Annotated in this window: 106 protein-coding genes, 1 other RNA gene and 2 pseudogenes (2 of these 109 running past the window's edge); 76 read left to right on the top strand and 33 right to left on the bottom strand. The window is 60.1% G+C overall.

Annotation, left to right across the window (positions count from 1 at the left end):
• The 6 genes from hemC to rsd form a co-directional block, all read left to right on the top strand.
• Positions 1–860, top strand: the 3' portion of a protein-coding gene (hemC, locus tag OH720_RS30840) for a hydroxymethylbilane synthase (protein WP_272603996.1). The gene continues 82 nt to the left of window position 1, outside the view; 860 of the gene's 942 nt are visible here — the last part of the coding sequence; its start codon lies beyond the left edge, outside the window; its stop codon occupies positions 858–860.
• Positions 857–1,624 carry a uroporphyrinogen-III synthase gene (locus tag OH720_RS30835; RefSeq protein ID WP_272603995.1) on the top strand — a complete coding sequence of 256 codons (768 nt, stop codon included), beginning with the start codon at positions 857–859 and terminating at the stop codon, positions 1,622–1,624. The genes hemC and OH720_RS30835 overlap by 4 nt, the downstream gene beginning before the upstream one ends.
• 16 nt (positions 1,625–1,640) lie before the next feature.
• Complete coding sequence (locus tag OH720_RS30830) at positions 1,641–2,789, top strand: uroporphyrinogen-III C-methyltransferase (protein WP_272603994.1); 1,149 nt, start codon at positions 1,641–1,643, stop codon at positions 2,787–2,789.
• On the top strand, positions 2,786–4,024 hold the full coding sequence (locus OH720_RS30825; RefSeq protein ID WP_272603993.1) for a heme biosynthesis protein HemY: 1,239 nt from the start codon (positions 2,786–2,788) through the stop codon (positions 4,022–4,024). The genes OH720_RS30830 and OH720_RS30825 overlap by 4 nt, the downstream gene beginning before the upstream one ends.
• Positions 4,025–4,254: 230 nt before the next feature.
• Positions 4,255–4,806 carry a disulfide bond formation protein B gene (locus OH720_RS30820; protein WP_272603992.1) on the top strand — a complete coding sequence of 184 codons (552 nt, stop codon included), beginning with the start codon at positions 4,255–4,257 and terminating at the stop codon, positions 4,804–4,806.
• 177 nt (positions 4,807–4,983) lie between these two features.
• On the top strand, positions 4,984–5,442 hold the full coding sequence (rsd, locus tag OH720_RS30815; RefSeq protein ID WP_083349898.1) for a sigma D regulator: 459 nt from the start codon (positions 4,984–4,986) through the stop codon (positions 5,440–5,442).
• Positions 5,443–5,503: 61 nt separating this feature from the next.
• Here rsd and OH720_RS30810 read toward each other — a convergent pair whose 3' ends face one another.
• Positions 5,504–6,169: an FKBP-type peptidyl-prolyl cis-trans isomerase gene (locus OH720_RS30810; protein WP_272603991.1), complete on the bottom strand. Its 666-nt coding sequence runs from the start codon at positions 6,167–6,169 to the stop codon at positions 5,504–5,506.
• 192 nt (positions 6,170–6,361) lie between these two features.
• Here OH720_RS30810 and OH720_RS30805 point away from each other — a divergent pair, with 192 nt between their 5' ends.
• Complete coding sequence (locus OH720_RS30805; RefSeq protein ID WP_272603990.1) at positions 6,362–7,531, top strand: AlgP family protein; 1,170 nt, start codon at positions 6,362–6,364, stop codon at positions 7,529–7,531.
• On the opposite strand, the gene OH720_RS30800 is transcribed toward OH720_RS30805, so the two are convergent.
• Complete coding sequence (locus OH720_RS30800) at positions 7,528–7,992, bottom strand: TIGR02444 family protein (RefSeq protein ID WP_272603989.1); 465 nt, start codon at positions 7,990–7,992, stop codon at positions 7,528–7,530. The two genes, OH720_RS30805 and OH720_RS30800, sit on opposite strands and share 4 nt — an antisense overlap.
• 50 nt (positions 7,993–8,042) lie before the next feature.
• Between OH720_RS30800 and OH720_RS30795 the strand changes: the two genes are divergently transcribed.
• The 5 genes from OH720_RS30795 (at position 8,043) to OH720_RS30775 (ending at position 13,978) form a co-directional block, all read left to right on the top strand.
• Complete coding sequence (locus OH720_RS30795) at positions 8,043–9,953, top strand: ATP-binding cassette domain-containing protein (protein WP_272603988.1); 1,911 nt, start codon at positions 8,043–8,045, stop codon at positions 9,951–9,953.
• Positions 9,953–10,534 carry a mechanosensitive ion channel family protein gene (locus OH720_RS30790; protein WP_272603987.1) on the top strand — a complete coding sequence of 194 codons (582 nt, stop codon included), beginning with the start codon at positions 9,953–9,955 and terminating at the stop codon, positions 10,532–10,534. Before OH720_RS30795 ends, OH720_RS30790 begins: the two co-directional genes overlap by 1 nt.
• A gap of 185 nt (positions 10,535–10,719) precedes the next feature.
• Entirely contained in the window at positions 10,720–11,352 is a 633-nt protein-coding gene (locus OH720_RS30785) for a LysE family transporter (protein WP_272603986.1), read from the top strand.
• A gap of 139 nt (positions 11,353–11,491) precedes the next feature.
• Complete coding sequence (locus tag OH720_RS30780) at positions 11,492–13,390, top strand: FTR1 family protein (RefSeq protein ID WP_272603985.1); 1,899 nt, start codon at positions 11,492–11,494, stop codon at positions 13,388–13,390.
• A 132-nt stretch (positions 13,391–13,522) separates the two neighbouring features.
• The gene (locus tag OH720_RS30775) at positions 13,523–13,978 is read left to right on the top strand and encodes a YaiI/YqxD family protein (protein ID WP_272603984.1); all 456 of its coding nucleotides are present in this window, start codon (positions 13,523–13,525) and stop codon (positions 13,976–13,978) included.
• A gap of 119 nt (positions 13,979–14,097) precedes the next feature.
• Here OH720_RS30775 and elbB read toward each other — a convergent pair whose 3' ends face one another.
• Positions 14,098–14,766, bottom strand: coding sequence for an isoprenoid biosynthesis glyoxalase ElbB (elbB, locus tag OH720_RS30770; RefSeq protein WP_272603983.1), 669 nt, complete (start codon positions 14,764–14,766; stop codon positions 14,098–14,100).
• Positions 14,767–14,881: 115 nt separating this feature from the next.
• On the opposite strand from elbB, the gene OH720_RS30765 reads away from it, so the two are divergent.
• Positions 14,882–16,117 carry a sterol desaturase family protein gene (locus OH720_RS30765; protein ID WP_272603982.1) on the top strand — a complete coding sequence of 412 codons (1,236 nt, stop codon included), beginning with the start codon at positions 14,882–14,884 and terminating at the stop codon, positions 16,115–16,117.
• Here the strand turns inward: OH720_RS30765 and OH720_RS30760 are convergent.
• Positions 16,098–16,730, bottom strand: a complete 633-nt coding sequence (locus OH720_RS30760) for a DedA family protein (RefSeq protein ID WP_272603981.1) — start codon at positions 16,728–16,730, stop codon at positions 16,098–16,100. The genes OH720_RS30765 and OH720_RS30760 overlap by 20 nt on opposite strands.
• Before the next feature lie 207 nt (positions 16,731–16,937).
• Here OH720_RS30760 and hemB point away from each other — a divergent pair, with 207 nt between their 5' ends.
• Together hemB and ppk1 are read left to right on the top strand one after the other, a co-directional pair.
• Positions 16,938–17,951, top strand: coding sequence for a porphobilinogen synthase (gene hemB / locus OH720_RS30755; protein ID WP_272603980.1), 1,014 nt, complete (start codon positions 16,938–16,940; stop codon positions 17,949–17,951).
• Between the two features lie 18 nt (positions 17,952–17,969).
• The gene (ppk1, locus tag OH720_RS30750; RefSeq protein WP_272603979.1) at positions 17,970–20,192 is read left to right on the top strand and encodes a polyphosphate kinase 1; all 2,223 of its coding nucleotides are present in this window, start codon (positions 17,970–17,972) and stop codon (positions 20,190–20,192) included.
• Positions 20,193–20,372: 180 nt separating this feature from the next.
• On the opposite strand, the gene ppx is transcribed toward ppk1, so the two are convergent.
• From ppx to OH720_RS30725, 5 genes are all read right to left on the bottom strand, one after another.
• A complete protein-coding gene (ppx, locus tag OH720_RS30745) occupies positions 20,373–21,875 on the bottom strand; it encodes an exopolyphosphatase (protein WP_272603978.1) in 1,503 nt (500 codons plus the stop codon).
• Between the two features lie 235 nt (positions 21,876–22,110).
• Positions 22,111–22,848, bottom strand: coding sequence for an amino acid ABC transporter ATP-binding protein (locus tag OH720_RS30740; protein ID WP_272603977.1), 738 nt, complete (start codon positions 22,846–22,848; stop codon positions 22,111–22,113).
• Positions 22,835–23,485, bottom strand: a complete 651-nt coding sequence (locus OH720_RS30735; protein ID WP_272603976.1) for an amino acid ABC transporter permease — start codon at positions 23,483–23,485, stop codon at positions 22,835–22,837. The genes OH720_RS30740 and OH720_RS30735 overlap by 14 nt, the downstream gene beginning before the upstream one ends.
• Positions 23,482–24,150: an amino acid ABC transporter permease gene (locus tag OH720_RS30730; protein ID WP_180202205.1), complete on the bottom strand. Its 669-nt coding sequence runs from the start codon at positions 24,148–24,150 to the stop codon at positions 23,482–23,484. The genes OH720_RS30735 and OH720_RS30730 overlap by 4 nt, the downstream gene beginning before the upstream one ends.
• Positions 24,151–24,172: 22 nt before the next feature.
• Positions 24,173–24,958, bottom strand: coding sequence for a transporter substrate-binding domain-containing protein (locus tag OH720_RS30725; protein ID WP_180202206.1), 786 nt, complete (start codon positions 24,956–24,958; stop codon positions 24,173–24,175).
• 256 nt (positions 24,959–25,214) lie between these two features.
• Here OH720_RS30725 and OH720_RS30720 point away from each other — a divergent pair, with 256 nt between their 5' ends.
• The 6 genes from OH720_RS30720 (at position 25,215) to OH720_RS30695 (ending at position 31,451) form a co-directional block, all read left to right on the top strand.
• Complete coding sequence (locus tag OH720_RS30720; protein ID WP_272603975.1) at positions 25,215–25,922, top strand: FadR/GntR family transcriptional regulator; 708 nt, start codon at positions 25,215–25,217, stop codon at positions 25,920–25,922.
• A 121-nt stretch (positions 25,923–26,043) separates the two neighbouring features.
• Positions 26,044–26,373: a thioredoxin TrxA gene (trxA, locus tag OH720_RS30715; RefSeq protein ID WP_003206727.1), complete on the top strand. Its 330-nt coding sequence runs from the start codon at positions 26,044–26,046 to the stop codon at positions 26,371–26,373.
• Positions 26,374–26,621: 248 nt separating this feature from the next.
• Complete coding sequence (gene rho / locus OH720_RS30710) at positions 26,622–27,881, top strand: transcription termination factor Rho (protein WP_003206716.1); 1,260 nt, start codon at positions 26,622–26,624, stop codon at positions 27,879–27,881.
• 140 nt (positions 27,882–28,021) lie between these two features.
• Positions 28,022–29,488 (top strand): 4-hydroxy-3-polyprenylbenzoate decarboxylase, encoded by a 1,467-nt coding sequence (ubiD, locus tag OH720_RS30705; RefSeq protein ID WP_020797260.1) that lies wholly within the window; start codon positions 28,022–28,024, stop codon positions 29,486–29,488.
• On the top strand, positions 29,488–30,456 hold the full coding sequence (locus tag OH720_RS30700) for a CDP-6-deoxy-delta-3,4-glucoseen reductase (RefSeq protein WP_180202209.1): 969 nt from the start codon (positions 29,488–29,490) through the stop codon (positions 30,454–30,456). The genes ubiD and OH720_RS30700 overlap by 1 nt, the downstream gene beginning before the upstream one ends.
• Positions 30,457–30,782: 326 nt before the next feature.
• The gene (locus OH720_RS30695; RefSeq protein ID WP_008055242.1) at positions 30,783–31,451 is read left to right on the top strand and encodes a gamma-glutamylcyclotransferase; all 669 of its coding nucleotides are present in this window, start codon (positions 30,783–30,785) and stop codon (positions 31,449–31,451) included.
• On the opposite strand, the gene glpT is transcribed toward OH720_RS30695, so the two are convergent.
• A complete protein-coding gene (gene glpT, locus OH720_RS30690; protein ID WP_180202210.1) occupies positions 31,427–32,776 on the bottom strand; it encodes a glycerol-3-phosphate transporter in 1,350 nt (449 codons plus the stop codon). The two genes, OH720_RS30695 and glpT, sit on opposite strands and share 25 nt — an antisense overlap.
• 330 nt (positions 32,777–33,106) lie before the next feature.
• Here glpT and OH720_RS30685 point away from each other — a divergent pair, with 330 nt between their 5' ends.
• Entirely contained in the window at positions 33,107–33,724 is a 618-nt protein-coding gene (locus OH720_RS30685; RefSeq protein ID WP_272603974.1) for an energy transducer TonB, read from the top strand.
• Between the two features lie 46 nt (positions 33,725–33,770).
• Here OH720_RS30685 and OH720_RS30680 read toward each other — a convergent pair whose 3' ends face one another.
• Positions 33,771–34,748 (bottom strand): NADPH:quinone oxidoreductase family protein, encoded by a 978-nt coding sequence (locus tag OH720_RS30680; protein ID WP_086792362.1) that lies wholly within the window; start codon positions 34,746–34,748, stop codon positions 33,771–33,773.
• Between the two features lie 150 nt (positions 34,749–34,898).
• Here OH720_RS30680 and OH720_RS30675 point away from each other — a divergent pair, with 150 nt between their 5' ends.
• A complete protein-coding gene (locus tag OH720_RS30675) occupies positions 34,899–35,306 on the top strand; it encodes a flagellar basal body-associated protein FliL (RefSeq protein ID WP_272603973.1) in 408 nt (135 codons plus the stop codon).
• Positions 35,307–35,446: 140 nt separating this feature from the next.
• Here the strand turns inward: OH720_RS30675 and OH720_RS30670 are convergent, their stop codons facing one another.
• Positions 35,447–35,899 carry an EVE domain-containing protein gene (locus OH720_RS30670; RefSeq protein WP_272603972.1) on the bottom strand — a complete coding sequence of 151 codons (453 nt, stop codon included), beginning with the start codon at positions 35,897–35,899 and terminating at the stop codon, positions 35,447–35,449.
• Between the two features lie 196 nt (positions 35,900–36,095).
• Between OH720_RS30670 and OH720_RS30665 the strand changes: the two genes are divergently transcribed.
• Positions 36,096–36,251: a hypothetical protein gene (locus OH720_RS30665; RefSeq protein ID WP_272603971.1), complete on the top strand. Its 156-nt coding sequence runs from the start codon at positions 36,096–36,098 to the stop codon at positions 36,249–36,251.
• Positions 36,252–36,292: 41 nt separating this feature from the next.
• Here OH720_RS30665 and OH720_RS30660 read toward each other — a convergent pair whose 3' ends face one another.
• The 4 genes from OH720_RS30660 to OH720_RS30645 form a co-directional block, all read right to left on the bottom strand.
• Positions 36,293–36,898 (bottom strand): 5-formyltetrahydrofolate cyclo-ligase, encoded by a 606-nt coding sequence (locus OH720_RS30660; protein WP_272603970.1) that lies wholly within the window; start codon positions 36,896–36,898, stop codon positions 36,293–36,295.
• A 102-nt stretch (positions 36,899–37,000) separates the two neighbouring features.
• A non-coding RNA gene (gene ssrS / locus OH720_RS30655) (6S RNA) lies at positions 37,001–37,179 on the bottom strand.
• 30 nt (positions 37,180–37,209) lie between these two features.
• Positions 37,210–37,527 carry a cell division protein ZapA gene (locus tag OH720_RS30650; protein WP_008055229.1) on the bottom strand — a complete coding sequence of 106 codons (318 nt, stop codon included), beginning with the start codon at positions 37,525–37,527 and terminating at the stop codon, positions 37,210–37,212.
• Complete coding sequence (locus tag OH720_RS30645) at positions 37,524–37,733, bottom strand: TIGR02449 family protein (protein ID WP_007982902.1); 210 nt, start codon at positions 37,731–37,733, stop codon at positions 37,524–37,526. The genes OH720_RS30650 and OH720_RS30645 overlap by 4 nt, the downstream gene beginning before the upstream one ends.
• A gap of 194 nt (positions 37,734–37,927) precedes the next feature.
• Between OH720_RS30645 and OH720_RS30640 the strand changes: the two genes are divergently transcribed.
• The 10 genes from OH720_RS30640 (at position 37,928) to gcvP (ending at position 50,465) form a co-directional block, all read left to right on the top strand.
• Positions 37,928–38,485, top strand: coding sequence for a YecA/YgfB family protein (locus OH720_RS30640; protein ID WP_272603969.1), 558 nt, complete (start codon positions 37,928–37,930; stop codon positions 38,483–38,485).
• 28 nt (positions 38,486–38,513) lie between these two features.
• Positions 38,514–39,848, top strand: coding sequence for a Xaa-Pro aminopeptidase (pepP, locus tag OH720_RS30635; protein ID WP_272603968.1), 1,335 nt, complete (start codon positions 38,514–38,516; stop codon positions 39,846–39,848).
• A complete protein-coding gene (ubiH, locus tag OH720_RS30630; RefSeq protein ID WP_272603967.1) occupies positions 39,845–41,032 on the top strand; it encodes a 2-octaprenyl-6-methoxyphenyl hydroxylase in 1,188 nt (395 codons plus the stop codon). The genes pepP and ubiH overlap by 4 nt, the downstream gene beginning before the upstream one ends.
• On the top strand, positions 41,025–41,510 hold the full coding sequence (locus OH720_RS30625; protein WP_272603966.1) for a DUF4442 domain-containing protein: 486 nt from the start codon (positions 41,025–41,027) through the stop codon (positions 41,508–41,510). The genes ubiH and OH720_RS30625 overlap by 8 nt, the downstream gene beginning before the upstream one ends.
• Positions 41,511–41,519: 9 nt before the next feature.
• Positions 41,520–42,737: a 2-octaprenyl-3-methyl-6-methoxy-1,4-benzoquinol hydroxylase gene (locus OH720_RS30620; protein WP_272606541.1), complete on the top strand. Its 1,218-nt coding sequence runs from the start codon at positions 41,520–41,522 to the stop codon at positions 42,735–42,737.
• 219 nt (positions 42,738–42,956) lie between these two features.
• Positions 42,957–43,961, top strand: a complete 1,005-nt coding sequence (locus OH720_RS30615) for an extracellular solute-binding protein (RefSeq protein WP_008064928.1) — start codon at positions 42,957–42,959, stop codon at positions 43,959–43,961.
• Positions 43,962–44,164: 203 nt separating this feature from the next.
• Positions 44,165–45,781: an ABC transporter permease gene (locus OH720_RS30610; RefSeq protein WP_180202219.1), complete on the top strand. Its 1,617-nt coding sequence runs from the start codon at positions 44,165–44,167 to the stop codon at positions 45,779–45,781.
• Between the two features lie 155 nt (positions 45,782–45,936).
• Positions 45,937–47,019, top strand: a complete 1,083-nt coding sequence (gene gcvT / locus OH720_RS30605; protein WP_272603965.1) for a glycine cleavage system aminomethyltransferase GcvT — start codon at positions 45,937–45,939, stop codon at positions 47,017–47,019.
• 50 nt (positions 47,020–47,069) lie between these two features.
• Complete coding sequence (gene gcvH, locus OH720_RS30600) at positions 47,070–47,453, top strand: glycine cleavage system protein GcvH (RefSeq protein WP_180202220.1); 384 nt, start codon at positions 47,070–47,072, stop codon at positions 47,451–47,453.
• 138 nt (positions 47,454–47,591) lie between these two features.
• A complete protein-coding gene (gene gcvP / locus OH720_RS30595) occupies positions 47,592–50,465 on the top strand; it encodes an aminomethyl-transferring glycine dehydrogenase (protein ID WP_272603964.1) in 2,874 nt (957 codons plus the stop codon).
• An 84-nt stretch (positions 50,466–50,549) separates the two neighbouring features.
• Here the strand turns inward: gcvP and OH720_RS30590 are convergent, their stop codons facing one another.
• The 3 genes from OH720_RS30590 to OH720_RS30580 form a co-directional block, all read right to left on the bottom strand.
• Complete coding sequence (locus OH720_RS30590; RefSeq protein WP_008064936.1) at positions 50,550–50,867, bottom strand: DUF2388 domain-containing protein; 318 nt, start codon at positions 50,865–50,867, stop codon at positions 50,550–50,552.
• A 70-nt stretch (positions 50,868–50,937) separates the two neighbouring features.
• The gene (locus tag OH720_RS30585) at positions 50,938–52,722 is read right to left on the bottom strand and encodes a GspE/PulE family protein (RefSeq protein ID WP_008064937.1); all 1,785 of its coding nucleotides are present in this window, start codon (positions 52,720–52,722) and stop codon (positions 50,938–50,940) included.
• Positions 52,723–52,812: 90 nt separating this feature from the next.
• On the bottom strand, positions 52,813–53,151 hold the full coding sequence (locus OH720_RS30580) for a hypothetical protein (RefSeq protein ID WP_272603963.1): 339 nt from the start codon (positions 53,149–53,151) through the stop codon (positions 52,813–52,815).
• A 126-nt stretch (positions 53,152–53,277) separates the two neighbouring features.
• Between OH720_RS30580 and OH720_RS30575 the strand changes: the two genes are divergently transcribed.
• On the top strand, positions 53,278–53,742 hold the full coding sequence (locus OH720_RS30575; protein ID WP_272603962.1) for an Lrp/AsnC family transcriptional regulator: 465 nt from the start codon (positions 53,278–53,280) through the stop codon (positions 53,740–53,742).
• A gap of 79 nt (positions 53,743–53,821) precedes the next feature.
• Here OH720_RS30575 and OH720_RS30570 read toward each other — a convergent pair whose 3' ends face one another.
• Positions 53,822–55,189, bottom strand: coding sequence for a CYTH domain-containing protein (locus tag OH720_RS30570; protein ID WP_020797285.1), 1,368 nt, complete (start codon positions 55,187–55,189; stop codon positions 53,822–53,824).
• Between the two features lie 156 nt (positions 55,190–55,345).
• On the opposite strand from OH720_RS30570, the gene argE reads away from it, so the two are divergent.
• Together argE and argA are read left to right on the top strand one after the other, a co-directional pair.
• On the top strand, positions 55,346–56,515 hold the full coding sequence (argE, locus tag OH720_RS30565) for an acetylornithine deacetylase (protein WP_272603961.1): 1,170 nt from the start codon (positions 55,346–55,348) through the stop codon (positions 56,513–56,515).
• A 148-nt stretch (positions 56,516–56,663) separates the two neighbouring features.
• The gene (gene argA / locus OH720_RS30560) at positions 56,664–57,962 is read left to right on the top strand and encodes an amino-acid N-acetyltransferase (protein ID WP_008064942.1); all 1,299 of its coding nucleotides are present in this window, start codon (positions 56,664–56,666) and stop codon (positions 57,960–57,962) included.
• 56 nt (positions 57,963–58,018) lie between these two features.
• Here the strand turns inward: argA and tauA are convergent, their stop codons facing one another.
• The gene (gene tauA, locus OH720_RS30555) at positions 58,019–59,008 is read right to left on the bottom strand and encodes a taurine ABC transporter substrate-binding protein (protein WP_272603960.1); all 990 of its coding nucleotides are present in this window, start codon (positions 59,006–59,008) and stop codon (positions 58,019–58,021) included.
• Positions 59,009–59,370: 362 nt separating this feature from the next.
• Here tauA and OH720_RS30550 point away from each other — a divergent pair, with 362 nt between their 5' ends.
• From OH720_RS30550 to OH720_RS30510, 9 genes are all read left to right on the top strand, one after another.
• On the top strand, positions 59,371–60,699 hold the full coding sequence (locus OH720_RS30550; RefSeq protein ID WP_272603959.1) for an OprD family porin: 1,329 nt from the start codon (positions 59,371–59,373) through the stop codon (positions 60,697–60,699).
• A 384-nt stretch (positions 60,700–61,083) separates the two neighbouring features.
• The gene (locus tag OH720_RS30545; RefSeq protein WP_272603958.1) at positions 61,084–62,445 is read left to right on the top strand and encodes an OprD family porin; all 1,362 of its coding nucleotides are present in this window, start codon (positions 61,084–61,086) and stop codon (positions 62,443–62,445) included.
• Between the two features lie 294 nt (positions 62,446–62,739).
• Positions 62,740–63,378 (top strand): peroxiredoxin, encoded by a 639-nt coding sequence (locus OH720_RS30540; protein WP_272603957.1) that lies wholly within the window; start codon positions 62,740–62,742, stop codon positions 63,376–63,378.
• Positions 63,379–63,631: 253 nt separating this feature from the next.
• Positions 63,632–64,225, top strand: a complete 594-nt coding sequence (gene ssuE / locus OH720_RS30535; protein WP_008064947.1) for an NADPH-dependent FMN reductase — start codon at positions 63,632–63,634, stop codon at positions 64,223–64,225.
• A gap of 90 nt (positions 64,226–64,315) precedes the next feature.
• Positions 64,316–65,281: a sulfonate ABC transporter substrate-binding protein gene (locus OH720_RS30530; RefSeq protein ID WP_180202231.1), complete on the top strand. Its 966-nt coding sequence runs from the start codon at positions 64,316–64,318 to the stop codon at positions 65,279–65,281.
• 25 nt (positions 65,282–65,306) lie between these two features.
• On the top strand, positions 65,307–66,455 hold the full coding sequence (gene ssuD / locus OH720_RS30525; protein ID WP_272603956.1) for an FMNH2-dependent alkanesulfonate monooxygenase: 1,149 nt from the start codon (positions 65,307–65,309) through the stop codon (positions 66,453–66,455).
• A gap of 8 nt (positions 66,456–66,463) precedes the next feature.
• A complete protein-coding gene (gene ssuC / locus OH720_RS30520; protein ID WP_008064950.1) occupies positions 66,464–67,246 on the top strand; it encodes an aliphatic sulfonate ABC transporter permease SsuC in 783 nt (260 codons plus the stop codon).
• Positions 67,243–68,049, top strand: a complete 807-nt coding sequence (gene ssuB / locus OH720_RS30515) for an aliphatic sulfonates ABC transporter ATP-binding protein (protein WP_272603955.1) — start codon at positions 67,243–67,245, stop codon at positions 68,047–68,049. Before ssuC ends, ssuB begins: the two co-directional genes overlap by 4 nt.
• Positions 68,050–68,082: 33 nt before the next feature.
• Positions 68,083–68,298: a TOBE domain-containing protein gene (locus OH720_RS30510; RefSeq protein WP_007967989.1), complete on the top strand. Its 216-nt coding sequence runs from the start codon at positions 68,083–68,085 to the stop codon at positions 68,296–68,298.
• 175 nt (positions 68,299–68,473) lie between these two features.
• Here OH720_RS30510 and OH720_RS30505 read toward each other — a convergent pair whose 3' ends face one another.
• A complete protein-coding gene (locus OH720_RS30505; RefSeq protein ID WP_272603954.1) occupies positions 68,474–69,112 on the bottom strand; it encodes a TetR/AcrR family transcriptional regulator in 639 nt (212 codons plus the stop codon).
• Positions 69,113–69,277: 165 nt separating this feature from the next.
• Positions 69,278–70,654 carry a glutamine synthetase family protein gene (locus OH720_RS30500; RefSeq protein ID WP_007976355.1) on the bottom strand — a complete coding sequence of 459 codons (1,377 nt, stop codon included), beginning with the start codon at positions 70,652–70,654 and terminating at the stop codon, positions 69,278–69,280.
• A 278-nt stretch (positions 70,655–70,932) separates the two neighbouring features.
• Between OH720_RS30500 and OH720_RS30495 the strand changes: the two are divergent.
• The 8 genes and pseudogenes from OH720_RS30495 to OH720_RS30460 form a co-directional block, all read left to right on the top strand.
• Positions 70,933–71,205 (top strand): annotated as a pseudogene (locus tag OH720_RS30495) (gamma-glutamyl-gamma-aminobutyrate hydrolase family protein); the annotation flags it as partial.
• 124 nt (positions 71,206–71,329) lie between these two features.
• Positions 71,330–72,688, top strand: coding sequence for a glutamine synthetase family protein (locus tag OH720_RS30490; RefSeq protein ID WP_008064954.1), 1,359 nt, complete (start codon positions 71,330–71,332; stop codon positions 72,686–72,688).
• Between the two features lie 59 nt (positions 72,689–72,747).
• Complete coding sequence (locus OH720_RS30485) at positions 72,748–74,112, top strand: aspartate aminotransferase family protein (RefSeq protein ID WP_008064955.1); 1,365 nt, start codon at positions 72,748–72,750, stop codon at positions 74,110–74,112.
• Positions 74,113–74,281: 169 nt separating this feature from the next.
• A complete protein-coding gene (locus OH720_RS30480; protein WP_110747941.1) occupies positions 74,282–75,394 on the top strand; it encodes a polyamine ABC transporter substrate-binding protein in 1,113 nt (370 codons plus the stop codon).
• Between the two features lie 188 nt (positions 75,395–75,582).
• Entirely contained in the window at positions 75,583–76,680 is a 1,098-nt protein-coding gene (locus tag OH720_RS30475) for a polyamine ABC transporter substrate-binding protein (protein ID WP_272603953.1), read from the top strand.
• Positions 76,681–76,753: 73 nt separating this feature from the next.
• Entirely contained in the window at positions 76,754–77,896 is a 1,143-nt protein-coding gene (locus tag OH720_RS30470; RefSeq protein WP_008064958.1) for an ABC transporter ATP-binding protein, read from the top strand.
• Positions 77,897–77,931: 35 nt separating this feature from the next.
• Positions 77,932–78,813 carry an ABC transporter permease subunit gene (locus OH720_RS30465; RefSeq protein ID WP_272606540.1) on the top strand — a complete coding sequence of 294 codons (882 nt, stop codon included), beginning with the start codon at positions 77,932–77,934 and terminating at the stop codon, positions 78,811–78,813.
• On the top strand, positions 78,810–79,697 hold the full coding sequence (locus OH720_RS30460; RefSeq protein WP_180202238.1) for an ABC transporter permease subunit: 888 nt from the start codon (positions 78,810–78,812) through the stop codon (positions 79,695–79,697). The genes OH720_RS30465 and OH720_RS30460 overlap by 4 nt, the downstream gene beginning before the upstream one ends.
• A 134-nt stretch (positions 79,698–79,831) precedes the next feature.
• Here OH720_RS30460 and OH720_RS30455 read toward each other — a convergent pair whose 3' ends face one another.
• Entirely contained in the window at positions 79,832–80,473 is a 642-nt protein-coding gene (locus OH720_RS30455; protein ID WP_272603952.1) for an HD domain-containing protein, read from the bottom strand.
• 166 nt (positions 80,474–80,639) lie between these two features.
• Between OH720_RS30455 and OH720_RS30450 the strand changes: the two genes are divergently transcribed.
• Positions 80,640–81,605, top strand: a complete 966-nt coding sequence (locus OH720_RS30450; protein WP_272603951.1) for a GlxA family transcriptional regulator — start codon at positions 80,640–80,642, stop codon at positions 81,603–81,605.
• A 127-nt stretch (positions 81,606–81,732) separates the two neighbouring features.
• Here OH720_RS30450 and OH720_RS30445 read toward each other — a convergent pair whose 3' ends face one another.
• Together OH720_RS30445 and OH720_RS30440 are read right to left on the bottom strand one after the other, a co-directional pair.
• Positions 81,733–84,144 carry a penicillin acylase family protein gene (locus OH720_RS30445; RefSeq protein WP_272603950.1) on the bottom strand — a complete coding sequence of 804 codons (2,412 nt, stop codon included), beginning with the start codon at positions 84,142–84,144 and terminating at the stop codon, positions 81,733–81,735.
• Between the two features lie 109 nt (positions 84,145–84,253).
• A complete protein-coding gene (locus OH720_RS30440; protein ID WP_272603949.1) occupies positions 84,254–84,835 on the bottom strand; it encodes a DUF6436 domain-containing protein in 582 nt (193 codons plus the stop codon).
• A gap of 95 nt (positions 84,836–84,930) precedes the next feature.
• On the opposite strand from OH720_RS30440, the gene OH720_RS30435 reads away from it, so the two are divergent.
• Positions 84,931–85,878: an alpha/beta hydrolase gene (locus OH720_RS30435; protein WP_272603948.1), complete on the top strand. Its 948-nt coding sequence runs from the start codon at positions 84,931–84,933 to the stop codon at positions 85,876–85,878.
• Positions 85,879–85,989: 111 nt separating this feature from the next.
• Here OH720_RS30435 and OH720_RS30430 read toward each other — a convergent pair whose 3' ends face one another.
• Positions 85,990–86,742 carry a DUF2059 domain-containing protein gene (locus OH720_RS30430; protein ID WP_272603947.1) on the bottom strand — a complete coding sequence of 251 codons (753 nt, stop codon included), beginning with the start codon at positions 86,740–86,742 and terminating at the stop codon, positions 85,990–85,992.
• A 108-nt stretch (positions 86,743–86,850) separates the two neighbouring features.
• Between OH720_RS30430 and OH720_RS30425 the strand changes: the two genes are divergently transcribed.
• Together OH720_RS30425 and OH720_RS30420 are read left to right on the top strand one after the other, a co-directional pair.
• On the top strand, positions 86,851–87,483 hold the full coding sequence (locus tag OH720_RS30425) for a 2OG-Fe(II) oxygenase (protein ID WP_272603946.1): 633 nt from the start codon (positions 86,851–86,853) through the stop codon (positions 87,481–87,483).
• 2 nt (positions 87,484–87,485) lie between these two features.
• Positions 87,486–87,971, top strand: a complete 486-nt coding sequence (locus OH720_RS30420) for a DUF523 domain-containing protein (protein ID WP_272603945.1) — start codon at positions 87,486–87,488, stop codon at positions 87,969–87,971.
• Positions 87,972–88,095: 124 nt separating this feature from the next.
• Here OH720_RS30420 and OH720_RS30415 read toward each other — a convergent pair whose 3' ends face one another.
• The gene (locus tag OH720_RS30415; protein WP_272603944.1) at positions 88,096–88,668 is read right to left on the bottom strand and encodes a transporter substrate-binding domain-containing protein; all 573 of its coding nucleotides are present in this window, start codon (positions 88,666–88,668) and stop codon (positions 88,096–88,098) included.
• 135 nt (positions 88,669–88,803) lie between these two features.
• Here OH720_RS30415 and OH720_RS30410 point away from each other — a divergent pair, with 135 nt between their 5' ends.
• The gene (locus tag OH720_RS30410; RefSeq protein WP_272603943.1) at positions 88,804–89,229 is read left to right on the top strand and encodes a DUF4399 domain-containing protein; all 426 of its coding nucleotides are present in this window, start codon (positions 88,804–88,806) and stop codon (positions 89,227–89,229) included.
• A gap of 51 nt (positions 89,230–89,280) precedes the next feature.
• Here the strand turns inward: OH720_RS30410 and serA are convergent, their stop codons facing one another.
• Complete coding sequence (gene serA, locus OH720_RS30405) at positions 89,281–90,510, bottom strand: phosphoglycerate dehydrogenase (protein WP_008064973.1); 1,230 nt, start codon at positions 90,508–90,510, stop codon at positions 89,281–89,283.
• 204 nt (positions 90,511–90,714) lie between these two features.
• On the opposite strand from serA, the gene OH720_RS30400 reads away from it, so the two are divergent.
• From OH720_RS30400 to OH720_RS30385, 4 genes are all read left to right on the top strand, one after another.
• Entirely contained in the window at positions 90,715–92,109 is a 1,395-nt protein-coding gene (locus tag OH720_RS30400) for an FAD-binding oxidoreductase (RefSeq protein ID WP_272603942.1), read from the top strand.
• A gap of 30 nt (positions 92,110–92,139) precedes the next feature.
• The gene (locus OH720_RS30395; protein ID WP_272603941.1) at positions 92,140–92,805 is read left to right on the top strand and encodes a fumarylacetoacetate hydrolase family protein; all 666 of its coding nucleotides are present in this window, start codon (positions 92,140–92,142) and stop codon (positions 92,803–92,805) included.
• Positions 92,806–93,056: 251 nt separating this feature from the next.
• Positions 93,057–93,983, top strand: a complete 927-nt coding sequence (locus OH720_RS30390; RefSeq protein WP_272603940.1) for an SdiA-regulated domain-containing protein — start codon at positions 93,057–93,059, stop codon at positions 93,981–93,983.
• A gap of 118 nt (positions 93,984–94,101) precedes the next feature.
• Positions 94,102–95,019, top strand: a complete 918-nt coding sequence (locus OH720_RS30385; protein WP_272603939.1) for an SdiA-regulated domain-containing protein — start codon at positions 94,102–94,104, stop codon at positions 95,017–95,019.
• A gap of 135 nt (positions 95,020–95,154) precedes the next feature.
• On the opposite strand, the gene rpiA is transcribed toward OH720_RS30385, so the two are convergent.
• Positions 95,155–95,829 (bottom strand): ribose-5-phosphate isomerase RpiA, encoded by a 675-nt coding sequence (gene rpiA / locus OH720_RS30375; protein WP_180202254.1) that lies wholly within the window; start codon positions 95,827–95,829, stop codon positions 95,155–95,157.
• Between the two features lie 148 nt (positions 95,830–95,977).
• On the opposite strand from rpiA, the gene ilvA reads away from it, so the two are divergent.
• Together ilvA and OH720_RS30365 are read left to right on the top strand one after the other, a co-directional pair.
• Positions 95,978–97,492, top strand: a complete 1,515-nt coding sequence (ilvA, locus tag OH720_RS30370; RefSeq protein ID WP_008064979.1) for a threonine ammonia-lyase, biosynthetic — start codon at positions 95,978–95,980, stop codon at positions 97,490–97,492.
• A gap of 39 nt (positions 97,493–97,531) precedes the next feature.
• Positions 97,532–97,957, top strand: a complete 426-nt coding sequence (locus OH720_RS30365; protein WP_272603938.1) for a DUF2269 domain-containing protein — start codon at positions 97,532–97,534, stop codon at positions 97,955–97,957.
• Between the two features lie 136 nt (positions 97,958–98,093).
• On the opposite strand, the gene OH720_RS30360 is transcribed toward OH720_RS30365, so the two are convergent.
• Complete coding sequence (locus OH720_RS30360) at positions 98,094–98,750, bottom strand: HAD family hydrolase (RefSeq protein ID WP_272603937.1); 657 nt, start codon at positions 98,748–98,750, stop codon at positions 98,094–98,096.
• Positions 98,751–98,893: 143 nt separating this feature from the next.
• Here OH720_RS30360 and OH720_RS30355 point away from each other — a divergent pair, with 143 nt between their 5' ends.
• Together OH720_RS30355 and ptsP are read left to right on the top strand one after the other, a co-directional pair.
• Entirely contained in the window at positions 98,894–99,373 is a 480-nt protein-coding gene (locus OH720_RS30355) for an RNA pyrophosphohydrolase (protein WP_008064982.1), read from the top strand.
• 22 nt (positions 99,374–99,395) lie between these two features.
• Positions 99,396–101,675 (top strand): phosphoenolpyruvate--protein phosphotransferase, encoded by a 2,280-nt coding sequence (gene ptsP / locus OH720_RS30350; RefSeq protein WP_180202257.1) that lies wholly within the window; start codon positions 99,396–99,398, stop codon positions 101,673–101,675.
• 114 nt (positions 101,676–101,789) lie between these two features.
• Here ptsP and OH720_RS30345 read toward each other — a convergent pair whose 3' ends face one another.
• Entirely contained in the window at positions 101,790–102,536 is a 747-nt protein-coding gene (locus tag OH720_RS30345; protein WP_272603936.1) for an NRDE family protein, read from the bottom strand.
• Positions 102,537–102,668: 132 nt separating this feature from the next.
• Here OH720_RS30345 and OH720_RS30340 point away from each other — a divergent pair, with 132 nt between their 5' ends.
• The 9 genes and pseudogenes from OH720_RS30340 (at position 102,669) to OH720_RS30300 (ending at position 113,033) form a co-directional block, all read left to right on the top strand.
• Positions 102,669–103,451 carry a sulfite exporter TauE/SafE family protein gene (locus OH720_RS30340; RefSeq protein ID WP_180202259.1) on the top strand — a complete coding sequence of 261 codons (783 nt, stop codon included), beginning with the start codon at positions 102,669–102,671 and terminating at the stop codon, positions 103,449–103,451.
• A 90-nt stretch (positions 103,452–103,541) separates the two neighbouring features.
• A complete protein-coding gene (gene lgt, locus OH720_RS30335; protein ID WP_008064986.1) occupies positions 103,542–104,348 on the top strand; it encodes a prolipoprotein diacylglyceryl transferase in 807 nt (268 codons plus the stop codon).
• A gap of 49 nt (positions 104,349–104,397) precedes the next feature.
• Positions 104,398–105,057 (top strand): annotated as a pseudogene (gene thyA, locus OH720_RS30330) (thymidylate synthase); the annotation flags it as partial.
• Positions 105,058–105,189: 132 nt separating this feature from the next.
• On the top strand, positions 105,190–106,422 hold the full coding sequence (locus OH720_RS30325) for a tyrosine-type recombinase/integrase (RefSeq protein ID WP_272603935.1): 1,233 nt from the start codon (positions 105,190–105,192) through the stop codon (positions 106,420–106,422).
• Positions 106,419–108,794 carry a tyrosine-type recombinase/integrase gene (locus tag OH720_RS30320; protein WP_272603934.1) on the top strand — a complete coding sequence of 792 codons (2,376 nt, stop codon included), beginning with the start codon at positions 106,419–106,421 and terminating at the stop codon, positions 108,792–108,794. The genes OH720_RS30325 and OH720_RS30320 overlap by 4 nt, the downstream gene beginning before the upstream one ends.
• Entirely contained in the window at positions 108,794–110,887 is a 2,094-nt protein-coding gene (locus OH720_RS30315; protein WP_272603933.1) for a site-specific integrase, read from the top strand. Before OH720_RS30320 ends, OH720_RS30315 begins: the two co-directional genes overlap by 1 nt.
• A 1-nt stretch (position 110,888) precedes the next feature.
• A complete protein-coding gene (locus OH720_RS30310) occupies positions 110,889–111,401 on the top strand; it encodes a hypothetical protein (protein ID WP_131653492.1) in 513 nt (170 codons plus the stop codon).
• Positions 111,398–112,231: a thymidylate synthase gene (locus OH720_RS30305; RefSeq protein WP_131653491.1), complete on the top strand. Its 834-nt coding sequence runs from the start codon at positions 111,398–111,400 to the stop codon at positions 112,229–112,231. Before OH720_RS30310 ends, OH720_RS30305 begins: the two co-directional genes overlap by 4 nt.
• 205 nt (positions 112,232–112,436) lie before the next feature.
• On the top strand, positions 112,437–113,033 hold the full coding sequence (locus tag OH720_RS30300) for a hypothetical protein (RefSeq protein WP_272603932.1): 597 nt from the start codon (positions 112,437–112,439) through the stop codon (positions 113,031–113,033).
• Between the two features lie 204 nt (positions 113,034–113,237).
• On the opposite strand, the gene OH720_RS30295 is transcribed toward OH720_RS30300, so the two are convergent.
• A protein-coding gene (locus tag OH720_RS30295) for a hypothetical protein (protein WP_272603931.1) crosses the window boundary here: on the bottom strand, positions 113,238–113,450 show its 3' end. The gene runs 777 nt beyond the window's last position; only the last 213 of its 990 coding nucleotides appear in the window; the start codon falls outside the window, past its right edge — the gene reads right to left on this strand; it ends in the stop codon at positions 113,238–113,240.

Raw genomic sequence — 113,450 nt, 5'->3', positions numbered from 1 at the left:
AACAGGCCCATCCGGGCCTGCTCGTGACCTTGGTGCCCATGGTCAGTCGCGGCGACAAGCTGCTCGACTCACCCCTGTCGAAAATCGGCGGCAAGGGCCTGTTCGTCAAGGAGCTGGAAACCGCGCTGTTGGAAAACGAAGCCGACATCGCCGTGCACTCCATGAAAGACGTGCCGATGGACTTCCCTGAAGGTCTCGGCCTGTTCTGTATCTGCGAGCGCGAAGACCCACGCGACGCATTTGTCTCCAACACCTACGCCAGCCTTGAAGCGTTGCCGCCTGGCAGCATCGTCGGCACTTCGAGCCTGCGCCGCCAGGCCCAGTTGCTGAGCCGTCGTCCGGACCTGGAAATCCGCTTCCTGCGCGGCAACGTCAACACGCGCCTGGCCAAGCTGGACGCTGGCGAATACGACGCCATCATCCTCGCGTCCGCCGGCTTGATCCGGTTGGGCTTTGAAGATCGCATCACCTCGGCCATCAGCGTCGACGATAGCCTGCCGGCCGGTGGCCAAGGCGCAGTAGGGATCGAATGCCGCACCGCGGACAGCGAAATTCACGCACTGCTCGCGCCGCTGCATCACCAGGACACCGCGACCCGTGTGAGCGCCGAGCGTGCTCTCAATAAACACCTCAATGGCGGCTGCCAGGTGCCGATCGCCTGCTACGCCGTGCTTGAGGGCGAGCAGGTCTGGTTGCGTGGCCTGGTGGGTGATCCGAGTGGTGGCCTGCTGCTCAGCGCCCAGGGCCGGGCGCCCCGTGGCGATGCCGAGGCTTTGGGGGTGCAAGTGGCCGAAGACCTTTTGAGCCAGGGCGCCGCCGATATTCTCAAAGCGGTCTACGGCGAGGCAGGTCACGAGTGACGGGCTGGCGTCTGCTGCTGACGCGTCCGGCGGATGAGTCGGCGGCGTTGGGCAGTCTGTTGGCCGATCAGGGGATTTTCAGCAGTAGCTTGCCGCTTTTGGACATAGTGCCGATCCCGGTCTCTGACACAATCGGTGAAGTTATCCGGGAGCTGGATCGCTACAGCGCAGTGATCGTGGTCAGCAAGCCCGCCGCGCGAATCGGCATCGAACTGCTCCAGCGGTTTTGCGTTCAGGCACCGCGTGTGAAGTGGTTTAGCGTCGGCGCGGCAACGGCACAGATTCTTCAGGATCATGGCTTGGACGTGAGCTTTCCGGATGAAGGCGATGACAGCGAAGCCTTGCTTGAACTTGCGAGTTTGCGCGAGGCTCTCGCCCGACCCGATCCGCGTGTGCTGATCCTGCGCGGGGAGGGTGGGCGTGAACTGCTGGCTGAGCGTTTGCGTGAAGCGGGTGCTAGTGTCGAGTATCTGGAGTTGTACCGCCGCGAACTGCCGCAATACCCTTCGGCAGCCCTGGAACAGCGCATCGAAGCGGAACGCCTGAATGCGCTGGTGGTCAGCAGTGGACAAGGTTTTGAGCACCTGCATCAATTGGCTGGCGATGCCTGGCCGCAGTTGGCGCGGTTGCCGTTGTTTGTACCAAGCCCAAGGGTCGCCGAGCTGGCACGTGCTGCTGGCGCCCAAACAGTTGTGGATTGTCGTGGCGCCAGTGCCGCGGCTTTGCTGACGGCGTTACGGGAGCATCCCGAACCCGTTCTCTAATGCAAAGGATGGATACGTGAGCGAAACAGCCTTGCCTAAAGATGACGTCCGACCAGTACTTGATGCACCGGTTGATGAAATGCAGCCGCCGCCTGCTGCGGTGCAGCGCCGCGGCAATGGGCTGGCCATCGTCGCGCTGCTGCTGGGCGCTGCCGGTGTCGCGGTGGGTGGTTGGGGAGTCTGGCAGGTGCGTCACCTGCAAGCGACCAACCAGCAGCAGCTGGGTCAGGTGCAGGCATTGAGTGACGAGGCACAAAGCCTGAAGCTCAATGATCAGCGCCTGAGCGCGCGTCTGGAGCAACTGCCCGGCGCCGATGTGCTGGAGGAGCGCAGCCGCCTGGTGACTCAGCTTCAGGGTGATCAGCAGCGACTCAATCAGCGCCTGGAAACCGTCCTCGGTGCCAGCCGCAAGGACTGGCGCCTGGCCGAGGCCGAGCACTTGCTGCGCCTGGCCAGCCTGCGCCTGTCGGCCTTGCAGGACATCAGCAGCGCCCAGGCTTTGGTGCAGGGCGCCGATGAAATCCTCCGTGAGCAGAATGACCCCGGTTCCTTCGCCGCTCGCGAGCAAGTGGCCAAGACCCTGGTGGCCTTGCGCAGCACCGAGCAGCCGGATCGCACCGGTTTGTTCCTGCGGCTGGGGGCGTTACGCGACCAGGTGATCAGCCTCACCGAGCTGGCGCCCGAGTACAAGGACCGCGGCGAATCCCTGCTGGGGTTGACCGCCGATGGCGACGGTGCCAGTCGCTGGGCGCAATGGTGGGATCAGATCTCGCGCTACATCCGTATCGATTTCAACGCCGACAAAAATGTCCGTCCATTGCTGGCCGGGCAGAGCCTGAGCCAGGTTCGCCTCGCCCTCAGCCTGGCGCTGGAGCAGGCGCAATGGGCTGCGCTCAACGGTCAGGCGGCGGTGTATTCGCAGGCGCTGGCAGAGGCGCGGGATGTGCTCAAGGGCAACTTCAATCCGGACAATCCTCAGAGCAAAGTGATGCTCGAACAGGTGGCGGAACTGAGCAAGCAGCCGGTCTCTGTGGTTACCCCGGACCTGACCGGGACTCTGAGTGCGGTCCAGGGCTATCTGGAGCGGCGTAACGTCAACGCCGAGGACTCGATCAAGCCGCTGGCCAAGCCTGCCGCGAATACCGCGCAGGAGGCCACCCCATGAAACGCCTCTATGTGATCGTGTTCCTGGCCATTGCGGCGGCGGCTGCGATGGGCTTGGCCATCGCCGAGCATTCAGGTTACGTCCTGATCGCCTACAAGAGCTTTCGCTACGAATCGAGCCTGTGGGCAACACTGGCCTTGATCGCCGTTCTCTGGCTGGTCATCTGGGGCATCAAGGCGTTGGTCGAGCTGGTGACGACCTCTGGTGGCGTGGTCAATCCGTGGTCACGGCGCAATCGTAGTCGCCGGGTCCAGGTGGCGATCGAACACGGGCAACTGGACCTGGCCGAAGGTCGCTGGGCAAGCGCCCAGCGTCACTTGCATCGGGCTGCGGAAGCCGAGCGTCAGCCGCTGCTTTACTACCTCGGGGCTGCGCGCGCTGCGAACGAACAAGGTCGCTACGAAGAAAGTGACAATCTGCTGGAGCGTGCTCTGGAGCGTCAGCCCCAGGCGGAGTTGGCGATAGCCTTGAACCACGCGCAATTGCAGACCGATCGCGGTGATACCGAGGGCGCCCTGGCGACCCTGCAGGCGATGCGCGAGCGCCACCCTCATAACGCCCAGACCCTGCGTCAGTTGCAGCGCCTGCTTCAGCAGCGAGGCGACTGGTCGGCAGTGATCCGCCTGTTGCCCGAGCTGCGCAAGGACAAAGTCCTGCCGGCGGCTGAACTGGCCGAACTGGAGCGCCGGGCCTGGGGTGAGAACCTGTCCCTGGCGGCGCATCAGGAAGAGGAAGGGACGCTCGGTTTGCAAGCGCTCGATCGCGCATGGCAACAGCTGACGTCGGCTCAGCGCCAAGAGCCGCAATTGGTGCTCGCCTATGCCGAGCAACTGCGGCAACTGGGGGCCCAGGTCCAGGCCGAAGAGGTCTTGCGCACGGCTTTGAAACGCAACTACGACAGCCATCTGGCGCGCCTCTATGGATTGGTGCGCGGCAGTGACCCGGCTCGCCAACTGCAACTCGCCGAGGGCTGGCTGAAAGATCATCCGACTGATCCAGGCCTGTTGCTGACGCTGGGTCGCCTGTGTCTGCAAAGCAGCCTGTGGGGCAAGGCCCGGGATTATCTGGAAAGCAGTCTGCGAATACAGCGCAACCCGGAAGCCTGCGCCGAACTGGCACGCCTGCTGGCCCAGATGGGAGACACCGAGCGTAGCAACCAGCTGTTCCAGGAAGGCCTGGGTTTGCTCGATGAGCGCTTGCTGGCGGCACCGCTGCCGGCGTTGGCTCACGTTTGATCACTGAGTGACGGATCGCTCGAATGGGCGATCCGCTGCTACAAAGCTTGTCGGAATTCTCCCTTCGCAACGCTGCTTCAGCAAAGTCCTACAGGCCACTACGTCAGATCCTCTGATGTCTGTCGGGAATTCCCTACGTATTTACTGAAATGTCTGCATCTGCCCGCCTTGAAAGGGCTGCGCGCTTTCCACTACCGTAGCCGTCGGACTCTTATTGTTACGGAAACGCCATGTCGTTGGCCTGCCCACGCTCCCTGTTTTTTACTGTGTTCATCGCAGGCGCCCTGGCCCTGGGCGTTTCCTATTACCTGGAATATGCGGTCGGCCTCCAGCCATGTGGCCTGTGCCTGTTGCAACGCGCTTGCCTGGCGCTGCTGACCGGATTGAGCCTGATGGCCTCGGTGCACGGTCCCGGTCGCCTGGGGGCCTTTGTGTATTGGTTGCTCTCACTGCTCTGCGGCCTGTTGGGGACCTTCACGGCCTGGCGTCAGGTGTTGCTGCAAACCGATCCTGTGTATCAATTTTCCGCCTGCTCACCTGACCTGGCCGAGGTATTCACAGGCGCCCCGTGGCTACGCGTCATGCAGATGATGTTCCAGGGGGCCGTCGACTGCCCGCGGATCGCCTGGACGTTGTTCGATTTGAGTATCCCGGAATGGAGTCTGCTGTTCTTCGTTGCGGTGATGATTCCGGGTATTTATCAGCTGATACGCCTGGTCTTGAGCGCTCTTCGACGACCGCTCGGCGACAAGTCGTCGCACCGGGTGCTTGCCAAAGATTAAACACTTGTATGAACTTTATCGTCTGCGTACCTTGAAGCCACCGTCGCGCGGGCATAATCTGGCCCGCACGTGTCATTGGATTTATGTTGCTCGATGACGCTCTGCCTGGTCGAATCTTGATTCTCAAGCCTGCGACAGGTGTAGAGCAGCATGACCCACAAGGGAAGAGAGATCGCCATGCTCGAAAGTTGTCAGAATGCTCAGGAACGTTGGGGTGGAGTTCATCTGCTGATTGACCGCTGGTTGCAGGAGCGTAAAGAGCTGATCGATGCGTACGACAAGCTCGGAGCAAAACCTGAAGCACTGTCCGAGAACCGCAAGCCCTTGCAAGAGTTCTGCGGCGTGCTGGTCGATTACGTGTCCGCCGGCCACTTCGAGATCTACGAACAGTTGACAGGGGAGGCCAAGGCCTTCAACGACAAGCGTGGCCTGGAACTCGCCGAGACCATCTACCCGCGCATCGACGTCATCACCGAAAAACTCCTCGCGTTCAACGACCTGTGCGATGCCGGGAAGTGTGTTGCTGACGAGTTCAAGACGCTGGGTGGCTTGCTGCATGAGCGCTTCGAACTGGAAGACTGCCTGATCGAAGTGTTGCATACCGCTCACAAGGAAGAAGATTCGGTTCAGGCCTGATCGTTCTCCCCGCAAGACCTGAAAACGGTGCGCCATGGCGCGCCGTTTTTCGTTTGTGCTTTCAGCTGGTGGCGCCGCGCAATTCGACCTCGAACACCAGGGGCGTGAAGGGGGCGATCAGGTCGCCGGCACCATCGGAACCATAGGCCTGTGCCGATGGAATCACCAGGCGCCATCTGGCACCGACCGGCATGTCTTGCAGCGCGCTGCGCCAGCCGCTGATCACGCTGTCGAGACTGAACCATTGCGGTTGGTTGTTCTGGTCGAACACTGTGCCGTCCGGGAGTCGCCCGATGTAAAGCACCTGGACCTTTCCGTTGGGTCCGGCCTTGGCGCCAGTACCCGGTGCCAATTCGGTCAGGAGTATTCCATCCGCCAATTCACGAACGCCGGGTTTGGCTTTTTCCCTGGCGAGAAAGTCTTGCTCGTTTTTAACTGCCAGCTCGTTTTGCGGTGCAGGCGTTTGCAGGGTCCCCTGCGTTTCGTGCTCACGCAAAATCTGTTCGATCTGCTCGTCCTTCAACGCCAGTGGCTTGCCTTGATAGGCCTGCTGCAGTCCTTCGACCAGTGCCTGAATCTGCAAGTCGGGAACCTCCTGGCGCAAGCGTTCGCCGAGACTGGCGCCGAGGCTGTAAGCGAGATCGTGAGCGTCTTTTTCCTGGCTTTTTTCAGTGGCGTTGGCCACGGAAAAAATCACGCAGAACGATAAAAAAAGGTAGCGCGACATGGGCACTCTCCAGCCTGGGTTGCGGGCGATTATGCCAGCGCGAATGCGTTCAACGGTGAACTGCTTTTGCGCCAACGCAGAACATTTTCAATTCGTTGCAACGCAGCGCTTTGGATACTGTCAAGATGCCCTAGCGGCGGTAGCAGCAGAGGTCTAGTATGAGCCGCACTCACGTCAGCCAGGAGGTAAACCATGTCGGCCACCAAGAAGCCTGTAAGTACTCCGTTGCACTTGCTCCAACAACTCTCGGGCAGCTTGCTCGAGCATCTGGAAAACGCTTGTTCCGAAGCTTTGGCTGATGCTGAAAAACTGCTCGCCAAACTGGAAAAGCAGCGCGGAAAAGCGCAAGAGAAATTGCACAAGTCCCGTACCAAATTGCAGGACGCAGCGGCGGCCGGAAAGGCCAAGGCGCAAACCAAGGCCAAGGACGCGGTGAAACAGCTCGAGGACCTGCTTGATGCCCTCAAGGATCGTCAATCGGAAACTCGCGGCTACATCCTGCAACTCAAGCGCGATGCCCAGGAAAGCCTGAAACTGGCCCAGGGTGTCGGTCGCGTACAAGAGGCTGTCGGCAAGGCGTTGTCCCTGCGTTCGGCCAAGCCTGCTGCGGCTCCTGCGAAGAAAGCCGCTGCCAAACCGGTTGCCGCAAAAGCACCGGCCAAGCCTGCCGCCAAACCTGCCGCCAAGGCACCGGTGAAAGCCGCAGCCAAACCTGCTGCAACCTCTGCAGCTAAAAAACCTGTCGCGGCCAGTGCTGCAAAACCGGCTGCCAGAACCGCAGCTGCCAAACCTGCTGCCAAGACAACCGCTGCCAAAACAACGGCCGCGAAACCGGCTGCCAAACCGGCCGCCAAAACTGCTGCTGCGAAACCCGCCGTGGCCAAAACCGCAGCCGCCAAACCAGCCGCTAGAACTGCCGCTGCAAAACCTGCTGCCAAGCCAGCCGCAAAACCTGTCGCGGCGAAAACCGCTGCCAAGCCAGCTGCAAAACCAGCGGCCAAACCGGCGGCAAAAGCAGCAGCAAAACCTGCCGCAAAACCGGCAGCTAAAACGGCAGCAGCTAAACCAGCCACTGCCGCAAAACCTGCCGCGGCGAAACCGGCAGCCAAGCCTGCCGCAGCCAAGCCGGCGGCAAAACCAGCAGCTAAACCAGCAGCTAAACCAGCAGTTAAACCAGCCGTGAAAAAACCGGCCGCTGTTGCCAAGCCGACTCCGGCTCCCGCTGCCAAGCCAGCAACGCCAGCGCCGGCACCATCCGCTTCGGCTGCTCCTGCGCCGACAGCACCAACCTCGACAGCCTCCACTGCGCCAACGCCAGTGGCATCGTCGAACTCCAGCACCAACCCAACCAGCGCTTCTTAAGTGCCGGTTACCGCGACGCGCAGCTGATGCAGCGCGTCGCGGTGCAGGTGGGCAGCATCCGCCGTCACACCTTCCAGCCAGATCGCCAAATTGGTCGCGTCACCCTGCGGCCAATCCTGAGCCGATCGCTCCAGGCGCAGTAACAGATTTCGTTCGGCCTCCAATTCAAGTGCCTTGACCTGTTCGCGTAGCGAGTGCAGCTCGGGATCCTGTGCGGCGGCAACCTTCCATTGCACGCGCAGTGCCCGCAACGGTTGCACGACATCGGCGTCCCAGGCTCGCGCCACACCGCGAAGTTGCTGCAGGCGTTGTTCATCGCAGGCGATACCCCGCTGCCCCAGCCATGCCGCGCACAGCAGCAGGCACACGTTGACGCCGCCCGCCTGCAATTGCAGGCAGGCCTGTTCAACGCCCGGGCGGGCATAAAGGGTCAGGGAAAAGCTCCACAGGTCAGAGGACATAGTGCTACTCGCGCCAGTTGCGAGCGAAGCTGGTAGACTCCGCCGCCATTATGATTCGACTTCAGAACCTGACTTTACAGCGTGGCCCGCAACGTCTGCTAGAAGACGCCGAGCTGACCCTGCACGCCGGCCAGAAAGCCGGCCTCATCGGTGCCAACGGCGCCGGCAAATCGAGCCTGTTCGCCTTGCTTCGGGGCGAACTGCACCCTGACTCGGGTGATTGCTTCCTGCCGGCCGATTGGCGTATCGCCCACATGCGCCAGGAGGTCGACACGCTCGAACGCCTGGCGGTCGACTACGTGCTCGATGGCGACCTGCGCCTGCGCCAGGTGCAACGCGACCTGGCGGCAGCCGAAGCGGCCCATGACGGTGCCGCCCAGGCCCGCTACCACTCCGAGCTCGATAGCGCCGATGGCTACACCGCCGACGCACGGGCGCGCAAGTTGCTGGCGGGCCTGGGCTTCACCAACGAGCAGATGGATCGCCAGGTCGGCGATTTCTCCGGTGGCTGGCGGATGCGCCTGAACCTGGCGCAGGCCTTGATGTGTCCTTCGGACCTGCTGTTGCTCGACGAACCGACCAACCACCTGGACCTCGACGCCATCATCTGGCTCGAAGAGTGGCTCAAGAGCTATCCCGGCACCTTGATGCTGATTTCCCACGACCGGGATTTCCTCGATGCCGTGGTCGATCACGTGGCTCACGTCGATCAGCGCAAGATCACCCTCTATCGCGGTGGCTACAGCGCCTTCGAGCGTGCCCGTGCCGAACGGCTGGCCCAGCAACAGCAGGCCTTTGAGAAGCAGCAGGCGCAACGTGCGCACATGGAAAGCTACATCGCCCGCTTCAAGGCCCAGGCAACCAAGGCCCGCCAGGCCCAGAGCCGGATCAAGGCCCTGGAGCGGATGGAAGAGCTGACCGCGGCGCACGTCGACTCGCCGTTCGACTTCGTCTTCCGCGAATCGCAGAAGATTTCCAGCCCGCTGATCGACCTGTCCGATGCCCGCCTGGGTTACGGCGAGAAAACCGTGCTGGAGAAGGTCAAGCTGCAACTGACCCCCGGTGCGCGCATCGGCTTGCTCGGCCCGAACGGCGCCGGTAAATCAACCCTGATCAAGAACCTTGCCGGTGAGCTCTCGCCGCTGGCCGGCCGCTTGACCCGTGGCGAGAACACCGTCGTCGGCTACTTCGCCCAGCATCAGCTCGATTCCCTGGATGCCAAGGCCAGCCCGTTGCTGCACTTGCAGCGCCTGGCACCGACCGAACGTGAGCAGACCCTGCGCGACTTCCTCGGTGGTTTCGACTTCCGCGGCGCGCGGATCGATGAGCCGGTGCTGAATTTCTCCGGTGGCGAAAAAGCGCGCCTGGCGCTGGCGTTGATCGCCTGGGACCGGCCGAACCTGTTGCTGCTCGACGAACCGACCAACCACCTGGACCTGGAAATGCGCCTGGCGCTGACCATGGCCCTGCAGGAATTCAGTGGTGCGGTACTGGTGGTCTCCCACGATCGCCATTTGCTCAAAAGCACCACCGACAATTTCTACCTGGTGGCAGACGGCAAGGTCGAAGAGTTCGACGGCGACCTTGAGGACTACACCCGCTGGCTGGTGGAGTATCGCCAGCGCAACGCCCCGGTCAGCAACACCCCGGTCAACCCGGACAAGACCGACAAGAAAGCCCAGCGTCAGGCGGCCGCTGCGCTGCGTCAGCAACTGGCGCCGCACAAGCGCGAGGCTGACAAGCTCGAAGCCGAGTTGGGCAAGCTGCACGAGAAACTCGCGAAGATCGATGCCAGCCTGGGCGACAGCGATATCTACGAGCCAATGCGCAAGAACGAGTTGCGCGACCTGCTGGCCGAACAGGCCAAGCTGAAGGTGCGTGAAGGGGAGCTGGAAGAAGCCTGGATGGAAGCCCTGGAACTGCTGGAAAGCATGCAGGCGGAGCTGGAGGCTCTGTCCTGATGGAGGCCTTCAAGCTGCCGCTGCCGGCGATGTGGGTCGAGCCGATCTGGCTCGGCGTGCAAATCCTGCTGATCCTGCTGGCCGGTTACATCGCCCAACGCTTCGTTGCCAAGTGCCTGACCCGCCTCGGTGAGCGTTACCCGTTCCCGCCACAATTGCTGATGCCGCTGCGTGGCGGGCTGCGCTGGCTGATCATGGGCAGTGCGCTGATCTTCGTGCTGGAGCGTCTGGGGGTTTCGGCCACGGTGCTCTGGACCGCGCTGTCGGGGTTTGTCGCGGTGGCGGCGGTGGCGTTTTTCGCCATGTGGAGCGTGCTCTCCAATCTGTTGTGCGCGATCCTGATCTTCACCGTCGGGCCGTTTCGCCTGGGTGATGTGGTCGAGTTGGTGGACACCACCGACAAACCCGGCGTCAAAGGCCGGGTGATTGCGATCAATCTGCTGTACACCACGTTGATCGAGGCGGAAGAGCTGGGTACTGGTAGCGCGATGGTGCAGGTGCCGAACAGCTTGTTCTTCCAGCGTTCGGTGCGCCGCTGGCGCGGCAGCGATGTGTTTCCTTCGAGCGGGTTTGAGAAATAAGCCAGCTTGCGACTCAAGCCAAAAAGATCGCAGCCTTCGGCAGCTCCTACACTGGAATGCGTTTCCATGTAGGAGCTGCCGAAGGCTGCGATCTTTTGCTTTTGGAGTACGCAAAAAATCGGTAGTCACCAGCCCAAAGCCGCATTAGCTTAGACATCTGTCACGAGTTCGAGTCGAGGTGTGCAATGGAGCTTCAAACATGGCTGGCGTTTTTTGCCGCCTGCTGGGTGATCAGCCTGTCTCCCGGTGCCGGCGCCATTGCGTCGATGTCCAGTGGTCTGCAGTACGGTTTCTGGCGTGGTTACTGGAACGCCCTGGGCCTGCAATTGGGCCTTGCGGTGCAGATTGCGATTGTCGGCGCCGGTGTTGGCGCGATTCTTACGGCATCCGCCACCGCCTTCTATGCGATCAAATGGTTCGGCGTGGCCTACCTGGTTTTTCTCGCCATCAAACAATGGCGTGCGCTGCCCAGCGACATGAGCGATGACGCGGCTGTCCGGCAGATTGGCAAGCCGATGGCCCTGGTGTTCCGAGGCTTTCTGGTGAACATCAGCAACCCCAAGGCGTTGGTGTTCATGCTGGCGGTGTTGCCGCAGTTCATCGATCCGCACGCGCCACTGCTGATCCAGTACGTGATCATCGGTGTCACCATGGTCTGCGTGGATCTGGTCGTCATGGCCGGTTACACCGGGCTGGCTTCCAAGGTGCTGCGTATGTTGCGCACACCGAAACAGCAAAGGCGCATGAACCGTACCTTTGCCGGACTGTTCATCGGCGCGGCGGCGTTCATGGCCACCCTGCGCAAAGTCGCGGTTTGAACCATCAGGCACAAAAAAGGCGACCTCTTCAGGTCGCCTTTTTCGTTTAAGGCCTGTCGCGCAATCTACGACAAAGCTTGAGTGAAAGTGATTGGGAGGGAACAATATGTTACTTCGTGTTTCCAATTGAGATTCATTCATGATTGCCCCGTCCCGATTCCTGGCCTGGCTGATAGCGCCGGTGTTTGCCCTGTGCAGTTTCAATCTGCTGGCCGACACCGTGGAAGGCGCACCGCAGGCGCTGCACCTACTTGATTACATCGGCGCGGACTACCCGCAAGCGGTGCAGGCAGGCAAGGTCGTCAACGAATCCGAATACCGCGAACAACTGGAATTCACCCAGGCGTTGCAAGGCTTGATTGCCGGCATGCCGGCCAAACCGGAAAAGGCCGGGCTGGAGCAGGGCATCAGTCAGCTGCACGCGGCGATCACCGCGCGTGAGGACGGCGCAGACGTCGCCCGTCAGGCTCGGCAGCTTGGCGCAAAACTGGCTGTGGCCTATGAAATCAGCCAGGCCCCGATCATCACCCCGGACCCGACTCGCGGCGCGCCACTGTACGCCCAGCATTGTTCGGTGTGCCACGGCGATACAGGTGCTGGCGACGGTCCGGCGGGAGTGGGGTTGACCCCGCCGCCGGCCAATTTGCGTGATAACGCGCGCCTGGATCACCTGAGCCTCTACGCGATCTACAACACGGTAGGCCTGGGGGTCGAAGGCACAGACATGCCGGCTTTCGGCGATCAGCTCGATGATCGTCAGCGTTGGGACCTGGCAACCTATGTCGCCAGCTTCAGCGCCGATCCGCAGACTGCCAGCAGCGACAAGACCTACAACATTGCCGATCTGGCCCGCCAGACCCCGGCCGAAGTGCAGGCCACCGACGGCCCGCAGGCTGCCGCGACTTTCCGCGCGCAACGGGCTCAGCCGCCGCAGGCCAAGCGTGGCCCGGCGCAGTTGCTCGACTACACCGCCAGCACCCTGGACAAGAGCGTCGCGGCTTACCGCGCGGGTGACCACGATCAGGCCTATGACTTGTCCGTGGCGGCATACCTGGAAGGTTTCGAACTGGTCGAAAGCTCCCTGGACAACGTCGATGCCACCGTGCGCAAGGACACTGAGAAGTCGCTGATGGCTTACCGCCAGTCATTGCAGGATGGCTTGTCGGTAGACCAGGTCGAGCAGCGTCTGGAGGCGGCCAAGGGCAAATTGAAGGCGTCTGCCGATTTGTTGGGCAGCGATGGCTTGAGCTGGTCGCTGAGCTACATTTCCGGCCTGTTGATTCTGCTGCGCGAAGGCCTGGAAGCGATTTTGGTGCTGGCGGCGATCCTTGCCTTCCTGCGTAACACCGGCCAGCAATCGGCGGTGCGCAGCGTCAACGTCGGATGGGGCCTGGCGCTGCTGGCCGGCTTGGGTACCTGGGCGCTGGCGGCTTATGTGATCGATGTCAGCGGCTCGCAGCGTGAGTTGCTGGAAGGCGCGACGGCGCTGTTCGCCAGCGTCATGGTGTTGTGGCTCGGTGTGTGGATGCACGACCGTCGTCATGCCGCGGCCTGGCAGGATTACATCAAGAGCAGCCTGGTGGGCGGGGGTGGGCGTTTCGGTTTTGCGATCCTGGCGTTCTTCTCGGTGTATCGCGAGCTGTTCGAAGTGATCCTGTTCTACGAAACCCTGTGGTTGCAGGCCGGGCCTGCGGGCCATGACGCCGTGCTGGCCGGTGGTGCGACGGCGATGGTGTTGTTGGTCGGCCTGGCCTGGGTGATCCTGCGCGGCTCGGCGAAACTGCCGCTGGCGCTGTTCTTCAGCATCAACGCCGGTCTGCTCTGTGCCTTGTCGGTGGTGTTCGCCGGGCATGGTGTGAAGGCGTTGCAGGAAGCGGGGATTTTCGGCACGCGGCCGGTGGCGTTCTTTGAGTTCGATTGGTTGGGGATTCATGCGGATGCGTATTCGTTGAGTGCGCAGGCGGTGGCGATCCTGGCGATCGTTGTGCTGTATGGTCGTAGTCGTGTGGCCGAGAAGCAGCGGGTGCAGGTTTCGTAACAGCATTCGCTTCGCTCATATTCGCGGGCAAGCCTCGCTCCTACAGGTTTTATGTTGATACACCATTGTGTGTACGACAATGAACCGTAGGAGCGAGGCTTGCCCGCGAAGCTTTTAACGGAGGAAAAATCTATGCGCGTATGGATCGATGCCGACGCCTGCCCCCGGGCGGCCAAGGATCTGGTGGTGAAGTTCGCCCTCAAGCGCCAGTTCGAGGTGGTGCTGGTGGCCGGCCAGCCGCAGAGCAAACCTGGCCTGGCCCTGGTGAAGCTGATTGTGGTGCCAAGTGGCCCCGATGCGGCCGACGACTACCTCGTGGAACACGCGGTGCCGGGTGAGTTGGTGATCTGCAGCGATGTGCCGCTGGCCGACCGGTTGGTGAAAAAAGGCGTTGCCGCGCTGGACCCGAGGGGCAAGGAGTTTGACGCGCAGAACATGGGCGATCGCCTGGCCGTGCGCAACCTGTTCACCGACTTGCGTGAACAGGGGCAGATGAGTGGCGGGCCGGCACCCTTTGGCGAGCGGGAAAAGCAGGCGTTTGCCAATGCGCTGGACCGCATACTCACTCGTCTGTCCCGCAAGTCGTAGGCCTTGCAGTGCCCCCTGTGGGAGCGAGCCTGCTCGCGATGGGGCCGGCACATCCAAAATAGATGTTGACGGTTAGACCGCTATCGCGAGCAGGCTCGCTCCCACAGTTTTGACGCGTGTCAGGCGTCGTTTTCGTGGGTCAGTTCGAGCACGCGGTCGACCAGTTTGTTGATCCCCGACGCCGCCTCACTGATGCTCCCCGCCAGCATGTACGCCGGAGTGCTCACCAGTTTGCGCGCCTTGTCTTCGACGATATCGCTCACGGCGCATTCCTTGTGCGTGGCGCCCATTTTGTTCAGCGCCGCGGCCGTTTCTGCGTCGTTGCCGATGGTGCATGTCACGCCGGGCCCATAGATTTTCGCCGCCAGGGCAGGCGAGATGCAGATCAGGCCGACCGGTTTGCCAGCCTCGGCAAAGGCTTCGGTCAAGGCCAGGACGTCCGGCTGAACCGTGCAGGCGGTACCTTCGATGGCGAAGTTGGAAAGGTTCTTGGCCGAGCCGAAGCCGCCGGGAATGATCAGTGCATCGAATTCTTCGACGTCGGCTTCGCGGATATCCTTGACCTCACCACGGGCTATGCGGGCGGACTCCACCAGCACATTGCGCGACTCGGGCATTTCTTCGCCGGTCAGGTGATTGATCACGTGCAGCTGCGCGATATTCGGTGCAAAACACTGCACCTGCGCGCCACGCTGGTCCAGGCGCAGCAGGGTCACCACGCTTTCGTAAATTTCGGCGCCGTCGTATACGCCACAACCGGAAAGGATCACTGCAACTTTTTTGCTCATGGGCTTTTCTCCAGATTCATGGCGTTAAATGTCCACTAATTTGTCACTCGTTGCCATAGGGATAATTCGAGGCTACACATAGGATCTGTCCTCAAGATTCCCATCAGGGCGCGTCATGGACTTCATTCTGTATGCGGTGCCGTTTTTCTTTGTGCTGATCGCTGTCGAGCTGCTGGCCGACCGTTGGCGCGGGGTCAGCAACTATCGGTTGGCGGACGCGATCAACAGCATCAGCACCGGCGTGCTGTCGACCACCACGGGCCTGTTGACCAAAGGCGTGGGGTTGGTGACCTATGCGTTCGCCCTCAAGCACCTGGCGCTGTTCGAACTCTCGGCCGACAGCGTCTGGGTCTGGGTATTCGCCTTCGTCCTTTACGATTTCTGCTACTACTGGCTGCACCGCATGGGCCACGAGCGCAATATTCTCTGGGCCGCGCATTCGGTGCATCACCAAAGCGAGGACTACAACCTCTCCACCGCCCTGCGCCAGACCAGTACCGGGTTCCTGCTGAGCTGGATCTTCTACCTGCCCATGGCCGTCGTCGGTGTGCCGTTGCTGGTGTTCGTCAGCGTCGCGGCGCTGAACCTGCTGTATCAGTTCTGGGTGCATACCCGGCACATTCCCAAGCTCGGCTGGTTCGAGTGGTTTTTCGTCACGCCATCCAATCATCGGGCCCACCATGCACAGAACGCTCTCTACATGGATCGCAACTACGGCGGCGTGTTCATTATTTGGGACCGTCTATTCGGCTCGTTCCAGGAAGAGGACGACAACGAACCGGTGATTTTCGGCGTGACCACGCCGCTGGCGAGCTGGAACCCGGTGTGGGCCAACATGCAGTTCTACGCCCAGTTGTGGGCGGACGCGCGGCGTGCCGAAAGCACCTGGGACAAGCTGCGGATCTGGTTCATGCGCACTGGCTGGCGGCCGGCGGACGTGGCGGCCAGGTACCCGATGAACAAACCGGACCTGAGCCAGTTCCGCAAATTTGAAGTGCCGCTGGACGGGCGTCAGCAGCTCTACGTGCTGCTGCAGTTCTGCGTCTACGTCGCACTGGGCAGTTATTTGATGAACTTTGCGCCCAGCTTGTCGACGGCTGCGTTGGTGCTGGGCTGGGGGGCTGTGGCGTTGGGCCTGTTCGTCCTGGGCGTGGCCCTGGAGAATCGCCCGTGGGCGCTGAAGCTGGAGTTGCTGCGCCTGGCATCGAATGTGCCGCTGGTATGGCTGGCGCCGCTGGTGGGGCTGTGGCCGGCCAGCGCGGTGGGCTGGGTCGGCCTGCTCAGTTACAGTCTGATCAGCGGTATCGGGCTCTACTGCTGCAGAAACCGGTTTACTCGACTGGCGTCTTAGGGTTGCCGGTATTGTGCTTTTGGGCCTTCAGGGCTTGCTCGTCGGCATAGATCTGCTTGGCCAGGCGAGCATTCTTGAACCGGCGGCGCATCCACAGGCCAAGTCCGAGGACGAGCAGGGCACCAAGCACCCAAAGTTCGTACTTCTTGATGCTGCCGAGCATCCCTTCCAGTACTGCGCCGAAGTGATAGGCCGCCGCCGCCAGTGCGGTGGCCCAGATCGCGGCGCCAATCCCGTTGAGCAGCAGATAACGGCCCGGTGGATAGCCCGACAGGCCAATCGCCACCGGCATCACGGTGCGCAGGCCGTAGACGAAGCGAAAGCTCAGGACCCAGATGTCCGGATGCTTGCGGATGTGCTCCAGCGCACGATCCCCCATCAGCTGCCAGCGCGGTTTGCGTGCCAGCAACTTGCGCCCGTGCTTGCGTCCCAGGAAGTACCACAGCTGATCGCCGGCATAGCTGCCGAAGAACGCCACGACCACCACCAGGTTGATGTCCATGTATCCACGGAACGCGAGGAAGCCCGCGAGCACCAGGATGGTTTCGCCTTCGAAGAACGTGCCTAGGAAAAGGGCAAAGTAGCCGAAGTCATGCAGGAATTGTTGGAGCATTGTCTGGGTGCTGGCGAAATGAACGCGCAGCCTAACCCTTCGTACACATTCAGGAAAGTGTCCAAATGTGTCTCGACGTGAACATTTCCTACAAGGACAATGGAATGCGGCTACGTGTCACTGGGTGCACACAACTGTAATACCTTCGTCATAATGGCCGCTTATAACTGTCACGCTCGCCCATCCGCGCGGGCTCAGGAGTCTGCCGTGAGCTTTACCCCCGCCAACCGCTTGTTCCCTGCAACCCGCCTGCGCCGCAACCGTCGTGACGATTTCTCGCGTCGCCTGGTCCGTGAAAACGTGTTGACCGTCGATGACCTGATCCTGCCGGTGTTTGTGCTGGACGGTGAAAACCGTCGCGAAGCAGTGGCCTCGATGCCGGGCGTCGAGCGCTTGACCATTGATCTGTTGCTTGAAGAAGCGGCCAAGTGGGTCGAGCTGGGGATTCCGGCGCTGGCGCTGTTCCCGGTGACGCCTCCAGAGCTCAAGTCGCTGGATGCCGCCGAAGCCTGGAACCCCGAAGGCATTGCCCAGCGCGCCACCCGCGCGCTGCGTGCGCAGTTCCCTGAGCTGGGCGTGATCACCGACGTCGCGCTGGACCCGTTCACCACCCACGGCCAGGACGGCATTCTCGACGAAGAAGGCTATGTGCAGAACGACATCACCGTCGACGCACTGGTCCGGCAAGCCCTGTCCCATGCCGAAGCGGGCGCCCAGGTGGTTGCACCTTCGGACATGATGGACGGTCGCATCCAGGCGATCCGCGAAGCCCTCGAAGTGGCCGGTCACGTCAACGTGCGGATCATGGCCTACTCGGCGAAGTACGCCAGTGCCTACTACGGCCCGTTCCGGGATGCGGTCGGTTCGGCACTGAACCTGGGCAAGGCCAACAAGGCCTCCTATCAGATGGACCCGGCCAACAGCAACGAAGCCCTGCACGAAGTGGCGGCTGACTTGTCAGAAGGCGCAGACATGGTCATGGTCAAGCCAGGCATGCCCTATCTGGACATCCTCTGCCGGGTCAAAGAAGAATTCAAAGTGCCGACCTTTGTTTATCAAGTCAGTGGCGAATACGCCATGCACATGGCGGCGATCCAGAATGGCTGGTTGAGCGAAGGGGTTATCCTCGAATCCCTGACCGCTTTTAAACGTGCAGGCGCTGATGGCATCCTGACGTATTTCGCCGTTCGTGCTGCTCAATTGTTACGAGAGCAACAATAGCCCTCCCAGGAACATTCGATGAATACCGAAGTACTCACTGAAGTGGCCGTAAAAGACGCTCAACCTGTGGTGGAGCAAGTCGACGAGACCCCGCCGGAGCTGGAGCCAGCTCCGCCCGCGGCGGTCGTCGAGACCGCTGTGGCAGCGCCGGCGATTGCCATTCCCGGCCTGGATGACAGCAGCCTGTACATCCACCGTGAGCTGTCGCAACTGCAGTTCAATATCCGCGTGCTGGAACAGGCACTGGACGAGTCCTACCCGCTGCTGGAGCGCCTGAAGTTCCTGCTGATCTTCTCCAGCAACCTGGACGAGTTCTTCGAGATTCGCGTCGCCGGCCTCAAGAAGCAGATCACCTTTGCCCGGGAACAGGCCGGTGCCGACGGCTTGCAACCGCACCAGGCCCTGGCCCGCATCAGTGAACTGGTGCACGGTCACGTTGACCGTCAGTACGCGATCCTCAACGACATTCTGCTGCCGGAACTGGAAAAGCATCAGGTCCGCTTCATCCGTCGCCGCAACTGGACCACCAAGCTCAAGACCTGGGTCCGGCGCTATTTCCGCGACGAAATCGCCCCGATCATCACCCCGATCGGCCTCGACCCGACGCACCCGTTCCCATTGCTGGTCAACAAGAGCCTGAACTTCATCGTCGAGCTCGAAGGCATCGATGCCTTCGGTCGCGACTCCGGCCTGGCGATCATCCCGGCACCGCGCCTGCTGCCGCGCATCATCAAGGTGCCGGAAGAAGTCGGCGGCGCTGGCGACAACTATGTGTTCCTGTCGTCGATGATCCACGCCCACGCCGATGACTTGTTCCAGGGCATGAAGGTCAAGGGCTGCTACCAGTTCCGCCTGACCCGAAACGCCGACCTGGCGCTGGACTCCGAGGATGTCGAAGACCTGGCGCGTGCCCTGCGTGGCGAATTGTTCTCCCGTCGTTATGGCGACGCGGTGCGCCTGGAGGTAGCCGATACCTGCCCGAAACACCTGTCCGATTACCTGCTCAAGCAATTCAACCTGAGCGAAACCGAGCTGTATCAGGTCAACGGCCCGGTGAACCTGACGCGTCTGTTCAGCATCACCGGCCTGGACAGCCAGCGCGAGCTGCAGTACCTGCCGTTTACCCCGCAGATCCCGAAACTGCTGCAAAACAGCGAGAACATCTTCAGCGTGATCAGCAAGCAGGACATCCTGCTGCTGCACCCGTTCGAGTCGTTCACCCCGGTGGTCGACCTGCTGCGCCAGGCCGCCAAGGACCCGCACGTGCTGGCGGTGCGTCAGACCCTGTATCGCTCCGGCGCCAACTCGGAAATCGTCGATGCGTTGGTGGACGCGGCGCGTAACGGCAAGGAAGTCACCGCGGTGATCGAATTGCGCGCGCGGTTCGATGAAGAATCCAACCTGCAACTGGCCAGCCGTCTGCAAGCGGCCGGTGCGGTGGTGATCTACGGTGTGGTCGGCTTCAAGACCCACGCCAAGATGATGCTGATCCTGCGCCGCGAAGCGGGTGAGATCGTGCGTTACGCGCACCTTGGTACGGGTAACTACCACGCCGGCAACGCCCGCCTGTACACCGACTACAGCCTGCTGACCTCCGACGACGCCCTGTGCGAAGACGTCGGCAAACTGTTCAGCCAGTTGATCGGCATGGGCAAGACGCTGCGCATGAAGAAGCTGCTGCATGCGCCGTTTACCCTGAAAAAGGGCATGCTCGACATGATTGCCCGCGAAACCCAGTTCGCCCTCGACGGCAAACCGGCGCACATCATCGCCAAGTTCAACTCGCTGACCGATCCGAAGATCATCCGCGCGCTGTACAAGGCCAGCCAGTCGGGCGTGCGCATCGACCTGGTAGTGCGTGGCATGTGCTGCCTGCGGCCGGGCATCGCCGGGGTGTCGCACAACATCCACGTACGCTCGATCATCGGTCGCTTCCTGGAACACACCCGGGTCTTCTACTTCCTCAATGGCGGCGATGAGCAGATGTTCCTCTCCAGCGCCGACTGGATGGAGCGCAACCTCGACAAGCGCGTCGAGACTTGCTTCCCGGTGGAAGGCAAGAAGCTGATCATGCGGGTCAAGAAAGAGCTGGAGCTGTATCTGACCGATAACACCCACAGCTGGAGCCTGCAGTCGGACGGTCGTTACATCCGCAACACGCCGACCGGCAACCAGAACCCGCGCAGTGCCCAGGCGACATTGCTGGAGCGGTTGGGTAGCCCGATCCTGACGGTTCGGTAACACCGGCACGAGGTAAAAAATGGCGATCCCTGCGGATCGCCATTTTTGTTTCCACCGCGGCCCCTTGTAGGAGCGAGCCTGCTCGCGATGGACGTGAACGATGACGCGTGCTGCCTGAAAGCACGCGGCGCCAACAGGTTTTTCGCGAGCAGGCTCGCTCCTACAGGGGGGGGCGGGGGTTCAGCGAACGGTCAGTACGGTATCCACGCGCGTGAGCCACTGCGCTTCGATCTCGAAGTCGGCCTGAGTCAGTTGGTTGTCTTCCAGCCAGTGCTCCGGGAACACCACTTCCAGGCAGTTGCCATTGGCGTTCAGTTCCACCTGGGGCATTTGCTGGGTGCCGCGGATGTGATGGAACAGGATCGCGAAGCGCAGCAGCACGCACAGGCGAATCAGCTTGATGCCGTCATCGCCGAAATCGGCGAACTTGTCCTTGGGAATGTTGCGGCGGTGACCGCGAACCAGCAGTGCGAGCATCAGCTGGTCCTCGCGGGAGAAGCCGGCCAGGTCCGAGTGCTCGATCAGGTAGGCGCCGTGCTTGTGATACTGATAGTGGGCGATGTCCAGGCCCACTTCATGCACCTTGGCCGCCCAGCCGAGCAGTTCGCGCCAGACGCCGTCTTCCAGGTCCCAGTCCCTGGCCACCTGATCGAAGGCATGCAGGGCCTTGCGTTCGACTCGCACCGCCTGTTCCAGGTCGACGTGATAACGCTCCATCAGCGAGGTCAGGGTGCGTTCACGCACGTCTTCGTGATGATGGCGACCCAGCAGGTCATAGAGCACGCCTTCGCGCAACGCGCCTTCACAGTGGTCCATGCGTTGCAGTTCAAGGGAATCGAAGATGGCTTCGAGGATCGCCAGGCCGGCCGGGAAAATCGCCCGACGGTCCGGCTTGATGCCTTCGAAGTCGATTTTCTCGACATCGCCCAGTTTGATCAGCTTGCGCTTGAGCCAGGACAGGCCTTCGGCATTCACTTCGCCGCTGCCGTGGCCGCCGGCCTTCAGCGCCAGGCCGATGGCGCGGATGGTGCCCGAGGAGCCGATGGCTTCATCCCAGGTCAGGCGATGCAGGGCGTGTTCGATGCTCATGATCTCCAGCCGTGCTGCCGTATACGCCTGGGCGTAGCGGGCCGGGGTGATCTTGCCATCCTTGAAGTAACGCTGGGTGTAGCTGACGCAGCCCATCTGCAGGCTTTCGCGCAACAATGGCTCGAAACGCTGGCCGATGATGAATTCGGTACTGCCGCCGCCGATGTCGGCCACCAGGCGTTTGCCCGGGGTGTCGGCGAGGGTGTGGGACACGCCGAGATAGATCAGGCGCGCTTCTTCACGGCCGGAGATGACTTCCACCGGGTGGCCGAGGATTTCTTCGGCGCGGTGGATGAATTCGTTGCGGTTACGGGCTTCACGCAGGGCGTTGGTGCCGACGATCCGCACGGCGCCCGTGGGCATACCGTTGATCAGTTGGGCGAAACGCTTGAGGCAATCGAGCCCGCGCTGCATGGATTCTTCGCTGAGGTGCCGTTCGTCGTCGATACCGGCGGCCAGCTGAACCTTCTCCCCGAGACGTTCGAGAATGCGGATTTCGCCGTTCTGGGCCTTGGCCACGACCATGTGAAAGCTGTTGGAGCCCAGGTCGATTGCGGCGATCAGGGACAGATTCTTGGCTTGGGATTGCGGCATGGTCAGGGGGTCTCGGTCGTTAACCTCGACATCGTGCCACGATCACAGGCTGGCGCCAACGCGTTGTGTTCAAAGCCGATCGTTCCCATTAGGGATTTGCGATGTAGCCGCCGGCCCCTTCGCGGGCAAGCCCGCTCCCACAGTGATCGGTGTAAATTCACAATTCTGTGATCGACACAAAACCTGTGGGAGCGGGCTTGCCCGCGAAGACGGCCTGACAGGCACCGAAGAGCCTTCAGCCCACCGCCTCTACTGTCCCAATGAAATTCGCCAGCTCCACCGTCTGCGGATTGGCAAACAACTCCTTCGGATCACCCACCTCATGCACCAACCCCTGATGCATGAACACCAATTTGTCCCCAACCTCCCGGGCAAAACGCATCTCATGGGTGACCATGATCAGCGTCATGCCTTCCTTGGCCAGTTGCCGAACCACGCTCAGCACTTCGTTGACCAGCTCGGGGTCGAGCGCCGAGGTGATTTCGTCGCACAGCAATACCTTGGGCGACATCGCCAGCGCACGGGCAATCGCCACCCGCTGTTGCTGCCCGCCGGACAATCGATCGGGGAAGGCATCGAACTTCTCCCCAAGCCCGACCCGCTCCAGCATCTGCCGCGCCAGTTCGGCGGCCTTGGTTTTCGGCACTTTCTGCACCACCTGCGGCGCGAGCATCACGTTCTCGCCGACCGTCAGGTGCGGGAACAGGTTGAACTGCTGGAACACCATCCCGACTTTCTGCCGCAGGCTGCGCAGGTCGGCGCGGGCGGCGTCGAGGTATTCGCCGTCGACTTCGATGACGCCATCGTTGATCGATTCCAGGCCGTTGAGGGTGCGCAGCAAGGTCGACTTGCCCGAGCCGCTACGGCCGATGATCGCCACCACCTGGCCTTGCTCGACACTCAGGTCGATGCCTTTGAGCACATGGTGGTCGCCATAGTATTTATGCAGGGCGGAAATTCTAAGCAGAGGCATGCAGTCTCCTTTCCAGGTAGCGCGCACTGAGGGACAAGGGGTAGCAGAGCAGGAAGTAGCCGAGGGCGACCAGGCCGTAGACCATGAAGGGTTCGAAAGTGGCGTTGGCCAACATGCCGCCGGTCTTGGTCAGTTCGGTGAAGCCGATGATCGAGGTCACGGCAGTGCCCTTGACCACTTGCACCGAGAAACCCACGGTCGGCGCCACGGCGATGCGCAACGCTTGCGGCAAAATCACGTAGCGCAGTTGCTCCAGGGGGTTCAGCGCCAGGCTCGACGAGGCTTCCCACTGGCCGTGGGGGATCGACTCGACGCAACCGCGCCAGATCTCCGCCAGATAGGCGCTGGTGAACAACGTCAGGGCGATTGCCGCCGCGGCCCAGGGCGAAATCTCCACCCCTGCCAGCGCCACCCCGAAGAACACCAGGAACAGCTGCATCAACAGCGGCGTGCCCTGGAACAGTTCGATGTAGGTGCGGGCAAAGCTGCGCGGCAGGGGTTTGTTCGAGAGGCGCATCAGCATGATCAGCAAGCCGATCAGCCCGCCGCCCACGAACGCCACCAGCGACAACGCCAGTGTCCATTGCAGGCCCGTGAGCAGGTTGCGCACGATGTCCCAGAAGGTGAAATCGCTCATCGGCTGCTCCTTGCAATGAACCGGTGGCCGATCCAGTTCAGCAACTGGCGGATCAACAAGGCCATGCACAGATAGAGCAGCGTGGTCAGGGCATAGGTTTCAAAGGCGCGGAAGTTGCGCGACTGGATGAAGTTGGCGGCGAAGCTCAGCTCTTCGGTGGCGATCTGCGAACAGACCGCCGAGCCGAGCATGACGATGATGATCTGGCTGCTCAGGGCCGGCCAGACCTTGCCCAGCGCCGGTAGCAGCACCACGTGGCGGAAGGCTTCGAAGCGCGTCATCGCCAGTGCCGCCGCGGCCTCCAGCTGACCTCGCGGGATTGCCTGGACGCCGGCGCGGATGATCTCGGTCGAATAGGCTCCCAAATTGATCACCATCGCCAGCACCGCTGCCTGCCATTCGGAAATCTGCACGCCCAGTGACGGCAGGCCGAAGAAGATGAAAAACAACTGCACCAGGAACGGCGTATTGCGGATCAACTCGACGTAGACCGCGAAAATCCCGGCGAAGGGGCGGATGTTCCACGCCCGCACCAGCGCCCCGACGATGCCCAGGCCCACCCCCAGCACTGCGCCGATGGCCGTCAGCTCAAGGGTGAACAACGCACCGCGCAGCAACAGGTCGGTGTTGTGCACCACCGGCAAGAAATCGAACTGATAAGCCATAGCGTGTCTCCTGCGCGCCGGATCAGAGGTCGGCCGGCAGCGGTTCTTTCAACCAGGCCAGGGCATTTTTCTCCAGCGCTCCGTCGCTCTTGGCGGTCACGAGGATCTGGTTGACCTTGTCCAGCAGCGCCGGCTCGTTCTTGTTCACGCCCACGTAGACGGGCGAGTCCTTGAGCTTCACTTTCAGCGCCGGCACGCGTTTGGGGCTCTTCTCGCTGATCGCGACCATCACCACGTTGCCGCTGGCGATCAGGTCCACTTGCCCGGCCAGGTACGCGGCGATGGTCGAGTTGTTGTCTTCGAAACGCTTGATGGTCACGCCTTCGGGGGCGACCTTGGTCAGTTCGATGTCTTCGATGGCGCCACGGGTGACGCTGATGGTTTTGCCCTTGAGGTCGTCCAGGCTCTTGATGTCGGCGTCCGGCGGACCGAACACGGCGAGATAGAACGGCGCATAGGCGCGGGAGAAGTCGATGACTTTTTCCCGCTCGGGGTTCTTGCCCAGGCTGGAGATCACCAGGTCGACCTTGCCGGTGGTCAGGAACGGGATGCGGTTGGTGCTGTTGACCGGGGTCAGTTCGAGTTTGACCTTGAGCTGGTCGGCCAGCAGTTTGGCGGTGTCGATATCCAGGCCGCGGGGCTTCATGTCCGGGCCGACCGAGCCGAAGGGCGGGAAGTCCTGCGGTACGGCGACCTTGAGCACGCCGCGCTTGACCACATCTTCCAGAGCGTCGGCGTGGGCGGGGGCCTGACACAGCACGAGGCTGGTGAACAAGGCAGCGAGGAGGGCGCTGTAACGCTGGGTCATGGCAAGTCTCCGGATCTTCGAGGAGTGATTTCTGCGGATGGACAGAGCACGGGCCATGCCAACATGCCGGCTTCGGGGCGCCAGGCCGCGGTTTTGCTGGCGTCGCACGGTCTTACTGGTCTGAACAGTCAGGTAGCCTTTCGCACCCCGATGGCGCAACCGTGAAAGCAATCGAACCCCCATGGGGCACGACTTGCCGGGCGCGGCGAATAGCTTTACAACTGATCGCACATTGGCCTGGTTCGACTGGAAAACCATGAATTCGATCTCTCGTGCCGTACCTGAAGTGGCGCTGCAAGCCATCCGCAAACTGATCACCGAACAGGGTTTCGGTCCGGGGGATGCCTTGCCCTCGCAACGGGACCTGGCCGTGCAATTGGGCGTCAGTCGGGCATCGTTGCGCGAGGCGTTGTCATCGCTCAGCGCCCTGGGTGTCATCAATATCCAGCCGGGTAAAGGCGTGTTCGTGCAGGCGCCCGTGGAGCTGCCCCGAGGCGAGGCGGCACCCGGTTGGCCGTTTGCGGCACAGGCTTCGCCCCTGGATATCTTCCAGTTGCGTTATGCGCTGGAGGGCTTCGCTGCGGGGCTGGCGGCCGTGACCTTGAGCATCGATGAGCTCGATGCACTGGAAGATAACGTCGCCGCCATGCGCGACGAACTCAAGCGGGGCGACTTCGAAGCGGCGGCCCGCCTGGACTTTGAATTCCACCGACGCATTTTGCTGGCCAGCGGCAACCAGGCGATGCTGAGCATCCTGACCGCCAGCGCCGACATCTTCCTGGAAAGCCAGAAGCTACCGTTCATCCGGGCCGAGCGGGCCATGGAAACCTGGCAGGAACACCGCAAAATCCTTCGCGCGCTGGCGCGCCGGACCTCGGGGGCTGCGCAAAAGGCCATGCACGAACACGTGCGCAACGCGGCGCTACGCACTGGAATTGCCTTCGTCGCTCCCGCCACGGCGTGACCTGGGCTATACCCAAACTCATGGAACACCATAGCGAGACTCAATCATCTGCACCTTCCTGAACGAGGGAAGGGCCGTTATGATGGGCCACGTTTTTTTGCTTACAACCCTGGAGAATTCCATGAGCAGCGATCTTATCAAACACGTTAGCGACGCTAGCTTCGAGGCCGACGTACTCAAGGCTGAAGGCGCTGTACTGGTCGACTACTGGGCTGAGTGGTGCGGCCCTTGCAAAATGATCGCTCCTGTCCTGGACGAAATTGCAGAGACTTACAAAGGCAAGCTGACCGTTGCCAAGCTGAACATCGATGAAAACCAGGAAACCCCCGCCAAGCACGGCGTGCGTGGTATCCCGACGCTGATGCTGTTCAAGAACGGCAACGTTGAAGCGACCAAGGTCGGCGCACTGTCGAAGTCGCAACTGGCGGCTTTCCTCGACGCCAACATCTAAGCGTCGTTACAGCGTGTCAGAAAAAGGCCCCGCAATTAGCGGGGCTTTTTTCGTTGTAGAGGGCTAGACGCTCCGAAACTCAGGTGTTACATTCGGCCCCGCGCTGGTTTCTCCAGTGCCCCCTGCTAGCCGTCGCCGACGCTCTCCTTTTCGAATAAGTACGCGATCCTGTCGCCTTCTCCGCGGCGCGGCCTCATTAAGCCAAAAGCTTAATTTCCCCCCTCCATAAATGATTACGTCATTCCTATATGAATCTGACTGAACTCAAGCAAAAGCCGATTACCGAACTGCTCGAATTGGCCGAACAGATGGGCATAGAAAATATGGCCCGTTCGCGCAAGCAGGACGTGATTTTCTCCCTGCTGAAAAAGCACGCGAAAAGCGGCGAGGAAATCTCCGGTGATGGCGTGCTGGAGATTCTCCAGGACGGCTTCGGCTTCCTCCGCTCTGCAGACGCCTCCTATCTCGCCGGCCCAGACGATATCTACGTCTCGCCGAGCCAGATCCGTCGCTTCAACTTGCGTACCGGTGACACCATCGTTGGCAAGATCCGCCCTCCGAAGGAAGGCGAGCGTTATTTCGCGCTGCTCAAGGTCGACACGATCAACTTCGACCGTCCGGAAAACGCGAAAAACAAGATTCTCTTCGAGAACCTGACCCCGCTGTTCCCGACCGTGCGCATGAAGATGGAAGCCGGTAACGGTTCCACCGAAGACTTGACCGGTCGAGTCATCGACCTGTGCGCCCCGATCGGTAAAGGCCAGCGCGGTCTGATCGTTGCACCGCCGAAAGCCGGTAAGACGATCATGCTGCAGAACATCGCGGCGAACATCGCGCGTAACAATCCTGAAGTTCATCTGATCGTATTGCTGATCGACGAACGTCCGGAAGAAGTAACCGAGATGCAGCGCACAGTGCGCGGCGAAGTGGTTGCCTCGACGTTCGACGAGCCGCCAACCCGCCACGTGCAGGTTGCCGAAATGGTGATCGAGAAGGCCAAGCGCCTGGTCGAACACAAGAAGGACGTGGTGATCCTGCTCGACTCCATCACCCGTCTGGCCCGTGCCTACAACACCGTGATCCCGAGCTCCGGCAAGGTATTGACCGGTGGTGTCGATGCCCACGCCCTGGAGAAACCGAAGCGTTTCTTCGGCGCCGCGCGGAACATCGAAGAAGGCGGCTCGCTGACCATCATCGCCACCGCGCTGGTTGAAACCGGCTCGAAGATGGACGAAGTGATCTACGAGGAATTCAAAGGCACCGGCAACATGGAACTGCCTCTGGATCGCCGCATCGCTGAAAAGCGTGTGTTCCCGGCCATCAACATCAACCGTTCGGGTACCCGTCGCGAAGAGTTGCTGACCGCCGACGACGAGCTGCAGCGCATGTGGATCCTGCGCAAGCTGCTGCACCCGATGGACGAAGTGGCTGCCATCGAGTTCCTGGTCGACAAGCTGAAAACGACCAAGACCAACGATGAGTTCTTCCTGTCGATGAAGCGCAAGTAAGTCGATAGACCAGCAAAAGCCGGGGAAACCCGGCTTTTTGCTATCTGAATTTTGCTCAACCGGTAGTTCGTGGTTCTGAATAGAGGGGTTCGGCGCTAAACTGCCCACCCCGAACGCCACGGCCAACACGAGGCTCACGCATGCAGTATCGCGACTTGCGCGACTTTATCAGCGGCCTGGAACAGCGCGGCGAACTCAAGCGCATCCAGGTTCCGGTGTCCCCAGTGCTCGAAATGACCGAGGTCTGCGATCGCACCTTGCGCGCCAAGGGCCCGGCCCTGCTTTTCGAAAAGCCCACCGGTTTTGACATTCCCGTGCTGGGCAACCTGTTCGGCACCCCCGAGCGCGTGGCGCTGGGCATGGGCGCCGAGGCGGTCAGCGAGCTGCGCGAGATCGGCAAGTTGCTGGCGTTCCTCAAGGAGCCCGAGCCGCCGAAGGGGCTGAAAGACGCCTGGTCCAAGCTGCCGATCTTCCGCAAGATCATCTCGATGGCACCCAAGGTGGTCAAGGATGCGATCTGCCAGGAAGTGGTCATCGAAGGCGACGACGTCGATCTGTCGACGCTGCCCGTGCAAACCTGCTGGCCAGGCGACGTCGCGCCGCTGATCACCTGGGGCCTGACGGTCACCAAGGGTCCGAACAAGGACCGGCAGAACCTCGGCATCTACCGTCAGCAAGTGATTGGCCGCAACAAGGTCATCATGCGCTGGCTGAGTCACCGTGGCGGCGCGCTGGATTACCGCGAATGGTGCGAAAAACATCCTGGCCAGCCCTTCCCGGTGGCCGTGGCGCTGGGTGCCGACCCGGCGACCATTCTGGGTGCCGTGACCCCGGTGCCGGACAGCCTCTCCGAGTACGCTTTCGCCGGCCTGCTGCGCGGTAACCGTACCGAGCTGGTGAAATGCCGTGGCAATGACCTGCAAGTGCCGGCCACCGCCGAGATCATCCTTGAAGGCGTGATCCACCCGGGCGAGATGGCCGATGAAGGTCCGTACGGCGACCACACCGGTTACTACAACGAAGTCGACAGCTTCCCGGTGTTCACGGTCGAGCGCATTACCCATCGCATCAAGCCGATCTACCACAGCACCTACACCGGCCGTCCACCGGATGAGCCGGCGATTCTGGGCGTCGCGCTGAACGAAGTGTTCGTGCCGATCCTGCAGAAGCAGTTCCCTGAGATCACCGACTTCTACCTGCCACCCGAAGGCTGTTCGTACCGCATGGCCGTCGTGACCATGAAGAAGTCGTACCCGGGGCATGCCAAGCGGGTAATGCTGGGTGTCTGGTCGTTTTTGCGACAGTTCATGTACACCAAGTTCGTTATCGTCACTGACGACGATATCAACGCACGGGACTGGAACGACGTGATCTGGGCCATCACCACGCGCATGGACCCCAAGCGTGACACGGTGATGATCGAGAACACGCCGATCGACTACCTCGACTTCGCCTCGCCGGTGTCCGGCCTGGGTTCGAAGATGGGGCTCGATGCCACGCATAAATGGCCGGGTGAAACCACGCGCGAGTGGGGCCGTGTAATCGTCAAGGACGACGCCGTGACCCAGCGGATCGATGCCATCTGGAATCAGTTAGGAATAGATTGATGCGTGTAACCTTGCAGCCCTCCGGAGCCGTACTCGATATCTTGCCCGGCGAGCGGATTCTCGATGGCGCACGCCGCCTGGGCTATGAATGCCCGCAAAGCTGTCGCAACGGTAACTGCCATGTGTGCGCTGCGCTGCTGGTGGAAGGGCGCGTCGAGCAGTCAGGTCTCGTGCGCGACCATGGCGAGTTCTACACTTGCATAGCAGAGCCGCTGGAAGACTGCATCGTGCTGTGGGATGGCGTGCTCGCGCTGGGAGAATTGCCGGTGCGCAGTCTGTCGTGTCAGGTCACCAGTTGCACCGAAGTCGGCGGCGATACCTGGCGGGTGCGGCTGCGGGCGCCCGCCGGCAAGCCACCGCGCTATCACGCGGGCCAGTACCTGATGATCCATCGCGACAACGGCGAGAAGTCGTCCTTCTCCCTGGCCTCGGCCCCCTCCGGTGGGCGTGATCTGGAAATCCACGTGCTGGCGCGCGAAGCCAGTGCGCTCAACCTGATCGAGCAGTTGCAGCGCAATGCCATGGTACGTGTCGACATGCCGTTCGGTGATGCGCACCTGGCCGAGTTGCCGGACGGTCCGCTGGTGCTGATTGCCGCGGGCACTGGAATGGGCCAGGTCCATGGCCTGATCGAACATTGCCGTGCAGAAGGCTTCAAGCATCCCGTGCATCTGTATTGGGGCGTGCGTCGTCCTGAAGACTTTTATGAAGTCGAGCATTGGGATGAGTGGCTGAAACTGCCAAACCTGTTCCTGCATAAAGTCGTCAGCGATCAATGCGGCTGGCAGGGGCGTTGCGGCATGTTGCATGAAGCGGTGTGCGAAGATTTTCCTGACCTCAAGGCCCTGCACGTGTACGCCAGTGGCTCGCCGGCCATGGTCTACGGCACCCTGGATGCGCTGGTCGAGGCGGGGATGGACGCGCACCAGATGCGCGCCGATGTGTTTGCGTACGCCCCGCGATCTTGATCCCAGATCCTGACGCTGTCCCCCTGTAGGAGCGAGCCTGCTCGCGATGGTCTCAAGAGCGCCGCGGGCAACCTGACTTCCCGCGTAATCGTTAACGACCATCGCGAGCAGGCTCGCTCCTACAGTGTGGAGGTATATAACTCCGCATATAGCCTATCGGTATTTATAAAATCTTATAGATGTCGGTAGGTTATATCTCATTCAAGTGATTAATTAAGAGTGGCGCCAAGGCGCTTCATTTACTTGAATACATATGTGCCTTATTGCTACAGCGGTGCGTTCTATTTAGTAACTGTTTACTCGCGGGGAGCTGAACGCTATTCGCCATGAGCGCCATTGAATCTTCGTTTTTGAACCTGTCCTACCCTCCGCAGCTCGATCTGGGGCCGCAACTCACGCACGAACAATTACTCAGCTCGATGCAGTCGACCATGGCGCGCCACCAAGGCGGGCCGGTGTGGCTGTTCGCCTATGGGTCGCTGATATGGCGCCCGGAGTGCACGGCGGTCGAGCGCGTTCGCGGGCGAGTGCATGGCTACCACCGCGGCTTGTACCTGTGGTCCCACGAGCACCGTGGCACGCCGGAAATGCCCGGGCTGGTATTCGGTCTGGATCGCGGCGGCTCCTGCAGCGGTTTCGCCTATCGCTTGCCGGAAGAACAGCTGGACGCGTCACTGTATGCGCTTTGGAAACGCGAGATGCCGTTTCCATCCTATCGCCCGCACTGGCTCAACTGCCGGCTTGAAGACGGCAGCAAGGTTCAGGCATTGGGATTTGTCCTGGAGCGGCACTTGCCCAGCTATGCCGGCAACCTGCCGGACCATGTACTGAGCCACGTGTTTGAAAACGCTTGCGGGCGTTACGGCACTACTCGCGATTATGTCGAGCAGACCGCCCACGCCCTGCGTAGCCACGCCATGCCAGACCGGAATCTGGAGGCGCGGCTCAAGCGCTGTAAATCAAAGGATGATCAAGCGAGTGCTTCGCGGCTCTGACTGGCGACCTGCTTGTGCCACAGCGTTGGCGCAAGGAAGGCCATCGCCAGCAGGCAGGCACCGATCAGCAGGACGAAACCGCCATCCCAACCGAAATGGTCCACGGTGTAGCCCATTGCTGCACTGGCCGCAACCGAACCGCCCAGGTAGCCGAACAGGCCCGTGAAGCCCGCAGCCGTACCGGCGGCTTTCTTCGGTGCCAGTTCCAGTGCCTGCAGGCCGATCAGCATCACCGGGCCGTAGATCAGGAAGCCGATGGAGACCAGCGCGATCATATCGACCGTCGGGTTGCCGGCCGGGTTGAGCCAGTACACCAGCGTCGCCACAGTCACCAATGCCATGAACACCATGCCGGTCAGGCCACGGTTGCCACGGAAGATCTTGTCCGACATCCAGCCGCACAGCAGCGTGCCCGGAATACCGGCCCACTCGTAGAAGAAGTACGCCCATGACGTCTTGTCCACGGTGAAGCCTTTGGCTTCCTTGAGGTAGGTCGGTGCCCAGTCCAGCACGCCGTAGCGCAGCAGGTAGACAAAGACGTTGGCCAGGGCGATGTACCAGAGCATCTTGTTGCGCAGCACGTACTTGACGAAGATTTCCTTGGCGCTGAATTCCTCTTCGTGACTGGCGTCGTAGCCTTCCGGGTAGTCGTTCTTGTATTTCTCGATCGGCGGCAGGCCGACCGATTGCGGGGTGTCGCGCATGGTGATGAAGGCAAACACCGCGACGGCCATGGCCACTGCCGCCGGCACGTAGAACGCCGCATGCCAGTCGTTGAACAGGCCCATGCCGAGCAGGAACAGCGGGCCGATCAAGCCGCCACCCACGTTGTGCGCCACGTTCCACAGGGACACCACGCCACCGCGTTCCTTCTGCGACCACCAGTGCACCATGGTCCGCCCACTCGGCGGCCAGCCCATGCCCTGCGCCCAGCCATTGATGAACAGCAGGACGAACATGATGGTCACGCTGGACGTCGCCCAATGCGCAAAACCGAACGTGAACATCACCGCCGCCGAGACCATCAGGCCGAACGGCAGGAAGAAGCGCGGGTTGGAACGGTCGGAAACGATGCCCATCAGGAACTTGGACAAGCCATAGGCAATGGCGATCGCCGACAGCGCCACGCCCAGTTCCCCACGGGTGTAGCCCTCTTCGATCAGATAAGGCATGGCCAGGGAGAAGTTCTTGCGCAGCAGGTAGTAACCGGCGTAACCGATGAAGATACCGGCGAAGATCTGCCAGCGCAGGCGTCGGTAGGTGCTGTCTATTTTTTCTTCAGGCAGTGGAGCCTGATGTGCGGCAGGACGAAAGAAAGCAAACATTCAAGAGCTCCAAATTTCTTGTTTTGACTGCGGATGCGAATGTTACAGTTTCGTTACCGAAAATAGCACCGGTTCTCATCGACCAAATAGCGGAAATGTTGGAAAGCGAGCGTTCCTTTATGAACATGTCGCCTACGCGTAAATGAAGGGCGGTGTAGGAAGATTTCCCGCTACCGCTTTGATGCGCATGCACCGTCCGAAGTAGTGCGGATATTTGGGAAATGTCCTGCGCAGTTACCGGAAGCCATGACCTTCAGCCAAAAGCCTTCGATCTTTACCCTTTTGTGTAGCGGCCAGGTCTGGCGATGCAGGGTAAGAAGGGGAGGCGTTATGCGGTGGGTTATGTGTGTGGTGCTGCTGTGGGTGTTGTCTGCTGAAAGCGGAGCGGGTGAGGTGTTCCTGATACCGGAATACAACCCCAAGCCGATTTATCCGCCGGCGCTGCAACGGGCCGGGATCATCGGTGATGTCCGGGTCAGGTTTACGGTCCATGCCGATGGCTCAGTCAATAAGGTAAGCATTTTGCAAAGCGACCATCATGATCTGGCCGAGGCGACCAGGGTTGCGATAGAGCAGTGGCGATTCAAGCCATGGACGGTTGGGGGGGGAAAGCCCGCCGAGCAGGAAGTGATTGCGCCGATGATCTTTGGATTCGATTCAGCGCCACCACTTCATCTCAATGAATGGCTTAAAAAACTGAAATGTCGCGATCTCAACGAAGTCACGGTCAACACCCCGGAACACGCCTGGGCTGATACCACTGCGTTCTACTACACCCGTGCTTATCTATCGAATGCGTTTTCCACGACAACGTTGCCTAACGAGCGGCGCCTGGCGCTGATAGCCAAGATGAACAGGAAGGTGCCGATCATTGTCAGGGAATGCATGAACAACCCGGTTTCCAGGTACGTGAGGTTTTTGCCGGAGGATATTCGTAAGTTGCTTTAGTTTGGGGCTGGACTCCATTGATGGGAGTCCAGACCGTGTGGCGGGCTCAGCGAACCTGCACAACCACCTTGCCGACCGCCTTGCGCTGACCAAGATCATTGATCGCCTGCGCAGCATTGCTTAACGGATACACCTGCGACACCAACGGCTTCAACTTGCCCTCGGCAAACCAGCCAAACAATTGCTGGAAGTTGGCGGCGTTGTCCTGAGGCTGACGCTGGGCAAACGAGCCCCAGAACACGCCGAGTACCGCTGCACCTTTGAGCAGTGCGAGGTTTACCGGCAGCTCAGGGATACGTCCGCTGGCAAAACCGACCACCAGCAAGCGGCCGTTCCAGGCGATGGCGCGGATGGCCTGGTCGAACAGGTCACCACCCACCGGGTCGTAGATCACGTCGGCGCCCTGGCCATCGGTCAGGCGCTTGATCTCGTCCTTGAGGCTGGTTTCGCTGTAGTTGATCAGTTCATCAGCGCCTGCCGCCTTGGCCACCGCCAGCTTTTCCGCGCTGCTGGCCGCGGCGATCACCCGGGCGCCCATGGCCTTGCCAATTTCCACTGCCGCCAGGCCGACACCGCCAGAGGCGCCGAGTACCAACAGGGTCTCGCCGGGTTGCAGGTTGCCGCGCTGCTTGAGGGCGTGCATCGAGGTGCCGTAGGTCATGCTGAAGGCGGCGGCGGTGTTGAAGTCCATGGAGGGTGGGATCGGCAGCACGTTGTAGCCCGGCACCGCGACCTGTTCGGCGAAGCTGCCCCAGCCGGTCAGGGCCATGACCCGGTCACCGACTTTCAGGTGGCTGACTTTTTCGCCCACCGCGCTGACCACGCCGGCCGCTTCACCGCCCGGGGAAAACGGGAAGGGCGGCTTGAACTGGTACTTGCCCTCGATGATCAGCGTGTCGGGGAAGTTCACCCCGGCGGCGTGCACTTCCAGCAGGATTTCGTTCTTCTTCGCGACAGGACTGGCGACGTCTTCCAGCACCAGCGATTCGGCAGGGCCGAAGGCTTTGCACAGCACGGCTTTCATCAGGGCTATTCCTTTGGGAGTGATGGCCGATAAGTGTAGGTGTGAGAGTCGACGGGTCAACGAGCATGCCCGGCACTGATAGTCAGCCATAAGCTTGTACTGGCGTGGCGGGTGGTTATGCTAGGCCGCAAACCGGATAAGGAGCGAATTGTGAAAGCGTGGATCATGTTGTTGCTGGGTCTGTCCCTGTCTGTGACAGCGGTGGCCGAAGAGGCCAAGGAAGAGGCGGCGCCGAAGGTCAATTACGTCACCCTGAGCCCGCCGTTCGTGGGGAACTACGGGCTGGATGGCACGCCGAAGCTCAAGGTCTACAAGGCCGATGTGGCTTTGCGTGTGACCGGTGACGAGGCGACCAAGGCGGTAAAGGCCAACGAACCGCTGATCCGCAATCAGCTGGTGGCGTTGTTTGCCCAGCAGACCACCGAGACGATGAACAATGTCGAAGCCAAGGAAAAGCTGCGTCAGGAAGCCCTGAAGCAGACCCAGCAGATCATGAATGATGAAACCGGCAAGCCGGTGGTTGAGGATTTGTTGTTCAATAACCTCATTATCCAGTAAGGCTTTCGCTGTCCTGTCGGGCCTCATCGCTGGCAAGCCAGCTCCCACAAGGTTTGAGGTGAAACACAACGTTGTGTTCAGCGCAGAACGCTGTGGGAGCTGGCTTGCCAGCGAAGGCATTTGGAGGGTCGCAGCAATTCTTACGGCTTAAGTGCTATCACCGCCGCCCACTGCTCCGCTGTCACCGGCATCACCGACAGCCTCGATCCCTTCTGCACCAGCGGCATCTCCGCCAGCGCCGCCTGCTGCTTCAGGTAATCCAGCTTCAACACCCTGGAAAACGTCTCCACATGCGCGACATCGATCGCGCTCCAGGCGTTTTTCTCAGGGGTTGCCTTGGGGTCGTAGTAATGGCTCTCAGGCTCCAGCGCCGTCGGGTCCGGGTACGCCGCTTCGACGATCTTGCCGATCCCGGCGATCCCTGGTTCCGGGCAGCTCGAATGATAGAAAAAGAACTCGTCCCCCACTGCCATGGAGCGCAAGAAATTACGCGCCTGATAGTTGCGAACCCCGTCCCAGCGCGCTTTGCCAAGCTGCTCCAGGCCTTTGATCGAGAGTTCGTCGGGCTCGGATTTCATCAGCCAATAGGCCATGGTTCTGGCTCCTTGCGAGGTGGGTGGAGAGGTTGTCCGGCAATTTTATGACAAACCGACAGTCGGTTGACGCCATCATTTGCGTGACGGTTCACGTTGTCGCAAAATGCCGGCCTTTCAAGCTTGACGCTGCTGCACGGCCTACAAACGGAAACCGCTGCTGTCATCGTGTTGATATGCCTTTGGGGGGCAATCGATGAAACGCAAACCGGATTTACTATGGATTCTGGTCATTTTGTTCGGCCTCGGCGTCGTGACCACTGGCTATGCCCAAAGCCTGTGGGTCAACAAGGCCGATGCACCGGTCGAGATCTCGCCATTGCAGCAACAGTCGACCGCCTTCAAGCGCTGACCCCCCCCCCCGCTTTTCGACGCCACTGATGCCGGTGGCGTCTAGCCTGCGTAATACCAGGCCTTGTCCGTCACCGTTCCTTGCAACGGCACATCCCAGCTCGCCTGAGCCAGTCGCTCGACCTTCTGACATTCATGGGCCAGCCCCAGCAACGTCGGCTTGCGCCAGTCATTGCGGCGCGCCAGGTAGGCCAGGCTTCGATCATAGAAGCCGCCGCCCATGCCCAGGCGCCCGCCAACATCGTCAAACCCCACCAATGGCAGCAACACCAGATCCAGGGCCCAGACTTTGCGTTGCCGGGCGAGACTGTGCCGGGGTTCGAGAATACGGAAGCGATTGGGCTTGAGTTTTTCACCGGGGCGAATCCGCTGGAACACCATTTTGGTTCGCGGCCAGGCACTGAGCACCGGTAGATAGGTGGCCTTGCCCCGACGTTGCGCTGCACGCAGCAACAGGCGCGGATCGATTTCACCGTCGGTGGGCAAATAAAGAGAGATGTGTTTGGCGCGGCGGAACAGCGGTTGCTGGGCCAATTGTTTGTAGAGCCCGCGAGCCGCCTGGCGCTGCTGACTGGGTGTCAGTGCGCGGCGGGCCTTGCGCAGCATGCGTCGAAGTTGCGGTCGAGGGAGCAGCGCAGGTTCGGTCATGGATTCGGGCTTCGCCTGTACGGTTTCGTAAAGCGCCTCTTTAAAAAAACAGAGCAGTAAAAACGCCGATGCCGGTATTAAAACCGGCATCGGACTGGAATCAGGCTCCCCGGATGTACCGCTGTCGACTTAGCCCTTGAACCCGAAAGTTCAAGGTGGAAGACGCAGTAGGCTTTAAGGCTTTCCGTCTAGCGGACATGCACACCAGCCCAACGTGCGACCTCCAGGGTATAGCAAATCGGCTCAGGGACATCGCCAACTGGCAAGCACCCCAGGGAGTGATGAGAGTATACCGCAAGCGGTGACGCGAATCAGCCTTTGGTGACATCCGGATCAGTGGCAAGCACCAGATCGACACGATCAAGTAGGTCGCGCACCTGTTCGCGGGTCGAACCGCTGGCCTGGATGTCCGGTCGTTCTTCCTTGTGCAGCAAGTCGTGCGTGATGTTCAGCGCGGCCATCACGGCGATGCGATCGGCGCCGATGACTTTGCCGCTGCTGCGGATTTCGCGCATCTTGCCGTCCAGGTAGCGAGCGGCGCTCACCAGGTTGCTGCGTTCTTCCTGGGGGCAAATGATCGAATATTCTTTGTCGAGGATCTGCACGGTGACGCTATTGCTTGAACTCATGAGTCTTGCTCCAGGGCCTTGAGGCGCGAAATCATCGATTCGACCTTACGCCGGGCGATTTCGTTTTTTTCAATGAGATGCGCGCGTTCCTCGCGCCAGGTCTTTTCCTGAGCTAGTAAGAGTCCGTTTTGGCTCTTAAGTTGCTCGACTCGGGTAATCAGCAGTTCGAGTCTGGCCATCAGCGCTTGCAGGTCGGTGTCTTCCATAGTTTTCACTGTCTGATGGGAGTCGGACTGTAGGAGCGAGCCTGCTCGCGATGAACCTGAGAACGCCGCGGGGTGTCAGGACCCCAGCGTTATCGTTGACGACCATCGCGAGCATGCTCGCTCCTACAGGGGTAGTCGATGTAGGATACAAGGCCTTCATTCTAGACATAGCGCCGTCTGGCGCCTAGCTGCCCATGACCATTCAGAATTCCCCGTACCAAGGCTTCGCCACCCTGCTGACCTCCAGCGGCCATAACGTCTCGCCTGCCGAACTGCACGGCCTGTTGCTCGGCCGCAGCTGCGCCGGCGCCGGTTTCGATGCCGAAGGCTGGCTGATCGACGCCGCCGAACTGCTCGAAAGCGAGCCTCAGGACAACGTCCGCGCGGCCCTGATCGGCCTGCAGGAGATGGTCAAGGGCGAGCTCACCGGCGACGACGTAACCGTCGTGCTGTTGCTGCCGAGCGACGACGCTCCACTGGCCGAACGCGCCGCTGCACTGGGCCAATGGTGCCAGGGCTTCCTCAGTGGTTTTGGCCTGAACTGCCGCGACAGTAGCATGCTGAGCACCGAGGCCACTGAAGTGTTGCAGGATCTTGCAGCCATTTCCCAGGTGCAAGACGCCCTGGAAGAGTCTGAAGACGGTGAAACCGACTATATGGAAGTCATGGAATACCTGCGCGTCGCGCCGCTTCTGCTGTTCTCCGAAACCAAGAAAGACGTAGCGGCTGCCGCCAAGCCGTCGCTGCACTGATCAAAAAGCCAGGGAAAGCCATCTGCCCATGATTCATATCCCTAAGTCGGAATACAGCCGTCGCCGCAAGGCCTTGATGGCGCAGATGGAACCCAACAGCATCGCCATCCTGCCTGCCGCCGCGGTCGCCATCCGCAACCGCGACGTCGAGCACGTCTACCGTCAGGACAGCGACTTCCAGTACCTCAGCGGTTTTCCCGAGCCCCAGGCCGTGTTGGTCCTGATGCCGGGGCGTCTGCACGGTGAATACATCCTGTTCTGCCGTGAACGCAACGCCGAGCGCGAGTTGTGGGACGGCCTGCGCGCCGGGCAAGAGGGCGCGATTCGCGACTTCGGTGCCGACGACGCCTTCCCGATCACCGACATCGACGACATCCTGCCCGGCCTGATCGAAGGCCGTGACCGCGTCTACTCGGCCATGGGCAGTAACCCGGAATTCGACCGGCACCTGATGGAATGGATCAACGTGATCCGCTCCAAGGCCAACCTCGGGGCCCAGCCGCCGAACGAATACGTTGCCCTGGATCACCTGCTGCACGACATGCGCCTGTATAAATCGGCGGCAGAAGTGAAGGTGATGCGCGAAGCCGCACGGATTTCCGCCCAGGCCCATGTGCGTGCGATGCAGGCCAGCCGCGTCGGGTTGCATGAGTTCAGCCTGGAAGCCGAGCTCGATTACGAGTTTCGCAAGGGCGGGGCGAAGATGCCGGCCTACGGCTCGATCGTCGCGGCGGGGCGCAACAGCTGCATCCTGCATTACCAGCAGAATGACGCGCTGCTCAAGGACGGTGACCTGGTGCTGATCGACGCCGGTTGCGAGATCGACTGCTACGCCAGCGACATCACGCGCACCTGGCCGGTCAACGGCAAATTTTCCGCAGAGCAGAAGGCGATCTACGAATTGGTGCTGGCTGCCCAGGAAGCCGCGTTTGCCGAGATTGCCCCGAACAAACACTGGAACCAGGCCCACGAAGCCACGGTGCGGGTGATTACCTCGGGCCTGGTCGAACTGGGACTGTTGCAGGGCGACGTCGACGAACTGATCGCCAGCGAAGCCTACAAGGCGTTCTACATGCACCGCGCCGGTCATTGGCTGGGCATGGATGTGCATGACGTCGGCGAGTACAAGGTCGGCGGCGAATGGCGCGTGCTGGAGGTGGGCATGGCGCTGACCGTGGAGCCGGGGATCTACATTTCCCCGGACAACCAGAGCGTGGCGAAGAAATGGCGCGGCATTGGCGTGCGCATCGAGGACGATGTGGTGGTCACCAAGAGCGGCTGTGAAATCCTGACCAAAGGCGTACCGAAAACCGTCGCCGAAATCGAGGCCCTGATGGCGCAAGCACGGACACAAGCGGCATGAATCGAGTCAATCTGGCGATTATCGGTGGCGGCCTGGTCGGCGCCAGCCTGGCGTTGGCCTTGCAGGCCGGAGCGAAGGCCCTTGGCTGGAAGATCGTACTGATCGAACCGTTTGCCCCCGGTGACACCTGGCAGCCCAGTTACGACGCGCGTTCCACGGCGTTGTCCTTCGGCGCGCGGCAGATTTATCAGCGCTTGGGCGTCTGGCAGGAAATCTCCCGCCGCGCAGAGCCCATCAAGCAGATTCACGTCTCTGACCGTGGGCGTTTTTCCACGGCGCGCCTGTCAGCGATGGAAGAAGGTGTTCCGGCGCTGGGTTATGTGGTGGAAAACGCCTGGCTCGGCCATTGCCTGTGGCAAGGCCTGGACAAGGACGTGATCACCTGGCGTTGCCCGGCGGAAGTCACGCGCATGGAACCGCTCACCGACGGCTACCGCCTGACCCTGAATGACGAAACCACGCTCGATTGCGATCTCGCGGTGCTCGCCGATGGCGGCCGCTCGGGTTTGCGCGAGCAACTGGGCATCGGCATTAAAAAGCGTCCGTACAACCAGAGCGCACTGATCGCCAACATCACCCCGAGCGAAGCCCATGGCGGCATGGCGTTCGAACGCTTCACCGACGATGGCCCGATGGCGTTCCTGCCATTGCCGGACAACCGTTGTGCGCTGGTCTGGACACGTCTGGGCATGGATGCGCAACGACTGGCCGCGCTTGATGATCGCAGTTTCCTCAGCGAACTGCAGGGCGTGTTCGGTTATCGCCTCGGCACCTTGAAGCAAGTCGGTGTGCGGCATTTGTATCCGCTGGCCTTGGTGGAGGCCGAAGAGCAAGTGCGCTCGCACCTGGTGGTTCTCGGCAATGCTGCCCACAGCCTGCACCCGATTGCCGGCCAGGGGTTCAACCTGTCCTTGCGCGATGCCCAGGCGTTGGCCGATGCGCTGCTCGCCAGCGAACACCTGCCGGGGAATTTCGCCACCTTGCAGGATTATCGCGAGCGTCAGCGACTGGACCAGAATCTCACCGTGGGCTTCTCCGACCAGGTCACGCGCCTGTTCGGCAGTACTCAGCCGTTGGTGTCACTGGGGCGCAATCTGGGCCTGCTCGGCCTTGATCTTTTGCCGCCGGCCAAGCGCTGGTTCGCCCGGCAAGCCATGGGCCTGGGTACCCGCCCTGATGTTTAACTGGCTGACACGCAAGTTTGGCAAGGCCCGCTTGATGTGCCGGTTCATGAACCTTTATCCGCCGTACCTTGGCGCCGGGGTTCGGGTACGGCACATCAGCGATGACTTTCGTGACGTCCAGGTGTCCATGGGCTTGAGTTGGTATAACCGCAACTACGTCGGCACGCAGTTCGGCGGCAGCCTGTATTCGATGGTCGACCCGTTCTTCATGCTGATGCTGATGGAAAACCTCGGTCGCGACTACATCGTCTGGGACAAGGCTGCCGACATCGACTTCATCGCACCGGGCAAAGGTCCGGTGTTCGCCCGTTTCAACATCGATGACACCTTGCTCGACGAGATCCGCCGGCAGACGGCGGAGGGCAGGAAGTACCTGCCGCAATTGCAGGTCGATATTCATGACGGCGCCGGCAACCTGGTGGCGCGTGTCGGAAAAACCCTTTACGTGCGGCTCAAGCCGCAAGCGAGACAGGCTTAAAGCATGGAAATGCGCGCAGATCTGCTAATTGTCGGGGCCGGAATGGTCGGCAGCGCCCTGGCGCTGGCGTTGCAGGACAGCGGGCTGGAAGTGCTGCTGCTCGATGGCAGCCCGTTGAGCGTCAAACCCTTTGATCCGCAGGCACCGTTCGAGCCGCGCGTCAGTGCATTGTCGATTGCCAGCCAGCGAATTCTCGAACGCCTGGGTGTCTGGGACGGCATTGCCAGCCGGCGCAGCAGTCCCTACAGCGAGATGCAGGTCTGGGATGGCAGCGGCACCGGGCAAATCCATTTTTCGGCGGCCAGCGTGCATGCCGATACGTTGGGCCATATCGTTGAGAATCGCGTGGTTCAGGACGCCTTGCTCGACCGCTTGCACGACTGCGACCTGGGCATGCTGGCCAACGCACGCCTGGAACAGATGCGCCGCTCCGGCGACGACTGGCTGCTGACCCTGGCCGACGGCCGTACCTTGCGCGCGCCGCTGGTGATCGCGGCGGATGGCGCCAACTCGGCGGTGCGGCGCCTGACCGGTGTCGCCACGCGGGAGTGGGATTACCTGCACCACGCCATCGTCACCAGTGTGCGCAGCGCCAAGCCTCATCAGGCGACCGCCTGGCAGCGGTTTACCGACAATGGCCCGCTGGCGTTCCTGCCGCTTGAGCGCGACGGTCAGCAGGATTGGTGCTCGATCGTCTGGTCGACCACGCCGAGCGAAGCCGCACACTTGATGGCGCTGGACGACGAGGGTTTCTGTCGTGCGCTGGAGCGGGCCTTCGAAGGTCGACTCGGCACGGTGCTGAGTGTCGATCCGCGTCTGTGCGTGCCGCTGCGTCAGCGCCATGCCAAGCGGTACGTGGCAGAGGGCCTGGCCTTGATCGGTGACGCAGCGCACACCATTCACCCGTTGGCCGGGCAGGGTGTGAACCTCGGTTTCCTCGATGCCGCGGTGCTGGCCGAAGTGCTATTGAAAGCGGCAACCCGTGGCGAGCGCCTGGCGGATGTGAAGGTGCTGAGCCGTTACGAACGCCGGCGCATGCCGCATAACCTGGCGCTGATGGCGGCGATGGAAGGTTTCGAGCGGCTGTTCCAGGCTGACCCGTTGCCGGTGCGCCTGTTGCGTAACGCCGGGTTGAATCTGGTCGACCGGATGCCCGAGGCCAAGGCGCTGTTCGTGCGTGAAGCGCTGGGGTTGATTGGGGATTTGCCGGCACTCGCCAAGGCCTGATTTTTTCGCTGTGGCTGCTGGCCTCTTCGCGGGCAAGCCTCGCTCCTACAGATCACCGAGAACCTGTAGGAGCGAGGCTTGCCCGCGAAGGCGTCGGAACATTCACCACCCATCCCTGCTGTGCAACATCTGGTAACTCCTCCGGGAACTGTTCGATTGAGAAGGGAAATGTGAGTCCTTATCATTTGGCCTCACTTTTTCAATCGAGAGACCGCTCCCATGTTGGCACCGAAGCGTCTACTGACCGCACTGGCCCTGACCCTGATCGGCAGCACCGCCGCCCAGGCCGCTGACGAGGTGGTGGTCTACTCCTCGCGCATCGATGAACTGATCAAGCCAGTCTTCGATGCCTACACCGCGAAAACCGGCACCCAGGTGAAGTTCATCACCGACAAGGAAGCGCCGCTGATGCAGCGGATCAAGGCCGAGGGCGAGAACACGCCCGCCGACCTGCTGCTGACCGTCGATGCCGGTAACCTCTGGCAGGCCGAGCAGATGGGCATCCTCCAGCCTTTCACCTCGAAAACCATCGATGCCAACATTCCGCTGCAATACCGTGCGGCCTCCCATGCCTGGACCGGCCTGAGCCTGCGGGCGCGGACCATCGCCTATTCCACCGACCGGGTGAAACCGGGCGAACTGACCACTTACGAAGCACTGGCCGACAAGAACTGGGAAGGCCGCCTGTGCCTGCGCACGGCGAAGAAGGTGTACAACCAGTCCCTGACCGCCACCATGATCGAAGTGCACGGCGCCGAGAAGACCGAGAAGATCCTCAAGGGCTGGGTCAACAACCTGTCCACTGACGTGTTCTCCGACGACGTGGCAGTGCTCGAGGCCATCAATGCCGGCCAGTGCGACGTCGGCATCGTCAACACCTACTACTACGGCCGCCTGCACAAACAGAAGCCGGACCTGCCGGTGAAACTGTTCTGGCCGAACCAGGCGGATCGCGGCGTGCACGTCAACCTGTCGGGCATTGGCCTGATCAAGCACGCGCCGCACCCGGAAGCGGCCAAGGCCCTGGTGGAGTGGATGACTACGCCGGAGGCGCAGAAGATCTTCGCCGACGTGAACCAGGAATTCCCGGCCAACCCGACTGTGCAGCCATCGGCCGAAGTCGCTGCCTGGGGCAAGTTCATTGCCGATACCCTGCCGGTGGAAGTCGCCGGCAAACGCCAGGCGGAAGCGATTCGCATGATGGATCGCGCTGGCTGGAACTGAGTCACCCGATATACTGCGCCCCGCCTGTGCGGGGCGTTTTGTTTTTGCGCAGGCACTTCTGACCTTGTAGGAGCGAGCCTGCTCGCGATGAACTCAAGAACACCGCGGGTAGCCTGACTTCCCGCGTAATCGTTAACGTTCATCGCGAGCAGGCTCGCTCCTACAAAGGTTTGTTATCTCCTCATCTGCTTGAGAGCTATACCTTGGCCCACCCCGCCCAACGCCGCTGGTATCCCCTGGTCTTCGCCATCGCTGCGCTGGTCCTGTTGCCCCTGAGTGTCCTGCTGCTGTCCTGGCAAGCCATCGACCCGCAGATCTGGTCCCACCTCTGGGAGACCCAGATGCCACGCCTGCTGGGCAACACCCTGACCCTGATACTCGGTGTCGGCGTTGGCGTGACGGTCCTGGGGGTTAGCCTGGCCTGGCTCACCAGCCTCTGCGAATTCCCCGGTCGGCGTTGGCTGGACTGGGCACTGATGCTGCCCTTCGCGATTCCGGCCTACGTGCTGGCATTCGTCTTCGTCGGGCTGCTGGATTTTGCAGGCCCCGTGCAAACCCTGCTGCGGGAGTGGTTCGGCAGCGGCTTGCGCTTGCCGCGTGTGCGCTCCACGGGCGGGGTGATCCTGGTATTGGTGCTGGTCTTCTATCCTTACGTTTACCTGCTGGCTCGCACCGCGTTCCTGGCCCAGGGCAAGGGCCTGATGGAAGCGGCGCGGGTGCTCGGTCAATCCCCGTGGCAGGCGTTCTGGCGCGTGGCAATGCCTATGGCACGCCCGGCCATCGGTGCTGGCGTGGCCCTGGCGCTGATGGAAACCCTGGCGGATTTCGGTGCCGTGTCGGTGTTCAACTTCGACACCTTCACCACCGCCATCTACAAGACCTGGTACGGGTTCTTCAGCCTCTCCACCGCCGCGCAACTGGCCAGCCTGTTGCTGCTGGTGGTGATGCTCGTGCTGTACGGCGAGCGTCGGGCTCGCGGCGCCAACCGGGCGAGCAATGAACGGCCACGGGTCAAGGCGTTGTATCACCTTCACGGCCTCAAGGCGCTGCTGGCAACGGGGTGGTGCGCTTTGGTGTTCGCCTGTGCCTTTGTCATTCCAATGCTGCAGCTGGTGGTGTGGTTCTGGCAGCGCGGGCGCCTGGATCTGGACGAGCGTTACACGGGCTTGATCGTCCACACCTTGTACCTGGGAACGATGGCGGCGCTGATCACCGTGAGTGTCGCCCTGGTATTGGCGTTTGCCCGGCGGCTGGCACCGACCCAGGGGATCCGCGCCGGGGTCAGCCTGGCCAATCTTGGCTACGCTTTGCCCGGATCGGTGTTGGCGGTGTCGATCATGCTGGCGTTCAGTTACCTGGATCGCGTGCTGGTAATCCCGCTCTCCGGCTGGCTCGGCGGGGCTGGCAAGCCGTTGTTGCTGGGCAGCCTGTTGGCGTTGCTGCTGGCCTATCTGGTGCGCTTCATCGCCGTGGCTTACGGTCCGCTGGAAAGTAGTCTGGCGCGAATACGGCCATCTTTGCCCGAAGCGGCACGTAGCCTGGGCGTCAGTGGGCCACGACTGTTTTTCAAAGTGTATCTACCGTTGCTGCTCCCCGGTTCGTTGAGCGCGGCCTTGCTGGTGTTCGTCGACGTGCTCAAGGAAATGCCCGCGACCCTTCTGATGCGCCCCTTTGGCTGGGACACGCTGGCGGTGCGGATCTTCGAAATGACCAGCGAAGGCGAGTGGGCGAGGGCATCTTTGCCGGCCTTGACCCTGGTTTTGGTCGGGCTGCTACCGGTCATCGGATTGATACGACGTTCGGCGCATCGAAACAGCTAGGTGCCAGTCCTACACCTTGCGGCTACAATGCGCGGCATTCGGTGCGGTCGGTCTGACAGACAAGGTAGTGAAAACGGCTGGAAGCCTTTTATTTCAGGGCTCCCGCACAAACGATCACTCGTCCGCACCTTCGCCACGCCCGGAAGGAGAAACCCATGGGACAGCGTACGCCTCTGTATGACCTTCATCTTGCCCTCGGCGCGAAGATGGTCGATTTTGGCGGTTGGGATATGCCTCTGCATTATGGATCCCAGGTCGAGGAGCACCATCAGGTGCGTCGCGATTGCGGTGTTTTTGATGTATCCCACATGACCGTGATCGATGTCGACGGCCCCCAGGCCAAGGCATGGCTCCAGCATTTGCTGGCCAACGACGTCGAACGCCTGCACAAACCTGGTACCGCGTTGTACAGCACCATGCTCAATGAGCGCGGCGGTATCGTCGACGACATGATCGTCTATCGCCTCGAAAGCGCTTACCGCCTGGTGGTCAACGCCTCTACCCGCGATCAGGACCTGGCGTGGATGCAGGCGCATCTCGACGGTTTCGACGTGCAGCTCAACGAGCGTTCCGAGCTGGCAATGCTGGCCATCCAGGGCCCCCATGCCCGGCAAAAGATTGCCGAGCTGGTGAGCCAGGCGCGTGGCGCATTGATCCACAAGCTCAAGCCTTTCGAAGCCCGGCCCGACGGTGACTGGTTCATCGCACGCACCGGCTACACCGGTGAAGACGGCCTGGAAATCATTCTGCCGGCCGACCAGGCGCCGGGATTCTTCAACGATCTGGTGGGGGCGGGCATTTCTCCCATTGGCCTGGGCGCGCGTGACACCCTGCGGGTCGAGGCGGGCATGAACCTGTACGGTCAGGACATTCACCAGGGCGTTTCCCCGCTGGCCTCCAATATGGCCTGGAGCATCGCCTGGGAGCCGGCCGCTCGCCAGTTCATCGGTCGCCAGGCGCTGGAAGCCGAGCGCAGCGGCGGCGTACAACACAAACTGGTGGGGCTGGTCCTTGAGGAGCGCGGGGTTTTGCGCGCTCATCAAGTGGTCCGCATCGCCAATGTTGGCGAAGGGGAGATCACCAGTGGTAGTTTCTCTCCTACGCTAAGCAAGTCGATTGCACTGGCGCGCGTGCCGATGGCCACTGCCGACCGCGCAGAAGTGGAAATCCGTGGCAAGTGGTACCCGGTCCGAGTGGTCAAGCCGACCTTCGTTCGCCATGGCAAAACCTTGATCTAACCTTTTCCGGCGGGCGTTGACCGCCGATAATTTTCCTGAGGACACAGAACATGAGCGATATCCCTGCCGACCTGCGTTTTGCCGAGAGTCACGAATGGGCTCGCCTGGAAGCCGATGGCACCGTCACCGTGGGCATCAGCGATCACGCGCAGGAAGCGCTGGGTGATGTGGTGTTCGTTGAGCTGACCGAAGTCGGCAACGTCTTCGCCGCCGGTGATCAGTCCGGTGTGGTGGAGTCGGTTAAAGCGGCCTCCGACATCTATTCCCCGGTAGCCGGTGAAGTGATCGCGGTCAACGAAGCACTGAGCGGTGAGCCTGAGCTGCTCAACTCCGACCCGTACGGCGCGTGGATCTTCAAACTCAAGCCAAGCAACACGGCTGACCTGGACAAGCTGCTCGATGCAGCGGGTTACAAGGCCGCCATCGGCGAATAAGCCTTCAGCGTCACCCCAAAGCCCCGACCTGTCGGGGCTTTTTTGTATCTGGCAGATCCAAGGCTCTCTGGCATCGACTGCTATGCTGGTTTGACCGTGTTGCATCGACGTTGAGCGCCAGTCAAGAGAGAGCCCGTCATGTCCCAGTTGCCGTCCCTGAGCCAGTTACGCGACCCCAATGCCTTTCTTCGCCGCCACCTTGGGCCTGATGGTGCCGAGCAACAGGCGATGCTCGACAGCCTCGGCCTCGGTAGCCGGGTTGAGTTGATCGAGCAGACGGTACCGCCGGGAATCCGCCTGAACCGACCACTCGACCTGCCACCGGCCCTCGACGAAGAAGCCGCACTGGCCAAGCTGCGCGGTTACGCCGAGCAAAACCAGGTCTGGACCAACCTGATCGGCATGGGCTATTACGGCACGCTGACGCCGGCCGTCATACTGCGCAACGTCCTGGAAAATCCCGGTTGGTACACCGCGTACACACCCTATCAACCAGAAATCGCCCAGGGCCGGCTTGAAGCGCTGCTTAATTTCCAACAATTGACCATCGACCTCACGGGCCTTGAACTGGCCAACGCCTCGCTGCTGGATGAAGCCACAGCGGCGGCGGAAGCCATGGCCCTGGCCAAGCGGGTTGCCAAGTCGAAAAGCAACCTGTTCTTTGTCGACGAACACTGCCATCCGCAGACCATTTCCGTGGTGCAAACCCGCGCCGAAGGCTTCGGGTTCGAACTGATCGTCGACGCTGTGGATAACTTGAAACAGCACCAGGTGTTTGGTGCGCTGCTGCAATACCCCGACACCCACGGCGAGATCCGTGACCTGCGCCCGCTGATTGATCATCTGCATGCCCAGCAGGCGCTGGCGTGCGTCGCCACCGATCTGCTGAGCCTGCTGTTGCTCGCCCCGCCGGGGGAGCTGGGCGCCGACGTGGTGTTCGGCTCATCCCAGCGATTCGGCGTGCCCATGGGCTACGGCGGCCCTCACGCGGCGTTTTTCGCCAGCCGTGACGAGTACAAGCGGGCGATTCCCGGCCGCATCATCGGCGTGTCGAAAGACGCCCGCAGCAACGTTGCCCTGCGCATGGCGCTGCAAACCCGCGAGCAGCATATCCGCCGTGAAAAGGCCAACTCGAACATCTGCACCGCGCAAGTGCTGCTGGCTAATATCGCCAGTTTCTATGCGGTTTATCACGGCCCGGAAGGGCTGAAACGGATTGCCCAGCGCGTTCACCGGCTGACCTGCATCCTTGCCGCGGGCCTTGAGCGCAAGGGCATTACCCGTCTCAACCAGCACTTCTTCGACACCCTGACCCTGGAGGTCGGTGGCACCCAGACCGCGATCATCGAAAGCGCCCAGGCTGCGCAGATCAACTTGCGTATTCTGGGGCGTGGGCAATTGGGTCTGAGCCTCGACGAAACCTCGGACGAAACCACAGTAACGAAACTGTTCGACCTGTTCCTGGGGTCTGATCACGGGCTCAACGTCGACGAACTGGACGCTGAAACCCTGGCTGGCGGCATTCCCGACACGCTGGCGCGAACCTCGCCCTATCTGCGCCACCCGGTATTCAACGCCCACCACAGCGAAACCGAGATGCTGCGCTACCTCAAGCAGCTGGAAAACAAGGATCTGGCGCTCAATCAATCGATGATCCCGCTGGGCTCCTGCACCATGAAGCTCAACGCCACCAGCGAGATGATCCCGATTACCTGGCCGCAGTTCGCCAACCTGCATCCGTTTGCGCCCAGGGAGCAGGCCCTCGGTTACACCTTGATGATCGAAGAGCTGGAGCGCTGGCTCTGCGCAATTACCGGTTTCGATGCGATCTGCATGCAGCCCAACTCCGGGGCCCAGGGCGAATACGCCGGGCTGCTGGCGATCCGCAAATACCACGAGAGCCGCCAGCAGGGCGGGCGCGATATCTGCCTGATTCCTTCGTCGGCCCACGGCACCAACCCGGCCTCGGCGCAGATGGCCGGGATGCGCGTGGTGATTGTCGAGTGCGACGAGGCGGGCAACGTCGATCTGGAGGACCTGAAAGACAAGGCCGCCCAGGCCGGGGATAAACTGGCCTGCCTGATGGCGACGTATCCCTCGACCCATGGCGTGTACGAGGAAGGCATCAGCGAAATCTGTGAAGTTGTCCACAGCCATGGCGGCCAGGTGTACATGGACGGCGCCAACCTCAATGCCCAGGTTGGCCTCGCGCGTCCGGCGGACATCGGCGCCGATGTGTCACACATGAACCTGCACAAGACCTTCTGCATTCCCCATGGTGGCGGTGGGCCGGGCATGGGGCCGATTGGCGTGCGCGCCCACCTGGCGCCGTTCGTGGCCAACCATCCGGTCGTGCCTATCGATGGACCACAGCCACAGAATGGCGCGGTCAGCGCGGCGCCTTGGGGCAGTGCAAGCATTCTGCCGATCAGCTGGATGTACATCGCCATGATGGGGCCGCAATTGGCCGACGCCAGTGAAGTGGCGATCCTGGCGGCCAACTACCTGGCGCGGCACCTGTCCGGCGCGTTTCCAGTGCTCTATACCGGCCGCAACGAGCGGGTGGCCCACGAATGCATTCTGGACCTGCGCCCGCTAAAGGCGCTGACCGGCATCAGCGAAGAAGACGTTGCCAAGCGTCTGATGGACTATGGCTTCCATGCACCGACCATGTCGTTCCCGGTGCCAGGGACGTTGATGGTCGAGCCCACCGAAAGTGAATCGAAGGCAGAGCTGGACCGTTTTATCGGCGCGATGCTGAGCATCCGCGCGGAAATTACCGAGGTGCAGAACGGCAACTGGCCGGCCGAGGACAACCCGCTGAAGCGTGCGCCGCATACGCTGGCGGATATCACGGGCGTGTGGGAGCGGCCTTATAGCATCGTGCAAGCGGTCACGCCGGATGCGCATACCAAGGCGCACAAGTACTGGCCGGCGGTGAACCGGGTGGACAATGTCTACGGCGACCGCAATCTGTTTTGTGCGTGCGTGCCGCTGGATGAATACCGCTGAACAACACATGCTCCTACAGGGTTTTGTGTTGGCCATAAAAAATGCCGCTCATGTGAGCGGCATTTTTTGTTCGGCAACCTGGGCTTATTCCGAAGCCACGGCGTTCTTCGCCAGGATCGCATTCGCCAGTTCCATATCCGTGGCCTGCAGCCCCGGGTTGTCGGCGCGGACTTTCTGCATCGCCGCTTCCAGGTACGGGCCGCGGATGCCGCCGTCACTGGCGACGAAGCTGCTGGCATCGTCCTGGGCAGCGATGATCATTTTGTTGTCCTTGAACGTCAGGTAGGTCGAACCGGTGGTTGCACCGGAGGTAAGGACGTTACGCCAAAAGCTATCAGCCATCGCCGAGCCGACAGGCAAGGACAACAAGGCGATGGTAGCGACAGCAACTTTGAAACGCATGATGGGTGACTCCACTGATTAACTGCGATGTTGGATTGTCGGCCCCCCATCGAGTTCCATGACGGCCCACCTACTTCTGCTCGCTCTGCGGTGTTACCCGCAACACCTCCTCAATCGTGGTCAAACCCGCCGCCACTTTCTGTGCACCTGACAGTCGCAGGCTGCGCATGCCTTCCTTGAACGCCTGGCGCCGCACCGCCAGCAAGTCGGTGTCGGGATTGATCAGCGCCTTCAGGCCATCGCTTAATTGCATGATTTCGTACACCCCGGCACGACCGTGATAGCCGGTATCGCGGCATTCCAGGCAACCAATGGCGCGCTGGGCGTTGCCAGGCAACGGTGCTTGCCAGGGCCGGGTCAGGGTTTGCCAGTCTTCCTCGCCCAGGGCTTGCGGGGCCTTGCAGTGTGGGCACAGGGTGCGCACCAGGCGTTGGGCCATCACGCCAAGCACGGTGGCCTTGATCAGGTAATGCGGCACGCCGAGTTCCAGCAGGCGGCTGATGGCGCTGGGCGCATCGTTGGTGTGCAGCGTCGACAACACCAGGTGCCCGGTGAGGGCGGCCTGGATGGCCATCTCGGCGGTTTCCAGGTCGCGGATCTCACCGATCATGATGATGTCCGGGTCTTGCCGCATCAGCGCCCGGACACCGGCGGCGAAGGTCAGGTCGATGTTGTGCTGGACCTGCATCTGGTTGAACGCCGGCTCGACCATTTCTATCGGGTCTTCGATGGTGCAGAGGTTGACCTGCGGCGTCGCCAGTTTTTTCAGCGTGGTGTAGAGCGTGGTGGTCTTGCCCGACCCGGTCGGCCCGGTGACCAGGATGATGCCATTGGGCTGGCGCGTCATGTCCTGCCAGCGCCGCAGGTCATCGGCGGAAAAACCCAACTGATCGAAATCCTTGAGCAGCACCTCCGGGTCAAAGATTCGCATGACCATTTTTTCGCCGAAGGCGGTGGGCAAGGTCGAGAGCCGCAACTCGACTTCACCGCCCTCCGGGGTCTTGGTTTTCACCCGGCCGTCCTGGGGTTTGCGTTTCTCCGCGACGTTCATGCGCCCCAGGCTTTTGAGGCGACTGACGATGGCCATGGTCACCTGTGGCGGAAATTGGTAGACGTTGTGCAGCACGCCGTCGATGCGAAAGCGCACCGTGCCCTGTTCGCGCCGGGGCTCGATGTGGATATCGCTGGCGCGCTGCTGGAAGGCGTACTGGAACAGCCAGTCGACGATATTGACGATGTGCGCGTCGTTGGCGTCGGGCTCCTGATCGCTGGCGCCGAGGTTGAGCAACTGCTCGAAGTTGCCCAGGGTACTGACCTGTTGATCGGCATTGCTCGCGCCACTGACCGATTTGGCCAGGCGGAAGAACTCCACGCTGAAACGCTGGATGTCCACCGGGTTGGCCACCACGCGCTTGATCGGCAGCTTCAGCACGTGGGTCAGGTCGGCTTCCCAGCCAGTGACGTAAGGCTGGGCGCTGGCGATGGTCACTGCGTCGCGATCGACCGACACCGCGAGGATCTTGTGACGCTGGGCAAAGGCGTAGGACATCAGCGGGGTCACGGCCGCGACGTTGATTTTCAGCGGATCGATACGCAGGTAAGGCTGGCCGGCTTGCTGGGACAGCCACAGGGTCAGGCTTTCAAGGTCGAGGTGCTTGCCGGGACGGCTGAGGTCGTCCAGGTGTTGGCTGGCGATGAACTCCAGCGGGTGCATCTGGCCATTGGCGGCGTGACGGCGTCGGGCGTTGAGGGCCTGTTCGGCCGAGTCCTGGCTGACAAAGCCCTGGGCGACCAGTTCACGCAGCACATCATTGAGGTCCAGCCAGCGGTCCTGAAAGGCGATTTGAACGGACATGCGGGCTCCTTTTGAACAACAGTGCGCAAAGGATAGCCGTGACCCCGCAGGCTGTTGGGCCACTACCCGACGAAGCCGTATCGGGGTTTTTCAGCCCGCCGCCAGTGCCGTTTCGGCCCAGGCAGCATCAGCGGTTTGCAGGTCGACCGAGCACACGCTGATCAGGTTTCGAAGTTTTTCCGCAATCACCTGGGCGCGATGCCAGCTCAATCCGTCGATGACGACATCGATGGCCAGCAAGTCGTCCTGGCGTTGCACATTCACCTGTTGCGGAGTCAGGAACTGCAGGGCGAACAGGTTGAGCGCGCGGCACAGCAGGTCCGGTTCGGCTTCGGCGAGCAATTGGTAGTGAACGCGGCAATGGGCGTTACCGGCATGCCAGGCATCGGCGCGGGTGGGCGAGGTATTGACGGCTTCCAGGTAGGGCATGTTCGGTCTCCAGACTGATTGGAGAAATTTTTACATTCGGTGGCGGGTATTTCTTATCTATGATTAGCCGTATTACAGATCTGGCGAATCGTGTTATTCACGGAATTATCATTTTAAGGTTTATTTATGCACAGCGAGCTGGACAGCTACGACCGCAGGATTCTCGCCTTGCTGCAGGAGGATGCTTCGCTCTCCAGCGCGCAGATCGCCGAACAGGTAGGGCTTTCGCAGTCGCCTTGCTGGCGGAGGATTCAGCGGATGAAAGAGGAGGGGATCATTCGCGGCCAGGTCACCTTGCTCGACCGCAAGAAAATCGGCCTGAACACGCAGATTTTTGCCCAGGTAAAACTCAACGCCCATGGCCGTTCGAACTTCACCGAGTTCACCGAGGCCATTCGAGGCTTTCCAGAGGTGCTTGAGTGTTACGTGCTGATGGGGGCGGTGGATTTCCTGCTGCGGATCGTCGCGGCGGACATCGAGGCGTATGAGCGGTTTTTCTTCGAGAAGCTATCGCTGGTGCCGGGGATTCAGGAGGTCAATTCGATTGTGGCGTTGTCGGAGATCAAGTCGACCACCAGTTTGCCTGTCTAGGATTTTGTAGTGCCTGTACCGGCCTCTTCGCGGGCAAGCCTCGCTCCTACAGGAGCAAGGCTTGTCTGCGATGGCGATATTACAGACGCAGCAACATCTTCCAGGCACGATTCTGATAAACCGCGATCGCCTGTTGCTTGCGCGCATCCAGGGTTTCGTCGGTGATCGGTTCGTTGGCCAGTTGCGCCAGCTTGTTCAGCTCGCCGTAGAGGCGATCCATTTCCGGGATCTCCAGCACGTTGCGCGCGTGATGCAGCCAGACCTGGATGCGTTCGATGCGCGGCAGTTGCTCGGCCAGGTCTTCCGGCTGTTGCTGGTAACGCTGCAATTGCAACGAGGTGGCTTCTTCGCCCAGCAGGCGTGGCAGCCAGCTGCCCAATTGCGCGGCGCCTTGGCGATTGCCGCGGGTGTTGCGCTCGGCGGTCCAGGTGCGGGCCAGCAACCAGCGCGAGGTGTTCAGGGAGAACAGGCCCCAGCGCGGGTCTTCGAGTTCTTCGAGGAACTGCTCCGGCGCGGCTTTGCGAACGTCTTCATCGTCCAGGCCGGCCTGGACCAGCGGGCGCCAGTCTTCCAGCAGGGCGTCGAGGGCGACACGCAAATCGTGGGTCGACTGACGCGGTGCGGCTTGGCCAAGGCTGCTGATCAGTGCGCGCATTTCAGCCAGGTTCTCGACCCAGTCCTGCAACAGGCGCCAGTGGCCATTGAAACGATACTGCTCGGCCAGGCGCTGGCTGCTGCCCAGCAAGTGCCAGCTGAGCGCGGCGAATGCGTCGTCGAGTGGCGTTTCGGCGCTGATCTGCGGCGCAGGCAGGCTCAACGAGTAACTGTGGGCGTCGTACAGGCGATAGCCACGTTCGGCCTTGCTGATATCGCATGGCATCAGCGCCAGTTTTTCAGCCAGTTCGGCGGCCAGTTCCAGCAGCGCGGCAGGTTCGCCTTCGCGCAATTCCAGTTCCAGTTCGCAGATTTCTTCTTTCTGCTTGCCGACTACCACGTGGCCCAGGTCCAGTGCCGCTTCGATGACCACTTTGGTCTTGCCACGGCCCCAGGCGATTTCCGCGCGCTCGCGGACGAAATCGGTGGTGAAGATGGCTTTCAGGGTTTTCTTGTCCAGTTCAGCCAGTTCTTCGGGCCAGCATTCGCCGTCCAGTTTTTTCAGGTCGAGCTTGGCTTTGGGCAGGTTCCAGTCGTACTCGTTACGTACGGACAGGCCAGCGACGCTTTGGCCGCGGGTCTTGAGGGTCTGAATCACTTCTTCGCCATCCTTGCGCAGGCGCAGGGCGACTTTGGCCCGGGCCAGGTCACGCTCAGGGGTGTCGAAGTATTGATTCATCAACTCACGGCGTTCCCAGCCACTTTTGTTGCGTTTTTTCAGTAACGGGTGCTCGCGCAGGGCGGCGAGGGTTTCGCGGCTGACGCGGAGCTTGATTTCGGTTTCTTTCTGCATGGCCGGAAAATCCAGGATCGGGAGCGCAGCCGGGGGAATTGGTGGCTGCCAAGGTCGTGCAGTGTACAGGACTCAACCTGCCTTCGCCGTGCGACGGTTTATTCCTGTCACCGGATGGCTCTATGATGGACTTCAATTCGGGAGTTGGAGTCAGCGATGCCTTTGCCGTCCATGAAAGATCAGTTCGCTGCGCTGATCGCTGCGCCGTCCGTCAGTTGCACCCAGCCAAGCCTCGATCAATCCAATCGCCCGGTGATCGACCTGCTGGCCGCCTGGCTCGGCGACCTGGGCTTTGTCTGTGATATCCAGCAGGTCAGCCCCGGCAAATTCAACTTGCTAGCCAGTTTTGGCAGTGGCCCCGGCGGGCTCGTGCTGGCCGGTCACAGTGATACGGTGCCGTTCGATGGCGCGTTGTGGCAGACCGACCCCCTCAAGCTGACTGAGGTCGACGGGCGCTGGGTCGGCCTGGGCAGTTGCGACATGAAGGGCTTTTTCGCCCTGGCCATCGAAGCCGTCAGGCCGCTGCTCGACCAACCGTTCAAGCAGCCGCTGCTGATCCTGGCCACCTGCGATGAAGAAAGCTCGATGTCCGGCGCCCGGGCGCTGGCCCAGGCGGGGCGGCCGCTGGGGCGCGCGGCAGTGATCGGCGAGCCGACCGGGCTCAAGCCGATCCGCATGCACAAAGGCATCATGATGGAGCGCATCGATATCCTCGGGCAGAGCGGCCACTCCTCGGACCCGCGCCTGGGGCACAGCGCGCTCGAAGCCATGCACGACGCCATCGGTGAACTGCGCGGCCTGCGCTTGTTGTGGCAGCGCGAATTCCGTAATCCGCAGTTCAGCGTGCCGATGCCGACCATGAACTTCGGCTGCATCCATGGTGGCGACAATCCCAACCGCATCTGCGGGCAGTGCTCCCTGGAATTCGATCTGCGGCCGTTGCCGGGTATGGACCCCAAGGTCCTGCGCGCCGAGATTTTGCAGAAGCTCAGGCCGATTGCCGAGCGGCATCAGGTCAAGATCGATTACGCGCCCCTGTTCGCCGAAGTGCCGCCTTTCGAGCAGGCTGAGGATGCGGAACTGGTGCGCATTGCCGAAAAGCTCACCGGCCATGCCGCCGAAGCAGTGGCATTCGGCACCGAAGCGCCTTATCTTCAGCAACTTGGCTGCGAAACACTGGTGCTCGGCCCTGGCGATATCGCCTGCGCCCACCAACCGGGGGAATTCCTCGAAATGTCACGTTTGCAGCCTACGGTGCATCTATTACGACAGTTGATTGAACATTACTGCCTGACGCCGGCCCAAACATCGGTACCAGCCGGTTGAACGCCCCGTTTAAATTGCCAATGTCCCAACCCGTATTCATGAGGAGAGCGCGCGTGTCGCCAAGCCTGTTCCGACGATAACCATCAGCCCGCTGTGCGTTTTCTGTTCTGCCCTTTTTTCGGCTGCTATTTATTACAGGCCCAGGTTCATGCCCGAATACGTCAATTGGCTTCGTCACGCTTCGCCCTACATCAACGCCCACCGCGATTGCACCTTTGTCGTCATGCTGCCCGGCGATGGCGTTGAACACCCGAATTTCGGCAACATCGTCCACGACCTGGTGTTGTTGCACAGCCTGGGCGTGCGGTTGGTCCTGGTCCATGGTTCGCGCCCGCAAATTGAAGCGCGCCTCGAAGCTCGCGGCCTGACCCCGCACTACCATCACGGCATGCGCATCACCGATGCCGCGACCTTGGAGTGCGTGATCGACGCGGTTGGCCAGCTGCGCATCGCCATCGAGGCACGGCTGTCCATGGACATGGCGTCGTCGCCGATGCAGGGCTCGCGTCTGCGGGTGGCCAGCGGCAACCTGGTGACCGCGCGGCCGATCGGCGTGCTGGAGGGTGTCGACTATCACCACACCGGTGAAGTGCGTCGAGTGGACCGCAAGGGCATCAATCGCCTGCTGGACGAGCGCTCCATCGTGCTCTTGTCGCCACTGGGCTACTCGCCGACCGGTGAAATTTTCAACCTCGCCTGTGAAGATGTCGCCACGCGTGCGGCCATCGACCTGGGCGCAGACAAACTGTTGCTGTTTGGCGCCGACCTGGGCTTGATCGATGAACACGGGCGGCTGGTACGCGAACTGCGTCCGCAACAGGTGCCGGCACATCTGCAACGTCTGGGCAGCAACTACCAGGCCGAGCTGCTGGATGCCGCCGCTGAAGCCTGCCGTGGCGGCGTGGCCCGCAGCCATATCGTCAGCTACGCCGAAGACGGTGCGCTGCTGACGGAGCTCTTCACCCGTGACGGTGGCGGTACGCTGGTGGCCCAGGAGCAATTCGAGGTGGTGCGCGAAGCGGCTATCGAAGACGTCGGCGGCTTGCTGGACTTGATCAGCCCGCTGGAAGAGCAGGGCATTCTGGTGCGTCGCTCGCGCGAAGTGCTTGAGCGTGAGATCGAGCAGTTCAGCGTGGTCGAACGTGAGGGCATGATCATCGCCTGTGCGGCGCTGTATCAGATCGCCGATTCCGATGCCGGGGAGTTGGCGTGCCTGGCGGTGAATCCGGAGTACCGGCATGGCGGTCGTGGTGATGAGCTGCTCGAGCGCATTGAAACCCGCGCCCGGGCCCAGGGGTTGAAAACCTTGTTCGTCCTCACCACGCGCACGGCTCACTGGTTCCGCGAGCGCGGCTTCGTGCCAAGCAGCGTCGATCGCCTGCCGTCGGCACGGGCGTCGCTGTACAACTATCAGCGTAATTCGAAGATCTTCGAAAAAGCCCTGTAAAGCGAGGGCTCTTGGATCGTTCCCACGCGGAGCGTGGGAACGATCACCATGTTGCGTTATTCCTGCACAAACTTCGCGCTGACATACGGCGAGTAATCCGGCAGCACCGTTTCAACCTTCCCCTGTTCCTTCAAGAACTTCGCCGTCTCGCCAATCGCCTGCGCCGTGCCGCCGGCCAGCAGTGCGCTGGTCTGTTGTGCCTTGGCATCCGGGAACGCGGAACCGGCCAGCAGTTCCGGCACATCGACGGCGTTGGCACCGGTCAGTTTGGCGATTTTTTGCACCGGTACCGAATCCGCAGTCCAGCTGTCCTTATGCGCCGCATAGTCGGCAAATGAGTCGAGAGTCACCTTGGCGAACCGGGCGATGACCTCCGGGTGCTTCTCGGCGTAATCCTTGCGCGCTACCCAGACTTCGAAGGTAGGTGCACCCCATTGGCCGACCTGCGCGGCATCGGTCAAGGTCTTGCCGGTCTTGCGAATTTCTCCCAGGGCCGGCGACCAGACGAACGCGCCGTCGATGTCTCCACGTTTCCAGGCGGCGGCAATTTCCGCCGGTTGCAGGTTCACCACTTTGACTTTCGACGCGTCCAGCCCCCAGTGCTTCAGCGCGCCCAACAGGCTGTAGTGGGAAGTGGAAACGAACGGCGTGGCGATGGTCTTGCCGATCAGATCTTGCGGTTTATCGATGCCACTGCCGTTGCGCACCACCAAGGCTTCGGCGGCATTGATCTGCGCGGAAACGAGGAACGCGACGATCGGCAGATTGCGCGAGGCCGCGGCAGCCAGTGGGCTGGAACCGAGGTTGCCGATCTGCACATCACCGGAGGCAATGGCGGTGACCACTTCCGGACCACTGTTGAAGCGCCGCCAGTCGATTTTCTCGCCAATGGTTTTTTCGTAAAGGCCATCGGCCTGGGGAACTTTGCTCGGGTCGATACCAGTCTGGTAGCCCACCGTGAGGTTCGCCGCATGGGCGGAAAAAGAAACCATTAACGATACACAAACTGTAACAAATGGTCGGGATAGTGCGCGCTTGATCGTCATGGCATCGGCCTCTTCGATAGGTTTTGTGGCGGAATTGCTACTAAACCTAATCGATCTAAAAAACGGCCAATAAATACCATTTAGGAATTAGCTTATGAGTCAGCCGCTCTATCCCGAGGGCGGTGAGACGGTGAGCTAAATTCCTAAAGGGTATGAGGAAAGAATCCGATCATTCTTTTCAGGTTTATGACGAACTCATGACCCTGCAGGGACCAAAAAACCGGGGATTAGACTATGGTCGTAGACACACAAAGTTACGATTGACTTGTGGGTCACGCTCTGGCGCTAATCGCGCATCTTAGGATCCGGGACATCGATTCCGGGCCAGGAATACAAGAATTAGAGACGAGAGGAGCTAAACAATGAACAAGTCCACCTTGGCCCTGGCCGTGGCCGTAGGGGTTATGGCGCAGCAGGCAGGCGCCGCGGGTTTCATCGAAGACAGCAAGGCTTCCGTAAGTTCGCGCACCATGTATTACAACAACGATAACCGCGATGGCGGCGCGGATCAGCGAGAGACTGCTGAAGGCCTCAAGTTCGATTACCTGTCGGGCTTCACCCAAGGGACTGTCGGATTCGGTTTCGACGCTCAGGCACTCGTCGGCATCCATCTGGATGGTGGCAAGGGCCATCACCCGGATAGCAATACATTCTTCCCAAGCGACACTGATGGCTCGGCAGTGCACGAGTGGAGCCGTGTGGCGGGTAACGTGAAGGCGCGTTTCTCGAAAACCGAGGCCCACTACGGTGGTGCTTTGCAACCGAACATGCCAATTCTGGTAGCGAACGACAGCCGTCTGCTGCCACAGACCTTTGAAGGGGGGACCATCACCTCGAAGGAAATCGACAATGTGACCTTCAACGTAGGTCAGCTGGAGCACGCAGCGGGTCGCGCCTCGTCGAACACAGCCGGTTTGGCAGTCAATGGTGGTACTCAGGACAGCAACAAGTTCCGCTACGCCGGTGCTGACTGGAAGGTCACCAAAGACCTGATGCTGCAGTACTACTACGCGAACCTGGAAGACTACTACAAGCAGAATTTCCTGGGCCTGGTGCATGTTTACCCAATCAGTGCCAACCAGTCCTTCAAGACCGATCTGCGCTATTTCGACAGCAGCTCTGACGGCAAGAACGGCGATCCGGGCTACGTCTTCAATAACAACGGTGGTTTCGCCAAGAACCCAGGCGAGGTCGATAACAAGACCTGGAGCGCCATGTTCACCTACACCCTGGGTGGTAACGCCTTCCTGCTCGGTCATCAGCGCGTCAACGATGATGGTGGCTTTGTCTACCTGAATCAGGGCAGCGTAGTGGACAGCAGAGGTCGCAACCAAGGTGAGGGTGGCACCAGCTTCTACCTATTCACCGATGCCATGATCAACGGCTTTGTCCGTGCCGGCGAGAACACCACCTTCGGTCAATACACTTATGATTTTGCAGCGGCGGGTGTGCCAGGTTTGAAAGCTTCGGTCGCTTACCTGCGTGGCGACAATATCAAGGCCAAGAACGGCACTGGCAGCGATATGTCAGAGTGGGAACGAGACATGCGTGTGGATTACACCATTCAGCAGGGCACGCTCAAGGGCTTGGGTGTGACGCTACGTCATGGCGTCTACCGTGGCAGCGAAATCGACATCGCCGACCAGGACCAAACCCGTCTGATCTTCAACTACACCTACGCCTTCAAGTAAGCCGTAGCCCAAAGCCTCGTCAACGGACGAGGCTTTTTTTCGCGTTCATTTTTATATTCCATAAACAATGCACGTGATGATTTTTTATTCTTTTTAGCTTTTTTCTTAAGCGCTTAAAGTAAAGACCTTCCGACACGCACCGTAAGCCTCGGATCGAGTTCCAAACCCCCGAACACCCGAAAATTCCAGGAATCGGTTTGTCGCCGTTACCTCGGGTCTGCGCTGTCGGGGCATATTCCTAAATGCGATTAAAATTGTTTTTGCAATTCTTTTTAGGATTATGAAGGAGTATTCTGCGCGACCCAAAAAAACGACCGATCCAGACGGTCGCGGATCCAGGGCATTCGACCCAGGACCAAGAATTAAAACGATAGGAGCGAAACAATGAACAAGTCCACCTTGGCCCTGGCTGTGGCCGTAGGGGTTTTGGCGCAGCAGGCAAGCGCCGCCGGTTTCATCGAAGACAGCAAGGCAACGTTGGGGCTGCGCAACTTCTACATCAACACTGACTATCGTGACGGCGCTGCTCAGCCGAACAAGAACGAAGAATGGGGCCAAGGCTTCGACCTGCGTTTCATCTCCGGCTACACCCAAGGCACTGTCGGATTCGGTATCGATGCGATCGGCCTGTTGGGCGTGAAGCTGGATTCGGGTGGCGGCACTAATGGCAACGTTAACGCCAATGGCACCCCTGGTAACGCTTATGGCGGCACTGTGTTCCCGAGCAAGTCCAACGGCGAAGCGGTTGATAACTTCTCCAGCCTGGGCCTGACTGCCAAAGCCAAGATCTCCCAGACTGAACTGAAACTGGGTACCTTGCAGCCAAAACTGCCGGTAATCGTCACCAACGATGGTCGTCTGCTGCCGCAAACTTTTCAGGGTGGTCAGATCACCTCTGGCGATATCAAAGACCTGACACTGGTCGGTGGTCAGATCGAGCACGCCAAAGGTCGTAACTCCAGCAACAACGAAGAGTTGTCGATCGCTGGTGCCAACGGTCGCACTGCGGCTGGCCGCGACAGCAACAAATTCTATTACGGTGGCGGTGACTACAAAATCACCAAAGACCTGACTGCGCAGTACTACTACGGCAATTTGGAAGATTTCTACAAGCAGCACTTCCTGGGCCTGGTTCACAACTGGGCAATCGGCCCGGGCGTTCTGAAATCCGACCTGCGCTACTTCAATAGCCGGGATGACGGTGCCAACGGTCACGACGCGAACTTCTTCACTTCTGGCAACTACAATGCGCCGAGCGGTAAAGGCAAGGTCGACAACAACCTGTACAGCGGTCTGTTCCTGTACACCGTTGAAGGTCACACCTTCGGTGGCGGTTACCAGGTCAGCAACGGCAGCAGCGACTTCCCGTACCTGAACCAGGGCGACGGTGCATCGGCCTACATCATCACCGACTCGCAAATCCAGAAGTTCGCCCGTGCCGGCGAGAAAACCTGGCAAGCACGTTACTCGTTCGATTTCGCCAAGGTCGGCGTACCTGGCCTGACAGCGGGTGTGGTTTACCTGCATGGCGACGATATTGATACCGTCAACACTGCCGGTCGCGAGGCGGCTAACGGCGCTTCCGAGTGGGAACGCGACCTGACCGTGGGTTACGTCGTTCAGTCCGGTGCGTTGAAAAACCTCGGCGTGCAGTGGAAAAACGCCACCTGGCGCACCGATCTGCCGAACACTCGCTCCCAGGACGAGAACCGCCTGATCGTCAGCTACTCGATCCCGCTGTTGTAATAGCGCTCGGGTAACCCAGGCAAAAAAAGCCCCGCCCGGCATCACGCCGGGCGGGGCTTTTGTGTTTTCGAGGCGGGCTCACCCCCGTAAACCCGCCTGGAAAATCCCCTCTTTTGCAGCAACTCAAGGCCTTCTCGAACCTTGTGGGCGATGTTCGGCGCGATGGGTTCGCGCGTCCAGTGAAGAGATGTTTAATATTCCAGACAGATCTAAACAAATCGATATTTATTCTTTTTAATGAATAAGAAATGCAGGCACAGTTGATCTCAACCAGCACTCACCAGGAGCAGCACCATGAGCATCAGACTGGGCGATATCGCCCCGGATTTCGAACAGGATTCCAGCGCCGGTACCATCCGGTTTCACCAGTGGCTGGGCGATAGCTGGGGTGTGCTGTTTTCCCACCCGGCCGACTTCACGCCGGTGTGCACCACCGAACTTGGCTTCACCGCCAGATTGAAAGATGAATTCGCCAAGCGTGGGGTCAAGGCCATCGCGCTGTCCGTCGACCCGGTGGATTCGCACCACAAGTGGATCGAAGACATCAACGAAACCCAGAACACCGTGGTCAATTTCCCGATTCTCGACGACGCCGACCGCAAGGTCTCGGACCTGTACGACCTGATCCATCCCAACGCCAACGACACCCTGACGGTGCGTTCGCTGTTCGTGATCGACCCGAACAAAAAGGTCCGGTTGACCATCACCTACCCGGCGAGCACCGGCCGCAACTTCCATGAAATCCTGCGGGTGATCGACTCGCTGCAACTCACCGACAACTACAAGGTGGCCACACCGGCCAACTGGCAGGACGGTGATGAGGTGGTGATCGTGCCGTCGCTCAAGGATGAAGATGAAATCAAGCAGCGATTTCCCAAGGGCTATCGCGCGGTGAAACCGTACCTGCGCCTGACGCCGCAGCCCAATCGCTGAAGCCTGCTCGTTGATCGTTCCCACGCTCTGCGTGGGAACGATCTGGCAGGGAGGCTGTTTCTACAAAGCAGGGGATTTCAGGCCGTTTCGACGGCCTTTTTTTTCGTCTGGAAGAATTTGAATTCATATTTCCAGAACGAATAACCAAATGAATAAATATGATTTATGGATATATAAATCACCTGTTAAGGTCACTCCATCAAAGCGAGATCGCAAACCGCGAATCGCCAACACCGTTCAAGGAATCCTCTGAATGCTGGTCGTCTCACTCGGTGGCAGTCCCAGCCAGCGCTCCCGTTCCGGGGTGTTGCTGGAGCGCTCCCAGCGTTGGTTGCAAGGGCAGGGCGTGGAAGTGGTGAGCTACCAGGTACGGGACTTCCCGGCCGAAGACTTACTGCATGCACGCTTCGACAGCCCGAAGGTGATCAACCTGCTGCAACAGATTGAAAACGCCGATGGCTTGCTGATCGCCACGCCGGTCTACAAGGCTTCGTTCTCCGGTGCGTTGAAAACCGTGCTGGATCTGCTGCCCGAGCGTGCCCTGGCGCACAAAGTGGTGTTGCCAATGGCAACCGGGGGCAGCATTGCCCACATGTTGGCAGTGGACTACGCGCTCAAACCGGTGTTGTCGGCATTGAAAGCCCAGGAACTGCTCCAGGGGATCTTCGCCGTCGACAGCCAGATCGCCTACGGCGAAGGCAGCGCCCAGGCGCAGTTGGCGCCGGAGCTGGAGCAAAGATTGAACGAGTCGCTGGAGTTGTTTTTCAGCGCCATGGCGCGACGGCCCAAGCCGCTCGATCCGCAGCTGTTGAATGATCGTTTGTTGAGTGCTCGCTGGAGCATTTAAGCCTTACCCCAAATTGATGTACTGGCCTTACTCGCCCGCTAACGGGCAAGCAGGTGCAGCCAAAAACCCAACTGCAAAAAGGAGAGCGCCATGCGCCCTGTCATTTTGCGTCGCGGTCTGGTCGCTCTGTTTGCTGCGGCTGTCACCTTCGGCGCCATTACTCAAGCTCAAGCTGAAACTCTGCGAATCGGCTATCAGAAATACGGCACCCTGGTGCTGCTCAAAGCCAAAGGCACCCTGGAAAAACGCCTCGCCGCCCAAGGCGTCGACGTGCAATGGACTGAATTCCCTGGTGGCCCGCAACTGCTCGAAGGCCTGAACGTCGGCTCCATCGACTTCGGCGTCACCGGCGAAACCCCGCCAGTGTTCGCCCAGGCAGCCGGCGCTGATCTGCTCTACGTCGCCTACGAACCGCCAGCGCCGCACAGCGAAGCGATCCTGGTACCGAAGGACTCGCCGATCAAATCGGTGAAGGACCTCAAGGGCAAGAAGGTCGTCCTGAACAAAGGCTCCAATGTGCATTACCTGCTGGTCCGCGCCCTGGAAGACGCCGGCCTCAAGTACACCGATATCCAGACCGTATTCCTGCCGCCGGCCGATGCCCGCGCCGCGTTCGAGCGTGGCAGCGTCGATGCCTGGGTCATCTGGGACCCGTACCAGGCCGCCGCCGAACAGCAGTTGCAAGCGCACACCCTGCGCGATGGCCAGGGCATCGTCGACAACCACCAGTTCTACCTCGCCACCAAGCCTTATGCGCAGAAAAACCCTGAGGTGATCAAGACCCTCGTGGAAGAAGTGCGTGCGGTGGGTGAATGGTCCAAGGCCAATCCGGAAGACGTGACCAAACAGGTTTCGCCACTGCTCGGCCTGCCGGCGGACATCACCCTGACGTCGGTGAAACGCCAGGGCTACGGCGCGTTGTTCCTGACCCCGGAAGTGGTCGCCGCGCAACAGAAAATCGCCGACAGCTTCTATCAGCTCAAGCTGATTCCAAAACCGCTGAGCATCAAAGACGTGATCTGGACGCCACCGGCGGCCGTTGCCAAAGCACAGTAATTCGATTCCCTAAGGAGACCACTCCATGAGCCTCAACATCTTCTGGTTCCTGCCTACCCACGGCGACGGCCATTACCTTGGCACCGCCGAAGGCGCTCGCGCCGTCGACCACGGTTACCTGCAACAAGTCGCGCAAGCGGCGGATCGCCTGGGCTTCGGCGGCGTGCTGATCCCTACCGGTCGTTCCTGCGAAGACTCGTGGCTGGTGGCCGCGTCGCTGATCCCGGTGACCCAGCGTTTGAAATTCCTCGTCGCGCTGCGCCCCGGGATCATTTCCCCAACGGTGGCGGCGCGTCAGGCGGCGACCCTGGATCGCTTGTCCGGCGGGCGTGCGCTGTTCAACCTGGTGACAGGCGGTGATCCGGAAGAATTGGCCGGCGACGGTCTGTTCCTGACCCACGAAGAGCGCTATCAGGCCTCGGTGGAATTCACCCGCATCTGGCGTCGCGTGCTGGAAGGCGAAACCGTCGATTACGATGGCCAGCACATCAGCGTGAAGGGCGCCAAGCTGCTCTATCCACCGATCCAGCAACCGCGCCCGCCGCTGTACTTCGGCGGTTCGTCGGAAGCGGCCCAGGACCTCGCGGCAGAGCAGGTCGAAATGGTCCTGACCTGGGGCGAGCCACCGGCCGCCGTTGCCGAGAAAATCGCCCAGGTACGCGCCAAGGCCGCCAAGCTCGGGCGCACCGTGCGCTTCGGTATTCGTCTGCATGTGATCGTGCGCGAAACCAACGCCGAGGCATGGCAAGCGGCTGATCGACTGATCTCGCACCTGGACGACGACACCATCGCCCGTGCCCAGGCTTCGCTGGCACGCTTCGATTCCGTGGGCCAGCAACGCATGGCTGCGCTGCACGGCGGCAATCGCGACAACCTGGAAGTCAGCCCGAACCTGTGGGCCGGTGTCGGCCTGGTGCGCGGTGGTGCCGGCACGGCGCTGGTGGGCGACGGTCCAACCGTGGCTGCCCGCGTGAAGGAGTACGCGGACCTGGGTATCGACACCTTTATCTTCTCCGGTTATCCACACCTGGAAGAGTCGTATCGCGTTGCCGAGCTGCTATTCCCGCACCTGGATATCGAGCGTCCCGAGTTGCCGAAAAGCGCCGGTTACGTCAGCCCGTTTGGCGAGATGGTCGCTAACGACATTCTCCCTAAAGCCGCGTCCCAGAGCTGAGGCGCGCCATGAAGAAGATCATTCACAGCCTTGCACCCTGGGCATTGCCGGTCTTGCTGTTGGCGGTGTGGCAGTTGTCGGTGTCGGCGGGCTGGTTGTCGACGCGGATTCTGCCGGCGCCCATTGCCGTGATCGAAGCCGGGGTGAGCCTGGTCAGCAGTGGTGAAATCTGGACGCACCTGGCCATCAGCGGCTGGCGCGCGGCGCTGGGCTTCGCCATTGGTGGCGGCATCGGCCTGACTCTGGGCTTCATCACCGGCCTGTCGAAATGGGGCGAACGCCTGCTCGACAGCTCGGTGCAGATGATCCGCAACGTGCCGCACCTGGCGCTGATCCCCTTGGTGATCCTGTGGTTCGGCATCGATGAGTCGGCGAAGATTTTCCTGGTGGCCCTGGGTACCTTGTTCCCGATCTACCTCAACACGTATCACGGCATCCGCAACGTCGACCCGGCGTTGGTGGAAATGTCGCGCAGCTACGGTTTGTCCGGTTTCAGCCTGTTCCGCCAGGTGATTCTGCCGGGGGCGTTGCCTTCGATCCTGGTCGGTGTGCGCTTTGCCCTGGGCTTCATGTGGTTGACCCTGATCGTCGCCGAAACCATCTCCGCCAGCTCCGGCATCGGCTACCTGGCGATGAACGCCCGGGAGTTCCTGCAGACCGACGTGGTGGTCCTGGCGATTCTGCTGTACGCGGTGCTCGGCAAACTGGCCGACCTCGCGGCCCGTGGACTTGAACGTGTGTGGCTGCGCTGGCATCCGGCTTATCAGGTCGTTAAAGGAGGTGCCGCATGACTGCTCAACAACCTCCACGCCTGCTGCGCGGCATTCCGCTGGCGGTGCGCAAACTGCAAAAAACCTTCGGCTCGCGGCAGGTGCTGCGCGAGATCGACCTGCACATTCCGGCCGGTCAGTTCGTCGCGGTGGTCGGTCGCAGCGGCTGCGGCAAAAGTACCTTGCTGCGCCTGCTGGCCGGGCTCGACCAGCCTACGGGCGGTGACTTGCTGGCCGGCTCCGCGCCGCTGAGCGAGGCGCGGGAAGACACACGATTGATGTTCCAGGAAGCGCGCCTGCTGCCGTGGAAAAAGATCATCGACAACGTCGGCCTCGGACTCAAGGGCAACTGGCGGCCGCAAGCGCTGCAAGCGTTGGAAGCGGTCGGCCTGGCGGATCGCGCCAATGAGTGGCCGGCGGCACTGTCCGGAGGGCAGAAGCAACGTGTGGCGCTGGCGCGCGCTTTGATCCATCAACCGCGCCTGCTGTTGCTCGACGAGCCGTTGGGTGCGCTGGATGCCCTGACCCGTATTGAAATGCAGCAGCTGATCGAACGGCTCTGGCAACAGCACGGTTTCACCGTGTTGCTGGTCACCCACGACGTCAGCGAAGCGGTGGCGATCGCCGATCGGGTGATCCTGATCGAAGACGGCGAAGTCGGCCTCGACCTGCACGTGGAACTGCCGCGCCCTCGGGTACGCGGCTCCCATCGGCTGGCGGCGCTGGAAACCGAAGTCCTCAACCGCGTGCTGTCGCTACCGGGCCAACCGCCGGAACCGGAACCTGTTTCACCCTTGCCTACGCAGTTGCGTTGGGCTCAATAACTCAAGCCTCAATCAACGACAGGAATCAACATCATGACTATCAAGGCCATCAACGTTCGCAACCAGTTCAAAGGCTCGATCAAGGAAATCGTCCTCGGTGACGTGCTGTCGGAAATCGATGTGCAGACGGCTTCCGGCATCGTCACCTCGGTGATCACCACGCGTTCGGTGAAAGAGCTGGAACTGGCGGTGGGCAGCGAAGTGATCGCGTTCGTGAAATCCACCGAGGTGTCGATCGCCAAGTTGTAAGGGCGTGCATTACACACAACCCCGAAGGGTTTGAGCCCTTCGGGGTTTTTTATGCGCGTCAATCAGTGAGTCCGGCGGTGCGGCCATCGCGAGCAGGCTCACTCCCACAGGGAAACGCATTCCAAATGTAGGAGTGAGCCTGCTCGCGATGAGGCCAGTCAGGCCAGTGAAAAAATCAGCCTGGAATAGTGCGCTTTGGCAAATAGGGCGGCAGGTACAGCCCCAGATACGCATCGAACACCCGCATCCCTTCCTCAGCCATGCGCGGCGTGATCTGCCCGTGCTGCTGCACCGAGCGCGCATAAACCCGGTCACCGAGCTCCATGGCCAGGGCAAACACATCGACATCGTCCGGCAACCGTGGCAGCTCGAAATGGTGGTCGAACAGCTTGTGCATCAGGTCGCCCAGCTCAATGTCGTGCTGGCGGTCGGCCTGGGTGACTTCGGTCAGGCCGTGCTGGGCCAGGATGAGCTGGCGGGCGGCGGCGTCTTCGTCGTAGATGTCGAGCATGCGTTGTTCCACCAGCCGCGACAGGTCACGCCAACCATTCAATGCGTCATGGTCAATGGGCGCCTGCAGGCAGGCGCGGAAGGCCGCATGGACGTCGGCGGTCAACGCTTCGAGCAGGGACGGGACGCTGGCGAAGAAGTGGTACACGGAGGAAGGTGGGATCTGCGCGCGTTCGGCGACACTGTAGATCGACAGACTGGCCACGCCCTCGGCGGCCAGCAGCGTGCGGGCGGCATCGAGTATCGAATCGATCCGGGCCTGGCTGCGTGCACGGGGTTTGCGGGGGGTGGAGGTGCGCGTCATTGGAGTCTCCTGCGGGGCAGGGGGCATTGTACGAGGCGGGTTCGATGTTGTCTGCTCGGACGCCTTCGCCGGCAAGCCTGGCTCCTACACGCGATCCGCCGCAGGCGGCCATAAAAAAACGCCGTTGGCTGTGAGGCCGACGGCGTTCTTTTTCACTGCAGCCACTTACACGGTATGCAGGTACCAGTTGTACTCAAGGTCGGAGATGGAGTGTTCGAACTCTTCCAGCTCGCTCTCTTTACAGGCCACGAAGATATCGATGTATTTCGGATCGATGTACTTGGCCATGACTTCGCTGTCGTCCAGCTCGCGCAACGCGTCGCGCAGGTTGTTCGGCAGGCTCTGCTCGTTCTGCTCGTAGCTGTTGCCTTCCACCGGAGCGCCAGGTTCGACCTTGTTGACCAGACCGTGGTGCACGCCTGCCAAAACCGATGCCATCAGCAGGTACGGGTTGGCATCGGCGCCGGCCACACGGTGTTCGATACGTACGGCATCGGCGGAGCCGGTCGGTACGCGAATCGCCACGGTGCGGTTGTCCAGGCCCCAGCACGGCGAGTTCGGCACATAGAACTGCGCGCCGAAACGACGGTAGGAGTTGACGTTCGGGCAGAGGAAAGCCATCTGCGCCGGTAGGGTCTCGAGCACACCGCCGATCGCGTGTCGCAGCGCGGCGTTCTGCTCGGGATCCTCACTGGCAAAAATATTCTTGCCGTCTTTGTCGAGAATCGAAATGTGCACGTGCAGACCGTTGCCCGCCTGGCCTGGGTAAGGCTTGGCCATGAAGGTGGTGTCCATTTCATGGTCGTAGGCGATGTTCTTGATCAGGCGCTTGAGCAGCACTGCATAGTCGCAGGCCTTGATCGGGTCGGCCACGTGGTGCAGGTTCACTTCGAACTGCGCCGGGGCACTTTCCTTGACGATGGCGTCGGCCGGGATGCCTTGCTCTTTCGCACCTTCCAGGATGTCCTGGAGGCAGTCGACGTATTCGTCGAGGTCGTCGATCAGGTAGACCTGTGTCGAGTGCGGGCGCTTGCCGGAAACCGGCGAGCGAGGGGGTTGCGGACGACCGTTCACGTTCTCCTGGTCGATCAGGTAGAACTCCAGTTCGAACGCGGCGCAGATGGTCAGGCCCATTTCGTCGAACTTGCGCACCACATTGGCCAGCACTTCACGCGGGTCAGCGAAGAATGGCTCGCCTTCGAGTTCGTGCATGGTCATCAGCAGTTGCGCGGTCGGGCGCTTCTGCCAGGGCTCGTTGCACAGGGTATCGGGGATTGGATAGCAGATTCGGTCAGCATCACCGATGTCCAGGCCCAGGCCGGTGCTTTCCACCGTAGAGCCATTGATATCCAGGGCAAATAGAGAGGCCGGCAGGTTGATGCCTTTCTCGTAAACCTTGTGGAGGCTGGTGCGTTCGATGCGCTTGCCGCGCACCACACCATTCATATCCGCAATCAGAAGGTCAACGTACAGAACCTCAGGATGTTCCTTAAGGAACGCGTTCGCTTCGTTAAGCTGAACGGCACGCGGGGGTACCGACATGATGCAACACCTTTGTTGTTAAAAATATCAATCATTGATCTTTTCGGATTCCAGTCAACCCGAACGGCATGCCGAAGTCAAGCGAGGCCTTTTTTGCCCTAAAAAAGCGCTCGTGTGGCTTTTTTGAGGCGCTTTGGGGCGTTTTTATACCCCTTGGCCGTTTGACGCCCGCAGGCTTGAGCGGGCCGTGTTGTATTTTTTACGGGGGTGTTGTGTAAAAAAATGAACAAGGCTAAGCTCGAATCAAACCCATAACAGCAATAATACCGGGGTGCTTCATGTCTCGCCTGCCGATAATCGGCGTTACCGCCTGCTCTTTGCAGACCGGTCTGAATGCTTATCACATCAGTGGCGACATCCACGTCAGCGCCGTGGCCGCAGCGGCCCAGAGCCTGTCGGTGATCCTCCCGTTCCTGGCGGATCAACCGTCCCTGTCCGATATTCTGGACGGCCTCGACGGCACACCCATTACGGTTACTCCATTCAATATAGAACCGATTCACAATAGCGGCTCGGCCTTTGTGCAGGGCACCGCTCGCGATTCTGCACGCCTGATATGCGCAGAAGTACACACAAGCACGGTAGCCTGGCGCAAACTTGCATTTCACCGCGACGCCGATGCGTCAACTATCGCCTGACCTCAAGTGTCAGGAAACTCAAAGCCTAGAGGCATTTATGAGTAACAACCTCGACCAGCTCACCGATTGGTTGAAAGACCACAAGATCACAGAAGTCGAATGCATGATCGCCGACTTGACCGGGATTACCCGGGGCAAGATTTCGCCGACCAACAAATTCATCGCCGAAAAAGGCATGCGTCTGCCAGAAAGTGTGCTGCTCCAGACCGTGACCGGCGATTACGTCGAAGACGACATCTATTACGAGCTGCTCGACCCGGCTGACATCGACATGATCTGCCGTCCCGACCAGAACGCGGTGTTCCCGGTGCCATGGGCCATCGAACCGACCGCCATCGTCATCCACGATACTTACGACAAGCAAGGCAACCCGATCGAGCTGTCGCCGCGCAACGTGCTCAAGAAGGTCCTCAAACTCTATGCCGACAAAGGCTGGCAGCCGATCGTGGCGCCGGAAATGGAGTTCTACCTGACCAAGCGCAGCGACGACCCGGATTATCCGTTGCAGCCGCCCATCGGCCGCTCCGGACGCCCGGAAATCGGTCGCCAGTCGTTCTCCATCGAGGCGGCGAACGAGTTCGATCCGCTGTTCGAGGACGTCTATGACTGGTGCGAATTGCAGGAACTGGACCTCGATACGCTGATCCACGAAGACGGCACGGCGCAGATGGAGATCAACTTCCGTCACGGTGACGCCCTGTCCCTGGCCGACCAGATCCTGGTGTTCAAGCGCACCATGCGCGAAGCCGCGCTCAAGCACGACGTGGCGGCGACCTTCATGGCCAAGCCGATGACCGGCGAGCCGGGCAGTGCCATGCACCTGCACCAGAGCATCATCGACATCGAGACCGGCAAGAACATCTTCTCCAATGAAGACGGGACCATGAGCGAGTTGTTCCTGCAGCACATCGGTGGCCTGCAGAAACTGATTCCCGAGTTGCTGCCGCTGTTCGCCCCCAACGTCAACTCGTTCCGCCGCTTCCTGCCGGACACCTCGGCACCGGTGAACGTGGAATGGGGTGAAGAAAACCGCACCGTGGGCCTGCGGGTACCGGATGCCGGGCCACAAAACCGGCGCGTGGAAAACCGCCTGCCGGGTGCCGACGCCAACCCGTACCTGGCCATTGCCGCGAGCCTGCTGTGCGGCTACATCGGCATGGTCGAAGGCCTGAACCCGAGCGCACCGGTGGTGGGTCGTGGTTATGAGCGCCGCAACCTGCGCCTGCCACTGACCATCGAAGACGCGCTCGAGCGCATGGAAAACAGCGCAACCATCGAGCGTTACCTGGGCAAAACTTTCATCACTGGCTACGTCGCGGTCAAGCGGGCCGAGCATGAAAACTTCAAGCGCGTGATCAGTTCGTGGGAACGGGAATTCCTGCTTTTTGCCGTCTGACGCGCCGGGCGCCGCCGTTGTCGGGTGGCGCTCTCACCTGGACTTTTTAGGAGATTGGTATGACCAGCAACAACCCGCAAACCCGTGAATGGCAAACCCTGAGCAGCGATCACCACCTGGCCCCGTTCAGCGACTTCAAGCAGCTGAAGGAGAAGGGCCCGCGGATCATCACCAACGCCAAGGGCGTCTACCTGTGGGACAGCGAAGGCAACAAGATCCTCGACGGCATGGCCGGCCTGTGGTGCGTAGCCATCGGTTACGGTCGCGATGAACTGGCCGACGCCGCCAGCAAGCAGATGCGCGAGCTGCCGTACTACAACCTGTTCTTCCAGACCGCCCACCCGCCGGTGCTGGAGCTGGCCAAGGCCATCGCCGATGTCGCGCCAGAAGGCATGAATCACGTGTTCTTCACCGGTTCCGGCTCTGAAGGCAACGACACCATGCTGCGTATGGTTCGTCACTATTGGGCGATCAAGGGCCAGCCGAAGAAGAAAGTCATCATCAGCCGCAAGAACGGCTATCACGGTTCCACCGTGGCCGGCGCGAGCCTGGGCGGCATGACCTACATGCACGAACAAGGCGACTTGCCGATTCCGGGCATCGTCCACATCGCCCAGCCGTACTGGTTCGCCGAAGGCGGCAACATGACCCCGGAAGAGTTCGGGATCTGGGCTGCCAATCAGCTGGAAGAGAAAATCCTGGAAGTGGGCGTGGACAACGTCGGCGCCTTTATTGCCGAGCCGATCCAGGGCGCCGGCGGCGTGATCATTCCGCCAGACAGCTACTGGCCGCGAATCAAGGAGATCCTCGCCAAGTACGACATTTTGTTCGTGGCTGACGAAGTGATCTGCGGTTTCGGCCGTACCGGCGAGTGGTTCGGCAGCGATTTCTACGACCTCAAGCCCGACATGATGACTATCGCCAAAGGCCTGACCTCCGGCTACATCCCGATGGGTGGCCTGATCGTGCGCGATGAAGTGGTCGACGTGCTCAACGAAGGCGGCGATTTCAACCACGGTTTCACCTACTCCGGGCACCCGGTGGCGGCGGCTGTAGGCCTGGAAAACATCCGTATCCTGCGCGACGAAAAAATTGTCGAGCGCGTGAAGACAGAAACGGCACCGTATTTGCAGAAACGTTTGCGCGAACTGAATGATCACCCGTTGGTGGGCGAAGTTCGTGGGGTAGGCCTGCTGGGGGCGATCGAACTGGTTCAGGACAAGGCCACTCGCAAGCGCTACGAAGGCAAGGGCGTCGGCATGATCTGCCGGCAGTTCTGCTTCGATAACGGGCTGATCATGCGTGCCGTGGGGGACACCATGATCATCGCGCCGCCGCTGGTGATCTCGCCTGCGGAAATCGATGAGTTGGTGACCAAGGCACGCAAGTGCCTTGACCTGACCCTGAGTGCGTTGCAGGCCTAAGTGCTAGGCTCTGAGCGGGAGTCATGAAACTTTCGCTCAGAGCTGTCAGAAACGTTGGCCTTTCCTTGAAAGACCGCCTCGGATCTTGCCAGACTAGCCGCGGTTCCAGTTGTCCGGGTTCGGCCGCTGAACAAAGTGGTTCAAAAAAGAAAAATTTGGAGCATTACGCATGAAGGCATTAGGAAAAAAGCTTGCTGGCAAGACCCTCCTCGCCATGTCCCTGATGGGTATTATGGCGGGTGCGGTTCAGGCGGACGACAAGGTGTTGCACGTCTATAACTGGTCTGATTACATCGCTCCGGACACTATCAAGAAGTTTGAAGACGAGTCGGGCATCAAAGTTGTCTACGACGTCTTCGACAGTAACGAAACCCTCGAAGCCAAGTTGCTGGCAGGCAAGTCCGGTTACGACATCGTCGTACCGTCGAACAACTTCCTGGCCAAGCAGATCAAGGCTGGCGTCTACCAGAAGCTGGACAAGTCCAAGCTGCCTAACTGGAAGAACCTGAACACCGACCTGCTCAAGGCGGTATCGGTGAGCGACCCGGGTAACGAACACGCCTTCCCGTACATGTGGGGTTCGATCGGTATTGGCTTCAACGCCGAGAAGGTCAAGGCAGCACTGGGCGCCGACGCTCCAGTCGATTCCTGGGACCTGATCTTCAAGCCTGAAAATGCCGCCAAGCTGAAGTCGTGCGGTATCAGCCTGCTGGATTCGCCAACCGAAATGATTCCGGTGGCGTTGCACTACCTGGGCCTGCCAACCGACAGCCAGAAGAAAGAAGACATCGACAAGGCTGAAGCGTTGATCATGAAGGTCCGTCCTTCGATCGCCTATTTCCACTCGTCCAAGTACATCTCCGACCTGGCCAACGGCAACATCTGCGTGGCCGTGGGTTACTCGGGCGACATCTACCAGGCCAAGTCCCGCGCGGCTGAAGCCGGTGACAAGGTGAAAGTCAGCTACAACATTCCGAAAGAAGGTGCTGGCAGCTTCTACGACATGGTCGCCATCCCTAAAGATGCCGAAAACGTCGAGGGCGCCTACAAGTTCATGACCTTCCTGCAGAAGCCGGAAATCATGGCTGAAATCACCAACGCCGTACGTTTCCCGAACGGTAACGCAGCGGCCACGCCGTTGGTTGATAAAGACATCACCAGCGATCCAGGCGTCTACCCACCCGCTGACGTGCTGGCCAAGCTGTACGCGATTGCCGACTTGCCGGCAGCGACCCAGCGGATCATGACTCGCAGCTGGACCAAGATCAAATCCGGTAAATAAGCCGGTTTGATGCAACAACCTGTTGTTGCCGCCTGCGCGGCGGCGACAACAGGATAAATTAAATGACAGAAAGTTTTGCTGGAACGGTTTTTCGAGGGTAAGTTGCGCGCCGGTTTTGTTGTCAGGCAGCCATGGCTGTCATGTAACGCGGGGCAACTTGAGCCAAACTCATTTTAGAGGACCTCCACTTGCCTATTTTTTCTTTGTTGCGCAATGCCATGCTGGTCGCTGCCGGGTTGACGCTTGCCGTCAATGTTCAGGCGGCTGGCACAGTGCATATTTATAACTGGTCGGATTACATCGGCGAGACCACCCTGGCCGACTTCCAGAAAGAGACCGGTATCAAACCGGTTTATGACGTATTCGATTCCAACGAAACCCTGGAAGGCAAGTTGCTGGCCGGGCGTACCGGTTATGACGTGGTCGTGCCGTCCAACCACTTCCTTGGCAAGCAGATCAAGGCCGGAGCTTTCCAGAAACTCGACAAGTCGAAGTTGCCGAACTATTCGAACCTCGATCCGGTGCTGCTCAAGCGCCTGGAGCAGAACGATCCGGGTAACCTGTACGCCGTGCCGTACCTGTGGGGCACCAACGGCATCGGTTACAACGTCGACAAGGTCAAGGCTGTGCTGGGCGTCGACAAGATCGACTCCTGGGCCGCGGTATTCGAACCGGAAAACATCAAGAAACTGCAAAGCTGCGGCGTGGCGTTCCTCGACTCCGCCGATGAGATGATGCCTACGGTCCTCAACTACATGGGCCTGGATGCCAACAGCACCAACCCCGAAGACTACAAAAAGGCCGAAGCCAAGTTGCTGGCGGTGCGCCCTTACGTAACTTACTTCCACTCCTCCAAATACATCGCAGACCTGGCCAACGGCGATATCTGCGTGGCCATCGGTTTCTCCGGCGACATGTTCCAGGCCCGCAACCGCGCGGCCGAAGCCAAGAAAGGCGTGAACATCGCCTACTCGATTCCCAAGGAAGGCGGTGCGTTGTGGTTCGACATGCTGGCGATTCCGAAGGACTCGGCCAACGTGAAAGAAGCGCACGCGTTCATCAACTATTTGCTGAAACCTGAGGTGATCGCCCAGGTCAGTGATTACGTCGGCTACGCCAACCCTAACCCCGGGTCGGACAAACTGATGGAACAGTCCATTCGCACCGACGAAGCGGTTTATCCACCGCAAGCCGTACTCGACAAGACCTACGTGTCCATCGAGTTACCACCAAACATTCAACGTTTGATGACCCGCAGCTGGACCAAGGTCAAGTCGGGTAAATAGCTTCAAGGCTCAAACTATCCAAGGTTGGCTCAGCTTGAGCGAACTGTACTCTTTTTTTTCGGGAGTTTCGTAAATGGCAGTTGCCTCCGGCGCCTATAAGAAAGCCCTCGAGGGCGACCAGTCACCTAAGCAGGTGCTGGTCAAAATCGACCGGGTCACGAAGAAGTTCGACGAGACGATTGCCGTGGACGACGTGTCCCTGGAAATCAAGAAAGGCGAGATTTTCGCCTTGCTCGGCGGTTCGGGATCGGGCAAATCCACACTGCTGCGCATGCTCGCCGGCTTCGAACGACCGACCGAAGGGCGGATCTTCCTCGACGGCGTGGACATCACCGACATGCCGCCGTACGAGCGGCCGATCAACATGATGTTCCAGTCCTACGCCCTGTTCCCGCACATGACCGTGGCGCAGAACATCGCCTTCGGCCTCAAGCAGGACAAGCTGCCTGCCGCCGAGATCGATGCTCGGGTGGCGGACATGCTCAAGCTGGTGCAGATGACCCAGTACGCCAAGCGCAAGCCGCATCAGTTGTCCGGCGGCCAGCGTCAGCGTGTGGCCCTGGCCCGTTCCCTGGCCAAGCGTCCGAAGCTGCTGCTGCTCGACGAGCCGATGGGCGCGCTGGATAAAAAACTGCGTTCGCAAATGCAGCTGGAGCTGGTGGAGATCATCGAGCGCGTCGGCGTAACCTGCGTCATGGTGACCCACGACCAGGAAGAGGCCATGACCATGGCCGAGCGCATCGCGATCATGCACCTGGGCTGGATCGCCCAAATCGGCAGCCCGATCGACATCTACGAAACCCCGACCAGCCGCCTGGTCTGCGAATTCATCGGCAACGTCAACATCTTCGACGGTGAAGTGATCGACGACGCCGAGGGCCACGCGATCATCACCTGCAAGGACCTCGACCGGAAGATCTATGTGGGCCACGGCATCAGCACCTCGGTGCAGGACAAGTCCGTGACCTATGCGATCCGTCCGGAAAAACTGCTGGTGACCCCGACCATGCCGACCTGTGAATACAACTGGTCCAGCGGCAAGGTGCACGACATCGCCTACCTGGGTGGTCACTCGGTGTTCTACGTCGAATTGCCGAGCGGCAAGATCGTCCAGTCGTTCGTGGCCAACGCCGAGCGCCGTGGCCAGCGGCCGACCTGGGGTGACCAGGTGTACGTGTATTGGGAAGACGATAGCGGCGTGGTACTTCGCTCATGAACATGCGCAAATTCAAACGCCGGCTCAATCGAATAATTCCCGGTGGCCGTCAGCTGGTCATCGGGGTTCCCTTCATCTGGCTGTTCCTGTTCTTCATGTTGCCGTTCTTCATCGTCCTGAAGATCAGCTTCGCCGAAGCCGACGTGGCCATTCCGCCGTACACCGAGATCTACAGCTACGCCGAGCAGAAGCTGCAGGTGCTGCTCAACCTGGGCAACTACGCGATGCTCGGCGACGATGAGTTGTACATCGCCGCCTACCTCGGCTCCTTGAAGATGGCGCTGATCAGCACCATCCTCTGCCTGCTGATCGGCTACCCGATGGCCTACGCCATCGCCAGCGCCCGCAAAGAGCTGCAAACGGTGCTGGTGCTGCTGATCATGATGCCGACCTGGACCGCGATCCTGATCCGCGTGTATGCGTGGATGGGCATCCTCAGCAACAACGGCCTGCTCAACGGTTTCCTGATGAGCATGGGCTGGATCAGTGAGCCACTGCAGATCCTCAATACCAACCTCGCCGTGTACATCGGCGTGGTGTATTCGTACCTGCCGTTCATGATCCTGCCGCTGTACGCCAACCTGGTGAAGCACGACAACAGTTTGCTGGAAGCCGCGTCGGACCTGGGTTCGAGCACCTTCAACAGCTTCTGGAAGATCACCATCCCGCTGTCCAAGAACGGCATCATCGCCGGCTGCATGCTGGTGTTCATCCCGGTAGTGGGTGAGTTCGTGATCCCGGAACTGCTCGGCGGTCCGGAGACCCTGATGATCGGTAAAGTGCTCTGGCAAGAGTTCTTCAACAACCGTGACTGGCCGGTGGCATCCGCCCTGGCGGTGGTGATGCTGGCGATCCTGATTGTGCCGATCATTCTGTTCAACCGCAGTCAGGCCAAGGAAATGGAGGGTAAAGAATGAAACGCTTCCGTTTCTCCAGCCTGATGCTGGTACTGGGTCTGATGTTCATCTACCTGCCGATGCTGATCCTGGTGATCTACTCCTTCAACGCCTCGAAACTGGTGACGGTGTGGGGCGGCTGGTCGATCAAGTGGTACGTCGGCCTGATGGACAACACCCAGCTGATGGGCTCGGTGGTGCGCTCGCTGGAGATCGCCTGCTACACCGCGATTGCAGCCGTCGCACTGGGAACGCTGGCCGCGTTCGTCCTGACCCGCATCACCCACTTCAAGGGCCGTACGCTGTTCGGCGGCCTGGTCACGGCACCGTTGGTGATGCCGGAAGTGATCACCGGTCTGTCGCTGTTGCTGCTGTTCGTGGCCATGGCGCAGATGATCGGCTGGCCACAGGAACGTGGCATCGTGACGATCTGGATCGCCCACACCACGTTCTGTGCGGCGTATGTGGCGGTGGTGGTGTCGGCGCGCTTGCGTGAGCTGGACCTGTCCATCGAAGAAGCGGCCATGGACCTGGGCGCGAAACCGTGGAAGGTGTTCTTCCTGATCACCATCCCGATGATCGCCCCATCGCTGGCGGCCGGCGGCATGATGTCGTTTGCCCTGTCGCTGGATGACCTGGTGCTGGCGAGCTTCGTGTCGGGCCCGGGTTCCACCACCTTGCCGATGGAAGTGTTCTCGGCGGTGCGCCTGGGCGTGAAACCGGAGATCAACGCCGTGGCCAGCCTGATTCTGCTGGCGGTTTCGCTGATGACGTTCCTGGTCTGGTTCTTCAGCCGTCGTGCCGAAGAAGCGCGCAAGCGTGCGATCCAGCAAGCCATCGAAGAAAGCGCTGCCGATTCGTGGAAGCAACCGGACGTGCGTCGCGCGCAGCCGGAAGCGGCTTGAACTGGAAGTCGGGTTGACCACAGCTTTGTGGTCAACCCAAAACAACTGTAGGAGCGAGCCTGCTCGCGATGGTGTGTCAGTAAAGGTAATTTCGACTGACACACCATCGCGAGCAGGCTCGCTCCTACAGGTTTTTAGGCGACCCAAGGGGATTGGCGGATGACCTCGACAAAATTCATCGGCTTGAACCCCGGCTCCTGATCCATCAACACGTCGGTCTTCACATTGCCGAACGTGGTCTGCGGACGATGGCGCAAGCCGTCGGCAAAGGCGCAGATGATGCACTCCTTGAACCCTTCGCCCCGTGGATGCGCATGCACCACCGCTTCACGCTGCACGCTGGAAAACGCCGCGTAGTCCATGCCCAGCACGTCCATTTCGACGCCGGCGGTCACCAGCGCCACGGTTGGCCGCAGGTGTTGCGGCACGCCCGGCGTGGTGTGCAGGGCGATCGACAACCAGACCTGCTCGATGTCGTCATCGCTAAACCCGTAAGGCTTGAGAAATGCGGCCGCCGCGTTGGCGCCATCGACTTCGAAGCGCTCGTTGGCGCTGCGATAACCGTCCACCAGGCCCAGGTCATGGAACATCGCGCCGACATACAAAAGCTCCGGGTTGTAGGCCAGTTGCTTGCGTTCGCCGCTCAGTGCACCGAACAGGAACACCCGGCGCGAGTGGTGGTAAAGCAGGTCGGATTCGATGTCGCGGATGTATTCGGTGGTGGCTTTGGCCAAGGCGCTGTCGGGGATCTTGATGCCGGCGATGGTGGTGCTCATGGGCTTTTCCTCAAAGTTGACGCCGGGGCGGCGCTGAGGGTTAAAGTCTGTTCGCGGCCCTCAAACGGGACAATCGATCCGTGGCTGCGATCCTTGCCAATGAGCATGCATATCGCGCCAACCTGGCCACAAGGCGCCGACTTAAGTCCTGGAGATGATTCAGACCATGCACAAAACCGTCGCCATCGTGGTCTTCGCCGGCGTCCAGTCGCTGGACGTCACCGGCCCCATGGATGTGTTTTGCGAAGCCAATCGCTTCCTCGCCCCCGAGGATCACTATCGCCTGGAAGTGATTGGCGTTGAGCGCGGCGTGATGGCCTGTTCCAACGGTTTGGCGCTGAACGCCCATCGGCATTTCAGCGAAGCGCTGGAGTCTTATGACCTGCTACTGGTGGCCGGGGGGCCGCAATTGCCGTTCATGACGTTTGGCGCTGCATTCGATGCCTGGCTGCGCGATGCCTGCGCGCGGGCGCAACGCTATGGCTCGATCTGCAACGGCGCGTTCATGCTCGCCAAGGCAGGATTGCTGGAAGGGCGCACGGTGACCACCCATTGGGGCGATGCCGCGGCGTTGGCTGATTTGTGTCCGACGACTCGAGTCGAAGCCGATCGGCTTTACGTTCAGGACGGCGAGCTTTTCACCTCGGCGGGGGTGACGGCCGGGATCGATCTGTCGCTGTATCTGCTGGGGCGCGATCACGGGCCAGACGTGGCCCTGAGCGTGGCAAAACGCCTGGTGGTGTTCACCCAGCGTTCGGGCGGGCAGTCACAGTTCAGCCCGTTTCTCACGCCCCACGCGCAGCCGACCTCCGCCGTGGCGATGGTCCAGCATTACGTGCTGGCGAACCTGACGGGTGACCTGAGCATCGCCGACCTGGCCAACGCGGCCAACATGAGTGCACGCAACTTTTCCCGGGTATTTGCCAAGGAAGCGAAAGTCACCCCGGCCGAGTTTGTCGAGCGCGCGCGAGTGGATGCGGCGCGGGTGATGCTGGAAAGCACCGCCGCCCCGCTCAAGACCGTGGCCTACCAGTGCGGGTTCCGCGATGCCCAGCACATGCGCAGCGTGTTCAACCGCAGGCTGGGGGTGACGCCACAGCAGTTTCGGCAGAACTTTGCTGCGATGGTTTGAGTCATGAATTTGTGTTGTTCTTGAGGATCTCATCGCCAGCAGGCTGGCTCCCACAATGGATCTGCGTGCACAGGGCCACTGTGGGAGCCAGCCTGCTGGCGATGAGGCCAGTCCAGCCAAAACAAATTTACTGAGCTGTCCGCGCCGGCAACAGCTTCAACGTACTCTTCGTATTCGCCGTCACCTCTTCATCATTGAGATGCGCCTGGAAATAAACCCCCTCGATATACGCCTCAGCCTGATCATCAAAGTGCCTGTCGAACGGCACACCACTCTGGCCAACCGGGTTGACCGTCAAACTGTGGGCCGGGTCGGCGAAGTCGATCAGGCGTCGGGTCGATGGCCCGTACGTCACCGGCCAGGGTGCCGGGCCGATCTTGGCCGACAGGTTGTTCGGCACTTCATGGGTACCGGGGGCCGCGAACGGGCCGACATTGAAGATCCGGTCCAGCGGCTTTTGCTGCCCCAGTGGGTGGCCATGGGTCAGCGTGTGCGCCTTGCCCCATTGCCATTGCGAGAAATCGGCACCCAGCGTGGCCTTGAGGTGGGCGATGCTGGCCAGCCACGCGACCTTGACGGTGTCGGCGCGGGTTTCCTTGCCGAGGGTATTGCGGTTGTCCCACCACGGTGAATCCGGCGTCGCCGCCAGGCGCGGCAGTGCGGCATCGACCACCCGGGTCGAGAGCAGCGTTTCAAAGAAGTCATTGCCCAGGTCGTCGTGCATCGCCGCGTCAGCCAGGTTGAACAGGAACTGGTTGAACAGCGTGGCGCTGGTGGAATCCAGCGGGTAGTCGCCTTTCCACTGGGCCAATTGCTCCACCAGCTTGAACTGCGCAGGGTCGCTGACCACTTCGCGCAGGGTCGGCAGCAGGGGTGCCAACAGTCGCGGGCCGTAGGCGGTGGTGGTGCCCAGTTGCAGTTGCTGGCTGTTTTCCAGATCCCATTTGACGTTCTTGTCGCTGAGCTGCCGATTGAGCTGCTGGCCGCGATCGGCGAGGTTGTAATAACCGGGGATCTCCATCCCCGTCGGCGACAGCGGCTGGAAGTTGGCCGAAACGATGTAGCCCCGTGCCGGGTTTTCTTCCTGCGGGTTGGCGCTGAACGGGTAGAAGCCGTCCTTGTCGGCATCGCTGGTGCTGCCGTCGAGGATAAACCACGGGCGCACCCCGGCAGGGCGCTTGGGCAATTGCGCCGCAGCCCACCAGCCGATGTCGCCCTTGGCATTGGCCCAGACGATGTTCAGGCCGGGAGCCTGGACCTTGGCGGCAGCGCTACGGGCCTTGGCCAGGGTATCGGCGCGGTTGAGCTGGTAGAAGCCATCGATGATCGGGTTCTGGCTTTCGAGAAAACCCCACCACATGGCGATCGGCGTCTTGCCGACGCTGTTGCCCAGCGCATCGTTGACGATCGGACCATGGGGTGACTGGCGCAATGTCAAAGTGACCGGGGCCTGGCCCTTGACCGCGATCTGTTGTTCGCTGCTGACCATGTCCACCCATTTGCCGCGATACCAGACCTGATTCGGATTGTCCGGGTTGACCTTTTCGGCAATCAGGTCGAGGTCGTCGTTCTGGAACATGGTGATGCTCCAGCCGAAGTCCCGGTTCATGCCCAGCGAAGCGAACGGCATCAGGGCCTGGTAATGGCCATAGAGCTCGAAGCCTGGCGCCGACAGCTGCGCTTCGTACCACACCGACGGCGCGGAAAAGCGGATGTGCGGGTCACCAGCCAGCAGCGGCTTGCCGCTTTTGGTGCGATTGCCGGCAACCGCCCAGGCGTTGCTGCCCTCGAACTGCGGCAAACCGTTGTCGGCCAGGGCCTGTTCGCTCAGGCGGGCGAGGGCGTTGAGGTCTTTCCAGTCGGCGCTGGCGAGGGGCGACGGGGCCGTGCTGTGTCGGGACGCCATCACGCCCTTGGCCTGCCAGTCGAGATCGAAGACGCTCAGATAGTCGGCGCCCAATTGATCACGCACGTAGGTCAGCAGCGGTTCGGTGCGAAACGCCGCGGCAAAACTGTAGGCCATGTAGCCGGCGATGCTGATGGTGTCCTGCGCAGTGAACGGGCGCTTGGCAATGCCCAGCACATCGAACTCTACGGGTTTGGCGTGACTGTCCTGGTACTGGTTGATGCCGTCCAGGTACGCCTGCAGGGCCAGGAAGGCAGGCGATTGCTTGTCCATGTTCGCCAGGTAGGTTTCGGCACGTTCGCGAATGCGCAGGCTGCGCATCAACTTGTCGGTGTCGAGCAGCTTCGGCCCAAGCACCTCGGCCAGTTCGCCACGGGCGAGGCGGCGCAAGACCTCCATCTGGAACAACCGATCCTGGGCATGGACATAGCCGAGGGCGCGATAAAGGTCGATTTCGTTGTCGGCACGGATGTGCGGGATGCCGCGCTCGTCATAGCGCACGGTGACCGAACCTTGCAGCTGCTGCAGTTCCACCATGCCCTGGCGTGACGGTTGCTTGCTGTAGACGTACCAACCGGCACCGGCGGCGAGCGCGACGATCAGCAAACCGAGTGCGGTCAGGCTACGTTTCATGGTGACTCCTTATTGTTATTGGTGACAGCAATTCCCTGGCGAGACTGTTTAACACGACAAGCCGCCTTGGCCCATCGCCCGTAGGAGGGATTCTCGTTTGCTGTCGGGGTTACCTCGTCGGGACGACAGGCCACGGGCAGTAACACCCCACGGCCAGTGTGTGCGTGGCACTCACGTCGCGACCTTCGTTCAGCGCTTGCAGGATCGGTTCGATAAAGCTGTTGCTGGAATTGCAGGTCAGGCCTTCGCTGTAGGGCCCGAAATAGGCCAGCCTGCCGTTGCGGTCCCAGATCGCCACGGCGGGGCTGGCGGGAATCTGCTCGGAGCCGGGCAGGACGTCGATGGCTTTCAGGCTGCCGAGGGTGGCGGGCAGTTGGCCGTGGCTACCGGGCTTTTGCACCGCATAAAATTCCACGCCGTGCGGGACATAGCGCTCGACCAGTTCGGTCAGGTGTTGTTGATTGCCGACATTGCACGGGCAGGCCGGGTCCCAGAAATGCACGAGGCGGATGGCACCGGGGCCGGCAAGGTTGTCGGGCAGGCGCAGTGGATCACCGGAGAACATCGCCGTGTGCTCGCTGAAGGCCCGCAGGTAGCGTCCCTGAAACCAGTCGTAGGCGGCCCACAGCACCCCGGCGCACACGAGGGCAAGCAGGCTGGCGATCAGGGTGGCGCGATAGGGCGAGCGCATGGGGTCACTCCTTGTGGGGCGGCTAGCTTGCCATGCTTGCCGCGACAGATGAATATCGCAGGTCTATAAAGTCCGTTTCGCGCTCTGGAATGCCCATGTCAGTGACCTTCGATCCCGATCATCTGCGTGCCAGCCTGCGGCCGCTGGCGCAAGGGCAGCCGTTGTCAGCGGAGGCCTTGGCTTATCAACGGTTTTATGGGCTGGACTTCTCGACGCGCAATGTACGCAGCGCCTTGGGTTGTTTCCAGGTCGATGGTTACGAGGTGGTCAGCCAGGTGTGGTGGCCGGAGCAGGTGAAGGCGACGCTGTTCGTCTTTCACGGTTTCTACGACCATACCGGTCTCTACCGGCATGTGATCGAGTGGGCGCTGGAGCAGGGCTTCGCCGTGATTGCCTGCGACTTGCCGGGCCATGGGCTTTCCAGTGGCGAACGGGCGAGCATCAAGGACTTCGCCGAGTATCAGGACACCCTGCAGGGCTTGTTTGCCGAGGCGTTGTCCCTCGATTTGCCGCATCCGTGGCATCTGTGCGGGCAAAGCACGGGCGGCGCAATCGTGATCGATCATGTGCTCAATGCGGGGGCGGGCAGTCCGGCCCAGGGGCAGGTGATCCTGTTGGCGCCGCTGGTGCGGCCACGGGCGTGGGGCTGGTCGCAACTGAGCTATTACCTGCTCAGGCCTTTCGTCAAAGCCATTGCCCGACGCTTCAGCGAGAACTCCAACGACCCGGAGTTCTTGCCGTTCCTGCAAGCCGATCCGCTGCAGCCGCTGCGACTCCCGACGGCATGGGTCGGGGCGTTGGCGCGCTGGATCAAGCGTGTCGAAGCCGCGCCGGCAAGTACCAGGCGACCATTGATTGTGCAGGGGCAAGCGGATATGACGGTGGATTGGGAGCATAACCTTGAGGTGCTGCGTGCCAAGTTCGACCGGCCTCAGGTGCTGATGTTGCCCGAGGCACGGCATCATCTGGCCAATGAAACGCTGGTGTTGCGCGGGGAGTATTTCGGGTTTTTGACCAAGCGGTTCAAGGGCCGGAATCTGTAGTGACAGAAAGGCCCTCATCGCCAGCAGGCTGGCTCCCACAATGTATCTGTGTACGCCGGCCCCCTGTGGGAGCTAGCCTGCTAGCGATAGCGATCTAACTATCGCCAAGAATCACTGGGTCAGATTCGAAGTGCTTTGCCCCACCGCCAACCCCGCCCGAATCGCCGCCAGCGCCGCCTGGTAATAGGCCTTGCCTTCAGCCGACTCGGCAAACGTGGCGAACTCTTCCAGTTCCTCATCCGACAGGTCGCGATAGACGTACAGCAACGTGTTGCTCAGGTCGCTGCCGATCTGGTCCATCAAGCGCTGGCGCTGCCCGTTCAGCATGCTTTGGGTCTGGCCGGCGCCGAGCAGGCCGGGGATCATCGAGCTGAGGCTGTCGGCCGCGACACCGGCAATCGCCAGGCTGACTTCCGCACCGGCCTCGCGAGCAGGCAGGGCCTGGGCCAGGTGGCCGATGATCAGCAGGCGGCTGTCGCTGGCCTGCATCTTGGGCAAGCCCTTGGCGTTTTTCGCCAGTTGATCGCGGCGGGTCGCGAGTAATTCGGCGGCGACGATTTTCTTGCCCAGTGGCGATTGAAAGAACGCCAGCGCCGGTTTCGGATCGGCGAGGTTCTTGCGCAGCTGCGCTTCGGCACGCTGGTCCACGGCCTTGGGGGCGAAACGCTGGTTGCTGTTGTCGACCAGCGCCTGGAAAACCGCCGGTGGCAGGCTGCTTTGGTAGCGCTGTTGAGCGGCCGAGAGGGCGTCGTTGAAATGCGCGCGTTGTTCTGGCCAGCCGGCGACCTTGTACAGTTGGTCGTGGCCGTCTGCCCAGGCGGGCATAACACAGAGCATCAGCAGGGAGAAAAGCAAACGGCGCATAGGGACTCCTGTCAGCAGGCGACTATTCTCCGTGTGGCATACAGTCTTGTCGAGAATTCGTATCAACCCGCTGCATGGCTCTGTCGGATTTTCAGGCGCAGGAATACTATGCGCGCCATGCAAATACCTTCTGATCACCCGCAGCTGTTACAAATCGTCGACGACCTGGCCACCAGCGGTTGGTCGCAGCAGAATATTTTCCTTTCTCAGGATCTGACCCGAGCGCTGGCGGCCGAGTGCCGTAAACGTGCGGCCGAAGGTGAGCTGGCCCCGGCTGCCGTGGGTCGAGGGCCGTCGTCGGAGATACGCGAGGGGATTCGCGGCGATCATATCCAGTGGATCGAGCCCGGCCAGGCCGAGGTCTGCGACAGCTATCTGGCGTTGATGGACAGCCTGCGCGAGGCGCTGAACCGTGGCCTGTTCCTGGGGCTGGAGGATTTCGAGAGCCATTTCGCGATGTACCCGCCCGGCGCTTTCTACCTCAAGCATGTCGACCGCTTTCGTGACGACGACCGGCGCATGGTATCGGCGGTGGTCTACCTCAATGACGACTGGCAGCCGGAGCAGGGCGGTCAGTTGCGTATGTACCTGGATGAAGGCGCGCAATACGATGTGGTACCCGTCGGCGGATGCCTGGTGGTGTTCCTGTCGGGGGAGGTCCCCCATGAAGTCCTGCCTGCGAGCCGTGAGCGCCTGTCGTTGACCGGCTGGTTCCGGCGTCGAGGCAACGAGCCGTTCTGATCATGCAAAAGATACTGGTAAGCCGCTGCCTGCTGGGCCACCGCGTACGTTATGACGGCGGGGCCAGCGGGCCTTTCGATCAGTTGCAGCGGTGGATCGACGAAGGTCGGGTCGTGCCGTTGTGTCCGGAAGTTGCCGGTGGCCTGCCGACGCCACGGGCGGCGGCGGAAATTCCCGGCGGGCAGGGCGGTGCAGTGCTCGATGGCCAGGCCGCGGTGATCACCACCGAAGGCGAGGATGTCAGTGCGCAGTTTCTGTCGGGGGCTTATCAAGCTCTTGAACTGGTGCAGCAGCACGGCATCCGCGTTGCTGTGCTCAAGGCCAACAGCCCGTCGTGCGGCAACCTGCTGACCTATGACGGGACGTTTAGCGGGGTGAAGGTCAGTGGCGAGGGCGTGACAGCGGCGCTGCTCAGGCGCCATGGGGTGCAAGTCTTCAGTGAGCTTGAGTTGGCTGAAGCGGCGCAGGCATTGACGGCACAAGACTGACCTTCAACACAAATCAACTGTAGGAGTGAGCCTGCTCGCGATGAGGCCAGTCCATTCAATATTGATCTTGAATGTCAGACCGCCATCGCGAGCAGGCTCACTCCTACAGGGGTATCACATGGCTTCAGGGCTTGGCATCCGGCCCCAGCCACTTCTGCTCCAGCGCCTCCAGGCGCCCATCCGCCTTGATCCGTTGCAACGCGCTTTCCAGGCTGGCGTGAAATGCCGGGTTGCCCTTCTGGAACGGAATCGACAAGTTCACCGCCTGGGGGGCTTTCGGCTTTTGTTCTGTCAACGACTGCACCAGCAACATCGAGCGCGGTTCTTCTTTCTGTGCGATCAATTTCGCTTGGGTTTGCACATAAGGTTCGCTGAAGTCGAAACGATCCGCGAGCGCCGGGGTCTGTGCAATGTGGTTGATGGCAATGTCGTATTTGCCACTTTCCACGCCGGTCAGCAGATCACTGGAATCGGTAACCACAAAGTCGGCACGCACCTCCAGTTCGTTGGCCAGCAGTTGACCCAACTCGACTTCGAAGCCCGTGAGCCTGCCATCCTCCTTGAAACTGAAGGGGGGGTTATTAGCCTCAAGGGCAATGCGCAACTCGCCGCGATCGTTCACGTCGTCAATCAGTTCGGCATGAGCCAGCGGGCTCAAAAGGGGTAGCAGGCAGATCAGGCCAGGCAGAAAACGCATGGTCACTCCTTTGAAATCATTATCGCGATGCTCTGATTCAGGCTCGCTTTGCTATGGTTGTCGAGTGCCTTCGACAACGATTGACCATGAAGTTGTGATGGTCACGCGGATTTTACGGAAAAACTGGAGAAGAGAATGAAAACCTTTATGTCACGTGCTGCTTTGGCTGGCCTGCTGATGGGCGTTTCGGTGCTGGCCAGTGCGGCTACACCGGCACCCCAGGGCGCTGAAGTGTCCATCGTTTCTCCCAAGGACGGTGGCACGGTTCCGCAGACCTTTGTTGTCAAATTCGCTGTCGAGAATATTGCGTTGGCGCCGGCGGGGGATGCCACCAAGAATACTGGGCATCATCATTTGCTGATCGACGTTGACGAGTTGCCCGCCGCCGGGCAGACGATCCCGGTCGATGCCAATCACGTGCACTTCGGCAAGGCACAAACCCAGGCTGAAGTCACACTGACACCGGGTAAGCACACGCTACAACTGATTCTGGGCGACAAAAATCACACGGTGTTCGATCCACCGATTGTTTCCGAGAAAATCACGGTCAACGTTAAATAAAAAAAGGGAGCCCCTGCGAGGGGCTCCCTTTTTTACAACCACTCGATGCTGTTAGAACAACACACGGCTACGAATGGTGCCCTTGACGTGTTGCAGCTTCTGCTGCGCCAGGTCCGAGTATTCGGCATCTACGTCGATCACCACGTAGCCGACTTTCTCGTTGGTCTGCAGGAACTGACCGGAAATGTTGATGCCGTTTTCGGCGAAGACCTTGTTGATCTCGCTCATCACACCCGGGATGTTCTCGTGGATGTGCAGCAGGCGGTGCTTGCCAGGGTGAGCCGGCAGTGCCACTTCCGGGAAGTTGACGGACGATACCGAAGTACCGTTGTCGCTGTACTTGACCAGCTTTTCCGCTACTTCCAGGCCGATGTTGGCCTGCGCCTCAGCGGTGGAACCACCGATGTGCGGGGTCAGGATCACGTTGTCCAGGCCACGCAGCGGGCTTTCGAACTCTTCGTCGTTGGAGCGTGGCTCCACCGGGAACACGTCGATGGCCGCGCCGATCAGGTGCTTGTCCTTGATCGCATCCGCCAGGGCGTCCAGCTCGACCACGGTGCCGCGTGCGGCGTTGATCAGGATGCCGCCCTTCTTGATGGCGCGGATTTCCTTCTCGCCGATCATCCACTGGGTGGCAGCGGTTTCCGGTACGTGCAGGGTGACGATGTCGGACATGCCCAGCAGCTCGTGCAGGTTGCCGACCTGGGTGGCGTTACCCAGTGGCAGCTTGGTCACGGTGTCGTAGAAGTACACCTGCATCCCCAGGCCTTCGGCCAGGACCGACAGTTGAGTGCCGATCGAGCCGTAGCCGACGATGCCCAGCTTCTTGCCGCGGATCTCGAAGGAGTTCGCCGCGCTCTTGATCCAGCCGCCACGGTGGCAGGAAGCGTTCTTCTCAGGGATACCGCGCAGCAACAGGATCGCTTCGGCCAGCACCAGCTCGGCAACGGAGCGGGTGTTGGAGTACGGCGCGTTGAACACGGCGATACCGCGTTCACGGGCGGCACTCAGGTCGACCTGGTTGGTGCCGATGCAGAAACACCCTACAGCCACGAGCTTCTTCGCGTGATCGAAGATCTCTTCGGTCAGTTGAGTGCGCGAGCGAATGCCGATGAAGTGAGCATCAGCGATCTTTTCCTTTAGCTGGGCTTCCGGCAGAGAACCTGTGAGGTACTCGATGCTGGTGTAGCCCGCCGCCTTGAGGACGTCGACAGCCGATTGGTGGACGCCTTCGAGAAGAAGGAACTTGATCTTGCTCTTATCGAGAGAAGTCTTGCTCATCTGCGTAAACCTGTATCCCGGAGAAAATTGGCAGGAAATGGTCAACAGATGCTGACCCGGACGGCAAGAATGCCGTCACCGCAGAACAGCCTTTGGGCACTACCCTGCGGGGTCGGTATGCTAGCATATGCACCCCGCTAAACACTCATTCCTGCGACGTGAAGCGTTCTCAGGATGACCATGAATTGTTCGAGAGTTCTGTCGATGACCAATCCTGCCCTGATTGATGAGCTGAAGACCCTGGTTGAGCCTGGCAAGGTGCTGACCGATGCCGACTCCCTGAATGCTTACGGTAAGGATTGGACCAAGCATTTCGCCCCGGCCCCGACCGCCATCGTGTTCCCCAAGACCACCGAGCAGGTCCAGGCCATTGTCCTGTGGGCCAATAAACACAAGGTGGCGCTGGTGCCTTCCGGCGGCCGCACCGGCCTTTCCGCCGCGGCTGTGGCGGCCAATGGCGAAGTAGTCGTGTCCTTCGACTACATGAACCAGATCCTCGACGTGAACCTGACCGACCGCACCGCCGTTTGCCAGCCGGGCGTGGTCACCGAGCATCTGCAGAACGTGGCCGAAGAAAAGGGCCTGTACTACCCAGTGGATTTCGCTTCGGCAGGTTCGAGCCAGATTGGCGGCAATATCGGCACCAATGCCGGCGGGATCAAGGTGATTCGCTACGGCATGACCCGTAACTGGGTGGCCGGCATGAAAGTCGTCACCGGCAAGGGCGACGTGCTGGAACTGAACCGCGACTTGATCAAGAACGCCACCGGCTACGACATGCGTCAGCTGTTCATCGGCGCCGAAGGCACCCTCGGTTTCGTGGTCGAAGCGACCATGCGCCTGGATCGCGCACCGAAAAACCTCACCGCCATGGTCCTCGGCACCACCGATTTCGACTCGATCATGCCGGTGCTGCATGCCTTCCAGAGCAAGCTCGACCTGACCGCTTTCGAGTTCTTCTCCGACAAAGCCCTGGCCAAGGTCATGGGCCGTGGTGACGTGCCGGCGCCATTCGAAACCGATTGCCCGTTCTACGCGCTGCTGGAATTCGAAGCGACCACTGAAGAAGTGGCCAACCACGCCCTGGAAACCTTTGAGCACTGTGTCGAGCAGGGCTGGGTCCTGGACGGCGTGATGAGCCAGAGCGAAACCCAGCTGCAGAACCTGTGGAAACTGCGCGAATACATCTCCGAAACCATTTCCCACTGGACGCCGTACAAAAACGACATTTCGGTAACCGTGTCGAAAGTCCCGGCGTTCCTCAAGGAAATCGACGCGATCGTCGGCGAACACTACCCGGACTTCGAAATCGTCTGGTTTGGCCACATCGGCGACGGCAACCTGCACCTGAACATCCTCAAGCCGGAAAACCTGAGCAAGGACGAGTTCTTCGCCAAGTGCGCCACCGTGAACAAGTGGGTGTTCGAAACCGTCGAGAAGTACAACGGCTCGATTTCCGCCGAACACGGCGTGGGCATGACCAAACGTGATTACCTGACCTACAGCCGTTCCCCGGTCGAGATCGAGTACATGAAAGCGGTCAAGGCGGTGTTCGATCCGAACGGGATCATGAACCCGGGCAAGATTTTCGCTGTTTGACTTTAAGAGCTACGAACCAGGAGTCGGTCCATGAGCTATCAGCACCAGTATGTCGACGGTACGCGTATTCACTTCCCGCTGGGGAAAGTGGTGTGCATCGGCCGTAACTACGCCGAACACGCCAAGGAACTGGACAACCCGGTACCGACCGAGCCGCTGCTGTTCATCAAGCCGGGCAGTTGTGTGGTGCCGCTGGAAGGCGGTTTCAGCATTCCGACCGAGCGTGGCTCGGTGCATTACGAAGCGGAAATCGCGGTACTGATCGGCAAGCCTTTGTCGACCAAGCCAAGCGTTGAAGAAGTGCTGGACGCCATCTCCGGCTTCGCCCCGGCCCTGGACCTGACCCTGCGCGACAAGCAGGCCGAGCTGAAATCCAAGGGCCTGCCCTGGGAAATCGCCAAGTCCTTCGACGGTGCGGCGGTGATTGCACCGTTCGTCTCCGGCAGCACCTTCGCCGACCTGACCGACATCGGTATTCGCCTGACCATCAATGGCGAAGTGCGCCAGGATGGCAACAGCAGTGCGATGCTCAACCCGATCGTGCCGATGATCCAGCACATGGCCGGTTGCTTTTCGCTGCAGGCCGGTGACGTGATCCTCACCGGCACGCCGGTGGGTGTAGGCCCGCTGAACGTTGGCGACGAGATCGTCCTGGAGCTGCCAGGCGCCAGCAGCTTCAGCAGCAACGTTCGCTAGATCGAACACTGCTGAACCCTGTGGGAGCTGGCTTGCCAGCGATGAGGCCATCACCTTCAACACTTCTGTTGGCTGATGCACCGCTATCGCTGGCAAGCCAGCTCCCACAGGGGGAGGGTGTCTATGCAGAGCTATCCCGCCATTTCCCGTTTTTTTCACAAAGTGTCTGGATAATTCCACGGCATTCGGCGTCTGTGCCGGGCCCAATTGTGCTATTACCCCAAGCCTGAATTTCTGGAACGCATGCCCTGATGGCCACTCAACCGCTTTCGTCGCTTAAACCTGCCCGTCGCTCGCGCTTTGCCCTGCGCTGGTATTCCTGGCTGTTGCTGTTGGTCGCCGCCGCCTACGGCCTGGCGTTTGCCATGCATTGGGATGACCGCGGCGTGCTCTGGGTGCTGGAGCGTTTTGAAAGCCCCGCCGAGCGTCAGGACAGCGTCTGGCTGCCGGACTACCGTGCGGTGATCGACGCCAAGCCACTGCCCGGCATGGAAAAGGACGAAGCGTCGGACGTCACCTACGACGCCCAGACCAAAACCCTGTTTTCGGTGATGGGTAAAAACCCGTTCCTGGCCGAGTTGTCGCTGCAAGGCGACGTGCTGCGCAAAATGCCTTTGGTAGGCTGGAGCAATCCAGAAGGGGTGACGGCGCTGGGCAACGGTATGCTGGCCATTGTCGATGAGCGTGACCACCAGATCACCCTCGTCAAGGTCGATGCCGACACCCGCGAGCTGAACATCGCTGACTTTCCGAAATACGACCTCGGCCCTTCAAAAGACCAGAACAAGGCTTTCGAGGCTGTCGTCTGGGATGCGCGCAATCAGCAATTGCTGCTGGGCGAAGAGCGTCCACCCGCGCTGTTCACCTGGAAAGGAGACGGCAAGACGCTCACTGGCGACAAGCAAAAGCTTGCCAGTGATGAGCTGGACATCCGCAACCTGTCTGCCCTGGCCATCGATCCGCGCACCGGCCACACCCTGGTGTTGTCCGCCGACTCCCACCTGTTGCTGGAGCTGGACGAAAAAGGCGAGCAGGTCAGCTTCATGACCTTGCTGGGCGGCTTCAACGGCTTGAAAAAGACCATCCCGCGGGCCGAAGGCGTGACCATGGACGAGGCAGGCACGATGTACATCGTGAGTGAGCCAAACCTGTTTTACCGTTTCGAAAAGCAGAAATAATCGCCTTCCCGTGTAGGCTTTTTTGCCTCTGGTTGTAGGATCAGGCCAATGGCCATTAAGCTTCAATTCAGGCAGGCGTGATATTTCATCCGCCTGCCCTGAATCCGAGCCCGCCTGAATGCGTCGATTAGCCCGCCCCAAACCGCTGCTTTTGCTCCTGTCGGTGATTGCCCTGAGCGTATTGATCGCGTTCGGGCAGCACCTGCGCCTGTTCGAGCGCGCCTGGTTCAACCTGCATGCGCTCTGGCAGCCGATGAACACCCAGTCCATCGGCCTGGACCAGTATCGGGTGGTGCTGGAGGGGCAAGTCATCGAAGGGCTGGACGACGATGTTTCAGCCTTGACCTACGACCCGGTGCGCAAAAGCCTGTTCACGGTTACCAATAAAAACTCCGAATTGATCGAGCTGTCCCTCGACGGCCGGATCCTGCGCCGCATCGCGTTGGTCGGTTTTGGCGATCCTGAAGCCGTTGAGTTCATCAGCGCCGACACCTACGTGATCACGGACGAGCGCCAGCAGCGCCTGATCAAGATTCATCTGGAGCATGACACCACCTTCCTCGACGCCGCGGACGCGGAACAGATGACCCTCGGTGTGCACATGAGCGGCAACAAGGGTTTCGAAGGCCTGGCTTACGATTCGGTGGGCAAGCGCTTGTTTGTCGCCAAGGAACGCGACCCGATGCTGATCTACGAAGTGCACGGGTTTCCGCATTTCAATCCGGAAAAGTCCTACGCGGTACATGTGGTCAACAATCCCAAGCGCGATGCAGGGATGTTTGTGCGGGACCTGTCGAGCCTGCAGTACGACGAGCGCAGCGGGCACTTGCTGGCGCTGTCCGACGAGTCGCGGCTGATTCTGGAATTGGATGTGGACGGTCGACCGCTGAGCACCATGTCACTGAACAAGGGCCGGCAGGGTCTGCAAAAGACCGTACCGCAAGCGGAAGGGATCGCCATGGACGACGACGGTACGATGTACCTTGTGAGTGAGCCGAACCTGTTTTACGTCTTCAAAAAAACTGTACAACCCTGACAAACACCACAAAAACAACTGTAGGAGTGAGCCTGCTCGCGATGGTCGTTAACGAAAACGCGGGGTACCTGACTCCCCGCAGCGACCTCAAGTTTTTCGCGAGCAGGCTCGCTCCTACAGGTTTTTGCGTATGTTTTACTGGGCGCGCAGGGTCTTCACACCTTCGCTGGTCCCCAGCAACAGCAGGTCCGCCGGGCGCGCCGCGAACAAGCCGTTGGTGACCACGCCGACGATCGCATTGATCTGCGACTCCAGTTCAACCGGGTTGGTGATCTGCAGGTTGAACACGTCGAGGATGATGTTGCCGTTGTCGGTCAGCACGCCTTCGCGGTAGACCGGGTCGCCGCCGAGTTTCACCAGCTGGCGGGCCACGTGGCTGCGGGCCATCGGGATCACTTCCACGGGCAACGGGAATGCGCCAAGGACGGGCACAAGCTTGCTGGCGTCGGCGATACAGATGAAGGTCTTGGCCACGGCCGCGACGATTTTCTCGCGGGTCAGGGCCGCGCCGCCGCCCTTGATCAGGTTCAGGTGCTCGTCACTCTCGTCGGCGCCGTCGACGTAGAACTCCAGGTCGCTGACCGTATTGAGCTCATAGACCGGAATCCCGTGGCCCTTGAGGCGTGCGGCGGTGGCTTCGGAGCTGGCAACCGCGCCATCGAACGCGCCCTTGTGCTTGGCCAGGGCATCGATGAAACAGTTGGCGGTGGAACCGGTGCCGACCCCAACGATGCTCTTGTCGTCGAGTTTCGGGAGGATGAAGTCGACGGCGGCCTGGGCCACTGCCTGTTTGAGTTGATCCTGGGTCATGCGGGCTCCGGAAGCGGGCAAGGTAAGAATGCAAAGGCAGGCATTATAGCTCCATGCCGGGCCAAAACCTCTTGATTCGTGTGGTCGTGCGGCCAAAAGCCGGGTTAGACTCCTTGATCCTGCCCAACCCGCTCAGTGATGCTTTCCGATGCTTGAACAGTACGTCAAAAAGATCCTCACCTCGCGCGTTTATGACGTTGCCGTAGAAACCCCATTGCAGACTGCCCGCCAGCTCTCCGAGCGGCTGGGCAACGAGATTTTGCTCAAGCGTGAAGACTTGCAGCCGGTGTACTCGTTCAAGATTCGTGGCGCCTACAACAAGCTGACGCAACTGAGCGCCGAAGAACGCGCTCGCGGCGTCGTCACCGCTTCCGCGGGCAATCATGCGCAAGGCCTGGCCCTGGCGGCCAAGGTCCTGGGCGTGAAAGCCACCATCGTCATGCCCAAGACCACTCCCGAGATCAAGGTCGAAGGCGTGCGCTCGCGCGGTGGCAAAGTGGTGCTGCACGGCGATTCGTTTCCGGAGGCCCTGGCCTACTCGCTGAAACTGGTCGACGAAAAAGGCTACGTCTACATTCACCCCTATGACGATCCCCACACCATTGCCGGGCAGGGCACGGTGGCCATGGAGATTTTGCGCCAGCACCCGGCGCCCCTGGATGCGATCTTCGTTCCAGTCGGCGGCGGCGGCCTGATCGCCGGTATCGCGGCGTACGTGAAGTACCTGCGGCCAGACATCAAGGTCATCGGTGTCGAGCCGGACGACTCCAATTGCCTGCAAGCCGCCATGGCGGCGGGTGAGCGGGTGGTGTTGCCCACCGTGGGCATCTTTGCCGATGGCGTCGCGGTGGCCCAGATCGGCCAGCACACCTTTGATATCTGCAAAGACTACGTCGACGAAGTCATCACCGTCAGCACCGACGAAATCTGTGCGGCAATCAAGGACATCTACGACGATACCCGTTCGATCACCGAACCTGCCGGAGCCCTGGGCGTGGCCGGGATCAAGAAGTACGTCGAGTCCCGCGGTGTCACCGGTCAGACCTTCGTGGCCATCGACTCCGGGGCCAACGTCAATTTCGACCGCCTGCGCCATGTCGCCGAGCGCGCCGAACTGGGCGAGGGCCGTGAAGCCATCATCGCCGTGACCATCCCCGAACAGCCGGGGAGCTTCAAGGCGTTCTGCGAAGCCATCGGCAAGCGCCAGATCACCGAATTCAACTACCGCTACAACACGGGCAGCGAAGCGCACATCTTTGTCGGGGTGCAAACTCATCCAGAGACCGATCCACGTCGCGCGCTGATCGCCAGCCTGAGCGAGCAGGGCTTTCCGGTCGTCGACCTGACTGACAACGAACTGGCGAAGTTGCACATCCGTCACATGGTCGGCGGGCGCGCGGCGCATGTGGTCGATGAAGTGATCCTGCGCTTCGAGTTCCCGGAGCGTCCGGGGGCGCTGTTCAACTTCCTTAATAAGCTCGGCGGGCGCTGGAACATCTCGATGTTCCACTATCGCAACCACGGTGCGGCCGATGGTCGTGTGGTCGCGGGCCTGCAAGTACCCCACGAGGAGCGTCACCTGGTGCCGGCAGCGCTGGAAGAAATCGGCTACCCGTACTGGGATGAAAGCGACAACCCGGCCTATCAGCTGTTTCTTGGCTGAGCGGCTACGCTGAGGGGCAACGCATAAGGAGATCGAACCATGGAAACCTTAACTGCCCTCAAGACGGCGCACATGGTGGCGACGGTGGTCGTGCTGCTTTGCGCGCTGGGCCTGGGGATCTGGGTCTGGCGCGCCAAGCGAAATGGCGACGCGACGGCGGCGAGCCGCACCTTGCAAAGTCCGCGTGTATTCATTTGGTTGTTGATGGGACTGGCGCTGCTGAGCATGCCGTTCACCGGTTGGTGGATGGTGCATCTGGTGGGCTGGCCGCTGGGGCAAACCTGGTTGCTGGCCTCGAGCGTGCTCTATACCGTGGCGGCGTTGGCGTGGTTCTGGTTGCTGGTGCGGCTGAACAAGGTGCGCAAGACGCCGGGTGGGGTGGGCAAATTTACCTTTGCCTTGGCGTTGTTCAGTTTTGTCTGTTTTGTGGCTATCGCGGGGTTGATGGGCGCCAAACCGGTTTGATGTTTGAGACCGCGTTGCCCGAATCGCTGGCAAGCCAGCTCCCACAGGTTTCTGTTGCGCGGCATAGATCGCAGTCACGCCAGAGATCCCTGTGGGAGCGGCGGTGCGACGATTCGACTTGCCCGCGATAGCTATATTAGTCCCGCAACGAAATCACCGGCCAGCCACGCTTTTCGGCCTCGGCCCGCAGATTCGGATCCGGATCGACCGCAATCGGATTCACCACCTGCTCCAGCAACGGCAGATCATTCATCGAATCACTATAGAAGTAGCTGTCCTCCAGGTTGTGCCCGGTCTCTTCCAGCCAACGATTGAGCCTTGTCACCTTGCCTTCACGGAAGCACGGCACGTCGGTGCTGCGCCCGGTATAACGACCATCGAGCATTTCGCATTCGGTGGCGATCAGGGTCTCGACACCCAGGCGCTCGGCAATGGGCCCGGTGACGAAGCGGTTGGTGGCGGTGATGATCACCAGCTTGTCGCCAGCATCGCGGTGTTTGGCCAGCAGTTCGATAGCCTTGGGCAGCATGATCGGTTCGATGCAGTCGCGCATGTAGTCGTTGTGCCACTGATCCAGCGTGAGCATTTCGGTACGGCCCAGCACTTCCAGGCAGAAGTTCAGGTAGGCGGCATTATCCAGCTTGCCCGCCAGGTAATCCTGGTAGAACTCGTCGTTGCGCGTCTTGTAGGCGACGGCATCGAGGAAGCCGCGCTCACAAAGGTAGTCACCCCAGGCATGGTCACTGTCGCCGCCCAGAAGCGTGTTGTCCAAGTCGAATAAAGCCAGCCGCATTGCAGTTACTCGCTGAAAAGTCTGTAGAAAGGCGTCCACAATACGGACTTTTCACAAGAGTGCACATAAGGTAGGCCGGCGCGTTGCTGCCTTCACAACCTTTGTGGAACAATGCGACGACATGCGTTTGCGAGGTTGTTGCCGTGATCGACCCCGATGGTTTCCGTCCTAATGTCGGGATCATTCTCACGAATGATGCCGGCCAGGTGCTATGGGCTCGCCGAATCAATCAAGATGCCTGGCAGTTTCCTCAAGGCGGGATCAACCCCCAGGAGACGCCGGAAGACGCCTTGTACCGCGAGCTGAACGAAGAAGTGGGCCTGGAGCGCGAAGATGTTGAAATACTCGCCTGCACTCGGGGCTGGTTGCGCTATCGTTTGCCGCAACGTCTGGTCAGGACGCACAGCCAGCCGCTGTGCATCGGCCAGAAACAGAAATGGTTTCTCCTGCGCCTGGTCTCCAATGAGCAGCGGGTGCGGATGGATTTGACCGGTAAACCGGAATTCGATGGCTGGCGCTGGGTCAGTTATTGGTATCCGTTGGGCCAGGTGGTGACATTCAAGCGCGAGGTGTATCGACGCGCCCTCAAAGAGCTTGCCCCGCGCCTTTTAGCGCGCGACTGACGACGGAGTTCGACCCCGAGCCATGCTCAATACGCTGCGCAAGATCGTCCAGGAAGTTAACTCCGCCAAGGATCTCAAGGCGGCGTTGGGGATTATTGTGTTGCGCGTCAAAGAGGCCATGGGCAGCCAGGTCTGCTCGGTCTACCTGCTTGATCCCGAGACCAACCGTTTCGTGCTGATGGCCACCGAGGGCTTGAACAAGCGCTCGATCGGCAAGGTCAGCATGGCGCCCAATGAAGGTCTGGTCGGCCTGGTCGGCACGCGTGAAGAACCCCTGAACCTCGAAAACGCCGCGGATCACCCGCGCTACCGCTACTTCGCCGAAACCGGTGAAGAGCGCTACGCCTCTTTCCTCGGGGCGCCGATCATTCACCACCGTCGCGTCGTCGGCGTGTTGGTCATCCAGCAAAAAGAACGCCGCCAGTTCGATGAGGGTGAAGAAGCCTTCCTCGTGACCATGAGCGCGCAACTCGCCGGGGTTATCGCCCACGCCGAGGCCACCGGTTCGATCCGTGGCCTGGGCCGCCAGGGCAAGGGTATCCAGGAAGCCAAGTTCATCGGCGTGCCGGGCTCGCCGGGTGCGGCGGTCGGCACCGCGGTGGTCATGCTGCCGCCGGCCGACCTGGACGTGGTGCCCGACAAGACCATCGTCGACATCGAAGCGGAGCTGGGGCTGTTCAAGACCGCCATTGAAGGCGTGCGTGCCGACATGCGCGCGTTGTCCGCCAAGCTCGCCACGCAGTTGCGCCCGGAAGAGCGCGCCTTGTTCGACGTCTACCTGATGATGCTCGACGATGCGGCGCTGGGCAGCGAAGTGACCACCGTGATCAAGACCGGGCAGTGGGCCCAGGGCGCGCTGCGCCAGGTGGTCACCGATCACGTCAACCGTTTCGAATTGATGGACGACGCTTACCTGCGTGAGCGGGCGTCGGACGTCAAGGACCTCGGTCGTCGCCTGCTCGCCTACTTGCAGGAAGAGCGCCAGCAGACCCTGGTCTACCCCGACAACACCATCCTGGTCAGCGAAGAACTGACGCCGGCGATGCTCGGCGAGGTTCCGGAAAACAAGCTGGTGGGCCTGGTGTCGGTACTCGGCTCCGGTAACTCCCACGTCGCGATCCTTGCCCGGGCCATGGGCATTCCGACGGTGATGGGCCTGGTCGACCTGCCGTATTCCAAGGTCGACGGCATTGGCATGATTGTCGACGGTCATCGTGGCGAGGTCTACACCAACCCCAGCGACGTGCTGCGCAAGCAGTTCGCCGAAGTGGTCGAGGAAGAGAAACAACTGGCCCTCGGGCTGGATGCACTGCGCGATCTGCCCTGCATCACGGTCGATGGTCATCGCATGCCGCTTTGGGTCAACACCGGCCTGCTGGCGGACGTGGCGCGCGCGCAGAAGCGCGGAGCCGAAGGTGTCGGCCTGTACCGCACCGAAGTGCCGTTCATGATCAACCAGCGCTTCCCGAGCGAAAAGGAACAGCTGGCAATTTACCGCGAGCAACTCGCCGCGTTCCACCCGCAACCGGTGACCATGCGGACCCTGGACATCGGTGGCGACAAGTCGCTGTCGTACTTCCCGATCAAGGAAGACAACCCGTTCCTAGGCTGGCGCGGCATTCGCGTCACCCTCGATCACCCGGAAATCTTCCTGGTGCAAACCCGCGCCATGCTCAAGGCCAGTGAAGGCCTGAACAACCTGCGGATCCTGCTGCCGATGATCTCCGGCACCCATGAACTGGAAGAAGCCCTGCACCTGATCCACCGGGCCTGGGGTGAAGTGCGCGACGAAGGCTGCGACGTACCGATGCCGCCGATTGGCGTGATGATCGAGATTCCAGCGGCGGTGTACCAGACCAAGGAGCTGGCGCGGCAGGTGGACTTCCTCTCGGTCGGTTCCAACGACCTGACCCAGTACCTGCTGGCCGTGGACCGTAACAACCCGCGCGTGGCCGACCTTTACGATTACCTGCATCCGGCGGTGCTGCAAGCCCTGCAAACCGTGGTGCGGGACGCCCATGCCGAAGGCAAGCCGGTGAGTATCTGCGGCGAAATGGCCGGTGATCCGGCGGCGGCAGTGCTATTGATGGCGATGGGCTTCGACAGCCTGTCGATGAACGCCACCAACCTGCCGAAGGTGAAGTGGATGCTGCGCCAGATCAACCTGAGCAAGGCCAGGGAACTGCTGGCCGAGCTGATGACCATCGATAACCCGCAGGTTATCCACAGCTCGCTGCAATTGGCGCTGAAGAACCTTGGGTTGGCGCGGATGATCAATCCGGCGGCGATCAAGCCCCTCTAAACCGCTGATGGCCCCATCGCGAGCAGGCTCGCTCCCACATTGGATTTGTGATCAACGCAGATCCCTTGTGGGAGCGAGCCTGCTCGCGATGAGGCCAGGTCAGGCAATACAAAACTAAAGCCGAATTTCCACTTCCCCCAAATGCCCGCCATACGGTCCGAAACTCCTTTCGACCAAATGCCGCGCACCATCCGCCTGCACAATCAACGCCGTACTCGCCCGCGTCCCATAACTCTGACTGGCAATAAACACACTCGATAGCAATGTCTCGGTAGCCAACCCCACCCCGGTGTCCGGCAGGTCCGCAAATGGCGCTTGCTGTGAATCGCTGAGCAAGGCCAGCAACGCCTGAGGTTGCGGATCATCCAGCACCTCGCTCAGCGCCGCCTTGGCCTTGAGCAGTTTCGGCCACGGCGTATCCAGCCCGGCGTTCGACAGGCCGTAGACCCCCGGCGGCAGCATCACCGCTTCCGATTCCCGGGCATTGAAATGCCACAACTCGTTGGCGTTGCCGATCAGCAGGTTAAACCCGCCATACTCCGGCGAACGTGCGACAACGTCGTCTAAATAGTCATCAATTGGCACTTCGCCAGTGAGAAAGCGCGCCACCAGTTCACCCCGAGACTTTCGCCCTGGCGGTCGATGCGGATCGCGGATGTTGGTCAGCGCGGCAAAGCGCCCGTTGGCGCCGACACCGAGCCAGGTGCCACCGGCCTCCAGGTCGCGCCCGGCATGCACCTGCGGTGCTTCGGGCCATTGCGCCAGCGGCAGGCTGGGGCGGGCATAGAATTCGTCGCGGTTGGCCGCCACGATCAGCGGTTGGGCGTGGCCCGGTCGCCAGGCGAAAACAATCAGGCACATAAGGTGATCCTTGTGTGTTTTTTGCCCACTCTACGCAGACATCGTGCGGGTATCCATCGCCATCCAGTGGAGCCCGAGGCCATGCATCCGTTACCATGCCGCTCCGGTTTTGGGGTTGGGTGGGGAAACAGCATGGAATTTCTGCTCTATCTGGCGCTCGGCGCTTGTGCCGGGGTGCTGGCGGGGCTGTTTGGCGTGGGGGGCGGGATCATCATCGTCCCGGTGCTGGTGTTCAGTTTCACCCTGCAAGGTTTCGATGCATCGATCCTGACCCACCTCGCCGTCGGTACATCCCTGGCGACGATCATCTTCACCTCGGTCAATGCGGTACGCGAGCATCACCGTCGCGGCGCGGTGCGCTGGCCCATTTTCCTGTGGATGACCGTCGGCATCTTGATCGGTGCCGGTTTCGGGGCGCTGACCGCCGAGGCGATTTCCGGGCCGAACCTGCAGAAAATCATCGGTGTGTTCGCCCTGGTGATCGCCGCGCAGCTGGCGCTGGACGTCAAGCCCAAGGCCAGTCGAACCGTGCCGGGCAAAGTCGGTCTGACCGTGGCCGGCAGCGTCATTGGCTGGGCCTCGGCGATTTTCGGCATTGGCGGAGGTTCGCTGACCGTGCCGTTTTTGACCTGGCGCAGCGTGCCGATGCAACAAGCGGTTGCGACATCGTCGGCCTGCGGCCTGCCGATCGCCTTGGCAAGTGCATTAAGTTTCATGATTCTGGGCTGGCACGATCCGCTGCTCCCGGCCCATAGTCTGGGTTTTGTTTATTTGCCGGCGCTGCTGGGCATTGCCCTGACCAGCATGGTCTTCGCCCGCTTCGGCGCGCGACTGGCGCACAATCTGTCGCCAAGGTTGCTGAAAAGACTGTTTGCCGCTTTGCTGTTTTGCGTTGGCCTGAACTTTCTAGTCTGAAGCATCTGTTCTGACGCTCGGCACAATCCTGGCTTAATCCTGAGGTGACAGCGTCGCCCGGGAATTGATTTGAACTCATGAGGAGTCGCAATGCTGCCTTACCCGCAGATCGACCCGGTGGCCCTGGCCATCGGTCCGCTGAAAATCCACTGGTACGGGTTGATGTACCTGATCGGCATTGGCGGCGCGTGGCTGCTGGCGTCGCGCCGATTGAACCGCTTCGATCCGACCTGGACCAAGGAGAAGCTCTCCGACATGGTGTTCTGGATGTCGATGGGGGTGATTGTCGGTGGCCGCCTGGGCTACGTGCTGTTCTACGACCTGAGTGCTTATATCGCCAACCCGCTGTTGATCTTTGAAGTGTGGAAGGGCGGCATGTCGTTCCACGGCGGTTTCATCGGCGTCATGTTGGCCGCCTTGTGGTTCGGTAAAAAGAACAACAAGTCGTTTTTCCAGCTGATGGACTTTGTCGCGCCGATGGTGCCGATCGGCCTGGGCGCCGGGCGTATCGGCAACTTCATCAACGCCGAGTTGTGGGGCAAGGCGACCGATGTGCCGTGGGCGATGGTCTTCCCGACCGATCCGGCGCAACTGGCGCGTCACCCGTCGCAGCTGTATCAGTTCGCGCTCGAAGGCGTGGCGCTGTTCCTGATCCTGTGGCTGTTCTCGCGCAAACCGCGGCCGACCATGGCGGTGTCGGGGATGTTCGCGCTGTTCTATGGCATCTTCCGTTTCATCGTCGAATTCGTCCGTGTACCGGATGCGCAACTGGGCTATCTGGCCTGGAACTGGCTGACCATGGGCCAGGTGCTCTGCGTGCCGATGATCGTCGGCGGGCTGTTCCTGATCTGGCTGGCATATCACCGCGCCCCGGCGACTCCAGCGGCAGCCGTATAAAATTCGAACCCCGCGGCGACGGCCGCGGGTTCAAGGACACAGGTAACTCATGAAGCAATATCTCGAACTGGTCGCCCACGTCATCAAGAACGGCACCAAGCAAGCCAATCGCACTGGCGTGAACACCATCAGCTTTCCGGGCGCGATGTTGCGCTACGACCTGAAGGAAGGTTTCCCGGCGATCACCACGCGCAAGATGGCCTTCAAATCGGCCATCGGCGAAATGTGCGGGTTTTTGCGTGGCGTGAACAATGCCGCCGAATTCCGCGCGTTGGGCTGCAAGGTCTGGGACCAGAACGCCAATGAAAACGCCCAGTGGCTGGCCAACCCGTTCCGCCATGGCGAAGACGACCTCGGTGAGATCTACGGCGTGCAATGGCGCAAATGGCCCGCGTACAAACAGATCCCGGTGAGCAACCCGGCCGCCATCGAGCAGACCCTGAAGCAGGGTTATCGCCAGATTGCCGAAGGTGAAGAAGACGGCCAGGCCTACGTGGTGCTGTACAAAGCCATCGATCAGGTTCGCCAGTGCGTCGACACCATCATCAAGGACCCGGGCAGCCGCCGCATCCTGTTTCACGGCTGGAACGTCGCGCAGCTCGATGAAATGGCCCTGCCGCCGTGCCATCTGCTGTATCAGTTCCACCCGAATGTCGAGACCAAAGAGATCTCCCTGACTCTTTACATCCGTTCGAATGACCTGGGCCTTTTATCGGACGTAGGAAAAAGCGCACAGTACGCATTCCTAGCCTAAAAAATTTGCCTTTCATGCGACTTCATCTTGACCTTGACAAGCTGCACATTCTGCATAGGATGGGCGGCCTTCAAAAAGGGGTAGTCGGTGAAGGTAGTAGTCAAAGAGAAGCAGTTACTCGACCTGGGTGGGTCGATGCTCAACGAGGATGGGCCTACAGTGGCAGACCAGGTGTCTGTGACGGCAGTGGGGCTGTTCGATTCAGAAGAGAGGTTAGTCCCGCTTGTAAGCGAGTACCTGACCTTCGCAGTACGCAGTGCCAACCTTGCGGCCCCGTCAGCCGAAACGTACGGGCGAAACATTGGTTACCTTCTCGAACACTTGAAAGGTACGCCAACTTTCAAAAGCTCGTCCTATGACGAAATCCTCCTTGCCGTAAGTAAGCACGGTATTCAACGCTACTATTCCCACTTGCGCGAAGTGGATGGTTTGACCTCAACAACCATCCGTAACAGGGACGCTTGCTACATGGCCCTGTTCAACGACTTCTTGTGCGTCGGGGGCAAACATAAGGGCGCAGTACGGGAGGATAATCCTTATGCCGGTGGATTTCTTTCGCCGCCTCCAAAGAAAGATCTGGTATATCCATGTTCCATGCAGGAACTCAAAGCGCTTATTGAGTCTGCCAGTAGCGAGAGGGAGCGTTGCTTAATCCAAGCTATATTTGATGTGGGCTTGCGTCGAAGTGAAGTTGGAAGGGTCACCCTGGGGGCCGTGAATAAGGCTTTGGGGTTCGCTCAAGCTAACTTTGTTCCGGATGACACACTTGATTGGGTGCATCCTGATTATTGCCCTCTGTATATTGATGGAAGCAAGGCGCGTGGTAGCGAGTTCAAGCCGCGATACTCAATCGTGAGTCGAGCTGTGCTTGAGCGCATCAAGCGTTATCACGCCTCTCCTTTGTTCAAGAAGTACGCTCGTCGTTATGAAAGCGCGGATGTAACTCCCTGCTTCTTCAATTCAGAAGGACAGCCTTTTAATCCTGACGCTATTAGCAAGCTGCTTGAGCGACTTTCTAAGCGTGCTGTCATTAGCAAGCGCGTTGAACGTATGGTTTCGCCCCATAAGCTTCGCCATGGGCACGCATATGCCATTTTGACTAGCCCGGATTTTGGCGATAACTACCTCGACAAACTCCTTATGGCCCAGAAGTCCCTCGGCCACGAAGACGCATCCACGACAGGGATTTATACCAAGTTGCCACAGGAAATCTTTCATCTGGTTTGCCCGAACACGGGAGAAGTTTCGACCAAGGCAAAAAGCATGGCGGATCTTGCTGCTCAGACGACGCTGAAAATCAGGTTGGGAGATAAGAAGTGAATATTTCAGAACGCGCAGTTGAAAGTGGCAAGATCCTCAGGTGGCTTAGAGAGCTGGAAGAAAATCCACTTCGATACTACGAAGTAGAACTCAACGATAACGCCAGTGGGAAGTACGCGCCACTCATGCTGAGTGAGGATTATATCGCCGGCAAGGATCTCGATCCGTCAATCGAAATGTTCGAGCTTGCAGAGCAAAAGCTCATTCTCAACATGCTCATTGATGGCGTTATTCACCAGGGAGAAAATGCCGCTGGGTGTAACTGGCGTCTGAAACTGTTGGGCTGGTACAAAACTCTCTCCCAGGAAGAGAAACTTGCGTTGCCTGTTTATGGCAACAAGCTTAGCCTCACAAAAGCCGTGGAACCCGTTCCTGGTCTTGAGTCAATTAAATATGGTTATAACCAATACGAAAGCGTTCGGCTTGCCTATGACGAGATCAATGGGGATCTTTTGTCACTGGGGGTGACCTCGACGGACTACCTGACAGTGAAGGAGCGAATCGAATCCAAGGAAGAGTTTGTGCCGCAGGAGAATGCTCTTGTAGATTTCAAACGCCTGAAGATGCTTGATTTCGCAACCTTGGACGATCTCGAAAAATCATCTGAAGGTAGGCCATTCAACGATCTGAAACACGCTTTTGCGACCGCTTCGCTGGGTACTGCAAGCGACTCTGGGGCGAGCAATTACCTCGAAGGATTCAAATGGTTCACTAGGTTCTTAGCTGAGCGCGGCTTCACCGGTATGGAACCGCTTGTTGAGGTTCTCGATCCGTTCAGCCTCCCGTTGTTCCGCTCGTATCTTGAACGGCACATTGTCGCAGGCGACCTTTCTCCAACTGCCGCCAATACCTTGATTAGCGCCGTCCGGAAAACCTTGACGACAGTCAAAAGCATCAAGGGTTACACAGGATCAGATTTCATCAACTGCCAGGGTTTTGATGCTGATCGCGTCACTGATCAGTATCGTCCCTACTCGAGCGCCGAGCGTGTTCGCATCTCCGCGAGCGTGGACGAGGACATCCTTCACTACAACACCCTTGCTCAGCCTTATCAGAGGAGTGGTATCGGTGAAGATCCTCTTGATGCGAAGGGCAGCTTAAAACCAGGCTGCAATACGCTCGAAAATGCTCGCTGGGTTTTTGAGAACAAGCTCGGTTGCTCACATGCTGGCTATGACCAGAAGGAAAGCCAGGATCCTCATGTCAAAGCATTTATACGCATCGTCAACCGTTCGGGCACCGGGTTGCGAGAGGTTGTAGAGGGTTGGGGCGTTCACTATTTGATCGATTCAAGCGTCATTACTCCGTATGCCATCAAGCTGGCTCAAGTTACCGGGCTAAACGCTGACTCCATCAAGCTTCTTGATGTGGATGATTATGAACCTAAGCATCCGCTTACCGGTCGTCCCTGCCTGAGGTATTGGAAAGAGCGTTCTGAGGGTGGAAAGTTGATGCATCTTGATATTTTCAAGGCTGACATCACCTGGCTTACCACGTCCCAATCGTATGCTGTTGCCCAAATTTTTGAGGACATCAAGACATTGACGGCCCCAATGCGCGGGTCTGCTCCCGAGGCTGTGCGCGATAAGCTATTCATTTGGCAGTCCAGTGCACGCGTAAGCTTTATGGCGATCAAGTCCTTCGCTACTGCGAAAGACGGGGCCTTAGGGGTAGCTTTTGCCGCGTATGCCAAGCGTAAAGGCCTCCTGGACAGCGCTGGTCAACCGTTGAGCCTTTCGCCCTCTAGGCTGCGCCCTAGTTTCATCAGCGAACTCGTAGAGCGGGATGTACCCGTCCGTGAGATCCAACTGATCTTGGGCCACAAGCATATAGAAACGACACTGGCCTACCTGGATCGTATGGACTTCAACCACATCGCACGCTCCAAACTGGATGTGGCGCTTAGGGAGCTCCATGAGTCGGCAGCCGAGGCGTTTGATCAGGGCCCGAACAATGATGATGAGGCCAACCTGATCGACGTCGTGAATCTCGAAGGGCCTCAGGTTGTTTTCAAAACCCCGCTGGCGAGCTGTCGTAATATTTTCAACCCGCCAGAGTTCATCAAAAAACTGAGTACCTATGTACCTGGTAGCCCATGTGCGCTGTACAACATGTGCCTGGGATGTGAGAACGTTTTGCTCACTGCATCTAATCTGCCGGAGCTGTTCGCGATGGAGCGGGACTACCTCATGCTCAAGGAGGTTTCTCGCATCATGGATACGCCGTATGGGCGCGTAGTACGCGAAAACTTGGCGCTGCTGGAGGGCATCCTGCACTCAAAATCTGATTTCACGCCTGAAGAGTTGGCCGAGGGCCGTCGTCTTTCAGAGTTCGTGGATACGACTGTGCTGGTGGATGGGGTGGCGATGTGATGATGGAGCAGATTGATTTTTCTACCCTTTTGACTTTCTCAAGGTTTCGCTCGAGCCTGTCACTGCTGCAAGGCCAGCTTTCTGCTACTGAAGCAGAAAGCGACCAGCAGGAAGCCTCGGCTTTCCTGGCCTACCTTAGTACCTTGCAGGTATCTCAGAGCTCTGCATTCGTGGACGGGGTTTGGGACTTCAATGCGGATTACCCAAACGCCTCGCGCTATATTCGTGGAGCTAAACTTCGCATCGATTTCACGAAGTACCCCAACATTCCAGAGCTGGCGATTCTCGAGCTCAAAGCCGCATTCATGATCATCCTCAAGGCCCTGAGTGGCATCCCGGCGGATGGGAAATCCACCAGCGTCAGCAAGAAACCGCTCAAGCCCAATTCGCTGATCGCTGACTATGAGAGCGGGCTTAGGTTTTTGGATAAGGTTTATTCCGTCGCGGCTATTGAGCTTGGAAAGGAGCACGTGGATCGTGAGCTGATCTCAATCCAATGCTTGCCTGCGCACTTCTATGCCACAGCTGCCGAGGATTTTGATTACGTATACGATGGCAGCACTGAAAAGCTTTTCAAACTACTGAAATCTGGCTATCTGCAAACGAACGTATTTGGTGCCAGCCTGCCATTCGTGGACTTCACCAAGCTGAAGTGGAAAGTCCTTGGCGGCAAACATCGGCCTGTAAAAAATGCCGAAAAAAAGTCGCAGGTATTACCAAACAGCGTCTTCGAAATTTCATCCCAAATGGCCTCACTTTCCATTGTCGACTTTTTGGATGCGATGGGTGAGGTCGTAATTGATGCTGCTAGCCTCAAACGCCGCAACGCTAAAGAATATTTTCCTGCGCAAGAGTGTGGGTTGAATTCGCTAAAATTTAACTTGTATGTCTACAAACGGCTTTCCAACAAGGGTTTTACAACGGATGAAGTGGCTAAAGTTTTAGGCAATGATGTCATGAATTCTAGCAAGCTTTTCTCGGTGATAGCCCCTTATGCTGTGAAGCAATATGCGGAGGATACGGGATCGGCTATTGACGACCAATTCAGGCTTTACCTGAATTTTGTTAACTATTCGTGCCTCTATATTATTGGCCAGTACACAGGAATGCGTCCGTCTGAATATGCAGAGCTGCTCGCTAGCTCTAGCCTTCGGCTTGATGGCCGCTACTGGGTGTTGGCAAGCAATGTGAGCAAGCACCAGGACAATCTTGTTGAGTTGTTTGATGATTTCTGGCTCGCCATCCCCATTGTTCGTGATGCTGTTCGGGTGTGTCAGTTGATCAGTAAATACAAGAACAACGACTATATCTTTTCGAATGTGGATACGGTCGCGTTTGGGGAGCAAGGGAAGCCATTTTCTGCCGGCGCAACCAAGCTCACACTGGAAAAATTTTTCGAGCGTATCTTGCCGCCGGAGACTTTTGAGGAGCTTGACTTCAACGCCTACATGATGCGCCATACCTTGGCTTATCAGCTTTATCGTGCGGACTTGGGTCTGCCATTTATCTCTCACCAGCTTAAGCACTTCGGTGAGATTGTAGGTGTGGGGCATTCTGATCGCGGGTTTAGTAAGACCACCCTGCTTTATGGCGAGATTGCCGACCGGATATCCAAGGGTGGTGGTGCCCGAAAGACGAAAGGGAGGTCGCTTCGTCAGGATGCGGAGCTTGAAAGCATTCAACAGCGCTTCGACCCTGACGGTAGCTATGCAGGTGTGAATGCCGAGGCCCACAAGGAGAGTCTCAGGAAGGTTTTCCGGGGTTACATGGCCTCTGGGCACACCAAGGACGACATTTTTGAGGCTATGCTCGACCAGCACATTGCGGTTATCAACGTGGGCTCTGGCTTCTGTTATGGTGGTGGCGCGGATGAGTTCGACAGCTCTCTGCCTTGCATAGGCGGGCTTCGTTGTAACCCTAACCGTTGCCAGAATGCCATCGTCAGCAAGGCCAACGCGCCGGCTTGGCGAGACGTGTATTACCAGAACAAGGCGATGCTCGGCAATCCGGCGTACGCACACGCACATGCGCAGAACAAAGCTGCGATGGAGGAAGCTTACGGCGTCCTTCAGCTGCTGGAAGAGGAGCTCTGAGATGGCTGATCCAAGGGCATTCGATCAGAAAAACAAAGAAGACTTTGATCAGTACACAGAGTTATTGGCTCAGGCACTTCTTGATATCGCTGCGGATGACTCTTTGAAGGCAACTGTTGCGGAACTTAGCCGTATTACTGGTATGCATCGCAATACTATCCGACAGCGTGTTTGGCCTTTGGGGCGCCTTGATATTATCAAGGAAAATCGCCGTATCGAAGTTCTGCGTAAGAAGGTCTCGAACAGGAAGCCAATTGATCCTCTTGTATTGCTAACTGAGAAGTTGGAAGCTGCTCGGATCGAGGTTCTCCACTGGTTTACTGAGGCTAAAATAGCTGACGACCTAGCTCAGACCAATGAGAAAAAATATCAAAGTATGATTAGTTCAAGAGATACCTATAAGAACCTTTTGGCAGACGCCAATAATCGGCTCTTGGAGTCTCATAAAGAAATTGATAAGCTTAAGCAAGTTATCAGTATCCTGGAAGCTGCCCAGGCGGAGGAAAATGCGTGAAAGGTTATCTAGAATTACTGACAGACGTTCTTGAGAATGGTGCGGTCAAAGGTGATCGAACCGGTACTGGTACTATCAGTGTATTCGGTAGGCAGTTCCGCCATGACCTATCGAAAGGCTTCCCTTTGCTCACAACAAAGAAGTTGCACTTCAAAAGTATTGTTAACGAGCTTATTTGGTTTCTCGGCGGCGATACCAATGTTAAGTGGCTCAATGAAAATGGCGTTAAAATTTGGAACGAGTGGGCCACCGAAGAGGGCGACCTCGGGCCTGTGTACGGTAAGCAGTGGACTGCCTGGCCAACCAAAGATGGTGGCACAATCAACCAGATCGACTACGTCGTTAACGCCCTGAAGACCAACCCCAATAGCCGGCGAATCCTGTTCCATGGTTGGAACGTGGAGTACCTGCCTGACGAGAAGGTAAGTCCTCAGGAAAATGCTCGGCAGGGCAAGATGGCGCTGCCTCCGTGCCACCTGCTTTATCAGTTCTATGTCGTGGATAATAAGCTGTCAGCGCACCTGTTCATTCGGTCGTCAGATAGCTTCTTGGGGCTCCCGTACAACACGGCATCCCTGGCGTGCCTGACGCACATGCTCGCCCAACAGTGCGACCTCGACGTTGGTGAGATCGTAATTTCGCTCAGCGATGTCCACATCTATTCCAACCACATGGAGCAAGTGAAGACTCAGATCGCACGTGAGCCACGTCAGTTGCCTGAGCTGAAGTTGCTTCGTAAGCCAGCATCCATCTACGACTACAAGTTCGAAGACTTCGAGGTGGTGGGCTACGATCCGCACCCGCATATCTCTGCACCTGTATCAATCTGATCTTCAGCGACACCCAGTAAAATGACCGGCCTCATGGCCGGTTTTTTTACGCCCGCTCGACGAGATATCCCCGGTGCTCGATGCCTGGAGGCTGATCCCGGATCAACTCTGCTGGAGAGCCTCGTCGACCTACGATTCCTCAATATGGCTGGCTGTAAAGCCAGATGTTTGCGATGGCGAGTGAAGTCGATTTGGAGGTTGCCGTATGATCGCAGTAACTACAGCCGCAACCTCTCCCGAGGATAATGCCTTGAAGCTCCTCACAGGACTCTGGAACCTTATCAATCCCGACCGCCGCTCGGAGTCGGAGAAAACGCGAGAGCGTGACTTCATCGCGGCTGCGAACGGCCTCAAAACCCTCAAGGTGACGCCCGAAGGCGGCATGTCCATCGATCCTGAAGAAATTCGCGAACAAATAATCACAGCACGTGAGGAGCTGAAGCATCTGGTGCACAAGCCAGGAGCTCCCAACGCGCCGTTGAAGGTAATCACCGACTCCGAGGTGGCACAGGAATCGGATTCGCTTGTAGAGGCTCGACAGGGCGTCCTGGACTGTATTGAGGTGGTTGCCTGGCGTCGGTTACCCAGCGGTGCAGCTCTGCGCTACACGTGCCTGAAGTGCGTGAGTACAGGTCGATTCGTTGTCGCGGCAGCTAGCCTATTCTCTGGGGGTACTGAAAGTCTTCCACCTTGGGTTGACGGCAATACAAACAGGCAAGTCGCTAGCGCCTTCCAGAACAGAGAGTTCCACTGGTACGCGACTGTGGGTGAGGCGATGGATGCCTGGGACGCAGCGCTTTGAGGGGAGCCTACAGAATTCGGAAAAAATCGTACGCTAGGGTTTTCCAACCTGTCGTAGCGGCCTAAATTTCCCGTCTTCCCGTCTTCCCGTCTTCCCGTCTTCCCGTCTTCCAGCCTTCGGCTTTGCCGCTAGTCCGTCAAATTGATGTGCTCCAGCCCAGCGGCGAGGTCTGAATCCATCATGCACCTGATCGCCATTTGCTTGTTATCCGCCGCATTTTTTGACAAGAGCTTCAAATTGGCCTGGATGATCAATGGACAAATCGGAGGCCGCTACGCCATCACTTAGAATTGCGCACTCCGGTGATGATGGGGCAGATGCTTTCGGAATAACCGGTTTTCTTGCCGTGCCTGCCTGAATAGCAGTTCTCGCGGGTTTGGATGATTGAGGGTAATGAGTTCCCACGTCCTTGATGGA

Origin of the sequence: Pseudomonas sp. WJP1 (assembly GCF_028471945.1) — a bacterium.
GTDB lineage: Bacteria > Pseudomonadota > Gammaproteobacteria > Pseudomonadales > Pseudomonadaceae > Aquipseudomonas.
This window is presented reverse-complemented; position numbering and strand designations above follow the sequence as displayed.

Coding starts and splice junctions, on each gene's coding strand:
- OH720_RS30825 (WP_272603993.1), top strand. CDS start 2,786: ATGAAACGCCTCTATGTGATCGTGTTCCTGGCCATTGCGGCGGCGGCT.
- OH720_RS30820 (WP_272603992.1), top strand. CDS start 4,255: ATGTCGTTGGCCTGCCCACGCTCCCTGTTTTTTACTGTGTTCATCGCA.
- rsd (WP_083349898.1), top strand. CDS start 4,984: ATGCTCGAAAGTTGTCAGAATGCTCAGGAACGTTGGGGTGGAGTTCAT.
- OH720_RS30810 (WP_272603991.1), bottom strand. CDS start 6,169: ATGTCGCGCTACCTTTTTTTATCGTTCTGCGTGATTTTTTCCGTGGCC.
- OH720_RS30805 (WP_272603990.1), top strand. CDS start 6,362: ATGTCGGCCACCAAGAAGCCTGTAAGTACTCCGTTGCACTTGCTCCAA.
- OH720_RS30800 (WP_272603989.1), bottom strand. CDS start 7,992: ATGTCCTCTGACCTGTGGAGCTTTTCCCTGACCCTTTATGCCCGCCCG.
- OH720_RS30795 (WP_272603988.1), top strand. CDS start 8,043: ATGATTCGACTTCAGAACCTGACTTTACAGCGTGGCCCGCAACGTCTG.
- OH720_RS30790 (WP_272603987.1), top strand. CDS start 9,953: ATGGAGGCCTTCAAGCTGCCGCTGCCGGCGATGTGGGTCGAGCCGATC.
- OH720_RS30785 (WP_272603986.1), top strand. CDS start 10,720: ATGGAGCTTCAAACATGGCTGGCGTTTTTTGCCGCCTGCTGGGTGATC.
- OH720_RS30780 (WP_272603985.1), top strand. CDS start 11,492: ATGATTGCCCCGTCCCGATTCCTGGCCTGGCTGATAGCGCCGGTGTTT.
- OH720_RS30775 (WP_272603984.1), top strand. CDS start 13,523: ATGCGCGTATGGATCGATGCCGACGCCTGCCCCCGGGCGGCCAAGGAT.
- elbB (WP_272603983.1), bottom strand. CDS start 14,766: ATGAGCAAAAAAGTTGCAGTGATCCTTTCCGGTTGTGGCGTATACGAC.
- OH720_RS30765 (WP_272603982.1), top strand. CDS start 14,882: ATGGACTTCATTCTGTATGCGGTGCCGTTTTTCTTTGTGCTGATCGCT.
- OH720_RS30760 (WP_272603981.1), bottom strand. CDS start 16,730: ATGCTCCAACAATTCCTGCATGACTTCGGCTACTTTGCCCTTTTCCTA.
- ppk1 (WP_272603979.1), top strand. CDS start 17,970: ATGAATACCGAAGTACTCACTGAAGTGGCCGTAAAAGACGCTCAACCT.
- ppx (WP_272603978.1), bottom strand. CDS start 21,875: ATGCCGCAATCCCAAGCCAAGAATCTGTCCCTGATCGCCGCAATCGAC.
- OH720_RS30740 (WP_272603977.1), bottom strand. CDS start 22,848: ATGCCTCTGCTTAGAATTTCCGCCCTGCATAAATACTATGGCGACCAC.
- OH720_RS30735 (WP_272603976.1), bottom strand. CDS start 23,485: ATGAGCGATTTCACCTTCTGGGACATCGTGCGCAACCTGCTCACGGGC.
- OH720_RS30730 (WP_180202205.1), bottom strand. CDS start 24,150: ATGGCTTATCAGTTCGATTTCTTGCCGGTGGTGCACAACACCGACCTG.
- OH720_RS30725 (WP_180202206.1), bottom strand. CDS start 24,958: ATGACCCAGCGTTACAGCGCCCTCCTCGCTGCCTTGTTCACCAGCCTC.
- OH720_RS30720 (WP_272603975.1), top strand. CDS start 25,215: ATGAATTCGATCTCTCGTGCCGTACCTGAAGTGGCGCTGCAAGCCATC.
- trxA (WP_003206727.1), top strand. CDS start 26,044: ATGAGCAGCGATCTTATCAAACACGTTAGCGACGCTAGCTTCGAGGCC.
- rho (WP_003206716.1), top strand. CDS start 26,622: ATGAATCTGACTGAACTCAAGCAAAAGCCGATTACCGAACTGCTCGAA.
- ubiD (WP_020797260.1), top strand. CDS start 28,022: ATGCAGTATCGCGACTTGCGCGACTTTATCAGCGGCCTGGAACAGCGC.
- OH720_RS30700 (WP_180202209.1), top strand. CDS start 29,488: ATGCGTGTAACCTTGCAGCCCTCCGGAGCCGTACTCGATATCTTGCCC.
- OH720_RS30695 (WP_008055242.1), top strand. CDS start 30,783: ATGAGCGCCATTGAATCTTCGTTTTTGAACCTGTCCTACCCTCCGCAG.
- glpT (WP_180202210.1), bottom strand. CDS start 32,776: ATGTTTGCTTTCTTTCGTCCTGCCGCACATCAGGCTCCACTGCCTGAA.
- OH720_RS30685 (WP_272603974.1), top strand. CDS start 33,107: ATGCGGTGGGTTATGTGTGTGGTGCTGCTGTGGGTGTTGTCTGCTGAA.
- OH720_RS30680 (WP_086792362.1), bottom strand. CDS start 34,748: ATGAAAGCCGTGCTGTGCAAAGCCTTCGGCCCTGCCGAATCGCTGGTG.
- OH720_RS30670 (WP_272603972.1), bottom strand. CDS start 35,899: ATGGCCTATTGGCTGATGAAATCCGAGCCCGACGAACTCTCGATCAAA.
- OH720_RS30665 (WP_272603971.1), top strand. CDS start 36,096: ATGAAACGCAAACCGGATTTACTATGGATTCTGGTCATTTTGTTCGGC.
- OH720_RS30660 (WP_272603970.1), bottom strand. CDS start 36,898: ATGACCGAACCTGCGCTGCTCCCTCGACCGCAACTTCGACGCATGCTG.
- OH720_RS30650 (WP_008055229.1), bottom strand. CDS start 37,527: ATGAGTTCAAGCAATAGCGTCACCGTGCAGATCCTCGACAAAGAATAT.
- OH720_RS30645 (WP_007982902.1), bottom strand. CDS start 37,733: ATGGAAGACACCGACCTGCAAGCGCTGATGGCCAGACTCGAACTGCTG.
- OH720_RS30640 (WP_272603969.1), top strand. CDS start 37,928: ATGACCATTCAGAATTCCCCGTACCAAGGCTTCGCCACCCTGCTGACC.
- pepP (WP_272603968.1), top strand. CDS start 38,514: ATGATTCATATCCCTAAGTCGGAATACAGCCGTCGCCGCAAGGCCTTG.
- ubiH (WP_272603967.1), top strand. CDS start 39,845: ATGAATCGAGTCAATCTGGCGATTATCGGTGGCGGCCTGGTCGGCGCC.
- OH720_RS30625 (WP_272603966.1), top strand. CDS start 41,025: ATGTTTAACTGGCTGACACGCAAGTTTGGCAAGGCCCGCTTGATGTGC.
- OH720_RS30620 (WP_272606541.1), top strand. CDS start 41,520: ATGCGCGCAGATCTGCTAATTGTCGGGGCCGGAATGGTCGGCAGCGCC.
- OH720_RS30615 (WP_008064928.1), top strand. CDS start 42,957: ATGTTGGCACCGAAGCGTCTACTGACCGCACTGGCCCTGACCCTGATC.
- gcvT (WP_272603965.1), top strand. CDS start 45,937: ATGGGACAGCGTACGCCTCTGTATGACCTTCATCTTGCCCTCGGCGCG.
- gcvH (WP_180202220.1), top strand. CDS start 47,070: ATGAGCGATATCCCTGCCGACCTGCGTTTTGCCGAGAGTCACGAATGG.
- gcvP (WP_272603964.1), top strand. CDS start 47,592: ATGTCCCAGTTGCCGTCCCTGAGCCAGTTACGCGACCCCAATGCCTTT.
- OH720_RS30590 (WP_008064936.1), bottom strand. CDS start 50,867: ATGCGTTTCAAAGTTGCTGTCGCTACCATCGCCTTGTTGTCCTTGCCT.
- OH720_RS30585 (WP_008064937.1), bottom strand. CDS start 52,722: ATGTCCGTTCAAATCGCCTTTCAGGACCGCTGGCTGGACCTCAATGAT.
- OH720_RS30580 (WP_272603963.1), bottom strand. CDS start 53,151: ATGCCCTACCTGGAAGCCGTCAATACCTCGCCCACCCGCGCCGATGCC.
- OH720_RS30575 (WP_272603962.1), top strand. CDS start 53,278: ATGCACAGCGAGCTGGACAGCTACGACCGCAGGATTCTCGCCTTGCTG.
- OH720_RS30570 (WP_020797285.1), bottom strand. CDS start 55,189: ATGCAGAAAGAAACCGAAATCAAGCTCCGCGTCAGCCGCGAAACCCTC.
- argE (WP_272603961.1), top strand. CDS start 55,346: ATGCCTTTGCCGTCCATGAAAGATCAGTTCGCTGCGCTGATCGCTGCG.
- argA (WP_008064942.1), top strand. CDS start 56,664: ATGCCCGAATACGTCAATTGGCTTCGTCACGCTTCGCCCTACATCAAC.
- tauA (WP_272603960.1), bottom strand. CDS start 59,008: ATGACGATCAAGCGCGCACTATCCCGACCATTTGTTACAGTTTGTGTA.
- OH720_RS30550 (WP_272603959.1), top strand. CDS start 59,371: ATGAACAAGTCCACCTTGGCCCTGGCCGTGGCCGTAGGGGTTATGGCG.
- OH720_RS30545 (WP_272603958.1), top strand. CDS start 61,084: ATGAACAAGTCCACCTTGGCCCTGGCTGTGGCCGTAGGGGTTTTGGCG.
- OH720_RS30540 (WP_272603957.1), top strand. CDS start 62,740: ATGAGCATCAGACTGGGCGATATCGCCCCGGATTTCGAACAGGATTCC.
- ssuE (WP_008064947.1), top strand. CDS start 63,632: ATGCTGGTCGTCTCACTCGGTGGCAGTCCCAGCCAGCGCTCCCGTTCC.
- OH720_RS30530 (WP_180202231.1), top strand. CDS start 64,316: ATGCGCCCTGTCATTTTGCGTCGCGGTCTGGTCGCTCTGTTTGCTGCG.
- ssuD (WP_272603956.1), top strand. CDS start 65,307: ATGAGCCTCAACATCTTCTGGTTCCTGCCTACCCACGGCGACGGCCAT.
- ssuC (WP_008064950.1), top strand. CDS start 66,464: ATGAAGAAGATCATTCACAGCCTTGCACCCTGGGCATTGCCGGTCTTG.
- ssuB (WP_272603955.1), top strand. CDS start 67,243: ATGACTGCTCAACAACCTCCACGCCTGCTGCGCGGCATTCCGCTGGCG.
- OH720_RS30510 (WP_007967989.1), top strand. CDS start 68,083: ATGACTATCAAGGCCATCAACGTTCGCAACCAGTTCAAAGGCTCGATC.
- OH720_RS30505 (WP_272603954.1), bottom strand. CDS start 69,112: ATGACGCGCACCTCCACCCCCCGCAAACCCCGTGCACGCAGCCAGGCC.
- OH720_RS30500 (WP_007976355.1), bottom strand. CDS start 70,654: ATGTCGGTACCCCCGCGTGCCGTTCAGCTTAACGAAGCGAACGCGTTC.
- OH720_RS30490 (WP_008064954.1), top strand. CDS start 71,330: ATGAGTAACAACCTCGACCAGCTCACCGATTGGTTGAAAGACCACAAG.
- OH720_RS30485 (WP_008064955.1), top strand. CDS start 72,748: ATGACCAGCAACAACCCGCAAACCCGTGAATGGCAAACCCTGAGCAGC.
- OH720_RS30480 (WP_110747941.1), top strand. CDS start 74,282: ATGAAGGCATTAGGAAAAAAGCTTGCTGGCAAGACCCTCCTCGCCATG.
- OH720_RS30470 (WP_008064958.1), top strand. CDS start 76,754: ATGGCAGTTGCCTCCGGCGCCTATAAGAAAGCCCTCGAGGGCGACCAG.
- OH720_RS30460 (WP_180202238.1), top strand. CDS start 78,810: ATGAAACGCTTCCGTTTCTCCAGCCTGATGCTGGTACTGGGTCTGATG.
- OH720_RS30455 (WP_272603952.1), bottom strand. CDS start 80,473: ATGAGCACCACCATCGCCGGCATCAAGATCCCCGACAGCGCCTTGGCC.
- OH720_RS30450 (WP_272603951.1), top strand. CDS start 80,640: ATGCACAAAACCGTCGCCATCGTGGTCTTCGCCGGCGTCCAGTCGCTG.
- OH720_RS30445 (WP_272603950.1), bottom strand. CDS start 84,144: ATGAAACGTAGCCTGACCGCACTCGGTTTGCTGATCGTCGCGCTCGCC.
- OH720_RS30440 (WP_272603949.1), bottom strand. CDS start 84,835: ATGCGCTCGCCCTATCGCGCCACCCTGATCGCCAGCCTGCTTGCCCTC.
- OH720_RS30435 (WP_272603948.1), top strand. CDS start 84,931: ATGTCAGTGACCTTCGATCCCGATCATCTGCGTGCCAGCCTGCGGCCG.
- OH720_RS30430 (WP_272603947.1), bottom strand. CDS start 86,742: ATGCGCCGTTTGCTTTTCTCCCTGCTGATGCTCTGTGTTATGCCCGCC.
- OH720_RS30425 (WP_272603946.1), top strand. CDS start 86,851: ATGCGCGCCATGCAAATACCTTCTGATCACCCGCAGCTGTTACAAATC.
- OH720_RS30420 (WP_272603945.1), top strand. CDS start 87,486: ATGCAAAAGATACTGGTAAGCCGCTGCCTGCTGGGCCACCGCGTACGT.
- OH720_RS30415 (WP_272603944.1), bottom strand. CDS start 88,668: ATGCGTTTTCTGCCTGGCCTGATCTGCCTGCTACCCCTTTTGAGCCCG.
- OH720_RS30410 (WP_272603943.1), top strand. CDS start 88,804: ATGAAAACCTTTATGTCACGTGCTGCTTTGGCTGGCCTGCTGATGGGC.
- serA (WP_008064973.1), bottom strand. CDS start 90,510: ATGAGCAAGACTTCTCTCGATAAGAGCAAGATCAAGTTCCTTCTTCTC.
- OH720_RS30400 (WP_272603942.1), top strand. CDS start 90,715: ATGACCAATCCTGCCCTGATTGATGAGCTGAAGACCCTGGTTGAGCCT.
- OH720_RS30395 (WP_272603941.1), top strand. CDS start 92,140: ATGAGCTATCAGCACCAGTATGTCGACGGTACGCGTATTCACTTCCCG.
- OH720_RS30390 (WP_272603940.1), top strand. CDS start 93,057: ATGGCCACTCAACCGCTTTCGTCGCTTAAACCTGCCCGTCGCTCGCGC.
- OH720_RS30385 (WP_272603939.1), top strand. CDS start 94,102: ATGCGTCGATTAGCCCGCCCCAAACCGCTGCTTTTGCTCCTGTCGGTG.
- rpiA (WP_180202254.1), bottom strand. CDS start 95,829: ATGACCCAGGATCAACTCAAACAGGCAGTGGCCCAGGCCGCCGTCGAC.
- ilvA (WP_008064979.1), top strand. CDS start 95,978: ATGCTTGAACAGTACGTCAAAAAGATCCTCACCTCGCGCGTTTATGAC.
- OH720_RS30365 (WP_272603938.1), top strand. CDS start 97,532: ATGGAAACCTTAACTGCCCTCAAGACGGCGCACATGGTGGCGACGGTG.
- OH720_RS30360 (WP_272603937.1), bottom strand. CDS start 98,750: ATGCGGCTGGCTTTATTCGACTTGGACAACACGCTTCTGGGCGGCGAC.
- ptsP (WP_180202257.1), top strand. CDS start 99,396: ATGCTCAATACGCTGCGCAAGATCGTCCAGGAAGTTAACTCCGCCAAG.
- OH720_RS30345 (WP_272603936.1), bottom strand. CDS start 102,536: ATGTGCCTGATTGTTTTCGCCTGGCGACCGGGCCACGCCCAACCGCTG.
- OH720_RS30340 (WP_180202259.1), top strand. CDS start 102,669: ATGGAATTTCTGCTCTATCTGGCGCTCGGCGCTTGTGCCGGGGTGCTG.
- lgt (WP_008064986.1), top strand. CDS start 103,542: ATGCTGCCTTACCCGCAGATCGACCCGGTGGCCCTGGCCATCGGTCCG.
- OH720_RS30315 (WP_272603933.1), top strand. CDS start 108,794: ATGATGGAGCAGATTGATTTTTCTACCCTTTTGACTTTCTCAAGGTTT.
- OH720_RS30310 (WP_131653492.1), top strand. CDS start 110,889: ATGGCTGATCCAAGGGCATTCGATCAGAAAAACAAAGAAGACTTTGAT.
- OH720_RS30300 (WP_272603932.1), top strand. CDS start 112,437: ATGATCGCAGTAACTACAGCCGCAACCTCTCCCGAGGATAATGCCTTG.